This window comes from Streptomyces sp. PL-25 (assembly GCF_058344915.1).
In genome coordinates this window covers 516,673-628,171 of the sequence record NZ_CP136997.1, presented here as the reverse complement: position 1 = coordinate 628,171, position 111,499 = coordinate 516,673, and the positions used below count along the sequence as shown (strand labels likewise).

General features: G+C 74.0%; 107 protein-coding genes and 3 pseudogenes (2 of these 110 running past the window's edge). 53 read left to right on the top strand and 57 right to left on the bottom strand.

What is annotated here, in order from left to right:
• On the top strand, window positions 1-412 hold the 3' end of the coding sequence (asnB, locus tag R4Z62_RS02690; RefSeq protein WP_491519007.1) for an asparagine synthase (glutamine-hydrolyzing). Its footprint begins 1,430 nt before the window's first position; 412 of the gene's 1,842 nt are visible here — the last part of the coding sequence; its start codon lies off the left edge, out of view; its stop codon occupies window positions 410-412.
• Here asnB and R4Z62_RS02685 read toward each other — a convergent pair.
• Both R4Z62_RS02685 and R4Z62_RS02680 read right to left on the bottom strand, forming a co-directional pair.
• Complete coding sequence (locus R4Z62_RS02685) at window positions 402-917, bottom strand: DUF4232 domain-containing protein (RefSeq protein WP_491519006.1); 516 nt, start codon at window positions 915-917, stop codon at window positions 402-404. The two genes, asnB and R4Z62_RS02685, sit on opposite strands and share 11 nt — an antisense overlap.
• A 161-nt stretch (window positions 918-1,078) precedes the next feature.
• Window positions 1,079-2,704: an alpha/beta hydrolase gene (locus tag R4Z62_RS02680; RefSeq protein ID WP_491521829.1), complete on the bottom strand. Its 1,626-nt coding sequence runs from the start codon at window positions 2,702-2,704 to the stop codon at window positions 1,079-1,081.
• Window positions 2,705-2,992: 288 nt separating this feature from the next.
• On the opposite strand from R4Z62_RS02680, the gene R4Z62_RS02675 reads away from it, so the two are divergent.
• From R4Z62_RS02675 to R4Z62_RS02665, 3 genes are all read left to right on the top strand, one after another.
• Window positions 2,993-3,673 carry a chaplin gene (locus R4Z62_RS02675; protein ID WP_389601993.1) on the top strand — a complete coding sequence of 227 codons (681 nt, stop codon included), beginning with the start codon at window positions 2,993-2,995 and terminating at the stop codon, window positions 3,671-3,673.
• Window positions 3,674-3,871: 198 nt separating this feature from the next.
• Entirely contained in the window at window positions 3,872-4,726 is an 855-nt protein-coding gene (locus R4Z62_RS02670) for a GNAT family N-acetyltransferase (RefSeq protein ID WP_064531226.1), read from the top strand.
• Between the two features lie 83 nt (window positions 4,727-4,809).
• Window positions 4,810-5,589 (top strand): GNAT family N-acetyltransferase, encoded by a 780-nt coding sequence (locus tag R4Z62_RS02665; RefSeq protein WP_491519005.1) that lies wholly within the window; start codon window positions 4,810-4,812, stop codon window positions 5,587-5,589.
• A gap of 124 nt (window positions 5,590-5,713) precedes the next feature.
• Here the strand turns inward: R4Z62_RS02665 and R4Z62_RS02660 are convergent, their stop codons facing one another.
• On the bottom strand, window positions 5,714-5,980 hold the full coding sequence (locus R4Z62_RS02660; RefSeq protein ID WP_064531224.1) for a hypothetical protein: 267 nt from the start codon (window positions 5,978-5,980) through the stop codon (window positions 5,714-5,716).
• A gap of 204 nt (window positions 5,981-6,184) precedes the next feature.
• Here R4Z62_RS02660 and R4Z62_RS02655 point away from each other — a divergent pair, with 204 nt between their 5' ends.
• The 8 genes from R4Z62_RS02655 (at window position 6,185) to R4Z62_RS02620 (ending at window position 11,848) form a co-directional block, all read left to right on the top strand.
• The gene (locus tag R4Z62_RS02655) at window positions 6,185-6,352 is read left to right on the top strand and encodes a DUF8839 family protein (RefSeq protein ID WP_173860795.1); all 168 of its coding nucleotides are present in this window, start codon (window positions 6,185-6,187) and stop codon (window positions 6,350-6,352) included.
• Window positions 6,353-6,373: 21 nt separating this feature from the next.
• Window positions 6,374-6,562, top strand: coding sequence for a putative leader peptide (locus tag R4Z62_RS02650; protein ID WP_382852151.1), 189 nt, complete (start codon window positions 6,374-6,376; stop codon window positions 6,560-6,562).
• A 338-nt stretch (window positions 6,563-6,900) separates the two neighbouring features.
• Window positions 6,901-7,455, top strand: coding sequence for an NADPH-dependent FMN reductase (gene ssuE, locus R4Z62_RS02645; RefSeq protein WP_018569419.1), 555 nt, complete (start codon window positions 6,901-6,903; stop codon window positions 7,453-7,455).
• Between the two features lie 135 nt (window positions 7,456-7,590).
• The gene (locus R4Z62_RS02640; protein ID WP_491519004.1) at window positions 7,591-8,733 is read left to right on the top strand and encodes an LLM class flavin-dependent oxidoreductase; all 1,143 of its coding nucleotides are present in this window, start codon (window positions 7,591-7,593) and stop codon (window positions 8,731-8,733) included.
• Between the two features lie 140 nt (window positions 8,734-8,873).
• Complete coding sequence (locus R4Z62_RS02635; protein ID WP_064531222.1) at window positions 8,874-9,245, top strand: BlaI/MecI/CopY family transcriptional regulator; 372 nt, start codon at window positions 8,874-8,876, stop codon at window positions 9,243-9,245.
• Window positions 9,242-10,177: a M48 family metalloprotease gene (locus tag R4Z62_RS02630; RefSeq protein WP_491519003.1), complete on the top strand. Its 936-nt coding sequence runs from the start codon at window positions 9,242-9,244 to the stop codon at window positions 10,175-10,177. Before R4Z62_RS02635 ends, R4Z62_RS02630 begins: the two co-directional genes overlap by 4 nt.
• Before the next feature lie 152 nt (window positions 10,178-10,329).
• The gene (locus tag R4Z62_RS02625; protein WP_064531220.1) at window positions 10,330-10,725 is read left to right on the top strand and encodes a VOC family protein; all 396 of its coding nucleotides are present in this window, start codon (window positions 10,330-10,332) and stop codon (window positions 10,723-10,725) included.
• Window positions 10,726-10,777: 52 nt separating this feature from the next.
• The gene (locus tag R4Z62_RS02620; RefSeq protein ID WP_355482738.1) at window positions 10,778-11,848 is read left to right on the top strand and encodes an adenosine deaminase; all 1,071 of its coding nucleotides are present in this window, start codon (window positions 10,778-10,780) and stop codon (window positions 11,846-11,848) included.
• Here R4Z62_RS02620 and R4Z62_RS02615 read toward each other — a convergent pair.
• From R4Z62_RS02615 to R4Z62_RS02605, 3 genes are all read right to left on the bottom strand, one after another.
• On the bottom strand, window positions 11,830-12,345 hold the full coding sequence (locus R4Z62_RS02615; RefSeq protein ID WP_491519002.1) for a mycothiol transferase: 516 nt from the start codon (window positions 12,343-12,345) through the stop codon (window positions 11,830-11,832). The two genes, R4Z62_RS02620 and R4Z62_RS02615, sit on opposite strands and share 19 nt — an antisense overlap.
• 27 nt (window positions 12,346-12,372) lie before the next feature.
• Window positions 12,373-13,878, bottom strand: coding sequence for a carotenoid oxygenase family protein (locus tag R4Z62_RS02610; RefSeq protein ID WP_491519001.1), 1,506 nt, complete (start codon window positions 13,876-13,878; stop codon window positions 12,373-12,375).
• A 66-nt stretch (window positions 13,879-13,944) separates the two neighbouring features.
• Entirely contained in the window at window positions 13,945-14,868 is a 924-nt protein-coding gene (locus R4Z62_RS02605; RefSeq protein ID WP_382852143.1) for a LysR family transcriptional regulator, read from the bottom strand.
• Window positions 14,869-15,021: 153 nt separating this feature from the next.
• Here R4Z62_RS02605 and mgrA point away from each other — a divergent pair, with 153 nt between their 5' ends.
• A complete protein-coding gene (gene mgrA, locus R4Z62_RS02600; RefSeq protein WP_064537197.1) occupies window positions 15,022-16,014 on the top strand; it encodes an L-glyceraldehyde 3-phosphate reductase in 993 nt (330 codons plus the stop codon).
• Between the two features lie 86 nt (window positions 16,015-16,100).
• Here the strand turns inward: mgrA and R4Z62_RS02595 are convergent, their stop codons facing one another.
• Window positions 16,101-16,484, bottom strand: coding sequence for a nuclear transport factor 2 family protein (locus tag R4Z62_RS02595; protein ID WP_018569409.1), 384 nt, complete (start codon window positions 16,482-16,484; stop codon window positions 16,101-16,103).
• Window positions 16,485-16,796: 312 nt separating this feature from the next.
• Between R4Z62_RS02595 and R4Z62_RS02590 the strand changes: the two genes are divergently transcribed.
• Window positions 16,797-17,207: a hypothetical protein gene (locus R4Z62_RS02590; protein ID WP_064531215.1), complete on the top strand. Its 411-nt coding sequence runs from the start codon at window positions 16,797-16,799 to the stop codon at window positions 17,205-17,207.
• 49 nt (window positions 17,208-17,256) lie between these two features.
• Here R4Z62_RS02590 and R4Z62_RS02585 read toward each other — a convergent pair whose 3' ends face one another.
• Window positions 17,257-18,528: a streptophobe family protein gene (locus R4Z62_RS02585; RefSeq protein WP_491519000.1), complete on the bottom strand. Its 1,272-nt coding sequence runs from the start codon at window positions 18,526-18,528 to the stop codon at window positions 17,257-17,259.
• Window positions 18,529-18,688: 160 nt separating this feature from the next.
• Here R4Z62_RS02585 and R4Z62_RS02580 point away from each other — a divergent pair, with 160 nt between their 5' ends.
• Together R4Z62_RS02580 and R4Z62_RS02575 are read left to right on the top strand one after the other, a co-directional pair.
• A complete protein-coding gene (locus tag R4Z62_RS02580) occupies window positions 18,689-19,144 on the top strand; it encodes an ATP-binding protein (RefSeq protein WP_064531213.1) in 456 nt (151 codons plus the stop codon).
• A gap of 128 nt (window positions 19,145-19,272) precedes the next feature.
• Window positions 19,273-19,887 carry a helix-turn-helix domain-containing protein gene (locus R4Z62_RS02575; RefSeq protein ID WP_491518999.1) on the top strand — a complete coding sequence of 205 codons (615 nt, stop codon included), beginning with the start codon at window positions 19,273-19,275 and terminating at the stop codon, window positions 19,885-19,887.
• 30 nt (window positions 19,888-19,917) lie between these two features.
• Here R4Z62_RS02575 and R4Z62_RS02570 read toward each other — a convergent pair whose 3' ends face one another.
• A complete protein-coding gene (locus R4Z62_RS02570; protein ID WP_064531212.1) occupies window positions 19,918-20,520 on the bottom strand; it encodes a ClpP family protease in 603 nt (200 codons plus the stop codon).
• 2 nt (window positions 20,521-20,522) lie between these two features.
• Window positions 20,523-21,158: a ClpP family protease gene (locus R4Z62_RS02565; RefSeq protein WP_064531211.1), complete on the bottom strand. Its 636-nt coding sequence runs from the start codon at window positions 21,156-21,158 to the stop codon at window positions 20,523-20,525.
• A gap of 247 nt (window positions 21,159-21,405) precedes the next feature.
• Here R4Z62_RS02565 and R4Z62_RS02560 point away from each other — a divergent pair, with 247 nt between their 5' ends.
• The 6 genes from R4Z62_RS02560 (at window position 21,406) to R4Z62_RS02535 (ending at window position 26,570) form a co-directional block, all read left to right on the top strand.
• Window positions 21,406-21,888: a VOC family protein gene (locus tag R4Z62_RS02560; protein ID WP_064531210.1), complete on the top strand. Its 483-nt coding sequence runs from the start codon at window positions 21,406-21,408 to the stop codon at window positions 21,886-21,888.
• 145 nt (window positions 21,889-22,033) lie between these two features.
• Entirely contained in the window at window positions 22,034-22,831 is a 798-nt protein-coding gene (locus R4Z62_RS02555; protein ID WP_491518998.1) for a VOC family protein, read from the top strand.
• Between the two features lie 54 nt (window positions 22,832-22,885).
• The gene (locus R4Z62_RS02550) at window positions 22,886-23,575 is read left to right on the top strand and encodes a ribonuclease H family protein (protein ID WP_491518997.1); all 690 of its coding nucleotides are present in this window, start codon (window positions 22,886-22,888) and stop codon (window positions 23,573-23,575) included.
• Between the two features lie 99 nt (window positions 23,576-23,674).
• Entirely contained in the window at window positions 23,675-24,886 is a 1,212-nt protein-coding gene (locus R4Z62_RS02545; protein WP_491518996.1) for an FAD-dependent monooxygenase, read from the top strand.
• A 64-nt stretch (window positions 24,887-24,950) separates the two neighbouring features.
• A complete protein-coding gene (locus R4Z62_RS02540) occupies window positions 24,951-25,934 on the top strand; it encodes an aldo/keto reductase (protein ID WP_064531206.1) in 984 nt (327 codons plus the stop codon).
• A 135-nt stretch (window positions 25,935-26,069) separates the two neighbouring features.
• Window positions 26,070-26,570, top strand: coding sequence for a DUF6328 family protein (locus tag R4Z62_RS02535; RefSeq protein ID WP_064531205.1), 501 nt, complete (start codon window positions 26,070-26,072; stop codon window positions 26,568-26,570).
• Between the two features lie 22 nt (window positions 26,571-26,592).
• Here R4Z62_RS02535 and R4Z62_RS02530 read toward each other — a convergent pair whose 3' ends face one another.
• The 7 genes from R4Z62_RS02530 to R4Z62_RS02500 all read right to left on the bottom strand — a co-directional run bounded on the left by R4Z62_RS02530 (window position 26,593) and on the right by R4Z62_RS02500 (window position 34,350).
• The gene (locus R4Z62_RS02530) at window positions 26,593-27,564 is read right to left on the bottom strand and encodes an LLM class F420-dependent oxidoreductase (protein ID WP_064531204.1); all 972 of its coding nucleotides are present in this window, start codon (window positions 27,562-27,564) and stop codon (window positions 26,593-26,595) included.
• A gap of 52 nt (window positions 27,565-27,616) precedes the next feature.
• Window positions 27,617-28,576, bottom strand: coding sequence for a threonine/serine dehydratase family protein (locus R4Z62_RS02525; protein ID WP_064531203.1), 960 nt, complete (start codon window positions 28,574-28,576; stop codon window positions 27,617-27,619).
• A gap of 109 nt (window positions 28,577-28,685) precedes the next feature.
• Entirely contained in the window at window positions 28,686-29,363 is a 678-nt protein-coding gene (locus tag R4Z62_RS02520; RefSeq protein WP_064531202.1) for an AIM24 family protein, read from the bottom strand.
• A gap of 54 nt (window positions 29,364-29,417) precedes the next feature.
• Window positions 29,418-30,614, bottom strand: a complete 1,197-nt coding sequence (locus R4Z62_RS02515; RefSeq protein WP_491521828.1) for a serine hydrolase domain-containing protein — start codon at window positions 30,612-30,614, stop codon at window positions 29,418-29,420.
• Between the two features lie 201 nt (window positions 30,615-30,815).
• Window positions 30,816-31,178, bottom strand: a complete 363-nt coding sequence (locus tag R4Z62_RS02510; protein ID WP_064531200.1) for a UBP-type zinc finger domain-containing protein — start codon at window positions 31,176-31,178, stop codon at window positions 30,816-30,818.
• On the bottom strand, window positions 31,175-32,677 hold the full coding sequence (locus R4Z62_RS02505; protein WP_064531199.1) for an ATP-binding protein: 1,503 nt from the start codon (window positions 32,675-32,677) through the stop codon (window positions 31,175-31,177). The genes R4Z62_RS02510 and R4Z62_RS02505 overlap by 4 nt, the downstream gene beginning before the upstream one ends.
• Window positions 32,674-34,350 carry an NAD(P)/FAD-dependent oxidoreductase gene (locus R4Z62_RS02500; RefSeq protein WP_491518995.1) on the bottom strand — a complete coding sequence of 559 codons (1,677 nt, stop codon included), beginning with the start codon at window positions 34,348-34,350 and terminating at the stop codon, window positions 32,674-32,676. The genes R4Z62_RS02505 and R4Z62_RS02500 overlap by 4 nt, the downstream gene beginning before the upstream one ends.
• Before the next feature lie 282 nt (window positions 34,351-34,632).
• Between R4Z62_RS02500 and R4Z62_RS02495 the strand changes: the two genes are divergently transcribed.
• Window positions 34,633-35,505: a universal stress protein gene (locus R4Z62_RS02495; RefSeq protein WP_491518994.1), complete on the top strand. Its 873-nt coding sequence runs from the start codon at window positions 34,633-34,635 to the stop codon at window positions 35,503-35,505.
• Between the two features lie 18 nt (window positions 35,506-35,523).
• Here the strand turns inward: R4Z62_RS02495 and R4Z62_RS02490 are convergent, their stop codons facing one another.
• From R4Z62_RS02490 to R4Z62_RS02470, 5 genes and pseudogenes are all read right to left on the bottom strand, one after another.
• Window positions 35,524-36,780 carry a DUF4032 domain-containing protein gene (locus R4Z62_RS02490; RefSeq protein WP_064531196.1) on the bottom strand — a complete coding sequence of 419 codons (1,257 nt, stop codon included), beginning with the start codon at window positions 36,778-36,780 and terminating at the stop codon, window positions 35,524-35,526.
• 36 nt (window positions 36,781-36,816) lie between these two features.
• Window positions 36,817-37,563 carry an MBL fold metallo-hydrolase gene (locus tag R4Z62_RS02485; RefSeq protein ID WP_382848055.1) on the bottom strand — a complete coding sequence of 249 codons (747 nt, stop codon included), beginning with the start codon at window positions 37,561-37,563 and terminating at the stop codon, window positions 36,817-36,819.
• A 166-nt stretch (window positions 37,564-37,729) separates the two neighbouring features.
• Window positions 37,730-38,239 carry a hypothetical protein gene (locus tag R4Z62_RS02480; RefSeq protein WP_491518993.1) on the bottom strand — a complete coding sequence of 170 codons (510 nt, stop codon included), beginning with the start codon at window positions 38,237-38,239 and terminating at the stop codon, window positions 37,730-37,732.
• 2 nt (window positions 38,240-38,241) lie between these two features.
• Entirely contained in the window at window positions 38,242-39,726 is a 1,485-nt protein-coding gene (locus R4Z62_RS02475; protein WP_491521827.1) for an amidase domain-containing protein, read from the bottom strand.
• A gap of 699 nt (window positions 39,727-40,425) precedes the next feature.
• Window positions 40,426-42,273 (bottom strand): annotated as a pseudogene (locus R4Z62_RS02470) (DNRLRE domain-containing protein); the annotation flags it as partial.
• Between the two features lie 272 nt (window positions 42,274-42,545).
• On the opposite strand from R4Z62_RS02470, the gene R4Z62_RS02465 reads away from it, so the two are divergent.
• The 5 genes from R4Z62_RS02465 (at window position 42,546) to R4Z62_RS02445 (ending at window position 49,287) form a co-directional block, all read left to right on the top strand.
• Window positions 42,546-43,193 carry a TetR/AcrR family transcriptional regulator gene (locus tag R4Z62_RS02465; protein WP_064531192.1) on the top strand — a complete coding sequence of 216 codons (648 nt, stop codon included), beginning with the start codon at window positions 42,546-42,548 and terminating at the stop codon, window positions 43,191-43,193.
• 16 nt (window positions 43,194-43,209) lie between these two features.
• Window positions 43,210-44,883 carry an FAD-binding dehydrogenase gene (locus R4Z62_RS02460; protein WP_491518992.1) on the top strand — a complete coding sequence of 558 codons (1,674 nt, stop codon included), beginning with the start codon at window positions 43,210-43,212 and terminating at the stop codon, window positions 44,881-44,883.
• Window positions 44,884-45,033: 150 nt separating this feature from the next.
• Window positions 45,034-46,473, top strand: a complete 1,440-nt coding sequence (locus tag R4Z62_RS02455) for a M1 family metallopeptidase (RefSeq protein ID WP_491518991.1) — start codon at window positions 45,034-45,036, stop codon at window positions 46,471-46,473.
• A 130-nt stretch (window positions 46,474-46,603) separates the two neighbouring features.
• Window positions 46,604-47,299: a response regulator transcription factor gene (locus tag R4Z62_RS02450; protein WP_064531189.1), complete on the top strand. Its 696-nt coding sequence runs from the start codon at window positions 46,604-46,606 to the stop codon at window positions 47,297-47,299.
• 23 nt (window positions 47,300-47,322) lie between these two features.
• Window positions 47,323-49,287, top strand: coding sequence for a sensor histidine kinase (locus R4Z62_RS02445; RefSeq protein WP_491521826.1), 1,965 nt, complete (start codon window positions 47,323-47,325; stop codon window positions 49,285-49,287).
• Between the two features lie 16 nt (window positions 49,288-49,303).
• Here R4Z62_RS02445 and R4Z62_RS02440 read toward each other — a convergent pair whose 3' ends face one another.
• The gene (locus tag R4Z62_RS02440; protein ID WP_064531187.1) at window positions 49,304-49,558 is read right to left on the bottom strand and encodes a WhiB family transcriptional regulator; all 255 of its coding nucleotides are present in this window, start codon (window positions 49,556-49,558) and stop codon (window positions 49,304-49,306) included.
• Between the two features lie 257 nt (window positions 49,559-49,815).
• On the opposite strand from R4Z62_RS02440, the gene R4Z62_RS02435 reads away from it, so the two are divergent.
• On the top strand, window positions 49,816-51,126 hold the full coding sequence (locus R4Z62_RS02435; protein WP_355482772.1) for an MFS transporter: 1,311 nt from the start codon (window positions 49,816-49,818) through the stop codon (window positions 51,124-51,126).
• Window positions 51,127-51,144: 18 nt separating this feature from the next.
• Here the strand turns inward: R4Z62_RS02435 and R4Z62_RS02430 are convergent, their stop codons facing one another.
• The gene (locus R4Z62_RS02430) at window positions 51,145-51,597 is read right to left on the bottom strand and encodes a cyclic nucleotide-binding domain-containing protein (protein ID WP_064531185.1); all 453 of its coding nucleotides are present in this window, start codon (window positions 51,595-51,597) and stop codon (window positions 51,145-51,147) included.
• Window positions 51,598-52,167: 570 nt separating this feature from the next.
• Here R4Z62_RS02430 and R4Z62_RS02425 point away from each other — a divergent pair.
• The 3 genes from R4Z62_RS02425 (at window position 52,168) to R4Z62_RS02415 (ending at window position 54,283) form a co-directional block, all read left to right on the top strand.
• The gene (locus tag R4Z62_RS02425) at window positions 52,168-52,605 is read left to right on the top strand and encodes an ATP-binding protein (RefSeq protein ID WP_064531184.1); all 438 of its coding nucleotides are present in this window, start codon (window positions 52,168-52,170) and stop codon (window positions 52,603-52,605) included.
• Window positions 52,606-52,839: 234 nt separating this feature from the next.
• On the top strand, window positions 52,840-53,703 hold the full coding sequence (locus R4Z62_RS02420; RefSeq protein WP_064531183.1) for a SigB/SigF/SigG family RNA polymerase sigma factor: 864 nt from the start codon (window positions 52,840-52,842) through the stop codon (window positions 53,701-53,703).
• Window positions 53,704-53,842: 139 nt separating this feature from the next.
• Entirely contained in the window at window positions 53,843-54,283 is a 441-nt protein-coding gene (locus tag R4Z62_RS02415; RefSeq protein WP_064531182.1) for a hypothetical protein, read from the top strand.
• A gap of 16 nt (window positions 54,284-54,299) precedes the next feature.
• Here R4Z62_RS02415 and R4Z62_RS02410 read toward each other — a convergent pair whose 3' ends face one another.
• The 3 genes from R4Z62_RS02410 to R4Z62_RS02400 all read right to left on the bottom strand — a co-directional run bounded on the left by R4Z62_RS02410 (window position 54,300) and on the right by R4Z62_RS02400 (window position 58,676).
• Window positions 54,300-56,555, bottom strand: a complete 2,256-nt coding sequence (locus R4Z62_RS02410; protein WP_382848044.1) for an FUSC family protein — start codon at window positions 56,553-56,555, stop codon at window positions 54,300-54,302.
• A 138-nt stretch (window positions 56,556-56,693) separates the two neighbouring features.
• Window positions 56,694-58,037, bottom strand: coding sequence for an NAD(P)/FAD-dependent oxidoreductase (locus tag R4Z62_RS02405; protein ID WP_173860951.1), 1,344 nt, complete (start codon window positions 58,035-58,037; stop codon window positions 56,694-56,696).
• Window positions 58,038-58,295: 258 nt separating this feature from the next.
• Window positions 58,296-58,676, bottom strand: a complete 381-nt coding sequence (locus R4Z62_RS02400; RefSeq protein ID WP_382848043.1) for an STAS domain-containing protein — start codon at window positions 58,674-58,676, stop codon at window positions 58,296-58,298.
• Between the two features lie 151 nt (window positions 58,677-58,827).
• On the opposite strand from R4Z62_RS02400, the gene R4Z62_RS02395 reads away from it, so the two are divergent.
• Window positions 58,828-59,199, top strand: a complete 372-nt coding sequence (locus R4Z62_RS02395) for a hypothetical protein (RefSeq protein WP_064531178.1) — start codon at window positions 58,828-58,830, stop codon at window positions 59,197-59,199.
• 53 nt (window positions 59,200-59,252) lie between these two features.
• On the opposite strand, the gene R4Z62_RS02390 is transcribed toward R4Z62_RS02395, so the two are convergent.
• On the bottom strand, window positions 59,253-59,687 hold the full coding sequence (locus R4Z62_RS02390) for an ATP-binding protein (RefSeq protein ID WP_037895259.1): 435 nt from the start codon (window positions 59,685-59,687) through the stop codon (window positions 59,253-59,255).
• Between the two features lie 152 nt (window positions 59,688-59,839).
• On the opposite strand from R4Z62_RS02390, the gene R4Z62_RS02385 reads away from it, so the two are divergent.
• Window positions 59,840-60,073: a DUF6480 family protein gene (locus R4Z62_RS02385; protein ID WP_064531177.1), complete on the top strand. Its 234-nt coding sequence runs from the start codon at window positions 59,840-59,842 to the stop codon at window positions 60,071-60,073.
• Between the two features lie 18 nt (window positions 60,074-60,091).
• Here the strand turns inward: R4Z62_RS02385 and R4Z62_RS02380 are convergent, their stop codons facing one another.
• The 6 genes and pseudogenes from R4Z62_RS02380 to R4Z62_RS02355 form a co-directional block, all read right to left on the bottom strand.
• Window positions 60,092-61,186, bottom strand: coding sequence for a glutamate--cysteine ligase 2 (locus tag R4Z62_RS02380; RefSeq protein ID WP_064531176.1), 1,095 nt, complete (start codon window positions 61,184-61,186; stop codon window positions 60,092-60,094).
• 115 nt (window positions 61,187-61,301) lie between these two features.
• Window positions 61,302-63,524: a 1,4-alpha-glucan branching enzyme gene (gene glgB, locus R4Z62_RS02375; protein ID WP_064531175.1), complete on the bottom strand. Its 2,223-nt coding sequence runs from the start codon at window positions 63,522-63,524 to the stop codon at window positions 61,302-61,304.
• A gap of 4 nt (window positions 63,525-63,528) precedes the next feature.
• Entirely contained in the window at window positions 63,529-64,917 is a 1,389-nt protein-coding gene (locus tag R4Z62_RS02370) for a maltokinase N-terminal cap-like domain-containing protein (RefSeq protein WP_355482782.1), read from the bottom strand.
• Between the two features lie 29 nt (window positions 64,918-64,946).
• Window positions 64,947-66,684, bottom strand: a pseudogene (gene treS / locus R4Z62_RS02365) (maltose alpha-D-glucosyltransferase).
• Window positions 66,681-68,689, bottom strand: a pseudogene (locus R4Z62_RS02360) (alpha-1,4-glucan--maltose-1-phosphate maltosyltransferase). Before R4Z62_RS02360 ends, treS begins: the two co-directional pseudogenes overlap by 4 nt.
• Before the next feature lie 126 nt (window positions 68,690-68,815).
• A complete protein-coding gene (locus R4Z62_RS02355; protein WP_064531172.1) occupies window positions 68,816-69,193 on the bottom strand; it encodes a DUF5133 domain-containing protein in 378 nt (125 codons plus the stop codon).
• A 341-nt stretch (window positions 69,194-69,534) separates the two neighbouring features.
• Between R4Z62_RS02355 and R4Z62_RS02350 the strand changes: the two genes are divergently transcribed.
• Both R4Z62_RS02350 and glgX read left to right on the top strand, forming a co-directional pair.
• Entirely contained in the window at window positions 69,535-70,047 is a 513-nt protein-coding gene (locus R4Z62_RS02350) for a hypothetical protein (protein ID WP_064531171.1), read from the top strand.
• Complete coding sequence (gene glgX, locus R4Z62_RS02345; protein WP_064531170.1) at window positions 70,044-72,197, top strand: glycogen debranching protein GlgX; 2,154 nt, start codon at window positions 70,044-70,046, stop codon at window positions 72,195-72,197. Before R4Z62_RS02350 ends, glgX begins: the two co-directional genes overlap by 4 nt.
• Window positions 72,198-72,259: 62 nt before the next feature.
• Here glgX and R4Z62_RS02340 read toward each other — a convergent pair whose 3' ends face one another.
• Together R4Z62_RS02340 and R4Z62_RS02335 are read right to left on the bottom strand one after the other, a co-directional pair.
• On the bottom strand, window positions 72,260-73,063 hold the full coding sequence (locus tag R4Z62_RS02340; RefSeq protein WP_064531169.1) for a VOC family protein: 804 nt from the start codon (window positions 73,061-73,063) through the stop codon (window positions 72,260-72,262).
• A gap of 128 nt (window positions 73,064-73,191) precedes the next feature.
• Window positions 73,192-73,983, bottom strand: a complete 792-nt coding sequence (locus R4Z62_RS02335; protein WP_064531168.1) for an RNA polymerase sigma factor SigF — start codon at window positions 73,981-73,983, stop codon at window positions 73,192-73,194.
• 411 nt (window positions 73,984-74,394) lie between these two features.
• Here R4Z62_RS02335 and R4Z62_RS02330 point away from each other — a divergent pair, with 411 nt between their 5' ends.
• From R4Z62_RS02330 to R4Z62_RS02315, 4 genes are all read left to right on the top strand, one after another.
• Complete coding sequence (locus R4Z62_RS02330) at window positions 74,395-74,856, top strand: MarR family winged helix-turn-helix transcriptional regulator (RefSeq protein ID WP_064531167.1); 462 nt, start codon at window positions 74,395-74,397, stop codon at window positions 74,854-74,856.
• Entirely contained in the window at window positions 74,853-75,707 is an 855-nt protein-coding gene (locus R4Z62_RS02325) for an ABC transporter ATP-binding protein (protein WP_064531166.1), read from the top strand. Before R4Z62_RS02330 ends, R4Z62_RS02325 begins: the two co-directional genes overlap by 4 nt.
• Window positions 75,667-76,527 (top strand): ABC transporter permease, encoded by an 861-nt coding sequence (locus R4Z62_RS02320; protein ID WP_064531165.1) that lies wholly within the window; start codon window positions 75,667-75,669, stop codon window positions 76,525-76,527. The genes R4Z62_RS02325 and R4Z62_RS02320 overlap by 41 nt, the downstream gene beginning before the upstream one ends.
• Window positions 76,528-76,782: 255 nt before the next feature.
• Window positions 76,783-77,313, top strand: a complete 531-nt coding sequence (locus R4Z62_RS02315; RefSeq protein WP_064531164.1) for a hypothetical protein — start codon at window positions 76,783-76,785, stop codon at window positions 77,311-77,313.
• Between the two features lie 35 nt (window positions 77,314-77,348).
• Here R4Z62_RS02315 and hemC read toward each other — a convergent pair whose 3' ends face one another.
• Window positions 77,349-78,284, bottom strand: coding sequence for a hydroxymethylbilane synthase (hemC, locus tag R4Z62_RS02310; protein ID WP_064531163.1), 936 nt, complete (start codon window positions 78,282-78,284; stop codon window positions 77,349-77,351).
• Window positions 78,285-78,339: 55 nt separating this feature from the next.
• Window positions 78,340-79,374 carry an ATP-dependent DNA ligase gene (locus R4Z62_RS02305; RefSeq protein WP_443069694.1) on the bottom strand — a complete coding sequence of 345 codons (1,035 nt, stop codon included), beginning with the start codon at window positions 79,372-79,374 and terminating at the stop codon, window positions 78,340-78,342.
• 99 nt (window positions 79,375-79,473) lie between these two features.
• Here R4Z62_RS02305 and R4Z62_RS02300 point away from each other — a divergent pair, with 99 nt between their 5' ends.
• A complete protein-coding gene (locus R4Z62_RS02300) occupies window positions 79,474-79,854 on the top strand; it encodes a DoxX family protein (RefSeq protein ID WP_382849687.1) in 381 nt (126 codons plus the stop codon).
• Entirely contained in the window at window positions 79,851-80,324 is a 474-nt protein-coding gene (locus R4Z62_RS02295; RefSeq protein ID WP_385504805.1) for a peroxiredoxin, read from the top strand. The genes R4Z62_RS02300 and R4Z62_RS02295 overlap by 4 nt, the downstream gene beginning before the upstream one ends.
• Window positions 80,325-80,357: 33 nt before the next feature.
• On the opposite strand, the gene R4Z62_RS02290 is transcribed toward R4Z62_RS02295, so the two are convergent.
• On the bottom strand, window positions 80,358-80,960 hold the full coding sequence (locus tag R4Z62_RS02290) for a DNA polymerase ligase N-terminal domain-containing protein (RefSeq protein WP_064531160.1): 603 nt from the start codon (window positions 80,958-80,960) through the stop codon (window positions 80,358-80,360).
• A gap of 113 nt (window positions 80,961-81,073) precedes the next feature.
• Window positions 81,074-81,904 (bottom strand): aldo/keto reductase, encoded by an 831-nt coding sequence (locus R4Z62_RS02285; RefSeq protein WP_385504803.1) that lies wholly within the window; start codon window positions 81,902-81,904, stop codon window positions 81,074-81,076.
• 154 nt (window positions 81,905-82,058) lie between these two features.
• Here R4Z62_RS02285 and R4Z62_RS02280 point away from each other — a divergent pair, with 154 nt between their 5' ends.
• Window positions 82,059-83,030, top strand: coding sequence for a TauD/TfdA dioxygenase family protein (locus R4Z62_RS02280; protein WP_385504801.1), 972 nt, complete (start codon window positions 82,059-82,061; stop codon window positions 83,028-83,030).
• Between the two features lie 12 nt (window positions 83,031-83,042).
• On the opposite strand, the gene R4Z62_RS02275 is transcribed toward R4Z62_RS02280, so the two are convergent.
• From R4Z62_RS02275 to R4Z62_RS02265, 3 genes are all read right to left on the bottom strand, one after another.
• Entirely contained in the window at window positions 83,043-84,554 is a 1,512-nt protein-coding gene (locus R4Z62_RS02275; RefSeq protein ID WP_491518990.1) for a metallophosphoesterase family protein, read from the bottom strand.
• A gap of 103 nt (window positions 84,555-84,657) precedes the next feature.
• Window positions 84,658-85,419 carry a dienelactone hydrolase family protein gene (locus R4Z62_RS02270; protein ID WP_064531158.1) on the bottom strand — a complete coding sequence of 254 codons (762 nt, stop codon included), beginning with the start codon at window positions 85,417-85,419 and terminating at the stop codon, window positions 84,658-84,660.
• Between the two features lie 124 nt (window positions 85,420-85,543).
• A complete protein-coding gene (locus tag R4Z62_RS02265; protein ID WP_018566446.1) occupies window positions 85,544-86,164 on the bottom strand; it encodes an L-threonylcarbamoyladenylate synthase in 621 nt (206 codons plus the stop codon).
• A 394-nt stretch (window positions 86,165-86,558) separates the two neighbouring features.
• On the opposite strand from R4Z62_RS02265, the gene R4Z62_RS02260 reads away from it, so the two are divergent.
• Window positions 86,559-88,109, top strand: coding sequence for a helix-turn-helix domain-containing protein (locus R4Z62_RS02260; RefSeq protein WP_491518989.1), 1,551 nt, complete (start codon window positions 86,559-86,561; stop codon window positions 88,107-88,109).
• 561 nt (window positions 88,110-88,670) lie between these two features.
• Window positions 88,671-90,047: an MFS transporter gene (locus tag R4Z62_RS02255; protein ID WP_491521825.1), complete on the top strand. Its 1,377-nt coding sequence runs from the start codon at window positions 88,671-88,673 to the stop codon at window positions 90,045-90,047.
• A 295-nt stretch (window positions 90,048-90,342) separates the two neighbouring features.
• Here R4Z62_RS02255 and R4Z62_RS02250 read toward each other — a convergent pair whose 3' ends face one another.
• The 4 genes from R4Z62_RS02250 to R4Z62_RS02235 form a co-directional block, all read right to left on the bottom strand.
• Window positions 90,343-91,467: a PP2C family protein-serine/threonine phosphatase gene (locus tag R4Z62_RS02250; RefSeq protein WP_491518988.1), complete on the bottom strand. Its 1,125-nt coding sequence runs from the start codon at window positions 91,465-91,467 to the stop codon at window positions 90,343-90,345.
• 124 nt (window positions 91,468-91,591) lie between these two features.
• Window positions 91,592-92,782 (bottom strand): beta-1,3-glucanase family protein, encoded by a 1,191-nt coding sequence (locus tag R4Z62_RS02245; RefSeq protein WP_491518987.1) that lies wholly within the window; start codon window positions 92,780-92,782, stop codon window positions 91,592-91,594.
• 324 nt (window positions 92,783-93,106) lie between these two features.
• Window positions 93,107-94,000 carry a Gfo/Idh/MocA family protein gene (locus R4Z62_RS02240; RefSeq protein ID WP_491518986.1) on the bottom strand — a complete coding sequence of 298 codons (894 nt, stop codon included), beginning with the start codon at window positions 93,998-94,000 and terminating at the stop codon, window positions 93,107-93,109.
• Between the two features lie 169 nt (window positions 94,001-94,169).
• Window positions 94,170-94,484 carry a hypothetical protein gene (locus tag R4Z62_RS02235; RefSeq protein ID WP_491518985.1) on the bottom strand — a complete coding sequence of 105 codons (315 nt, stop codon included), beginning with the start codon at window positions 94,482-94,484 and terminating at the stop codon, window positions 94,170-94,172.
• A 230-nt stretch (window positions 94,485-94,714) separates the two neighbouring features.
• Between R4Z62_RS02235 and R4Z62_RS02230 the strand changes: the two genes are divergently transcribed.
• Entirely contained in the window at window positions 94,715-95,533 is an 819-nt protein-coding gene (locus R4Z62_RS02230) for an SAM-dependent methyltransferase (protein ID WP_491518984.1), read from the top strand.
• A 106-nt stretch (window positions 95,534-95,639) separates the two neighbouring features.
• Here R4Z62_RS02230 and R4Z62_RS02225 read toward each other — a convergent pair whose 3' ends face one another.
• Both R4Z62_RS02225 and R4Z62_RS02220 read right to left on the bottom strand, forming a co-directional pair.
• On the bottom strand, window positions 95,640-96,560 hold the full coding sequence (locus R4Z62_RS02225) for a helix-turn-helix domain-containing protein (RefSeq protein ID WP_064531151.1): 921 nt from the start codon (window positions 96,558-96,560) through the stop codon (window positions 95,640-95,642).
• Window positions 96,561-96,689: 129 nt separating this feature from the next.
• Window positions 96,690-96,923, bottom strand: coding sequence for a DUF397 domain-containing protein (locus R4Z62_RS02220; RefSeq protein WP_037873275.1), 234 nt, complete (start codon window positions 96,921-96,923; stop codon window positions 96,690-96,692).
• Between the two features lie 426 nt (window positions 96,924-97,349).
• Here R4Z62_RS02220 and R4Z62_RS02215 point away from each other — a divergent pair, with 426 nt between their 5' ends.
• The 3 genes from R4Z62_RS02215 to R4Z62_RS02205 all read left to right on the top strand — a co-directional run bounded on the left by R4Z62_RS02215 (window position 97,350) and on the right by R4Z62_RS02205 (window position 98,821).
• Entirely contained in the window at window positions 97,350-97,883 is a 534-nt protein-coding gene (locus R4Z62_RS02215; protein WP_064531150.1) for a hypothetical protein, read from the top strand.
• A 345-nt stretch (window positions 97,884-98,228) separates the two neighbouring features.
• On the top strand, window positions 98,229-98,453 hold the full coding sequence (locus tag R4Z62_RS02210) for a hypothetical protein (RefSeq protein WP_064531149.1): 225 nt from the start codon (window positions 98,229-98,231) through the stop codon (window positions 98,451-98,453).
• Window positions 98,454-98,563: 110 nt separating this feature from the next.
• Window positions 98,564-98,821 carry a DUF5133 domain-containing protein gene (locus tag R4Z62_RS02205; protein ID WP_064531148.1) on the top strand — a complete coding sequence of 86 codons (258 nt, stop codon included), beginning with the start codon at window positions 98,564-98,566 and terminating at the stop codon, window positions 98,819-98,821.
• 78 nt (window positions 98,822-98,899) lie between these two features.
• On the opposite strand, the gene tgmB is transcribed toward R4Z62_RS02205, so the two are convergent.
• From tgmB to R4Z62_RS02190, 3 genes are all read right to left on the bottom strand, one after another.
• Complete coding sequence (gene tgmB, locus R4Z62_RS02200) at window positions 98,900-99,856, bottom strand: ATP-grasp ribosomal peptide maturase (protein WP_491518983.1); 957 nt, start codon at window positions 99,854-99,856, stop codon at window positions 98,900-98,902.
• Window positions 99,857-99,871: 15 nt separating this feature from the next.
• Window positions 99,872-100,063 carry a putative ATP-grasp-modified RiPP gene (tgmA, locus tag R4Z62_RS02195; RefSeq protein WP_018566459.1) on the bottom strand — a complete coding sequence of 64 codons (192 nt, stop codon included), beginning with the start codon at window positions 100,061-100,063 and terminating at the stop codon, window positions 99,872-99,874.
• A 121-nt stretch (window positions 100,064-100,184) separates the two neighbouring features.
• Complete coding sequence (locus R4Z62_RS02190; protein ID WP_064531146.1) at window positions 100,185-100,526, bottom strand: YkvA family protein; 342 nt, start codon at window positions 100,524-100,526, stop codon at window positions 100,185-100,187.
• 205 nt (window positions 100,527-100,731) lie between these two features.
• Here R4Z62_RS02190 and R4Z62_RS02185 point away from each other — a divergent pair, with 205 nt between their 5' ends.
• Window positions 100,732-101,847, top strand: coding sequence for a hypothetical protein (locus R4Z62_RS02185; protein WP_491518982.1), 1,116 nt, complete (start codon window positions 100,732-100,734; stop codon window positions 101,845-101,847).
• A gap of 92 nt (window positions 101,848-101,939) precedes the next feature.
• Here R4Z62_RS02185 and R4Z62_RS02180 read toward each other — a convergent pair whose 3' ends face one another.
• From R4Z62_RS02180 to R4Z62_RS02165, 4 genes are all read right to left on the bottom strand, one after another.
• Window positions 101,940-104,039 (bottom strand): xanthine dehydrogenase family protein molybdopterin-binding subunit, encoded by a 2,100-nt coding sequence (locus tag R4Z62_RS02180; protein WP_491518981.1) that lies wholly within the window; start codon window positions 104,037-104,039, stop codon window positions 101,940-101,942.
• Between the two features lie 60 nt (window positions 104,040-104,099).
• On the bottom strand, window positions 104,100-105,092 hold the full coding sequence (locus R4Z62_RS02175) for an FAD binding domain-containing protein (RefSeq protein ID WP_491518980.1): 993 nt from the start codon (window positions 105,090-105,092) through the stop codon (window positions 104,100-104,102).
• Entirely contained in the window at window positions 105,089-105,628 is a 540-nt protein-coding gene (locus tag R4Z62_RS02170) for a (2Fe-2S)-binding protein (protein ID WP_355485554.1), read from the bottom strand. The genes R4Z62_RS02175 and R4Z62_RS02170 overlap by 4 nt, the downstream gene beginning before the upstream one ends.
• Window positions 105,629-105,790: 162 nt before the next feature.
• A complete protein-coding gene (locus R4Z62_RS02165; RefSeq protein WP_491518979.1) occupies window positions 105,791-107,065 on the bottom strand; it encodes a hypothetical protein in 1,275 nt (424 codons plus the stop codon).
• A 415-nt stretch (window positions 107,066-107,480) separates the two neighbouring features.
• On the opposite strand from R4Z62_RS02165, the gene R4Z62_RS02160 reads away from it, so the two are divergent.
• Window positions 107,481-107,714, top strand: a complete 234-nt coding sequence (locus tag R4Z62_RS02160; protein ID WP_026252304.1) for a chaplin — start codon at window positions 107,481-107,483, stop codon at window positions 107,712-107,714.
• Window positions 107,715-107,850: 136 nt separating this feature from the next.
• Here the strand turns inward: R4Z62_RS02160 and R4Z62_RS02155 are convergent, their stop codons facing one another.
• Entirely contained in the window at window positions 107,851-109,215 is a 1,365-nt protein-coding gene (locus R4Z62_RS02155) for an FAD-dependent oxidoreductase (RefSeq protein ID WP_491518978.1), read from the bottom strand.
• A 271-nt stretch (window positions 109,216-109,486) separates the two neighbouring features.
• Here R4Z62_RS02155 and R4Z62_RS02150 point away from each other — a divergent pair, with 271 nt between their 5' ends.
• Together R4Z62_RS02150 and R4Z62_RS02145 are read left to right on the top strand one after the other, a co-directional pair.
• Window positions 109,487-110,410 carry a DMT family transporter gene (locus R4Z62_RS02150; RefSeq protein ID WP_389601816.1) on the top strand — a complete coding sequence of 308 codons (924 nt, stop codon included), beginning with the start codon at window positions 109,487-109,489 and terminating at the stop codon, window positions 110,408-110,410.
• A 216-nt stretch (window positions 110,411-110,626) separates the two neighbouring features.
• On the top strand, window positions 110,627-111,499 hold the 5' portion of the coding sequence (locus R4Z62_RS02145) for a catalase (protein ID WP_064531139.1). Its footprint extends 780 nt past the window's final position; only the first 873 of its 1,653 coding nucleotides appear in the window; it begins with the start codon at window positions 110,627-110,629; its stop codon lies off the right edge, out of view.

Below are 111,499 nucleotides of genomic sequence, written 5' to 3'. Positions count from 1 at the left end.
CCGGATGAGCATGGCGGTCGGCCTGGAGGTCCGTGTGCCGTTCTGCGACCACCGGCTCGTGGAGTACGTCTACAACACGCCCTGGTCCCTGAAGTCGTTCGACGGACGGGAGAAGAGCCTGCTCCGGGAGGCGACCGCGGACGTGCTGCCCAAGTCCGTGTACGACAGGGTCAAGAGCCCCTACCCCTCCACCCAGGACCCGGCGTACGCGCTCGCCCTCCAGGGCCACGTCAAGGATCTGCTCGCCCGGCCGAGCCACCCGGTCTTCGACCTGGTCGACCGCGAGCGGGTGCGCCGGGCCGCGCACGTCGACACCCCCGTCAGCACGCAGGCGGCGCGGCGCAGCCTGGAGAAGACCCTCGACCTGGCCGTCTGGCTCGACCTCTACCGGCCCGAGATCGTCACCGGCTGAGCCCGATCGCCCGGTCCGCCGCGGCGGCCGACGCCTGCCACCAGGTCGTCACCGGCTCCCACACCCGGACCGAGCCGCCCGCGCCCAGCTCCGAGGCGGTGAACGTCCGGCCCGGCAGCGCCGGGTCCGCCGCCACGGTCAGGGCGGGGACCCGGCGGGCCTCGGGGTCCGCCGGGTCGGCGACGGTACGTACCGCCGCGTAGGCCGTGCCCCCGGCGGCCAGCCGGAACGGGCCGCTCTCGCCCGGCGGCACCGGGGTCGCCGCGCCGTCCAGGTCCCCGAAGGTCACCGTGGGGATCCGGTCCACCGTGCAGACCCGCCCCCGGTTGGTGACCTGGAGGCGGACCACGGACGGCTCGGCGGGCACCGCCCGCGCCCGGACGGTCAGTTGCGAGGCGGCGCAGGCGGCGGGCGCGGGGGCCGCCTGACCGGGCGAGGCGGCCAGCAGCAGGGCGGCGACGGCGGCCGGAGCGGCCGACAGGGCGACGGCGGTACGGATACGCATGGTTCCCCCAGAGACGGTCGTGGTCGCGTACGGGAGCGGCGGACGACCGGCCCCGAGGCCGCCGCCCCGCCCGCCCCTTCCTGAAGTGGGACCACCCGGGGCGCCGTCTGGTTGCGTTCCCGCGCCCGGACCACCCGAACCGGTCGTCGTGGCCGGTTCGTTCACCCGCCGGTGTCCGGCTCCCGGTCCGGCGGACACGAACTGCCGTCGGCGGGCAGGGAACCGTAGAGCAGGAAGTCGTCCACCTTCCGGTGCACGCACCGCGAGGACCCGTACCCGGTGTGCCCCTCGCCCCGGTTGTCGAGCACCACGGCCGAGGAGCCGAGGCGCCGCGCCGTCTCCACGGTCCAGCGGTACGGGGTCGCCGGGTCGCCCCGGGTGCCGACGAGCAGCATCTTCGCCGTGTCGACGTCCTTCACCCGCTCCCGGACGAAGTCGGTGCCCCTGGGACGTCCGTAGCACATCAGCAGCTCGTTGAGCCGGTAGCGGCCGAAGACCGGGGAGACCTGCGTGTACTCGGCGCTCAGCCGGCCGAGGTCCCTGACGAGCCGCTCGGCGTCCGGGCGGTCCGGGTCGTCCGCGCAGTTGATCGCCATCATCGCGGCCGGCAGGTTGTCCAGCGGCACGGCCCCGTTGTCGGTGAGGCCGCCGCCGGACGCCTGCCCCGCCGCCCGGCCCGGCCCGCCGCGCGTCACCGGCAGCGCGATGCCGCCGGAGGCGAGGGACTGCACGGGCCGGGTGTCGCCGTCCTGCACCAGCGAGGCGACCGCGCGCTCCAGCGACGGCCACATCGCCTTGCTGTACAGCGCCTGCCCGACGGCGCCCACGAGCTGCTGGCCGGTCAGCCGGCCGCCCAGCCCGGTCGGCACCGGGTTCTCGTCCAGCGACCGGACGAGCTGGACGACCTGGTCGCCCGCCCGGCGCCGGTCCTGGCCGAACGGGCAGGCGATGTCCCGCACACACCAGTCCAGGAAGTCCTCCAGTGCCGTCTGCTGGCCCTGCGCCGCCACCAGCCCCTGCTGCTGAGCCGACTCGGTCAGCGTGTCCACGCCGTCCAGGGCCATCCGGCCCACCTTGCCGGGGAACTCCGCGGCGTACACCGCGCCCAGCCGGGTGCCGTAGGAGAAGCCCAGGTAGTTGAGCCCGCGGTCGCCGAGCGCCTGGCGGATCACATCGAGGTCGCGGGCCGCGTCGACGGTGCCTATGCGGGGCAGCACCGGCCCGGAGTGCCGGGCGCACTCGGCCGCCACCTGCTTCCACTCGGCCAGCGCCTTGCGCGCGGCCCGCGCGTCGCCCAGGTCGACGACGGCGTCGCCCGAGCCGCCCTCCGCGGAGCCGCCGGCGTCGACACCGCAGCTGACCGGGGAGGACCGGCCGACGCCCCGCTGGTCGAAGCTCACCACGTCGTAGCCGTTGGTCAGGTCCATGAACTGCTTGCCGCTCAGCGCGAGTTCCGACACGCCCGGGGCGCCGGGACCGCCGAAGTTCAGCACCACCGACCCCCGCCGGTGCCCCGTGGCCCGGTAGCGGGCCAGCGCCAGATCGAGGGTGCCCGCGCCCGGACGGGCGTAGTCGACCGGCACGGTGACCTTGCCGCACTGGAGGTCCTTGGGCGCGCCCGCCTCGCACGCCGACCACGTCACTTTCTGCCGGTAGAAGCGGTCCAGACCCGGCTGCCCGCCGTCCGCGGCGGCCGCGGGCAGGCACGCGCCGAGAAGGCCCAGTGTGACGGCTCCGGCGCAGGCACAGCGCCGCGCCAGGGACCGCGTCGACGGCTTGACCGGCATGGGCGCCTCCAGGGGCGCCATGCCACGGACCGGGACAACGCCCTCGCCCACCATAAGCGGGCCCCGGGCGCCCCGCCTCCCGGTGCCGGACCGTTGCGGCGCACGTACGACAGGTGCCGCGCCGTTCGAGCCCGAGCCCCGGGACCGGGCCGGGCGCATCGCCCGAAGGGGTGAAAGCCGCACAAGCCATAACTCGGATGGCCGACCCGCGTTCTACCCGGTGCGGGCGAGTGCCCGCGCCCCTTTCTGGAAGGCACAGGACCTATGAAACGGGTTACCCGAAATGGTGTGATCGCCCTCGCCGCCTCCGGCGCGGTGGCGATGGCGGTGCCGGTGTCCGCCGCGTTCGCGGCCGACGCGGACGGCGTTGCGGCCGGCTCTCCCGGACTGCTCTCCGGCAACGGCGTCCAGCTCCCGGTGGACGTCCCGGTGAACGTGTGCGGCAACACGGTGAACGTCGTCGGCCTGCTCAACCCCGCGGCGGGCAACCGCTGCGCCAACACCTCCTCCGGCGCCGCCTCCACCGGTCACGGGAGCGACGAGGCGCACGGGACGCACGGGACGCACGAGGCACAGCCCGGCGGCGGCGCCACGGCGCACGAGGGTGCGAAGGACTCGCCCGGCGTGCTCTCCGGCAACGGCGTCCAGCTCCCGGTGCACCTCCCGGTGAACGTCAGCGGCAACAGCGTGAACGTGGTGGGCATCGGCAACCCGGCCACCGGCAACACGTCCGTCAACACCTCCACCGACCGGCCCGTCCCGCACCCGGTCACCCCGCCCGCGCACCCCGCCCCGCGCCCGGCGCCCCGGCCCGTCACGCACCCCGCGCCCGCGGCCGTACCGCACACCGAGGTGTCCCTCGCCCACACCGGCGCGGACCACACGATGCCCGCCGTCGCCGCGAGCGCCGCGCTCCTGCTCGGCGGAACCGTCCTCTACCGGCGCTTCCGGCCCGGGGCGGCCCGCTGACCCGGGCCAGGACGACACGGGGGAGTGTCCCACCGCGGCCCGCCGGCCGCTCCCCCCACCGGTGGGACCCCCGGCACCGGCCCGCGCGCACCGCGCACCCGCCGGGCGCGGCACGCGGCTTGATCCGGCCGTGGCGCGCCCGCCCGCGATCCGGAAGGATGCTGCGCGCACCCGCCCCCACGGAAATGGAGCGCACCGATGGCCCCGGAGGCCCACGACGACCTCGTCCTCAGCCCGGCGACCCTGGAGGACTGGCCGGTCATCAGCGGCTGGGCGGCCGACGAGGGATGGAACCCCGGGCTGTCCGACGGCCCGGCCTTCTTCGCCCAGGACCCGGACGGCTTCTTCCTGGGCCGGATCGGCGGCGAGCCGGTCTCCGCGATCTCCGTCGTCAATCACGGCCCGGACTTCGCCTTCCTGGGCTGCTACCTCGTCCGCCCCGACCTGCGCGGCCGGGGCCACGGCCTGACCACCTGGAAGACCGGCCTCGCGCACGCCGGCAGCCGCACCGTCGGCCTCGACGGCGTCGTCGCCCAGCAGGACAACTACCGGCAGTCCGGCTTCCGTCCGGCCCACCGCACCGTCCGGTACACCGGCACCGCGCCCGCCACCACCGCCCCCGGCGGCGTCCGGGCCTTCGCCGCCGCGGACCTCGCGGACATCACCGCCTACGACGCCGCCTGCCACCCCGCCGACCGGCCGAGGTTCGTCGCCCAGTGGCTGAGCACCCCGGGCCACCGCGGCCTCGTCCGCCGCGCCGCGGGCCGTGTCACCGGCTACGGCGTACTGCGCCCGGCCCGCGACGGGGTGCGGATCGGACCGCTCTTCGCCGACACCGCCGAGGACGCGCACGCCCTGTTCGACGCGCTCTGCGCCGACGTCCCGGGCCGCCAGGTCTCCCTCGACGTCCCCGCGTCCAACACGGCGGGCGTCGCCCTGGCCGAACAGGCCGGTCTCACCCCGTCCTTCGAGACCGCCCGGATGTACACGGGGCCGGTGCGGCCGCACGCCGGTGAGCGGGTCTTCGGCGTCACCACCCTGGAACTGGGGTAGCCGCACGGCGGCCGGGGCAGCCGCACGGCGGCCCGGAGCTAATCCCGTTGCCCGGGGCCGTCGGCTCTGATGAGGTCGGGCGCATGGATCACGCCACTGTTCTCGCCCGTTACGACCGGGAGTTGCGTGAGCACGCGCGCCCCGACAGCCCCGCCGCGCGCGTCGAGCGCGCCGGGAAGGTGGTGCGGCAGACCGGCCGCAGCGCACAGGACTGGAACGGCGTGCTGTGGTCGGCGCTGGACGAGGCCGGTGCCGACGCGGAGATCGCCGCCCAGGTCGCCCACTTCGGCGCGCTCGGCCACCCCTTCGAATGGAAGCTGTACGGGCACGACCGTCCCGCCGACCTCGGAAAGCGGCTGACGGACGCCGGATTCACCGCCGAGCCGCCGGAGACGCTCATGGTCGCGGAGATCGCCGGGCTGGCCCTGGACACCGCGCTGCCCGACGGCGTCAGCCTGCACGCCGTCACCGACGAGGCCGGGGTGGACCTCATGGGCGAGGCCCACACTAAGGCGTTCGGCTCGGACCCGGCGGACCTGCGCCACCGTGTCCTCACCCAGCTCTCCGCCGCCCCAAACACCCTGGCCGCGTTCGTCGTCCTGGCCGACGGGGAACCGGTGAGCTCGGCCCGCGCGGAACTGCTGCCGGACACCCGGTTCGCCGGTCTGTGGGGCGGCGGCACCGCCGAGGGCTGGCGCGGCCGCGGCATCTACCGCGCCCTGGTCGCCCACCGCGCCCGGATCGCCGCCGAACGGGGTTACGCGTACCTCCACGTCGACGCCTCCGACGAGAGCCGCCCCATCCTCCAGCGCCTCGGCTTCGAACCGCTGACCACGACGACGCCGCACATCTGTACGCCCTGAACACCCGTGCGCCCCGACCCCGAGCCGGGCGCGTCGAGCGGTCCCGGGCCGGGGTCAGGGCGCACGCGGGCGGGCCGGCGCGCGGGGAAGCGGCGCCGGCCCGCCCCGGGCGGGTCCCGCGGAGTCAGCGCGTGGGCGACTTGGCCCGGTCCAGCGCGGCCACCCCCACCGCGGCGAGCGCGATCTGGATGAGCCATTCGATCCAGTCCACGCCCTTGGTGTCGTCGACACCGAGCGCGGAGGCGATCGCCGCGCCGATCAGTGCGGCGATGATGCCGATGACGATCGTCCAGATGACCCCGATGTGCTGGCGGCCCGGAACGACGAGCCGTCCCAGGACACCGATGATGATGCCGATGACGATGGCACTGATGATGCCGCTGATCTCCATCTTCGCCTCTCCGTGCCGTTGTGGTCGTTGTGCTGTCGTGGTCGTTGTCCCCGCGCTGACCGGATGCCCGCTGGACGCGCGGACACTCCCCCGGCTCGTCACCGGCCTCTGGTTGGCATGAGCGCGCCCGCACGGGGCAGGCGCGGGAGGAGACGGTCGTACACGCCGCCGCTCCCGGCGGCCCGGCGCGGAGGTGAGCACACCATGGACGCGAAGGTGCTGGCACGTTTCCCGGCGGGCGGTCCGCGCGGGTCCTGGCCCGCCGAGGAGTACGCGGCGCGCCGCAGGGCCGAGGGCAGCTCCGCGACCGTGGTGATGGACCTGCGCACGGACGCCTTCCTCGTGGTGACGCCCGCCCGCGAAGAGGAATGACGGAACCCGCCCGCGAGAGGGATGAAGGAAATCGAACGGGGATCGCGTAGCGCGCCGGAGGTCCGCGATACGAGACCTGCCGGTTCCTTCTTGACTGCCCCACCCGCGGGTGTCACGATCGTCGACATGAACACGCGACCGGACCTCACGCGGCGACGCCATGTCGACCTCGCCCGTGTCTCCAGCGCCTCCTGTCGCCCCGCTGTCTGAGCCGCCGCGCCTCTCCTGCGCCGCGCCGCACAGCGCACCGAGCCACCCGGCCGACGAGGCCCCGGCCGCGCCGCGCATCCCGTCACGCTGAAGCAGCTCGGCCGTCGTACGCCATCGCGCGGCCGCGTTTTCCGCCCTTCTCCGCTTTCTCTGCTTTCTCCGAGTTTCCGCTTTCTTCTCTTCTCTTCACGTCTCTTTTCTTGTTTTCCCCGTGAGCGTTCCGCGCGCATTCCCGCCCGCGGCCGCCGACGCGTTTTCCCGTGTTCCGGTCCGGTGCTCTTCCGGACCTTCGGGGGCCGTCGGCCGCCGCCCGCTCCGCCGTGCCAGAAAGAGGACCCATGGCCACCGTCCTGTCCGTCTCCGGCAGCCCCTCCGCCTCCTCCCGCACCAACCGTCTGCTGCGCCATCTCGACCAGCGGCTGACCGCCCAGGGCCACGAGGTGGTCCCGCTCGACATCCGCACCGTGCCCGCCGAGGCGCTCCTCGGCGCGGACTTCCGCCACCCGGCGATAGTGGAGGCCACCGAACTGTTCGCCCGCGCCGACGGCGTGGTCGTGGGCACGCCCGTCTACAAGGCGTCCTACTCCGGTGTCCTCAAGGCGCTGCTCGACCTGCTCCCGCAGTACGCCCTCACCGGCAAGACCGTGCTGCCCCTGGCCACCGGCGGCTCCGTCGCGCACGTCCTCGCCATCGACTACGCGCTGCGGCCCGTCCTCAACTCCATGGGCGCCACCCACATCGTGCAGGGCTGGTTCACCCTCGACAAGGACATCACGGTGCACGAGGACGGGACGCTGACCGTCGCGCCCGCGGCGAGCGAGGCGCTGACCCAGGTGGTCGACCAGTTCTCGCTGGCCCTGGGCCGCGTCCCGCTGCTGGCCGCGGCGAGCTGAGCCCCGCCCGTCCGCCCCGCCCGTCCGCCCCGGCCGTCCGTACCGCCCGCACGACCCCGCCGTCCTCACCCGCCCGCACCGGTCCGCCCCGCACCGGACTCCCCGCACGTACGGGCACTCGCGAACGGAGACCCCGTGTCCCTCACCTTCCACTGGTTCCTGCCCACCAACGGCGACAGCCGCCATGTGGTCGGCGGCGGCCACGGTGCTCCGGGTGGGGCCGCCGGGCAGGACCGGCCGCCCACGGTCGCCTATCTGAGCCAGATCGCCCGCGCCGCCGAGGACCTCGGCTTCGCCGGTGCGCTCACCCCGACCGGGGCCTGGTGCGAGGACGCCTGGCTCACCACCGCCATGGTCAGCCGGCACACCGAGCGGCTGAAGTTCCTGGTCGCCTTCCGGCCCGGGTTCGTCTCCCCGACGCTCGCCGCGCAGATGGCGGCCACCTTCCAGCGGCACTCCGGCGGGCGGCTGCTGCTGAACGTGGTCACCGGCGGCGAGAGCCAGGAGCAGCGGGCCTACGGCGACTTCCTCGGCAAGGACGACCGCTACCGGCGCACCGGCGAGTTCCTGGAGATCGTGCGTGGGCTGTGGGCGGGCAGGACGGTCGGGCTGAGCGGCGCGCACCTGCGGGTCGAGGACGCCCGGCTGGTGCGGCTGCCCGATCCGGTGCCCGAGGTGTACTTCGGCGGTTCCTCGCCGGTCGCCGGAGAGATCGCCGCCCGGCACGCCGACGTCTACCTCACCTGGGGCGAGCCGCCCGCCCAGGTCGCCGGGAAGATCGCCTGGATCCGGGACCTGGCCGCCCGGCACGGGCGCACCCTCCGGTTCGGCATCCGGCTGCACGTCATCGCCCGGGACACCGCCGAGTCGGCCTGGGCCGAGGCGCACCGCCTGCTGGCCGGCTTCGACCCCGAGACGGTGCGGTCCGTGCAGGCCGGGCTCGCCCGCAGCGAATCGGAGGGCCAGCGGCGCATGCTGGCGCTGCACGGCGGCGGCCGGGACGGGCTGGAGATCCACCCCAATCTGTGGGCCGGGATCGGACTGGTGCGCGGCGGCGCGGGCACGGCCCTGGTCGGCAGCCACCGGGAGGTGGCGGAGCGGATCAGGGAGTACCACGCCCTGGGCATCGACGAGTTCGTCCTGTCCGGCTATCCGCACCTGGAGGAGGCGTACTGGTTCGGGGAGGGCGTCCTGCCGCTGCTGGCCGCCGAGGGACTGTGGCGGCACCCGGCCGGGGCCCGGCGGGGCGGGCCGGTGGAGGCGGCGGCCGCGAGCTGACCTTGCCGCGGCCGCGCGGTGTGTTCGTCGCCCGTACGCAGCTCCGGGCGCGGCCCGTGGGCGCGGCCGCCGCCCGCTTGACTACTCTTGTGTAGACGGTTCACTGGAGTGCAGGCGAGAACGGGGTGAGGGACCTTCCCATGACGGACGCGAAGGACGAGCGCAGACCGGCCGGTGAGCTGGAGGCCGGTGTGCTGGCCGTCCTGTGGGCCGCCGACACGCCCCGGACACCGGGCGAGGTCCAGCAGAGCCTGGCCGCCGACCTGGCCCGCACCACGGTGACGACGATCCTGACCCGGCTGCACGAGAAGGGCGTGGTCGGGCGGCGCCGCCAGGGGCGCGGCTACGCCTACTACCCGGTGCAGGACGCGCACGGGCTGACCGCCCGCCGTATGCACTCCGAACTCGACCGGGACACCGACCGCGAGACCGTGCTCGCCCGCTTCGTCGCCCAGCTCAGCCCCGACGACGAGCGGATCCTGCGCGATCTGCTGGAACCGGACGAGCGATGACCGCGCCGCTGCTCCTGCTCCTGCCGCTGCTGCTGCCGTGCGCGGCTCCGGCCCTGGCCCGGCGCGCGGGCGACCGGCTCGCGCCCGGGGCGGCGCTGTGGGTGCTCACCACGGCTGCCGTGGTGCTCGCGGGCTGCTCGTCGGCCGCGCTCGGCGGCTTCGTCCTGACGGGACTGCTCAAGCTGCCTCTCTTCGCCGCCCTGGGCGACCTGGTGCACCCGCTGCGCATCGCTCCCGACGCCGTGGTCGTGCCCGCCGCCGTCGCCGGTGCCGGGGCGCTCGCCGTGTGCGCGGGCGCGCTGGTCCGTACGGGCCGCGCGGAGGTGCGGGCGCTGCGTGCGGCCCGCGCGCGGGCCGCACGCGTCCCGGCCGCCGGTGACCTGTGCGTCCTCGACTCGCCGTACCCGGACGCGTACGCCCTGCCCGGCCGCCCGCACCGCATCGTCGTCACCACCGCGATGCTGCGCAGCCTCGACGCCGCCGAGCGCGAGGTGCTGTTCGCGCACGAGCGGGCGCACAACCGCGGTGGCCACCACTGGTTCCTGGCCGCCGCCGAACTCGCCGCGCACTGCCATCCGGCCCTGCGTCCGGTGCGCGAGGCGGTGCGGCTCGCCGCCGAGCGGGCCGCCGACGAGGCCGCCGCCGCGGCCGTGGGGGACCGGCGGCTCGCCGCGCGCGCCGTCGCCCGTGCCGCCCTCGCCGGGCAGCGATCCCGCTCGGCGCGCCCGCGCTCCGCGCCCGCCGTCGGCTCCGGACCGGTGCCGCGCCGGGTCACCGCGCTCCTGGCGGCCCCCCATGTCCCCGGCCGGGCCGCGACCCGGACCGCCGCGCTGCTGCTGGCCTGCGCCGCCCTGTCCTTCGGCGCCTCGGCCACCGGGGTGCTCGACGTCCACCACCGGGTGGAGGTCGCCCAGGGCGAGGCGTCCCGCTGACCTTCGGCCCCTTCCTGCTCCACCGCGCCGGGGCGACTGGCGCGGCGATGGGTTTTACGTATAACCTCACCCGTCAACCGCCCCGCCACCAGCCACCAGCCACCAGCCACCGGCGACCGCCACCGTGGTCCGCCCGCTTCCGAAAGGCACCGATGAGACGCCTCGCCCTGGTCACCCTCGTCGTCGACGACTACGACGAGGCGATCCGCTTCTACACCGGGGCCCTGGGCTTCCGCCTCGTCGAGGACACCCCGCGTCCGGACGGCTCCCGCTGGGTCGTCGTCGCCCCGGGCGAGGACGACGACGCGGGTGCCCTGCTGCTGGCCCGTGCCAAGGGGGACACGCAGCGGGCCCGCGTCGGCGACCAGACCGGCGGACGCGTCGGCTTCTTCCTGCACACCGACGACTTCGCCCGCGACCACGCCCGGATGCGGGCGGCGGGCGTGACCTTCCTGGAGGAGCCGCGCCACGAGCCGTACGGCAGCGTCGCCGTCTTCCAGGACCTCTACGGCAACCGCTGGGACCTGCTCCAGCCCGCCGCCCCGTGACCCTGTCCCGCACCCCCTCACCCGCCCTTCACCTGCCGAGGAAAGACCGCCCATGACCGCCGCGCGCATCGATACCGAGACCCTCCGCAGCCTGCCCAAGGCCGTGCTGCACGACCACCTCGACGGCGGCCTGCGCCCCGCCACCGTCGTCGAACTCGCCGAGGCGGCCGGCCACACCCTGCCCACCACCGACCCCGACGAACTGGCCGCCTGGTACGTCGAGGCCGCCAACTCCGGTGACCTCGTCCGCTACATAGCCACCTTCGAGCACACCCTCGCCGTGATGCAGACCCGCGAGGGGCTGCTGCGCACCGCCGAGGAGTACGTGCTCGACCTGGCCGCCGACGGCGTCGTCTACGGCGAGGTGCGCTATGCCCCCGAGCTGAACACCAACGGCGGTCTGAGCCTGCGCGAGGTCGTGGAGACCGTGCAGGAGGGCCTGGCCGCCGGTATGGCCAAGGCGGCCGCCGCCGGTACGCCCGTCCGGGTCGGCACCCTGCTGTGCGGCATGCGGATGTTCGACCGCGTCGCCGAGGCCGCCGACCTCGCCGTCGCCTACCGTGACGCGGGCGTCGTCGGCTTCGACATCGCCGGGGCCGAGGACGGCTTCCCGCCCGCCGACCACCTGGCCGCCTTCGAGCACCTGCGCCGCGAGAGCGTGCCGTTCACCATCCACGCCGGTGAGGCCCACGGACTGCCCAGCATCCACCAGGCCCTCCAGGTGTGCGGCGCCCAGCGGATCGGGCACGGCGTGCGCATCACCGAGGACATCGTGGACGGCAAGCTCGGCCGGCTGGCCGGCTGGGTGCGCGACCGCCGCGTCGCCCTGGAGATGTGCCCGACCTCCAACCTCCAGACGGGCGCCGCCGACTCGATCGCCGGGCACCCGATCACCGCGCTGAAGGACCTCGGCTTCCGGGTCACCGTCAACACCGACAACCGGCTGGTCTCCGGCACGACGATGACCCGGGAGATGTCCTTGCTGGTCGAGGAGGCGGGCTGGGGCGTCGAGGACCTGCGCACGGTCACGGTGAACGCCGTCAAGAGCGCGTTCCTCCCGTACGACGAGCGCAAGGCCCTCATCGAGGACGTGATCCTGCCCGGCTACGCGTCCGCGCTCTGAAGCAGCCCCTTGACGTAGGCGGCCTGTCCGACGTGCTGGAGATCGTCGGACAGGACGCTCACCAGGCGCACGCCCAGCGTGACCGGCGGGTCCCAGCGCTCGTCCACGACCTGTTCGAGGTCCTTGGCGGCCAGGCCGCGCAGCGCGCCCAGGCTCTGCTCGTGCACGGCGTCGTAGTACCCGGCCAGCAGGTCCGGTGACGCCACCTTGACCTCGGCCACCTGCTCGGGGCTGTGCCCGTAGCCGGTGTCCAGACGCGGCAGGCCGAGGCCGAAGCGCTGCTCCCAGTCCTGGGCGAGCCACGCCTGCTCCAGGCCGAAGGCGTCCGCGACATGGTCGTCCTGGACCCGGGTGAGGTGCCACAGCAGCCACGCCACGGAGTTGGCGCCGGGCGCGGGCACCGCGTTGAGCTGCTGTTCCGTCAGACCGTCGAGGACCGCGTGGACCTCTTCCCGGATGCGGCTGTGGCCGTCGATGAGGATGTCCTTGGCATGCATACGTCCACCATCGCGCATCCGGCGCTCTCACGCGTCCGCGACCCAGCTTCCGTGGAAGCCGAGCGGCACGCGGCCGGGCAGGTGCACCCGGGCCACCGGCCTGCCGGTGAAGTCCTGCGCGGCGAGGATCAGCAGGTCGGCGGCGCCCCGGTCCGGGTTGTGCACATAGGCGAGGGCGTACCCGTCGTCCTCGGCGGCCCGCCGGTCCGCCGCGTCGCGCGGCACGAACACCGCCTCGCCCGCCGCCGCGCCGGTCGGCAGCCGGTGCACCTGGGTGCACCCGCGCAGCAGGTCGTGCTTGATCAGCTCGTTGGAGAAGGCGCGGTCGGGCGGGTTGCCGTCCGGCGTCTGGTAGGCCAGCATCATGTCGGCCGCCGCGGCCGAGTAGCCGTAGCGGTGCCGCCGGGACACCAGCGCCTCGTTCACCCGGGGGAACTCCTGCGGCCTGCCGTCCACGGTCACCCGGCGCACTTCGCCGCGGTGCGGGTCGACCGTCCAGCGCTCCAGGACCGGGTCGCCCGCCCCGTACGGACCGCCCGAGCCGAGCCCGGCGGGGTAGAAGGGCGCCGGATAGACCGTCAGGTCGACGATCACACGGCCGCCCTCGTCGTAGGCGTTCAGCGTGTGCGAGTAGTAGGCGGGGTCCGTTCCGATCCAGGTCACCTTTCCCCCCGCCCGGGGCAGCAGTCCCACCCGCATGGGGTGCTTCCGGTTCCAGATGTAGGGCACCAGGTCGCCGCGCTCGGCGCCCGCCGGGTCGAAGGTGACCGGTGCGTCGATGATCACGACGTACTTCTCGGTGAGCGCGAAGTCGTGCAGCATCGGCGCGTCCGCCACCGGGATCCGCGTGGTGCGCGAGACCCGGCCCGCCGGGTCGACGACCAGGTGCCGCACATGGTCCCAGGTCGGGTAGTACGTGATGGCGTGCAGTTCGCCGGTGTGCGCGTCGAACTTGGTGTGCGCGGCGAACGCGCCCTCCAGGGAGCCGCGGAAGTCGTAGGTGCCCACCGTGTCCAGCTCGCCGTCCAGCTCGTACGGCAGCGGGCCGCCCTCCTGGAGCGCGAGGATCCGCCCCCGGTGCCCGATCACATGGGTGTTGGCCGGGAAGTCGTCCGGCGGCACCGGGCCCGGGTAGGGCTCCCCGAGCTTCTTCGCCACCTGCGAGGAGCGCACCCACCGGTTGCGGTACCACTCGGCGCGCCCGTCGCGCAGCCGCACCCCGTGCACCATGCCCTCGCCCTGCATCCAGTGGTGCGCCCGCGGGTCCTCCAGGCCCAGCGCATTGGGGCCGTTGCGCAGGAAGCGTCCGTTCAGCTCGCGCGGGACGCGGCCGGTGACCGGCAGGTCGAAGGCCGTCAGCTCCTCGGTGACCGGGGCGAATGCTCCTTCGAAGAAGGGGAAGTGACGCTCCGCCTGCTGCCGGTCCGCGGCGGCTGCCGGGCTCGCCGGGAGGGCCGGTGCGCCCAGCAGGCCCGCCGTCGCCGCGACCGCCGCACCGCCGCGCAGTACGTTGCGCCGTGTGTGTTCCGCCATCGTCCTTGCTCCTGAACGCCGTTGCCGTGAGGACGTTCCTGAGTCTGCCGCGCGGCGGCGGTGCGATCAGGAGGGCTGGAACCCCGTCGGGGGTGTAGCCAGCCCCCCTGTTCCCGGGGAACCGAGCAGCGCGATCAGCGCACGGGCGGCCGGACTCGTGGCCTGCTCGGCGGGGAGCAGCGCGACCGTCTCGTACCGCGTGCCCTCGGCGCCCTCGAACGGCAGCGCGGTGAGCGAGGGCCGCTTGTGCCGGAAGTGCCGGGGCACCACCGCGATGCCCAGGTCCTCGTCGACCAGGTCGAGCAGGCTGTGCACGTCGTTGACCTCCAGGGCGACCGTGCGCCGCACACCGGCGAGGGCGAAGGCCGCGTCCGTGGTGCGGCGCGGGCCCCAGTCCGGGTGGAAGTCCACGAACACCTCGCCGCACGCCTCCTCGGGGGTGAGCGGGGCGCCCGCCGCCGCGAACCGGTGCCCGGGGTGGCACAGCACGGTCATCGGCTCACCGGCCAGCGGCACCGCACGCGGCCGGTCGCCCTCCGGCTGGGTCCGGTAGGCGAACGCCAGGTCCAGCCGGCCCGCCGCCACCCCCTCGGCCAGCGCCCCCGAGCCCGCCTGCCGCAGCCGGACCTCCACATCCGGATGGCGCCGCCGGAACGCGGCGAGCAGCCCCGCCACATGCACCCCGGCGATGCACTGCTCGGTGCCCAGCGACAGCGTGCCGCGCAGCACGCCCTGCACCGCGGCCACCGCCTCGTGCGCGGACCGGACCTGCGCGAGGATCCGCTCCGCCTCGCCGAGCAGCGCGCGCCCGGCCTCGGTGAGGGTCACCCGGCGCGTGGTGCGCACGAACAGCGGCGCCCGCAGCTCCCGCTCCAGCGCCCGGATCGACGCCGACAGACCCGACTGCGAGACCATCAGCCGCTCCGCCGCCCGGGTGAAGTGCTGGTCCTCGGCGACGGCGACGAAGTGCTGGAGATGGCGCAGTTCCATGACTGAGAAGCGTAATCGCTGAATCCGATCGGATTCTCCTGTTGGACCGCTGCCCGCCGCTCGCGCGAGAGTGGGATTCCGGTTCCGCACCCGGAGGAAGCTCCGCGCCCGGAGGAACCGGTCACCCCGTGCCCCACCCCTCAGGGAGTCGTGTTGTACACCGCCCACCCCGACCGCTACGCCGACCTGCCCTACCGGCGCACCGGACGCAGCGGACTGAAGCTGCCCGCGCTGTCGCTCGGCCTGTGGCACAACTTCGGCCCCGACCGCCCGGCCGCCACCCAGCGGGCCATCCTGCGCCGCGCCTTCGATCTCGGGGTCACCCACTTCGACCTGGCCAACAACTACGGCCCGCCGCCCGGCGCCGCCGAGAGCGCGCTCGGCGAGGCGCTGCGCGCCGACTTCGCGCCGTACCGCGACGAACTGGTGATCTCCACCAAGGCCGGCTATCTGATGTGGCCGGGTCCGTACGGCGAATGGGGCTCGCGCAAGTACCTGCTGTCCTCGCTCGACCAGAGCCTGCACCGCATGGGCCTGGACCACGTCGACATCTTCTACTCGCACCGCTTCGACCCGGAGACTCCCCTGGAGGAGACGATGGGCGCCCTGCACTCGGCGGTGCAGCAGGGCAAGGCGCTCTACGTCGGCGTCTCCAACTACTCCGCCGAGCAGACCCGCGAGGCCGCCCGCATCCTCGGGGAGCTGGGCACCCCGCTGCTGATCCACCAGCCCCGCTACTCGATGCTCGACCGCCGTCCCGAGGACGAGGGCCTGCTCGACGCGCTCGACGAGCTCCGGATCGGCTCCATCGCCTACTCCCCGCTGGAGCAGGGCCTGCTCACCGGCCGCTACCTCGACGGCATCCCCGAGGACTCCCGGGCGGCGAGCGACAGCCCCTTCCTGAACTCGGACGCGGTCACCGGGGAACTGGTGGGCAGGCTGCGCGCGCTGAACGAGATCGCCGCCTCCCGCGGCCAGACGCTGGCCCAGCTCGCGCTGGCCTGGGTGCTGCGCGGCGGCCGGGTCACCTCGGCGCTGGTCGGCGCCAGCAGCCCGCAGCAACTGGAGGACAGCGTGGCGGCGGCCCGCAACCTCGGCTTCGACGCGGACGAACTGGCCCGGATCGACGCCATCGTGCGCCCGTAGCGCGCAGCGCGCCGGTGTACGGCGGCCGTCCGCTCCCCGGAGGCGGACGGCCGCCGCGTCGTGTGCCGGGGCTCCCGGCACGCCGTTCAGGCCCCGGCGGGCACCCGGTCGAGGAAGCCCAGCACGGACCTGATGCGGCCCTCGCCGTCCAGGGTGACCACGTCGAACCCGGCGACCGGGGCGGAGCCGTCCGCCTCGCTCACCAGCTCCCAGGAGAAGCGCGCCGTGTCGTGGTGGCCGTCCACGGCGCCGCTGAGCCGGAAGACGAACCCGGGGAACTGCTCGTGCGCCCCCGTGATCAGGGCCGCGATCTGCTCGTGGCCGCGCACCTCGGCCAGCGGGTCGGTGTAGCTGCCGTCCGGCGTCCAGGCGGCGGCCACCGCCTTGCCCAGGGCCTCGGGCCCGCTCGCGTTCCATGCCTCCAGGTAACGGGCGGCGGCGCTCTCGTAACGGTCGGTCTGCGCGGACATGGGAAATCAGCCTCCATCGAGGGCGTCGGTTCTGGTCGGGACCCGGACCCCGGTGACCGGTGATCCGATGGCTCCACCCTGCCCGGTCTGCGGCGCAGCGGTCGATTACCCGGGAGGTCATGCCGGAGCGGCGGCGAGGGCGCGCGATTCTGGCCATGCGACACGCGGAATATGCCAGGAGACTGGCCAAAAAGTCATGGTGACACTGTTTCAGGAGTCAACATACTCGACCTCAGGGGCGCACCATCGCACAGGAGCCGTACGGGGAGCCAGGCAAGAACAGCACGCGGACCACCCGACGGGGGAGGAGCAGTGCACGACGAATTCCTGTGCCATGTCACCGGTTACGGCGTGTGCGGCGGCCGCCGCATCGGCGTACCGCTCGGCACCTACCGGGCGCCCACCCTGGCCCTGGCCCTGTGGTGGCTGCGCGACCGCGCCTCCTGGATCGCCGAACGCCTCGACCCCCTCCCCGGCACCCCGTACGTCCCGCCGGGCGCCCTCGTCCCGGTGCCGGACACCGTCCCCGACGTCCCCGGGATCCTGCGCGCCTGGTGCGCCGACCCCCTCCGGCAGGAGCAGGTGGCCGACGAACTGGCCGGCGGCCGGCTGGTGCGCATCGCCGCGGGCGACGAGACCACCGAGTACGAACTGCTCGCCGAGTCGGTGGACGCCCTGCGCATGCAGCGCACCATCCCGGCGCTCCTGCTCCCGATGGGCTGACCGGCCGCCGCGCACCCGGCGGCGCCCGCGCACAGCGGACGTACCCGGACTACGCCGGCCCGGCCGCCCTGCGGCGCCGCACCCACCGGGCCGCCGGGGCGCCCGCGAACCCGGCGGCCAGGCCCCACAGCGCGGCCAGACCCAGCGCGCCCCACAGCCGGGGCCGCAGCAGCAGCTCCCCGGACAGCCTGCCGCCCACGTCCCCGATGCCCAGCAGGGACAGCCCGTAATGGGCCGAGATCCGGCCCGCCAGACAGACCGTCAGCACCGTCAGCACCAGACCGGCCGCCATGCGCAGGGCGTGCTGCCACGCCCGCGGCGGATCCGGGGGCAGATACGCCGCCAGGAACGCGGCGGCCGGCAGCAGCACCACGTCCGCGACCAGCAGCCACCAGACACGGCCGTCGTGCTCCGCGAGCGTGCCCAGGTTCAGCGTGGACACGTCCGGTGTGCGCAGCACCTCTTCCAGCACCCGCGGCACCGGAAGCCCGAACGGCCCGTCCACCCGGCCGTTCCAGGTGGCGCCCAGACCCAGCGTGAAGGCGAGCCAGGCCAGGTTGGGCAGACCGAGCAGGATCAACGCGAAGGTCCGCGCCGGATGCCCCCGGGTGCCCGCCACCACCAGCGCGACGACCAGCGCCACGGCGACGTACACCAGCAGCAGCGCGACCAGGGCGTGCGCCACCCGCCGCACCCGGGCCGCGAACCACGGCGGCCGCGCGGGCACCGGCGCGCTCCGGGCCGCCAGCAGCGCCAGGGCCAGCACACCCGCCAGCCACAGCAGCCCGAAACCGAGGGTAGGCAGCACCCGGGTGGTGAACCCGACCTCCGGTTCGGCGCCGAAGAGCCGGCCGACCTCCCCGAGCACCCCGTCCCCGAGGTCCACGGCGAACCGCTGCCGGGCGGCGAACGCCAGACCGGCCAGCCCCGCCAGCCACAGCACGGCGATCCGCACCGCCCAGCCGGCCGGCTCCCGCGCCCCGAGGGCCGCCCGGCCGCGCAGCGGGCGCAGGAAGCCCGCGCCGAGCACGAGCGCGCCCACCAGGGTCACCGACAGGGGCATCACCGTGATCCCGGCGTGCGTCTGCGCCAGTGCCCCCGCGTTCCCCGCCAGCCGCATGCTCCCGCCGACCGCCGTCACCACCGTCGCGGCGGTCACCCGGCCGAAGGCGTTGTCGGGCAGACCGGTGGCGCCCGCCGCCCACAGCCCCAGCGCGGCCACCGCCAGCATGGAGACCAGCGCGGCCAGCACCACGGCGAGGGCCGCCGCCCAGCCGTGAGGGGGGACGGTCGGCGAAACGGAGGACGGCGGCGGGCTCACGGTGCCACGCTAAGCAGCGGCCCCGGTGGCGCGCCCCCCGGAAGGTCCGTCCGCGTCGCCGTGCGGTCCGGACCGCACGGCGAAGACTGGCGGGCGCGGCACTGGGTATCAGCACTGATGCAGTAACGTCCGGTCGTACCGGCTTCCGAGAGAGAAACGCATGATCGATGACCCGGGCGGGGCAGTGATACCCACTGGTGTCGACATCCCCGTGGAACCGCTGCGGCGGGCTGCCCACTACACCGGTGAACCCGGCTGCATCGCGGACGCGCGCTCCTTCGCCGCGCTCTTCCTCGACCAGCTCAGGAACGAGTGGTGCGCCGAGATCGGCCGCCGCTCCGAGGAGGCGCTGCTGCTGGTCGTGAGCGAGCTGGTCACCAACGCCGACCGGCACAGCCAGGGCCCGTACATCCTCGAACTGGAGGGCACGGACGGCGCGGTGTCCGTCTGCGTGTACGACAGCAGCGCCGCGCTGCCGCGGCGCTATCCGCGCGACCCCGAGCGGATCGGGCGGCACGGTCTGGAGATCGTGCACGCCCTCGCGGCCGAGGTCGGCGCCGAGCGGGTCCCGGTGGGCAAGCGGGTGCGGGCCGTGGTGCCCCTCGGAGGCGACTGAACCGCGACGGGACACGGACGCCCGGTTCCTTCCCTTCGTCCCGTTCTCCTCCTGCTGCGGGCCGGCGATTCACCCAGGGCGAAATGCCGCCCCCTTCCGCGGACGGCCAGGGCTCCTAGGCTGAAGCGGTGACCGACCAAGCGCCGAACCAAGCCCGTGTCGTCCCGCTGCGTCCGCAGGCCGCGCGCCCGGCGGCCGCCCGGCCCGCGGCCGCCCGCGCCCTGCCCGGCCGCCCCGCCGCCGCGCATCCGGCGCCGGGCCGCCCCGTGCCGAGCCGCTCTGCGCCCGGCCGTCCGGGAGCGGACCACCCGGCCCCCGACCGCCAGGTGCCCGGCCGCCCGTCCGCGCCGGCTCCGGCCGGGCGGCCCGAGCCCGCCGCCGCCCGCGAACCGCTCTGGCGCGACCTCGTCGGCGACGTCCTGCGCCGCGAACGGCTGGCCCAGGAGCGGACCCTCAAGGACGTCGCCGACGCCGCGCGGATCTCCATGCCCTATCTGTCGGAGATCGAGCGCGGACGCAAGGAGGCGTCCTCGGAGGTGCTGGCCGCCGCCGCCCAGGCCCTCGGCCTCGGTCTCGGCGGCCTGCTGGCCCGGACCCAGGGCGAGCTGGCACGGCTCACCTCCCGGGCCGTCGGCCGCGGCACCTCCGCCCGGCCGGTCACCTCGGCCACGTCGGTCACCTCGACCTCCGCGGTGTCCGCGGCGCCCGCCTCGCGCGTCGACGGGCTGTGCCTGGCAGCCTGACCGTCCGGTCCCACCGCCCGGCCCGGCGCCTCAGACCGTCGCGAGGCGCCGGGTCAGCACCTGGTCGGCCAGGCCGTACGCCACCGCCTCCCGGGCGGTGAACACCTTGTCGCGGTCCATGTCGGCGCGCAGGGACGCGGCGTCGTGGCCGGTGTGCCGGGACAGCACTTCCTCCACCTGGGAGCGGATCCGGACCATCTCCTTGGCCTGGAGCGCCAGGTCCGAGACCGTACCCTGCCGGCCGCCGCTGGCAGGCTGCCCGAGCAGCACCCGCGCGTGCTCCAGCACGAACCGGCGCCCCGGGTCCCCGCCTGCCAGCAGCACCGCCGCCGTGGAGGCGGCCTGCCCCACGCAGAACGTGGAGATGGGTGACTGCACGAACGTCATCGCGTCGTAGATCGCCATGAGCGAGGTGAAGGAGCCGCCGGGCGAGTTCAGATAGATCGCGATCTCGTGGTCCGGGTTCGCCGACTCCAGATGGAGCAGCTGCGCGATGACGACGTTGGCCACCCCGTCGTCGATCTCCGTGCCCAGGAAGACGATCCGCTCGTTCAGCAGCCTGCTGAACACGTCGTAGGACCGCTCGCCCTGCGCCGTGCGCTCGACCACGTACGGAACCGTGTACGACCCCATGGTCACCACCCCGCCCGTCGCCGCGCGGCGGGGCGGACGTCGGCCAGCGACTCCACCACCTGGTCCACCATCCCGTACTCCCTGGCCTGTTCCGCGGTGAACCAGCGGTCCCGGTCGCCGTCCCGCGCGATGGTCTCCTCGCTCTGCCCGGTGTGCTCGGCGGTGAGGCGCTCGATGGTCCGCTTGGTGTGCTCCAGGTTCTGCGCCTGGATCTCGATGTCCGCGGTGGTGCCGCCGATCCCCGCCGACGGCTGGTGCATCATGATCCGCGCGTGCGGCAGCGCGAACCGCTTGCCGCGCGTGCCCACGGTGAGCAGGAACTGCCCCATGCTCGCCGCGAACCCCATGGCCAGCGTGGACACGTCGTTGGGGACGAGCCGCATCGTGTCGTAGATGGCGAGGCCCGCGCTGACGGACCCGCCGGGGCTGTTGATGTACAGGCTGATGTCGGCGCGGGGGTCCTCGGCCGACAGCAGCAGCAACTGGGCGCAGACCCGGTTGGCCGACACCTCGTCGACCTGGGTGCCCAGGAACACGATCCGCTGCGCGAGCAGCAGGCTCGCCAGATGGTCGTCGAAGCGGCTGGGCGGCGTCTCGCCGTCCTGGGCGCGCGGGGGCGGGGCGGTGTGTGGAGTCATCGCGTCTCCTCCTCGTGGTGGGGATGCCGTCGGCTCCACTGTCGGCCGTGGGCGGGGCGCGGCGGCCCTTTCTCTGCCGGTGGCAGATTCGCCACGGGCAGAGCGGACCGGGCCGCCGCTGCCCGGGGCGGGTCCCGGCGGAGGATCCGGGGGGGCCGGGGAAAAGAAGTCCCGGCCGGGCGATGAGTTCCGGGGCGCGGCGCGGTCGATACAGACGACCGCGTTCCCGCACCCCAGGAGGAGACCCGTGAGCACCGAAGGATTCACCACCTGCCTCTGGTTCGACGGCACGGCCGAGGAGGCCGCCCACTACTACGTCTCGGTCTTCAAGGACTCGGGCATCGGCCGGATCACCCGCTCCACGGAGGCCGGGCCCGGCCCCGCCGGTTCGGTGGTCGCCGTGGAGTTCACCGCCCACGGCCACCGGTTCGTGGCGCTCAACGGCGGCCCGCAGTTCACGTTCAGCGAGGCGATCTCCTTCCAGATCCACTGCGCCGACCAGAAGGAGGTCGACCACTACTGGTCCAGGCTCACCGACGACGGCGGCGAAGCGGGCCCGTGCGGCTGGCTCAAGGACCGGTACGGGGTCTCCTGGCAGGTCGTGCCGGACGGGCTCGTCGAGATGATCGGCGACCCCGACCCGGAGAAGGCGGCCCGCACCACCCGGGCCATGCTGGCGATGGGCAAGCTCGACATCGCCGCCCTGCGGCGGGCCCACGCGGGGGAGTAGCGGCCGGCCGCGCGGTGCGGGCCGTCTCGGCGCGCGGCCCACCGCCGCTCTGGCTAGCGTGAGAACCCGTACGCACGCGCGCCCATGCGCCCGTGCCCGCGCGCCCGCGCACGCACCCGTCACCGAACCGGAGAGGGCGGCAGCCATGCCCGTACGACCTGAGGGAACCCCCTGCTGGGCCGACGCGATGTTCAGCGACGTCGAGGCGGCCAAGACCTTCTACGGCGAGGTCCTGGGCTGGACCTTCGGCGAGTCCTCCGCGCGGTTCGGCCACTACACGCAGGCGTACGCGGACGGCGGGGCCGCGGCTGCCGTCGTCCCGCCGATGCCCGGCCAGGAGGGGCAGCCGCAGTGGTGCCTGTACTTCGCCTCGCCCGACGCGGAGGCCACCGCGCGCCGGATCCGCGAACACGGCGGCGAGGTGCTCCTGGAGCCGATGCGGGTCGGTGACTTCGGCACCATGTGCCTGGCCCGCGAGCCCAGCGGCGCCGTGTTCGGCGTGTGGCAGAGCGGCACCCACGAGGGCTTCGGGGCCACCGGCGTCCCCGGCGCCTACTGCTGGGCCGAACTCTTCACCCGCGAGCCGGAGAAGGCGGACGCCTTCCTCACCTCCGTCTTCGGCTACTCCGCGCGGCGGATCGAGGACGAGGCGATCGACTTCAGCGTCTACGACCTGAACGGTGAGACGGTGCTCGGCCGGATGCGGATGACCGACGACTTCCCGCCCCAGGTGCCCTCCTATCTGAACGTGTACTTCACGGTCGCCGACTGCGACGCCGCGGTGTCCGCCGCGACCCGCCTCGGCGGCGCGGTGCGCTTCGGCCCGACGGACACCCCCTTCGGCCGGTTCGCGGTGCTCGCCGATCCTCAGGGCGCCCTCTTCTCCGTGATCGACATCACCCGCGCCCAGGGGGAGAAGCCGCAGGTCAAGGACGCTTCCTAGGCACTTCACGGGCGACGGCACGAGGCCGGCCCGGACCGTGGCATCATCGAGCCCATGCGTGAACGAGTGGTGGCCGCGTGCGACGGGGCCTCGAAGGGCAATCCGGGACCGGCGGGCTGGGCGTGGGTCGTCTCCGACGACGCCGGGACCGCGGCCCGCTGGGAGGCCGGTGCGCTCGGCACCGCCACCAACAACGTCGCCGAACTGACCGCGCTGGAGCGGCTGCTCGCGGCCACCGACCCGGCCGTGCCGCTGGAAGTGCGCATGGACTCGCAGTACGCGATGAAGGCCGTCACCACCTGGCTGCCCGGCTGGAAGCGCAACGGCTGGAAGACGGCGGCGGGCAAGCCCGTCGCCAACCAGGAGCTGGTCGTACGCATCGACGCCCTGCTGGAGGGGCGCCCGGTCGAGTTCCGGTACGTGCCCGCCCACCAGGTCGACGGCGACCCGCTCAACGACTTCGCCGACCGCGCCGCCAGCCAGGCAGCCCGCGTGCAGGAACCGGCCGGCAGCGCCCTCGGCTCCCCGGAGCCCCCGGCCTCGCCGGACACCTCCAAGGCCGCGCCCCGCCGGAAGGCACCCGCCCGCCGCGCCGCGGGCGGCGGCTCCACCGGCTCCGCGCGCACCATCAAGGCGAAGTTCCCCGGCCGCTGCCTGTGCGGACGCTCCTACGCCGCCGGCGAGTCCATCACCAAGAACGACCAGGGCTGGGGCCACCCGGAGTGCCGCACCGCGCAGGTGTGAGCGGCGCGGGCCACGAGAGGGCTCATGACGGTGCGTGATCGCGCGCACCGTCTCTGTTACCTTTCGTTGCCCATCGACCGCTCTCGGTAGTCCTCAGGGGTGTGCGTGAAGGTCGCCTGCGTCGGCGGCGGGCCCGCCGGCCTGTATCTGTCCGTCCTGCTCAAGCGGCAGGACCCGTCCCACGACATCACCGTCCACGAACGCAACCCCGAGGGCTCCACCTACGGCTGGGGCGTCACCTACTGGCAGGGGCTGCTCGACCTGATGCGGGCGCACGACCCCGAGTCGGCCCGCGCCGTCGAGGCGCACTCCGTCCGCTGGCGCGACGGCGTCGCCCACATCGGGGACCTCACCACCCGGCACCGCGGCGACGAGGGCTTCGGCATCGGCCGGCACCGGCTCCTGGAGATCCTCACCGACCGGGCCCGCGCCCTCGGCGTACGGGTCGAGTTCGAGAGCCGGGTCACCGCCGCCGACCCGCCCGCCGCCGATCTGGTGGTCGCCGCCGACGGCGTGCACAGCGCGCTGCGCGACCGGCACGCCGACCACTTCGGCACCCGTCTCCACCTGGGCCGCAACCGCTACCTCTGGCTCGGCACCACCAAGGTCTTCGACGCCTTCACCTTCGCCTTCGTACACAGCGCGCACGGCTGGATCTGGTGCTACGGCTACGGGTACGGCGCCACGCACAGCACCTGCGTCGTCGAGTGCGCCCCGCAGACGTACACCGGTCTCGGCCTCGGCCGGCTTCCCGAGGCCGACGCGCTCGCCCTGCTCGAAGGGCTCTTCGCCGGGGTGCTCGACGGGCACCGGCTGACCGGCCGCGGCACGGACGGCGCCGGCAGCCCCTGGCTCGCCTTCCGCACCCTCACCAACCGCACCTGGTACCGGGACAACCTCGTCCTGCTCGGCGACGCCGCCCACACCACCCACTACTCCGTCGGCGCGGGCACCACCCTCGCCCTCCAGGACGCGATCTGCCTGGCCGGGGCGCTGCGCACACACCCCGGCCTCCCGCAGGCCCTCGCCGCCTACCAGCACGAACGGCAGTCGGCCCTGCTGCCCGCGCAGAGCGCGGCCCGGCACAGCGCCCAGTGGTACGAGAACCTGCCCCGCTACATCCACCTGCCCCCGCACCGGATGTTCGCGCTGCTCGGCCAGCGCCACTCGCCGCTGCTGCCGTACGTCCCGCCGCAGCTCTACTACGGCCTCGACAAGGCGACCGGACGGCTGACGGCGCTGCGCCGCCTCAAGCGGTGGCTCGGGCCCAGGCTCGCGCGGACGGCGCAGGCGCGCTCCCTGAGCCGCTGAACCACCGGTCCGCCGGGCCGGGTGACAGCCGCCGGTCCGCCGGGCCGGGTGACACACTGACGCCATGAACGAACGTGAATTCGGCAGGTCGCACCAGCACGCCTCGGTTGTCGGGCTCGGCACCTGGCAACTGGGCGCCGACTGGGGCGACGTCGACGACAAGGAAGCCCTCGCCGTACTGGAGGCGGCGGCCGAGTCGGGGGTGACCTTCTTCGACACGGCCGACGTCTACGGCGACGGACGCAGCGAGCAGACCATCGCCACCTTCCTGGGCTCCCGCCCCGACCTGCACGTCCTGGTCGCGACCAAGATGGGCCGGCGCGTCGAGCAGATCCCCGAGAACTACGTCCTGGACAACTTCCGCGCCTGGAACGACCGTTCGCGCCGCAACCTCGGCGTGGACCGGATCGACCTGGTGCAGCTGCACTGCCCGCCGACGCCCGTGTACTCCAGCGACGAGGTGTTCGACGCGCTCGACACCCTCGTCGAGGAGGAGCGCATCGCCGCGTACGGCGTCAGCGTGGAGACCTGCGCCGAGGCGCTGACGGCGATCGCCCGGCCGAACGTGGCCAGTGTGCAGATCATCCTCAACCCCTTCCGCATGAAGCCGCTGAACGAGGTGCTGCCCGCCGCGCGGGAGGCGGGCGTCGGTGTCATCGCACGCGTCCCGCTCGCCTCCGGCCTGCTGTCGGGCAAGTACACCAAGGACACCGTCTTCCCCGCCAACGACCACCGCACCTTCAACCGGCACGGTGAGTCGTTCGACCAGGGCGAGACCTTCTCCGGCGTGGACTGGGCCACCGGCGTGGAGGCCGCCGCCGAGTTCGCCGCGCTGGCCCCCGAGGGCTGCACCCCCGCCCAGCTCGCCCTGCGCTGGATCGTCCAGCAGCCCGGCGTCACCACCGTCATCCCCGGCGCCCGCTCCCCGGAGCAGGCCCGCGCCAACGCCGCCGCCGGCAAGCTCCCGCCGCTGCCGCGGGAGACCCTCACGGCGATCCGCGACCTGTACGAGCACCGGATCAAGGACCAGGTCGAAGGCCGCTGGTAGCCACCGGCCGCCGTACGCGCCGATTCCGCCCGGCGCGTACGGCGGCCACGGGAAGGATCTTCGCCGTCCGGGGAACACGCCAGGAAGGAGGCCCGGCGGCCGGGGGCCGGGACCACGGGCACCGGAGGCGGTCTGATGGCGACGGAGCGGGCGGCTGAGACACGTCGGCGCCGGGGGCGGGACGAGAGCGAGGAGGAACGGGCCGACCGCATGTGGGTCGAGCTGATCCAGGAGGTGCGGGTCGCCCAGACCGGCGTGCAGATCCTCTTCGGCTTCCTGCTCACCGTGGTCTTCCAGCCCAAGTACGCCACGCTCGCCCCCGCCGACCGGACCATCTACATCGTGACGGTCGTCCTGGGCGCCGCCGCGACCGGCGCCCTCATCGGCCCGGTCTCCCTGCACCGCCTGGTCTCCGGGCGCCGGGTGAAGCCCGAGGCCGTGCGCTGGGCGTCCCGCATGACCTTCGTCGGCCTGCTTCTGCTGCTGGCCACCATGACCTCCTCCCTGCTGCTGGTCCTCAGGGTGGCGACGCACGACGGGTTCGTGCCGTGGCTGGTGGCCCCGGTGGTCGGCTGGTACCTGCTGTGCTGGTTCGTGCTGCCCCTGTGGACCAGACGGCGCCACACCTCGCGGTGAGCCGCCCGCCGGTGAGCGCCGGTCAGGCGAAGGCGTCCCGCAGCGCGGGCAGCAGCGTCTTCGCCGACCAGCCGAGGAACGGCTCCTGGCTCGCCCCGCCGATCTGCACCAGCGCGACCTCGGTGAACCCGGCCTCCGCGTAGGGCCGTACGGCCTCCACGAACGCCTCCGGGTCGTCGCCGCACGGGATCGCCGCGGCCACGTCGTCCGGGGTGACGAACTGGGTGGCCTGCTCGAAGGAGTCCGGGTGCGGCAGCTCGGAGTTCACCTTCCAGCCGCTGCCGAACCAGCGGAACTGGTCGTGCGCCCGCGCGACGGCCGCGTCCCGGTCGGTGTCGTAGCAGACCGGGAGCTGTCCGACGCGCGGCTTGCCCTGCCCGCCGTGCCGGTCGAACGCCTCCAGCAGCTCGGCCTTCGGCTCGGTGGCGATCACCAGGTCGGCGAGGTGCCCGGCCAGCTCGCAGGACTGCTCGCCGGAGACGGCGACACCGATGGGCGGCGGCTGGTCCGGCAGGTCCCACAGCCGGGCCGACTCCACGTCGAAGTGCGCGCCGTGCCGGGTCACATGGCCGCCCTCGAACAGCGCCCGGATGATCTCGACGGCCTCCTCCAGACGCTCGTGCCGTACGTCCACGGTGGGCCAGCCGCCGCCGACCACGTGCTCGTTGAGGTTCTCGCCCGCGCCGAGCCCCAGCCGGAACCTGCCCTGCGCCAGCAACTGCACCGTGGCCGCCTTCTGCGCCACCACCGCCGGGTGGTAGCGGAAGGTCGGACAGGTCACGTACGTCATCAGCGGGATCCGCGAGGTCGCCTGGGCGGCCGCGCCCAGCACACTCCACGCGTACGGCGCGTGCCCCTGGGAACGCAGCCACGGAAAGTAGTGGTCCGAGATCACCGAGAAGTCAAAACCGGCCTCCTCGGCACCCACCACGTGCTCCACCAGCTCCCGGGGGCCGGCCTGCTCGGTCATCATCGTGTATCCGATCTGCACCATGGCGCCCGAGTCCCCGGCCCGCGCCCCCGGAAACGGCCCGCTCCGCCCCCGCTCAGCGCAGCCCGAAGCGGTCGGCCCAGGCCATGATGTCGCCGGTCGCCGCGTTGCCGCCGCACACCACGAGGCCGAGCCGGGCGTCGGCGCCGACCCGCTCGCGCACCTGCCGGGCGGCCGGCAGCAGACAGCCGGCCGCGGGCTCCGCCCACACCTTGGCGTGCTCGGCGAGTTCGAGACAGCCCCGCACGGCCTCCGCGTCCGGCACCACGAGCACCTCCTCGACCAGGGCCGCCGCGTGCTCGTACGTCAGCTCCGACACGGCCGGGGCGCTCAGCGTCGTGACGACCGAGGACAGCGCGACCGGTACCGGACCGCCCGCCGCCAGCGCCCGCGACAGGGCCTCGGCGCCCTCCGTCTCCACGCCCCACACCCGCACCCCGGGCCGCAGCGCCCGCAGCGCGCTCGCCACACCGGCGATCAGCCCGCCGCCGCCCACGCTGACCAGCACGTCCGTGAGCGGACCGGCGTCCTGGGCGAACTCCAGGCCCACGGTGCCCTGCCCGGCGATCACCACCGGATCGTCGAAGGGGTGCACGAGCGTCAGTCCCTCGTCCCGCAGCCGCGCGGCCGTCGCGAACGCCTCGTCCATGCCGTCGGCCAGCCGCAGCGTCGCCCCGCTCTCCTCCGCGATCCGCAGCGAGCGGGCCGGGGCCGAGCGGGGCATGACCACCGTGGCCTTCACCTCCAGCGCGGCGGCCATCACCGCGAGCGCGATGCCGTGGTTGCCGCCGCTGACGGCCACCACGCCCGCCGCGCGCTCCGCCTCGCTCAGCGAGAGCAGCTTCGCCGTCGCGCCGCGCGCCTTGAACGAGCCGGTGCGCTGCAACAGCTCCAGCTTCGCGGTCACCGGGGCACCGAGCAGCGCGGACAGACCCGGGCTCGGCACGGTCGGGGTGCGCACCACATGAGCGGCGATCCGCTCGGCCGCGCTGTCGATCTCCGAGATGCCGATCACGGCGGTCCACCCTTCCGGCGCGGGGGCTGGGGTCCGCGCCACCCCGACCCTCACCCGCCGGGGCACCGCAGGTCAATCGGCGTCCACCGCCGCCCGCGCCCGGGGCGGCTCAGTGCTGCTGCGCCTTCTGCGGGGTCGCCTCGCTGGGCCGCACGATGACATGGCCCTCGCCCTGGAGCATCAGCTGCACGGCCTCGCCGGAACCGCCGCGCAGCATGGAGCCGACGGACTGCGAGCGGTGCAGCGACGTCTGGAGGCGGGCGGTCCAGCCGACGACCGCGTCGGTGTCGACGTACACCGGCAGCTCGGGCGTCACCGGTATCACGAGCGGATTGCCCTCGCAGGCGAGACCGAGCGTGCCCTGCCCGGTGAAAACGGTGTTGAACAGTCCGCCGCCCGCGATGCCCGAGCCCTTGACCGTCTTGATCTGGTACGCCAGCGACGCGTCGAAGCACAGGACGTTGCGCCCGTTGACGGTGAACTCGTCACCGCCGTCGAGATGGACGAGGAAGCAGTTCTGCGCCTCGTGCGCGAACCATGCCTCGCCCTGCCCGCGCACCGACATCAGCGGCAGGCCCTCCCCGGTGACCGCGCGCTTGAGCATGCCGCCCACGCCCTGGCCCTTGCGCTCGAACTGGAGGCTGCCGCGCCAGGCCACCATGGCGCCCTGGCGGGCCAGCATCTCCCCGTTCACCACATAGCGGATGCACTTGGCGTTCTCGACGGACATGCCCGGCGCGGTCGCGGGCCGCACCACGTGCTCTTGCGAAAAAAGGTCACCTTGCATGGGGGCATCCTGGCCCGGAACGCGTGCCTCCGCCAAGATCGGCGGAAAACGGGTTCACCGCACCCGGGCCGGCTTGCCGCAGAACACCGGCTCCAGCGTGCGCAGCATGGTCGCCTGCACCGCGCCGTTGTTGGAGGTGTTGACGACCGCCGTGTAACTGCGCAGCCCGTCCTCGCCGGTGAAGGCGTAGGTGTAGAAGCCCTGCACCGCCCCGGTGTGCCCGTACACGGAGATCCCGCAGGACAGGTCGCGGCGGCGCAGCCCGAGCCCGTAGCCCTGACCGGTGCCCGCCGGGAACCAGCGCCGCATCTCGGCCAGCCCCGCGGCGGGCAGCAGCCGGCCGCCGAGCAGCGCCGAGAGGAAGGTGTTCAGATCACGGGCGGAGGAGATGAGCGCGCCCGCGCTCTGGGCCCATGACACCGTCTGCTCGGTGGCGTCCACCAGGGCGCCCCCCGGCTCGTCCGGGGTGAGGTAGCCGTGCGCGTGGCGCCCGGGGATCGCGGTGCCCGGGTGCACGTAGAAGGTGTCGGCCAGTTTCAGCGGTCCGATGATCCGGTCCTCGTACGCGGCGCGCACCGGCTCGCCCGTCAGCTTCTCGATGAGCAGCCCGGCCACGACGTAGTTGGTGTTGGAGTAGGAGTAGGCGGCGCCGGGCGTGCCGGTGAGCGGGTGCCGCAGGGACCGCTCGACCAGCTCGCGCAGGGTGAAGACCTTGGTGCGCACCGCCTCGAAGCCGGGCACGGTACGGGCGAACAGGTCCTCGGTGTAGTCGTACAGACCGCTGCGGTGGCTGAGCACGTGCCGTACGGTGATCCGCTCGTCGGGCAGCAGGCCGGGCAGGTAGTGGTCGACGGACGTGTCGAGCCGCAGCCTGCCCTCGGCGACGAGCTGGAGCAGGACGACGGCCGAGAAGGTCTTGGTGACACTGCCGATGCGGACCCTGTCCGCGGTGTCCATGGCCTCGGAGTCCGCGCGGTCGGCGACGCCCTCGGCGAGCCGGTGCACGGTGGCCGGGCCGTCGTAGGACGTGCGGTGGTCGTCGATCCGTGCCGCGGCGCCGGGCGCGCCCTGACCGAGCGCGGTGCGCAGGAGCGCGTCCAGACCGGCCGTGTCCGGGGCGGGCGTGGGAGCGGTGACGCGGGTGTGGGCGGGCGGTGCCGCGGCCCGGGTCCCCGGCGGGCCGGCCGCCGCCCGCGCCGGTCCCGCGAGCAGGCCCAGCGCCAGCGACCCGAGCACCGCGCCCGTGCACATCGTCCGTGCGGCCATACGATCCGGCTCCGTCCTCGTCGGTGCGCGGGCCGCGGGACGCGAGCGCCGGTGCGCGGCCCGCGCGATCTTGATCACATACGGGCAGCGCAACCTTCTCGTACGGCATCACCTCGGTGAGGACGACACGCAGTCGACCGCTCGCCGGTCACCGAGCGGGACGGCGGGGGATCACTCCCGGACGGCTCAGCGCAGGATCCGCGCCCAGTCGTGCGGCACCCGCCCGGCCGGTCCGGGCACGGGCTGGTCCGCCGGATGCGCCAGCGGCGGCGCCAGTTCGGCGCCCGGCTCGTACAGCTCGTCCGCCGCGTAGTCCCAGAACCAGTCCTCGCCCGGCTCGTAACTGCGGATCACCGCATGCCCGGTGGCGCGGTAGTGGGCGGTGGCGTGGCGGGCGGGGGAGTCGTCGCAGCAGCCGACGTGTCCGCAGCGCGCACAGCGCCGCAGATGGAACCACCAGCCGCCCGCCGCCTCGCACTCCGCGCAGCCCGGACCGCTCGGCGGGACCTCCGGGTCGACCCGGAGGTCCGGACCGGCGCCTTCGCTCATTCCGTCCCCTCTGGCGCGTCCGGGGCCCCTTGTGCCCCGGGTGCCGGGCGCAGCGCCCTGCCGTCGCCGTCCGTCGCGTTCAGCGGCAGCAGCACCGCGAACCGGGTGTCACCCGGCGCCGACTCCACCGCGAGGCTCCCGTGGTGCTTGTTGACCACGATCCGCCAGGAGATGTCGAGACCGAGCCCGGTGCCCTGACCGACCGGCTTGGTGGTGAAGAACGGGTCGAAGATGCGGTCCCGGATCTCCGCGGGCACCCCGGGACCGGTGTCCCGGAACTCCACGAGCAACTGCTCGCCCTGGCGTGCCGTCCGCACGGTCAGCGTGCCCTCGCCGCCCGCACCGCCCATGGCGGAGACGGCGTTGTCGATCAGATTGGTCCACACCTGGTTCAGCTCGGCCGGATAGGCGGGGATCCGCGGCAGCGTCCGGTCGTACTCCTTGACCACCCTGATCCGCGGACCCGTCTTGCCCGACAGCATCAGCAGCGTGCTGTCGAGCAGTTCGTGCACGTCGGCGACCTGGTAGGGGGCCCGGTCCAGCTGGGAGTACTGCTTGGCGGCGTCCACGAGCCGGGAGACCCGGGTGGTGGAGTCCGCTATCTCGTCCATCAGCAGCTCGGTCTCCACCGTGTACGACAGCCACCCCACCGCGCCGGGCAGGATGTCCTCGCCGACCGCCGCCACCACCTGCTCCAGCCAGTCCACGTCGAGCCCGGCCTGCACGAACACCGGCGCGAGCTGCCAGCCGTAGTCGATGCCGTGCTCCTCCAGCCAGTCGGTGAGCAGGTCCTCCCGGTCGGTGGTCTCCAGCGGACTGAGCACCGGCGCCTTGGCGACCCGCTCCGCCGTGCGCTCCTGGATCTCGATCAGCTGCGTCAACTGCTCCGGGCTGAACGGCCCTTCGGCGATCACCGCGAGCTTGTGCCGCATCTTCGCGACCCGCTCGCGCAGCGCCGCCGTGGCCCGCACCGCCGCGGCCGCCGGATTGTTCAGCTCGTGCGTGAGCCCCGCGGACAGCGAGCCCAGCGCCAGCAGCCGCTCCCGCTGCCCCACGGCCGCCTGGGTGTTCTTCGAACCGAAGAACAGCCCCTCCAGCAGATGCACCGACATCGGGAACCACTCGCGCATGATGCTCGCGAACGTGTCGGCGGGCAGCACGAAGAACCGCGTCGGCTCGGTCACCCGCATCGAGTTCTGGTACACCTGCCGCACCCGGTCCCCGATGTACGCCTGCACCGCGCCCGAGTACACCCCGCGCTGCGAGGTCCGGGCGATCTCCACGTCGTCGTCGCCGACGCGCCGCGAGTGCACCACCGTCCCCTCGATCATCACGAAGAAACAGGTGGCCGGATCACCCTCGCGGTACACCGGGCCCGGCTGGAACAGCTCCACCCGCCCGTCGCTGCACAGCCGCCCCAGCTGCTCCGCCGACAGCTCCTCGAACAGGAACAGCGAACCGATCTCCCTGGGGCTGCACGGCACCACCCGCCCGCTCATGACTGCTCCAGGTAACGGTGCACCAGCATCACGGCCATCGCTCCCTCTCCGACCGCGGACGCGACCCGCTTGGCCGACTCGGCGCGGGCGTCGCCCGCCACGAACACCCCGGGCACATTGGTCTCCAGGTGGTACGGCGCCCGGTCCAGCTCCCAGCCCGCCGGCGGCCGGCCGTCCGCGCTCAGGTCGGGACCGGCCAGGATGAACCCGCGCTCGTCCCGCAGCACCGTCCCGTCCAGCCAGTCGGTCAGCGGCGCGGCGCCGATGAACACGAACACCCACTGCGCGTCGACCCGTTCGCACTCCCCGCTGACCACGTCGCGCAGCGTCAGCTGCTCCAGATGTTCCGCGCCGTGCGCCGCCTCCACGACCGTGCCGGTGCGCACCGAGATGTTCGGCGCCTCCTCCAGCTGCTGGATCAGGTAGTACGACATCGACGCCGACAGCGAGGCGCCGCGCACCAGCAGCGTCACCGACTTCGCGCCCCGGGACAGATACATCGCCGCCTGCCCCGCCGAGTTGGCGCCGCCCACGATGTACACGTCCTGACCGTGGCAGGACGGCGCCTCGGTCAGCGCCGAACCGTAGAACACCCCGCAGCCGGTGAGGCCGTCGGCGCCGGCCGCCGGGAGCTGCCGGTAGGACACCCCGGTCGCCAGGATCACGCTGTGCGCGGCGACGGCCGACCCGTCGGAGAACCGCACGGTGCGCGCCGCGCCGTTGGCCTCCAGGCCGGTCACCTCGCGCGCGGTGAGGATCTCCGCGCCGAACCGCGCCGCCTGCCGCCGCGCCCGGTCGGTCAGCTGGGCGCCGGACACCCCGTCCGGGAAACCGAGGTAGTTCTCGATCCGCGAACTCTGCCCGGCCTGCCCGCCGGTGGCCGACCGCTCCACCAGGACGGTGCGCAGCCCCTCGGACGCCCCGTACACGGCCGCGCCGAGACCGGCCGGGCCGCCGCCGATGACGACCAGGTCGTAGAAGTCGGCCGCCGGGGTCGTCGCCAGACCGACCCGGGCGGCCAGGTCCGGGGCCTCCGGCTCGACCAGCGGCGTGCCGTCCGGGGTGACCACCAGCGGCAGCCGCTGCCCGTCCTGGCCGGCCGCGCCCAGCAGCCGCCGCCCCTCCGGCTCGTCGGAGGAGTACCAGCGGTAGGGCACCTGGTTGCGGGCCAGGAACTCGCGCACCTCGGAGGAGCGCGCCGACCAGCGGTGCCCCACCACCTTGGTGCTCGGCACCGGCCGGTGGTCGCTGTGCCGCCACGCCTGGAGCAGGTCGTCCAGGACCGGGTACAGCTTCTCCTCGGGCGGGTCCCAGGGCTTGAGCAGGTAGTGGTCCAGGTCGACCACGTTGATGGCGTCGATCGCCGCGTTGGTGTCCGCGTACGCGGTCAGCAGCACCCGGCGGGCGCCCGGGTAGACGTCCAGGGCCTGTTCGAGGAACTCGATGCCGTTCATGTGCGGCATGCGGTAGTCGGCCAGGATCACCGCGACCAGGTCGCCGCGCAGCTTCAGTTCACGCAGCGCGCCCAGCGCGGACTCGCCCGACTCCGCCCGCACGATCCGGTACGACTCGCCGTAGCGCCGCCGCAGATCACGGGCGACGGCCCGGGACACCCCCGGATCGTCGTCCACGGTCAGGATGACGGTCCGCACGGCCTCGGCGGCCTGAGTCATAGGTCTCCCACCCCGAGCGGTCGCGACGGGCGGCCCGGTGCCTCCCGTCTTCGAGCCCACGTGCGTCATCGTAGGCGGGCGGTCCCGGCTTCGCCCGAGCGAGCGGGAGACACCTGCGCACTCTGGTGTGTCCGGGCCCGTGTCCGTGCCCGTACCCCTTGATCACGGGCCGGTGGGCGGGGCATGGCAGGATCGTCCGGGGGAGTCCGGGCGGATCCCGGGCAAGCGCAGACGCGGAGGACGGGCCCGCCCCGGGGCCCACGGCGCAGGGAGGCGGACGGCATGACACGGCCGATCACGGCAGGCGTGGACGGATCGGAGGAGAGCCGCGCCGCACTGGCGTGGGCCGGACGGGAGGCCGAGCGCCGCGGGCTGCCGCTGCGCGTCGTGCACGCCTGGCACTTCGAGGTGCACGACGCCTTCGACCTGGGCGACCGCGACGCGCAGCGGCAGCGGGTGCGCGAGATGGCCGACGAGGCGGTCCGCGACCTCACCGCCCGCCACCCCGGCCTGGCCGTGACCACCGACCTGGTGGAGGACGAGGCCGCCCCGGTGCTGACCGCCGCGGCGACCGATGCCGAGGCCCTGGTGCTCGGCTCGCGCGGGCAGGGCGCCCTCGTCGGGTTCCTGGTCGGCTCCGTCGGACAGCAGGTGATCGCCGGGGCCCGCCGCCCCGTCGTGCTGGTCCGGGCCGGTGACGAGCCCGCCGCCGAGGCCGCCGGACGCGAGGTCGTCGTCGGCCAGCACGGCACCGCCGAGGACAGCGCCGAGACGCTGCGCTTCGCCTTCGAGACGGCCGCCGCCCGCGGCGCCACCGTCCGCGCGGTGCGCGCCTGGACGCTGCCGCCGGTCTTCGCCTACAGCCCCGGCTCGCTCAAGCTCCTCGACGAGGCCGGCGGTCTGGAGCCGTACGAGCGCAAGGCGCTCGCCGAGGCGCTGCGGCCCTGGCGGGAGCGGTTCCCGGACGTCCCCGTCGTCGAGCACGTGGAGATGGGCAGCGCCGGGCAGGTGCTGCTGGCGACCGCCGGGCACGCCCAGCTCGTGGTCGTGGGCCGCCGCTCCCGCCGCACCGCGGTGGGCGCGCGGATCGGCTCCGTCGCCCACGGCGTGCTGCACCACGCCGGATGCCCGGTGGCGGTCGTCCCGCACGAGTGAGCCGGTGCCCGGCGCCCCTCAGGGAGCGGGCGCCGGGTCCTCCTCCGGCTGTGTCGGCTCCAGCGTGGCGCGCGCCTTGGGCAGCACATGGCGCACATAGTCCTCGACCACGGTGTCCAGGCCGATGTCGTGCTGCGCGCGCTCGGACAGGTACCAGCGGTGCTCCAGCAGCTCGTGGTAGATCTCGGCCGGGTCCATGGAGCCGCGCAGCTCGCGCGGCACCTCGCGCACGGTGGGCCGGAACACCTCGCGCACCCAGCGGTGGGCCAGCACCTCGGGGCGGGCGGAGAGGGGGTCGCCCGGGGCGTAGTCGTCCTGGGTGGCCATCCAGCTCTCCAGGTCGGTCAGCAGCCGCCGCGCCTGGTTCTCCTCGGTGTCCAGACCGGTCAGCCGCAGCAACTGGCGCTGGTGGTGCCCGGCGTCGACGACCTTGGGCACGAAGGTGACCGTGTCGCCGCCCGAGGAGTGCTCGATCTGCATCTCGGCGACGTCGAAGCCCATGTCGTTGAGTCGGCGTATCCGGCGCTCGATGTAGTGGTACTTGCCCGCCGGATAGACGGAGGTGCGGGTCAGCTCCTCCCACAGCTTCTCGTAGCGCGCGCAGATCTCGGTGCCGAAGTCCACCGGGTCCACCGAGGGGTGCAGGGCGCCGGAGGCCTCCAGGTCGAGCAGTTCGCCGCTGATGTTCACCCGGGCCAGGTCGAGGTCGTAGTCCCGCTGCCCGTCGCTCAGCCGCGGATGCAGCTCGCCGGTCTCCGCGTCGACGAGATAGGCGGCGTACGCGCCCGCGTCGCGCCGGAAGAGCGTGTTGGACAGCGAGCAGTCGCCCCAGGCGAACCCGGCCAGGTGCAGCCGCACCAGCAGCACCGCGAGGGCGTCCATCAGCCGGTGCATGGTGGCGGGCCGCAGGGTCGTCTCGAACATCGACCGGTACGGCATCGAGCCGCCCAGGTGCCGGGTGATCAGCACCGGTTCCAGCGGTGCGCCCGTGCGGTCGGTCCGCCCGGTGACCACGGCGAGCGGGTCGACGGCGGGGATGGCGAGCCGGTCCAGGTCGCGCAGCAGCTCGTACTCGCGCAGCGCCGGCCGCTCGGCCAGCTCCTTGACGGCGATCACCTCCTCGCCCGCGCGGGCGTAGCGCACGACGTGCCGGGAGATGCCGCGCGGCAGCGGCACGAGGTACTCCTCGGGCCACTCCTCCAGCGGAGTCTCCCAGGGCAGTGCGAGCAGGAGCGCGGGATGCTCCGGGTTGGTGGCGCTGATCTGCAAAGCCATGGCGGAAACTCTAGGGCCTGATCCGGACGACAGCCCCTAGAGCGCGTGGTCCCGGGCCCGGCGGGCGGCCGCCTCGACCGGGCCGCGGTGGACCGGGCCGTGGCCGGGGAGCAGGACGTCGGCGTCGAGGCTTTCGAGTATCTCCAGCGAGGCCAGCGCCTGGGCGCGCTCGTGGTGGAACATGTCGGGCAGCAGTTGCGGGCCGCTGATGCGCGAGATGGGGTGGCCGCTGACCAGGGCGTCGCCGGAGACCAGCACGCCCGCCTCGGGCAGATGGAACACCGTGTGGCCGCGGGTGTGCCCGGGGGTGTGCACGGGCACCGGGCGGCCCGGCAGGTCCAGCGGGCCGGCCGCCGGGAACGGCTCGGGCGCGGCGACGGGCAGGTGCGCGGTGCCGCCGGCCCGCAGCGAGTGCACCGCCCAGGGCAGCACCCCCGGCCGCCAGCCGTTGCGCAGCACCGTGCCGACGCTCACCTGGTGCAGGAACTCCCGCCGCGCGTGCGGCACTTCGGCCTCGTGCAGCTGGACGGGGGTGCCGTACGTCGTGCGCAGGTACTCGGCGGAACCGAGGTGGTCGTTGTGCGCGTGGGTGATCAGCACCGCCGCCACCGCCTGCGGCGAACTGCCCACCGCTTCCAGCGAGTCGAGCACCAGCTCCCGGTCGGCCGGGTAGCCGGTGTCGATGAGGGTGGCCGCGTCGCCCTCGGTGAGGATCACCCAGTTGGTGTGGGTGCCGTGCACCAGATAGGTGCCGTCGGCCACTTCCCGCACGTCCGCCCGCATCGGTCTCCCCAAGTCGTGGATGGCTGGTGCCGGGGGACAGCAAAGCAGACGCGGTCGCCGCCCCGGCAGGCGGAGCCCCGGGCCGGGCGGCGGGTGTGCCGGAGCGCCCGTGTCCGGCGGCCGGCGGGCCGGGGACACGGGCGCTCCGTTCCGGGAGGCGGGCGGGTCAGGAGGCGGCGGAGCGGGAGCCCGAGCCGCCGGGGGCCGCCGGGGCCCAGCCGGGCGCCCGCGCCGCCTCGGCCGGGTCCGTCTCGTCGAGGGTGACGCCCCAGGCGTCGTCCTCGCCGACGCGCACCTCGACCTCCTTCTTCCGGCCGCCGCCGAAGTACAGCACCACGACCTGGCGGGTGGACCCCTCGTCGTAGAAGTCCGCCGTCACCTCGCCGCCCGCGGCCTCGCCGAACGCGTCGACCCAGTTGCGGGCCGTGGTGTCGGCGGCCGTGCCGCCGGTGACGGCCAGGTCGGCGAGCCCTTCCGGGTCACGGTCGGCCAGCCGCCACACCGTCCGCTGCACCGTCTCCAGGCTCCCCCGGGAGGGATAGCCCACGACGTGCAGCGGTTTGTGGCGGGAGTAGTCGCCCTGGTAGTCGTCCGTCCCGTCGGCGCCGCACGCGGTCACGGACAGGCCGGTGCCCACCAGCAGGGCCAGGGCCAGGCATTTCTTCGCACTGTGCATGATCAGCCGCGGGACCTCGGTCGAAGGATGACGACGCGCTCGATGTAGTTGCTGCTCTTGCGGTAGCGGGCGATGGCCGCTGCCAGGCTGGTGCGGCCCACTCCGCCGTGCTGGAGGAGCTGGACACCGTGCCGGTTGGCCGAGACCACCGCGACGTGGTTGTACGCCCGCTCCTTCTTCCACTTGAAGAGCACGATGTCACCGGCGCGCGCGTTGTGCGCGTGCACGAACTGCGCCTTACGGTAGTTGATCATGTGGCGGCGGAAGTTCTCCGCGCCGGACCAGGTGTAGCTCTTGTTCTTCACGGTGCCGAAGAAGTAGTACTGCTGCCACCAGGCGCGGTCGTGCTTGCGGCCGCCGGCCCGGGTCTTCATCTTCCCGCCGTAGTAGAGGGCCTTGGAGACGAAGTTGGTGCAGTCCTGGCCGTACTCCCACTTGGTGCCCAGGTTGCGCGAGGCCCAGTTGGCCGTGCCCGAACCGCTGACCTGGGCGGCGCGCAGCATCGCGCCCGCGGCCTGCGGGGTCTGGACGGGGAAGCCCTCGGCGTCCAGCTCGACGGGCTCGTCCGGGGTCTCCTCGACCGGGCCCTCGGGTTCCCCGGCCACGTCGAGACCGTCCTCGACCGCCGCCGACCGCGACAGGACCTTCTCCGCCGCGGGCGCGTCCGCCTCCAGATGGAGCAGCGGCGCACCGCTGTTGGTGCTGAAGGTGAACCGCTGTTCCCTGCGCCCCTCCTCGGGTTCGGCCGCGGCGCCGTCCCCGCCGAGGACGGCGCGGTCGTCGACGACCGCGCGCAGGAAGACCGCACCGCTGTCGTCGACGCCCGCGAGGACCTCGGAGAGCGTGCTGGTCATCTCCGTGTAGCGGGTGCCGTGCCGGGCAAGCGACTCGCGGGTCTCCACCAGGTCGGCGGCCTGGCCGTTCAACAGGTCCTGGAAGGCGGCACCGGCGGGCGCGGCGGCGGCTGTCGGCCGGGTGCCCCGCAGGATCGCGGCGCGCGCGTCCAGGTACTGCTGCACGATGTCCCGGTACGTCGCCGTGCCGGCCGGTACCGCCGTGGGCGTCCTGGGCGCCGCGGTGACCGCGGCGCCCGAGCCGTGGGCGGTGCGGGCGGTGACGGCCACGCGGTAGGGGGTGCCGTTGGCCAGCGCGCCGACCACGGCGTGCGGCTCCCGGGTGGTGGTCCGCGCGGCCACGGTGCCGTCGGCGCGGGTGACGACGACGTCGTACTCCGCGCCGTCCGTCGCCGAACCGAGGTCGGCCGGCGGGTTCCAGGTGGCCAGCAGGCCGCCGTCGCCCGGGGTGACCCGCAGGTCCTCCGGGGCGCCCGGCGCCTTCGGAGCCACGTACTCGATCACCAGCCGGGGACGCTTCGCCGCGTCGGCGGACCGGCCGGAGTGGTACGAGAGCGTCTGGCCGCGGTCCTTCGCGGGCAGCCGCAGGACGAAGCCCTCGACGGGGCCCTGCTCCAGCCAGGACTGCACCATCGGGCCCAGGTCCTGCTCCTCGGGCAGCGCCGCCTCAGCGAACGGCGTGTCCTCCAGCAGGTCCGGCAGCGCCGCGCCGTCCTGCGGGGCGGCCCATGCCTCGGCGAGCTGGGTGATCTCGACCGGCCGGGCGGCGCAGGCGGCCGTCCCGCACTCGGCGGGGGTCAGCTGGAGCCGGGCCCGGGTGACCCGGGCGCCCGCGGGCACCTGGCCGAGGCCGGGCCTGAACCAGACGGCGCGCTCGGAGCCCGCGGCGCCGCCCAGGGTGAGGCGGGCGTCCTTGACCGCCGGGCAGCCGCCGGCGCAGGCCCCGGAGCCGATCGGCGCGGTGGCGTCCTCCAGGGCGGCGCCGGTGAGGGTCACGGTCGTGGTCTTCGGGGCGGGCGGTGCCGTCGCGGCGACGGTGAGTTCCTCCTCGTAGGACCAGGCCGAACAGCCCGTCCCGGTGCACGAGCGCATCGCCCAGAGGTAGGTGGTGCCGTCCTTCAGGGCACCCTCGGGGACACGGGCCGCCGCCCGCTGCCCGCTGTCCACCCACGCCTCGGGCACCGTCACGCCGGGCAGCTGCCTGCCGTTCTCGTCCCGCAGCGCGAACTCGGCGCGGACCCTGCCCTGTTCGGGGCTGGCGACCAGACCGGACAGCAGCGGGGTGAGGGTGTCGGTGCCGCCGGCCTCCAGCGACCGCGGCATGTCGGGCAGCGCGGCGGGGGCGCGCCCGGTGTCGACGGTGAAGGCCGCCCAGTCGGACCAGGCCAGGTTGTAGTGCGTGCCGTCGTACGGGCTGGTGCGGAAGCGGTAGGTGCGGCCGTCCTTGAGCAGCCCGTCGGGGACGGTCACCGCGGCGGCCCGCCCGGACTCCACGTAGGGGGAGACGAGCCGCTCGCCCACCTGCTTGCCGGTGGCGGCGTCGACGATCTCGAAGGTGCCGTCGACCCGGTCGCCGTCCTTGTCGGAGAAGGTGTCGCGCAGGGTCGGCGTGGTGGTGTTGACCTGCCAGGTGCCCGAGGCGTCCTTGGCGAACGGCGGGCCCGCCTGGCGGTTGTTCCCGGACCGGGGCCGGAAGTTGTAGGTGACCGTGAGCTTGGGCGGATTGCTGGTGGCGTTGGCGGAGTTGACCCGCTTCCACTGCGCGACGGACGACTCGTCGGCCGCGGTCAGGCCCATGGTCGAGCGCGGCGCCCTGGCCGAGGCCCAGGACTGCGCGAGCGAGGTGACGTCGGCGTTGATCCAGCCGTCCGCGCCGCAGGCCGGGTTGCCCTTGGTCTCGGTCGAAGTGGCGTACCGCGTGCGCATCTTGGGCCGGTTGGTCCAGCGGCTCGCGGTGCCGGCCTCGTCGGCGGCCCACACCTGCCAGGGCTGGGCCTTGCAGTCGGTGTTGGCCGAGTGGAAGTTCCACAGGCTCAGCCGGGCGCTGCTCACCAGGGCGTCCGCGATGGGCGCGGTGCCCCAGGTGATGTACGACTGCGCGGTGCGCGCGGTGCCGTTCGCGTTCTTGGTGCCCGGGTTGCCGAAGTCGAGCTCGGTGTCGGTGGACCAGTCGCGGGTCTCGCCCTGCTGCACATAGGTGTCGAAGACGTTGCTCAGCGCGGACGTCGACGGGTCGACGGTCACCGGGTAGCGCGTCGCCGGGTCGGCGAGGAAGGCCGGGTCCGGGGTGACGACGAGGTCGACCGAGGAGCCCTTCTGCCGGACCCGCATGGCGACCGGCACCCGGCGGGTGTGCTCGCCCGAACGCGCGTCGACGGTCGCGTCCCACATGACGGGCGCGGGCATGACGGCGCGCTCCTGGCCCGTCCTGCGGTCGGTGAACAGCACACTGCCGTCGGGCTGCTGGGCGGCCCGCAGCCCCTTGGTGCGCAGCGGCAGGGTGTAGCTGTAGTCGTCGGTGGCCGGGCGCCGTTTGATCTCGACGTACTGCTCGAAGCCGGTCCGGGTCGCCTCCACGATCACGTCGGCGCCCGGTACGGCCTCGGCGTAGGTGGCGCGGTTGCCCTCCAGCGCGGGGGCGGGCAGCCCGCCCTTCCACTGGAGGGTGACCTGCCGGTCGCCCTCGCCGAGGGTGACGAGGTCGCGGGCCGGCGCGGTGCGGGCGGCGCTCAGCGACCGGGCGCGGTCGCCGGATCCGCCCGCGAGGGTGAGGGCGGCGGGGTGCGCCTTGGCGGCGACACTGCCGTCGGCACGCTCGGTCAGATCGGTGTCGACCGCCACCCAGGTGCCGTCGCGGTCGAAACGGACCGGTCCGGCGGTGAGTTCGGTGGTCAGGGAGCCGTCCGGGTTGACCCAGGTCGTGGCGGCGGTGCCGCGTTCGGACAGCGCCTCCACCCGGGTCCCGGAGCGCCGGGCGGCGGCGAGCGCGGCGGGGACGTCGGCCGCGGGGCCCGGCACGGCGGCCGGGCGGGACGGCACGTCCGGGGCCGGGGCCAGGGGAGCGGCCGCGGCGGAAGTGCCGAGCAGAGCGAGGGACAGGGCGAGGACCGCGGCGCGCGGCAGCGTGCCGGTGGTCCCGCGTGCTCGTCGGGCCGAACGGCCCGGCGGAGCTATGTTCATGAAAACGTCATTCCTTGGTCAAGGGAACGTGAAGGAAGATCAAAGATTAGCCGGAAGTCGAAGGGTCGTTGACGCGCTTATCGTCACTCAGCACCCATTTCCGACTTCTCGTCACATGTGAGGCCCGCCACAGCGGATGGGTCCCGTCCGCGCGGGAGGCGGGCGCCGGTGAACCGGTCGTGGGGACGGGTCCGGTGCCGGTCCGCCCGTACCCCTGTGGATACATCGCCGTATCGGATACATTCATGTATCCACAAGGGGGTGGCAGAGCCATGACACAGGAACCGCCGCGGGAGCCCGTGGCGCCGCCGGGCCTGAGCAGGCGCCGGGCGCGCACCCGGGCCGATCTGCTCGGCGCCGCGTTCCGGGTCTTCGCCGCCAAGGGCTTCGGCCGGGTCTCGATCGAGGAGGTCTGCGAGGCCGCCGGGTACAGCAGGGGCGCCTTCTACTCCAACTTCACCACCCTGGACGAGCTGTTCTTCGCCCTCTACCGCGAGCGCGCCGAACTCATCGCCGACCAGGTCGCGGGGGCCCTCGCCGTCGACGGACCCGACCTGGACGTGCCCGCCGCCGTCGACCGGGTCACCGACGTCCTCCTGCTGGACGTGGACTGGCTGCTGGTCAAGACGGACTTCCTGGTGCACGCAGCCCGCGACGGCGCCGTGGCCGAAACCCTGCGCGGGCACCGGGCCCGGCTGCGCGGCGCGATCGCCGAACGGCTGGAGCGCGCGCACGCCCGCACCCCGCTGCCCGCGGTCCTCGGCGGCGCGGACGGCGCCGCCCGCGCGGTCGTCGCCGCCTACGACGGCGTCACCGTCCAGCTCCTGCTGGACAAGGACGTCGAGGGCGCCCGCGCCTGGCTGCGGCACCTGCTCACCGCACTGCTCACCGACGGCGGCAGCGCCGCACCGACGCACTGAGAAGGGAATCCCCGCCATGGACGCGGATGTCATCGTCGTCGGAGCCGGCCTCGCCGGCCTGGTCGCGGCGCACGAACTCACCAGCCGGGGCCGCAAGGTCGCCCTCGTCGACCAGGAGAACGCCGCCAACCTCGGCGGCCAGGCGTACTGGTCGTTCGGCGGGCTGTTCCTCGTGGACTCCCCGGAGCAGCGGCGCCTCGGCGTCAAGGACTCCTTCGACCTCGCCTGGAACGACTGGCAGGGCAGCGCCCGCTTCGACCGGCCCGACGACGAGGACAGCTGGGGCATGCGCTGGGCCCGCGCCTACGTCGAGTTCGCGGCCGGGGAGAAGCGCTCCTGGCTGGCCGGGCACGGCGTCACCCTGCTGCCCACGGTCGGCTGGGCCGAGCGCGGCGACCTGCGCGCCGACGGCCACGGCAACTCCGTACCGCGCTTCCACATCGCCTGGGGCACCGGCACCGGCGTGGTCGCCCCCTTCGCCGCGTACGCGCACCGGGCCGCCCAGGACGGGCTGCTCACCTTCCACCACCGGCACCGGGTGGACGAACTCGTCGTCGGGAACGGCGCGGCGCGCGGCGTGCGCGGCACCCTCCTCGCCCCCGACGACGCGCCCCGGGGCGTCGCCTCCAGCCGCGAGGAGCGCGGCGCCTTCGAACTGACCGCCCAGGCCGTGATCGTCACCAGCGGCGGCATCGGCGCCGACCACGACATCGTCCGCCGCCACTGGCCCGCGCGCCTGGGCACCCCGCCCGCCCGTATGGTCACCGGCGTACCGGCCTACGTCGACGGCCGGATGCTCGGCATCAGCGCCGCCGCCGGTGCCCGGCTGGTCAACCGCGACCGCATGTGGCACTACACCGAGGGGATCCGCAACTGGGACCCGATCTGGCCCGGCCACGGCATCCGCATCCTGCCCGGCCCCTCCTCGGTCTGGCTCGACGCCCTCGGCCGCCGGCTGCCCGACCCCTGCCTGCCCGGCTACGACACCCTGAGCACCCTGCGGCACCTGCGCACCACCGAGGACCTCGCCGCCCACGACCACTCCTGGTTCGTGCTGACCCGAAGGATCGTCGAGAAGGAGTTCGCCCTCTCGGGCTCCGAGCAGAACCCCGACATCACCGCCAAGGACCGCAAGGCGGTGCTGCGCGACCGGCTGCTGGGCAAGGGCGCGCCGGGACCGGTCCAGGACTTCCTGCGGCACGGCGCCGACTTCGTGGTCGCCGCCACCCTCGAAGAACTCGTCGAGAAGATGAACAGGCTCACCGACCGGCCCCTGCTCGACGCCGCCGAGGTGCGCCGCCAGATCACCGCCCGCGACCTCCAGCTGGACAACCCGTACAGCAAGGACGCCCAGGTGCAGGGCATCCGCAACGCCCGCCGTTACATCGGCGACCGGCTCGGCCGGGTCGCCGCACCGCACCGGATCCTCGACCCGGAGGCCGGCCCGCTGATCGGCGTCAAGCTGCACGTCCTGACCCGTAAGACCCTCGGCGGCATCCAGACCGACCTCGACTCCCGCGCGCTCGGCACGGACGGCACGCCCGTCGACGGCCTGTACGCGGCGGGCGAGGTGGCCGGGTTCGGCGGCGGCGGCGTGCACGGCTACAACGCCCTGGAGGGCACCTTCCTCGGCGGCTGCCTCTTCTCCGGCCGCGCGGCCGGCCGCGCCGCGGCCGCACAGACCGCCTGAACGGCCCGGCGGGCCCGCCCCCTTCGCCCGGCGGGGGACGGGCGGGCCCGCCCCGTGGGCGACTTGACCCGCGGCAGGGCGAACCGGCGCCGCCACGGCTCTACTCTGAGGGCGTTTGATCATGCGCCGCCCGTCCCCCCGAGGAGAACCGTGACGCCCCCCAGGAAGCAGCCCGTCCCCCGCGCCGTGACCGCCACCGTCCCCGTCGCCGTCGCGGCCCTGCTGGCGGCCGCCGGACCCGCGGCCGCCGGACCCGTCACCCACGGCACCGCACCCGCCCGCCCCGCCGCGGCCGGCGCACCCGGCGCCGGCGACCCCTACTTCCCGCTCGCCGGCAACGGCGGCTACGACGTCTCCCACTACGACCTGACCCTGCGGTACGACCCGGCCGCCCGCCACCTCGACGCCACCGCCGTCCTCACCGCCCGCGCCACCGCCCGGCTGACCCGGTTCGACCTCGACCTCAAGGGCCTGAAGGTCACCGGGGTCAGCGTCGACCACGCCAAGGCGTCCTACCGGCGCGACGGCCAGGAACTCGTCGTCACCCCGCGCACCGCCCTGCGCCCCGGCCACCGCTTCCAGGTCGCCGTCACCTACAGCGGCACCCCCGGCCCGGTCACCGACCCCGACGGCTCACCGGACGGCTGGATCCCCACCGACGACGGCGCCTTCGTCGCCGGTGAACCCCAGGGCGCCATGACCTGGTTCCCGGCGAACAACCACCCGCTGGACAAGGCGTCGTACGACTTCACCCTCACCGTCCCGCAGGGGCACACGGCCGTCGCCAACGGCGTCTACCTGGGCAGCCGCACCGCCCACGGCCGCACCACCTACCGCTGGCGCCAGAGCGAACCCATGGCCGCCTACCTGGCCACCGCCACCATCGGGAAGTTCCGCGTCGAGCAGTTCACCACCCGCGGCGGCGTCAAGGTCTACAACGCCGTCGACCCGCGCGAGGCGAAGGCCGCCGCGCCCGTGGTGCGGCAACTGCCCGCCGTCCTGGACTGGGAGAGCGGACTCTTCGGGCCCTACCCGTTCAGGGCCGCCGGAGCCATCGTCGACCACGCCCCGGGCGTCGGCTACGCCCTGGAGACCCAGACCCGCCCCCTGTACGACTCCGCGCCCGACCTCGCCACCCTCGTCCACGAGAGCGCCCACCAGTGGTTCGGGGACTCCGTCTCGCTGACCCGCTGGCAGGACATCTGGCTCAACGAGGGCTTCGCCACCTACGCCGAGTGGCTCTACACCGAGCAGCACGGCGGCGACAGCGCCCAGCAGGAGTTCGACGCGCTGTACGCGCGACCGGCCACCGACCGGCTGTGGGCCTTCCCGCCCGGCGACCCGGGCAGCGGCGAGAACATCTTCGACACCCCCGTCTACGCCCGCGGCGCCATGACCCTGCACGAACTGCGCCGGGCCGTCGGCGACCGGGCCTTCTTCCGGATCCTGCGCGCCTGGGCGACGGACCACCGCGGCGGGCACGGCACCACGGCCCAGTTCACCGCGCTCGCCGAGCGGATCTCCGGCAAGGACCTGGGCGCGCTCATGCGCACCTGGCTGGAGACCGCGGGGAAGCCGGCCACCCCCTGACGGCGGCGGATCCGGGAGCGCCGGACGGCCGGCCCTGACGGGTTCCTCACATGTGTCGGCCATGGTCGAGACATGATCACCCGCCACCGCCGTGCCGTCCCCGGCCCGCCGACCGCTTAGGATCCGCCAGGTGTGCGCACATGTGCTGGTCGCCGAGGACGACGAGATGCAGGCCGAACTCATCCGCCGGTCCCTGCTGCTGGAGGGCCACACCGCGACCGTGGTCCACGACGGCCGGGCCGCCCTGGAGGCGGCCCGGCTGCACCGGCCCGACCTGGTCGTCCTCGACCTCATGCTGCCGGTGCTCGACGGCTTCGGGGTCTGCCGGGAACTGCGCCGGGACGACGACGTCCCGGTGCTGATGCTGACCGCCCGCAACACCGAGGACGACGTGCTGCTCGGCCTGGAGCTGGGCGCGGACGACTACATGACCAAGCCGTACAGCCCCCGCGAGCTGATGGCGCGGATACGGACCGTGCTGCGCCGCAGCGGGCGGGCCGCCGAGCGGCGCGAGGACCCCGTGCTGCGCGCCGCCGGGCTCGCCGTCGACCCGGTGCGGCACGAGGTGCGGTGCGAGGGGCGGCCGGTGGTGTGCACCCCGGCCGAGTTCGAGATCCTGCTCGCCATGGCCGGCGAACCCGACCGGGTCTTCACCCGGCACCAACTGCTCCACCGCACCCGCGGACTGGACCGCGCCTCCACCGAACGGGCCATAGACGTGCACATCATGAACCTGCGCAAGAAGCTGGAGGCCGACCCGCGCCGCCCGGTACGGCTGCTGACCGTCTTCGGCGTCGGCTACAAGCTGAACAGCGCGGCGGCGTGAGGAAGGCTGAACAGCGCGGCGGCGTGCGGAAGAAGGCCGGGCCGGGCGGCGGCATACCGCTGCGCAAACGGCTGCTGGTGCGGCTGCTGGTCGCCTCCGTCCTGATCGCCGGCTGCTCGGTGGCGGCGACCGCCTGGCTGGCGGTGCAGACCACCACCAGCGCCCTGCGGCAGGAGCAGGGCCAGGACCTCGCCGACGACGTCGCCATCCTGGCCCGGCTCAGCGGCTACGCGGCCACCCACCGCGACTGGAAGGGCGTCGCGGCCACCGTCCGCGGGCTCGCGGCGCAGACCGGCCGCCGGGTCGCCCTCACCACCGCCGACCGCACCCTGGTCGCCGACTCCGCGCCGCCCGGCAGCCCGCTGCCGCCCAGTCCCGCCGCCACCGTCGACCCCCTGCACACCGACACCTACACCCAGCGCGGCGCCCAGCTCAGCGGGATCGATCCGCGGGCGGTCGGCCCCTACGCGCTGCCGGCCGGTGAACGCCGGCAGCTCGACCAGGTGGCGGCCAAGCGCCGGAGCTGCTTCGCCGCCAACGGCGTCCCCACCACGGTCCGGCACACCCCGGGCGGCCGCCCCTACCTGGTCTCCGACGACGGAACACGCGGTGTCACCGAGGTGCCGGAGGAGTGCGCCGACGGCGCACTCAACACCCCCACGGCCACCGAGCGCAGGGCCCTGGACGACGTGACCCTGCGGGCCCGCGCCTGCATCCGGCGGGCCGGCCTGGACCCCGACCTCGGTGCCCTGGAGTTCGAGCCCGGGGCCGGCGGCCGCTACCTCGTCTCGAAGGCCGCCGTCCGCTACTTCTACAAGGGCGCCCTGGGAGTGGGCGGCGGTGCCACCGACGAGGAGCGGCACGAGGCGCGGCAGAAGGCCCAGCAGAAGGCCCAGCAGTGCGCCGACGACGCCTACCGGGACCAGCTCGACCCCTATGTCGCCCCGGCCGCCCAGCTCTTCCTGGGCGGCGGGGACCGGGCCGCCCCCCGGTTCGTCATGTCGCCCGCCAACAAGGCGAAGATCATCGGTGCCGCCGGTCTGGTGCTGGCCGTCACGGTCGCCGTCACCGCCGTGGTGGCCGGCCGGCTCGTGCGCCCGCTGCGCGCCCTGACCGAGGCCGCCCGCCAGCCCCCGGACCAGCATGTACGGGTGCCGGTCACCACCCGGGACGAGACCGGGCTGCTCGCCCAGGCGTTCAACGCGCTGACCGAGCGCCGCGAACGCCTGGAGGCCCAGCGCAAGGCGATGGTCAGCGACATCGCGCACGAGCTGCGCAGCCCGCTCACCAACATCCGCGGCTGGCTGGAGGTGGCCCGCGACGGCCTCGTCGACCCCGACCCCGCCCTGCTCTCCTCACTGCACGACGAGGCGCTGGTGCTCCAGCGGGTCATCGACGACCTCCAGGACCTCGCCGCCGCCGACGCGGGCACCCTGCGCCTGCACCGGGAGCCGCTGGGCGCCCGCGACCTGCTCGACCAGGTCGCGGCGGCCCACCGGGTCGCCGCCCGCGCCGCCGGGGTCACGCTGCGCACCGACTGCGCGGACGGCCCCTGCCTGGACGCCGACCCGGTCCGCATGCGGCAGGTGCTCGGCAACCTGGTCTCCAACGCGGTGCGCCACACACCCGCGGACGGCACCGTCGCACTGGCCGCGCACCGCGACGGCGACACGGTGGTCCTCACGGTGGCCGACACCGGCACCGGCATCGCGCCGGACGATCTGCCGCACGTCTTCGACCGGTTCTGGCGGGCGGAGAAGTCCCGCAGCCGCCGCACCGGCGGCAGCGGTCTCGGCCTGGCCATCGTCCGTCAGCTGGTCGAGGCCCACGGCGGGACCGCGGCCGCGGCCAGCGAGCCGGGCGCGGGCAGCGTCTTCACCCTCCGCCTGCCCGCGGCCCCCGACGAGACGGGGCCCGGGGCGCGGAACGGCGTGCGGACCGGGGAGGCCGGGGACCCGCGGTCCGCGGCCTCCCGGGCGGGAAAGTAGTCGTACCGGCGGGCGGTCAGCCCTGCCGGCGGCGGGCCACGGCACGGCGCCGCCGCAGCGCGCGCCGCTCGTCCTCGCCCGTCCCGCCCCACACACCGATGGTCTGGTCCGTGTCCAGTGCCCAGCGCAGACACTCCTCACGGACGGGACATCGGCGGCACACCGCCTTGGCCTGCTCGGTCTGCACCAGTGCCGGACCGGTGGTACCGATCGGGAAGAACAGGTCGGGGTCCTCGTGGCGGCACGCGGCGTGTTCTCGCCAGTTCTCCATGAAGAAAAGTCACCTGCGATCGAAAGTAGTCCGTGTCTCGGGCCGTATGTGCTCGCCGTCGGGTCACCTGCCGCCGCCGCGTCAAACGGCGCTCCGCCCGGCACCCGCCGGACCTTCGCACGATCCGCACATGGCCGGATCGGCCCGCCGGGGCCGTGCCCGCGGCCCCCGCCGCAGCGCGGACGGGTGCGAACGGCACGGTCTGTGCTGCGATAGTGAACCCGGACAGAAAGATGTAACGAGCAACCAGGAACCCCGTGGACACCAGCGAGAGCACCGACAGCAGCAGTCCGGCCCGCGCCGGCGGCACCCCCGGCCCGGCCGAGCAGGCCCGGCGGGGCTGGCGCCGCTGGGCCATGGACACCCGTCCGCTGCGCATCCCCGCCTACCGCAGGCTGTGGTCCTCCACCATCGTCACCGCGGTCGGCAGCCAGCTCACGGCCGTCGCCGTGCCCAAGCAGATCTACGACATCACCGGTTCCTCGGCCTGGGTCGGCTACGCGAGCCTGGCCGGTCTGGTGCCGATGGTGGTCTTCGCGCTGTGGGGCGGCGCCGTCGCCGACACCGTGGACCGCCGCAAGCTGCTGCTGGTGACCAACTGCGGTATCGCCGTCACCTCGCTGCTGTTCTGGGCGCAGGCCCTGACCGGGCTGGACTCGGTGGTGGTGCTGATGGTGCTGCTCGCCGCCCAGCAGGCGTTCTTCGGGCTGAACTCCCCGGCGCGCAACGCCTCCATCGCCCGGCTGGTCCCCGAGGAGGAACTGCCCGCCGCCAACGCGCTGAGCTCCACGGTCATGCAGACCGGCCTGGTCGCCGGACCGCTGCTGGCCGGTGCGCTGATACCCGTGATCGGGCTGCCCGAGCTGTATCTGATCGACGCGGTGGCACTGTGCGCCACGGTGTGGGCGGTGTGGCGGCTGCCGGCGCTGCCGCCCCTTTCGGCCCCGGCCGAGCGCCGCGCCGGGGTGCGGGAGATAGCCGCCGGTTTCCGTTACATCTCCGGGCACAAGGTGCTGCTGCTGTCCTTCCTCGCGGACATCATCGCCATGGTCTTCGGCATGCCCCGCGCCCTGTTCCCGCAACTGGCCGCCGAGACCTACGCCCCCTACGGCGAGGGCCTGGCGCTCGGCCTGCTGTTCGCGGCGATCCCCCTGGGCGCGGTGGCCGGGGGCCTGTTCTCCGGCACCTTCTCCCGGGCGCGCCGGCACGGCTGGATGGTCATCGGCGCGGTCACCGCCTGGGGCCTGGCCGTTGCCGGGGTGGGAGTGAGCCGCAACCTGTGGGTCGCGGTGGTGTTCCTGGCCGTGGCGGGCGTCGCCGACATGGTGTCCATGGTCTTCCGCGGCGCGATCCTGCTGTCCGCCGCCACCGACGAGATGCGCGGCCGGATGCAGGGCGTCTTCACGGTCGTCGTGGCGGGCGGACCGCGCCTGGCCGACGTGCTGCACGGCACGGCCGGCTCGCTCTTCGGGCCGCGCGCGGCCGTCGCCGGGGGCGGGCTCCTGGTCGTCGTCCTGATGCTGGCGCTGGCGGCGGCCGTACCGGCGCTGCGCCGCTACCGGATCTGAGGCGCGGGGCGCTGCCGTCTACAGGCCCCGCCGGGGGATCGTGTACTGCTCCAGCAGCCTGCCCCGGGTCAGCTCCAGACGGTGGGCGAGGATCTCCGCGACGGTCCGCACCAGCGACAGGCCCAGCAGCGGATCCTCCACGGACAGGGCCAGCACCGCCGAGGCGTCGAACTCGTAGGTCCGCACCCGGCTGAAGGCCTCGGCGCCGAAGTCCCACTCGTACGGCGGGAAGAGCCAGGACCAGCCCAGCAGGTCGCCCGCGCCGAGGCTGGCCACGGTGACCCGGCGGGTGGGCGTGACCTGCTGGTCGAGGTGGACGGCGCCGGACCTGATCACCCAGAAGCGGTCGGCGGTGCCGCCCGCTTCGAAGATCCGGGTGTCCTCCGGGAAGGAGACCTCCCGCGCGACTTCCATGAGGCGTTCGCGCTGCTTGTGGGGGAGCGCGGTGAGGAGTTTGATCGCTTTGGTCATGGCCCGTGGCCCTTCGCCGTGGTGTCCGGATCGGCGCGTGTGCCTGGGTCCTGTCGCCGCCTTCGCGTCGTCCGCCCGGGGGCGGGGCTCGCGGTGCCGGTGCGTGCTCCCGGTGCACTGGTGTCCCGGTCCTCGTACCGGAGGTACGGGGGCCGGGGCCGGTGCGGCGAGTGGGTCCCCCCGCTCGAAGAGCCTGGGGGAGCCTGCGTGGCGTCGCGTGGCAGGCGGGGAGGTGACGACAGGGCCTGAGCCCATTGTCGGCGGCTGCGCGCGCAACGGGCACCTCGGCGGGCGAGGACATGAAAAAGCCCTGGCTGGACGGGGGAGACCAGCCAGGGCCGTATGCGGCGATGTACGGGGGACGTCAGCCGGGTCGACCCCGTCACCGCTTATGGATGAACCTTAAACCACCACTGGCCCTGCTCCCGTGCCCGAAGCGGGTCGAGTGACCGGTTTCACTCGGTTTCACCCGGCGTACGCCGTCCCGCACGGATGTTTGACCGGGCACACAGGGGCTAGCCGGATCAGAGAGGCCGTGAGCCTCAGCCGTCAGCCGCAGGGAGCGAGGAGATGTGCGAGAAGCACCGGACCACCCCCGTCGCGGAGCCCGCCTCCGCCCCGGACCACCTCGGACCGTGCCGCCCGGCCGACGCCCGGCGGGAAGTGGCACACGTGATCACCGAATGCTGCCGGGCCGGCCATCCGCCGTGCGACGCGCACGCCGTGTCCGACGCCCAGCTCGTCGCCTCCGAACTGACGACCAACGCCATCCTGCACGGCGGCGGGGTGACCGACTTCCACGTCGATGTCGTCGGACCCGACGTCCGCGTCTGCGTCAGCGACCGCAGTGACCGCCTCCCGGTGGCCCGCACCCCGCTGGACCGGCAGGGCCGCTACCGCGGCGGCGGGCGCGGCTGGCCCATCGTGTGCAGGCTCGCCCGGGACGTCCAGGTGTCCGACCTGCCCTCCGGCGGCAAGTGCATCAGCGCCATGGTCTCCCTGAGCTGATCCGCTCGGACGGGCCGGTCCGGGCGGCCCCGCGGCGGTGCGGACCGCCCGCCGCGAAGAATTCGGAGAAGCGGAGTTTGTTCCTCACACCCCCGGGCAGACGGAACCCCGTGCTTCGGACCGGAGGCGCGCCAGCGGGAGCGGCATGACTGCTCCGAGGCCCTCCAGGTCGGCCCGGCAGTTCCCCGCCTCCCGCGGTACATCCCTGAAACCACCGTTCAGGAGCGAATCCGCATGCTCATCGACACACCGGCAAGCCGTTCCCGCACTTCCGAGGAACCGGCCGCTCCCGCCCGGCGGCCGCACGACGACGCACCCGAGACCGAGGCCCTCTTCCGGCGCCTGACCGCGCTGCCGGACGGGCCCGAGCGCGACGCGGTGCGCGACGAACTCGCCACCGCCTGGCTCCCCATGGCGCACCGCATCGCGGGCCGCTTCCGCGACCGCGGCGAATCCATCGAGGACCTCCGCCAGGTGGCGGCACTGGGCCTGGTCAAGGCCATCGACCGGTTCGACCCGGACCGCGGGGCCTTCGAGAGCTACGCCGTCCCCACCATCACCGGCGAGGTGAAGCGGCACTTCCGGGACCGCATGTGGGCGCTGCGCGTGCCCCGCCGGGTCCAGGAACTGCGCAACAAGGTGCGCGTGGCGCGCCGCGAACTCACCCAGAACCCCGGCAGCCCCGAGCCCACCCTCGCCGCCGTCGCCGCCCACACCGGGCTGACGGAGGAGGAGGTCAGCACCGGCATGGAGGCGCTGGAGAGCTTCAGCACGCTGTCCCTGGACGCCGAGATGTCCTCCGGCGCCGACGGCTACAGCCTCGCCGACACCCTGGGCGCCGCCGACTCCTCCTACGACGTCGTCGTCGACCGGGAATCGGCCAAGGAAGGACTGCGCCGCCTTCCCGAGCGCGAACGCGCCATTCTCTATATGCGCTTCTTCGAGGACATGACCCAGAGCCGGATCGCCGACCGCCTCGGCATATCGCAGATGCACGTCTCCCGGCTGATCAGCCGCAGCTGCGCCCGCGTCCGCGACGAGGTGCTCACCGAGCGCACCGGCCGCCGCCCCACCGGACCCCGCCCCGAGGCGTACTGACCGGCCCGGCGCACCCCCGCCACCGCCCGGCGCACCCCCGCGCCCGGAGGTGGCGCGAGTGCGCCCGGCGCGCCTTCACGGGCACCGGCCGATCGCAGGTGCCGGGTCTGAGAGACGCCGGGCGGGGAACACGGAGCAGATGAGCGAAGACGAGTTTCCGCCCGACGACCGGGCCGTGGAGGTGTACCTCGACCTCCTGCGGATCCGGATGCCAGAGGACGACTACGAACTCCTGCTCACCGTGGTGGACCCGGTGCTGCGCGCCATCCACGAACAGGGGGAGCAGGGCGTGCCCACCGCCGACTTCCCGCTGGACGGGCCGCAGACCCAGGGCCTGCCCCAGCAGATACGCGACGAGGCGGCCCTGGTCATCGCCACCGCGGTCACCGGCCGGCTGGACAACGAGCTGGTCGTCCTGGAGATAGAGGAGACCGGCCCGGTCCGGGTGGTCACCGACGCCACCACCGCCGCCGACCCGGCCCGCCTCACGGAGATCGCCGACTACATCCGCGACCGGCACCGCGAGACCGAGGAGCTGCGCGGCATCGCCGCCGTCAGCGACCTGCCCACGGACTTCTGACCCGGCTGGACCCGTCTCACCGCTTGGGCGTCGGCACCCGGACGCCCAGCGGACGGGCCAGACCCACCACTCCCTCGTCCAGGCGCTGCAGATGCCGCAGCACCCGGTCGGTGATCCGGCCGTAGCGGGGCGTGCCCGGCGTGCCGCCCGACTCCAGCAGCGACGCGATGCTCGGACCCGTCTCGATCCCGGGGGCGTCCGGCTCGTCGGCCACGTGCGCGGTGAGCGCCGCGATGTTGTGCGTGATCCGGCGGCACGCCTGCCGCAGCCGCGGATCGGCGGCTATCGACGGATGCGTCGGCAGCAGCTCGGCGGTCGCGGCCAGCGACCGCGCGTGATACGCACAGGTCTCCAGCAGCGCCAGCAGGTACTGCGCGGTGTCGCGCCGGGCCCGCAGGGGCGTGATCGGGTGCGTGAGCGGCTGCACGGCGCCGCGCAGATCGCTCAGCGCCTGGTCGAGATCGCGCGCCTGGTCCAGCAGATCCGCCTGCGGGCCGCCGCTGAGCTGGTCCACGGCGGTGCCCGTGACGTCGTAGAGCCGCTCCAGCACCGTGCCCAGCAGCTCGTCCGTGCGGCGGTCGGTGCGCACCGGCAGCACCACGGCCGCCGCGATGATCCCGCAGGCGGCGCCCAGCGCCGTCTCCTCGATGCGCAGCACCAGCACCGACAGGCTGTAGGTGTGCAGCAGCGTGTAGAGCAGCCCCAGCGCTGCCGTGACGAAGAACGACATCAGCGTGTACGACAGCGGCGCCGTGTAGAACATCGCGAAAACCAGCAGCAGCACCAGCGCCAGGGCCGGCCAGGTGTGCGGACCGACAAGACCGGCCAGCACGATGCCCGCCACCACCCCGAGCACGGTGCCCAGCAGCCTGCGGTAGCCCTTGACCAGGATCTCGCCCGTGGACGAGGTGTTGATGAAGACGATCCAGCAGGTCAGCACCGCCCAGTACCAGCGCTGGCTGGAGAGGAACTCACCGCCCACGATGGCCAGCGCGGACCCCAGCGCCACCTGCACCGCGGCCCGCGTGGTGGGCCGGCGCAGCCCGGTGGCGGGCTCCTCCAGCGCCTGTTCGCCCGCCTCGGCGCCCTCGATGGCGGCGTCCTCGGCGTCCAGCTCCTCCCGGGAGCGGGTGGTGGCCGGGGAGTCGTCGGACTCGTCCTGCGGCCCGCCGAGCGCGACCCGCAGCCCCAGCACCGCGCGGGCGGCCTCCCCGATACCGCGGAAGACGTCCTGGAGGGCCGCCGAGGCGGCCGGCAGGTTCTCCTCGTCGCGGTAGCCGAGCAGCCGGTTGCGCACATGCGTCATCGCGGTGCCCCCGCCCTCGCCGACCGGCCGCAGCACCAGCATGCGCAGCGCCCGCAGATCCCGGCGCAGCGTGTCGGTGGCCTCCTCCCGCACCGGCTCCCGGCCGCCCGAGGGGACGGGCGCGCCGGGCAGGTGCAGGGTGAGCGTGTCGGTCCGCTCGCTGCTGCGGGCGGTGAGCAGCAGCAGTCCCAGCCGCTCGGCGGAGATCTCGGCGCCCGCGATGCGCCGCTGCACCAGCCGGGCCACGGACTCGTCGGAGGTGCCCTGCTCCAGGCGGCCCTGGATCATCAGGGCCGTCTCGTGCAGCCGGGCGGTGCCCTCGCGCACCGCCTCCAGGGCCTTGTCGGCGTCCCCGGGCCCGGCGTCCAGCAGCTCCAGCTGGGCGGAGACCAGCTGGGCCAGCCGCACCCGGAACGCCTCGCGCAGCCGCAGCAGGACGCCCGCCGGAGTCTCGTAGACGATCACGAAGCGCACCAGCGCGCTGGCCGCGAACGCGACCGTGACGACACCGAACAGGGCGGGCAGCGTGTGCCCGGTGGCGCCGACGAACAGCGACATGAAGTAGATCTGGAAGCCGATCAGGCCCAGCGCGTTGCCCCGGTCGCCGAAGCGGCGGCTGTAGACCGCGCAGAAGATCAGGACGACGAAGAAGAGGTCACCGGCGATCACCCGGGAGTTCAGCAGGGCGCCCAGGGCGACCGACGCCAGCGCCACGGGCAGACCCAGCGCCAGGGTCAGCGCCTGCTGGGAGCGCTGCTTCTCCCGGATGGCGAAGGTGGCCGCCATCGAGGCGATCGCACCGGCCACCAGATGCGGGACCGGCACCCGCAGCGCGGTCAGCACCGCCAGGGTCAGCGCTATCGATCCCGCCGTCCGCGACCCCGCGGCCAGTCTCAGCAGCCCGGGATCGGACGCCGTGACGCGATCCCAGAGCCGTGTCCCGAGCGACCCCTCCGCTGCACTCACGCCGCCGTACTCTCTCCCGATCCCCGTGGATCTTGCCGTGGATCTTCGCGATGATCCGTTTCTCCAGCATCGCACGCCACGGCCGGACCGCCCGGAGCGGCCCGGCCGGGCGCGGCGCCGATCTCCGCCCGCGCGGCGTCACAGCGCCCGCGGACGCGCCTTCTCCACGTACTCCTGCACCTGCTGCGCCGTCATGTACGCGTCGGTGTACTCGAAGTCCTTCAGCTTGGCCGGCTTGCGGGCCTGGAAGCCGGTGCGGACGAAGTCGTCGCCCGCGACCGCGTTGAGCAGCCAGTTCGTCGCGACCCTGACCTTGGCGACATTGGTGCGCAGCGCCCCCAGGTGGTAGCCGCGGGCCACCGCCTGGGCGGGCACCCCGTGCAGTTCGACACCGAGCGGCTTGGCGACCGCGTCCGCGCCGCCCAGGTCCACGACGAGACCCAGGTCCTTGTGCTCGTAGCGGCGCATCGGTCCGCCGCGCAAGGTCGCGACGACGTTCTCCGCGACCCGCCTGCCCTGGCGCATCGCGTGCTGCGCGGTCGGCGGGCAGACCGCGCCGTCGCCCTTGGCGAGGTCGGGCACGGCGGCGGCGTCACCGAGCGCGAACACCCCGTCGTACCCGGGCAGACACATCTCGTCGGTCACCGCGAGCCGTCCGCGGACGGTGTCCGCGCCGAGGGTGGCGATGAGCGGGCTGGCGACCACGCCCGCCGTCCAGATCAGGGTGTGGGTGGGCACGACCCGGCCGTCGGTGAAGGTGACCTCCTCCGGGCCGGCCTTGGCGATGGACACCCCGAGCGAGATCTCGATGCCCCGCCTGCGCAGGTCCTCCTGGGCGGCGCGGCCCAGCTTGTCGCCCAGCTCGGGCATCAGCTTGGGGGCGATGTCGATCAGATGCCACTTGATCAGCGCCGGGTCCAGCCGCGGGTAGCGCTTGACGGCGGCGTGCGTCAGCCGCTGGAGGCAGGCCGCGGTCTCGGTCCCGGCGTACCCGCCGCCGACGACCACGAACTGGAGCCGCGCGGCCCGCTCGGCCGCGTCGTCGCTGGCGTCGGCCAGGTCGAGCTGGGTGATGACGTGGTCCCGGACGTACGCGGCCTCGGCGAGCGTCTTCATGCCGAAGGCGTGGTCGGTCAGACCCGGGATGTCGAAGGTGCGGGTGATGCTGCCGGGGGCCAGCACGATGTAGTCGTAGGACTCGTCGACGATCCGGTCGGTGATGGTGCGGACGACGCAGACCTTGGCCTTCAGATCCACGCCGACGGCGCCGCCCGGGATGATCCGGGTGCGGTACTTCCTGCTGCGGCGCAGGGAGACGGCGATCGACTGCGGCGTCAGCACGCCGGAGGCGACCTGGGGCAGCAGCGGCAGATACAGCTGGTAGGCGAACGGTGTCACCAGGGTGACGTCGGCCTCGCTGGGGGAGAGGGTGCGTTCCAGACGGCGGACGCACTCCACTCCGGCGAAACCTGCGCCGACCACCAGGATCCTGGGTCGTGTCACGGTGTCTCTTCCCTTCTGCGGCTCCGGCGGCGTGCCGCGGCGTCGAGCGCCTGCCCCCGGATCGCTGCTTTCGCACCTCGTCGCTCCCGCCGTGCCGCCGGGCCTCCTTCCGCCGGCCGGGCACGGCGCCCGCACACACGTGTCGATCACCACCATGCCCGCACCGGGCCGTCCGCGCACCAGTAGCGACAGCACCGGCCGCACCGGACGCCCCGGCGGGGCCCGCCCTCCGCGCTCTCAGGCCGACCGTTCGACCGGCGCGTCGATCAGGGCCAGCGCCTCCTCTGCCGTCCGCGAGACCGGCACCGTGAGACTGACCCCGGTGAGGTCGAAGATCCGCTGGACGGCCGGTGCGGGCGCGATGACGTGCACGCTGCCCGGCAGCCGCCGGACCTCCTGGTAGACGCGCAGGACGATGTTCATGCCGGAGGAGTCCATGAAGGGCACTCCGCTCAGGTCGAGCAGGAAGTGCCGGCGGCCGTGATGGAGCTGGTTGGCCAGATGGGCCTGGAGCTCGGTCGCGGTGTCGACGTCCAGGTACCCCTCGGCCGTGAGCAGGGCGACGTCCTCCCGGACGAGGGTGACCTCGACGGTCAGCGGGTTCTGGGCATGGGACACGGGTACCTCCATCGAAGGGCGACTGCGCACCCGCGCCTACCCCCGAACCGGGCGGCCATACGTGCCAGTCCCGGACCCGGGTCGTCGAATGCCGCCGTCGGCGCAGGGTAGTTGCTGCTGTGGAGGCACCGAGCGAAAGGGGCAGGGCAGCGTGACCATCGAGGGAATCTGGGCGTACCCGCCGCAGGCCGGCCGCACCGGCGAGACGGACCTGACCGGGTTCACCGTCGTCGCCGCCGACGGCACCGTGGGCCATGTGGACCGGGAGGCGGAGCGCTTCGGGATGCGGCACCTGGTCGTGGACACCGGTGTGTGGGTGTTCGGCCGCAGCGCGCTGGTCCCGGCGGGCGTGGTGAGCCGCGTCGACCCGGCCGGGCGCAGGGTCGAAGTGGCCTGCTCCCGGGCGGAGATCAAGGACGCGCCGCGGTTCCGCACCGACAGCGAGACCCTCGACCGGGACTATCTGACCCGGGTGGGGGAGTACTACCACGGCCTGCCGCCACGGGAGCCGGACCCCGCCTGAGGACCCCGGCGAGCCCGGGGCTCCTCAGGCGGGGTCCCGCCGGGACGACCGGTTCACCAGGGCAGGAAGACGTGGACGTCCTTGCCCTGGCCGGTCACCACGACACTGACCTGGTCGCTCAGCGTGTGGATCAGATGCCAGCCGATCCCGCCGCCGCCCCGGCTCGGATGGAACGGGCGCGGCGCCGGCGGCGTGGTGCTGGTGTCGCTCAGCGTCACATGCACCCCGTCGAAGGTCCGCCGCAGACACAGGACGAACGGCCCCGGCGCGTACTGCACGGCGTTCGCGGCGAGTTCGGTGACCACCAGCAGGATGTCGTCCCAGTGCTCGGGGGCCGCCGGCAGGGCACGGCGCGCCAGATCGTCCAGGAACTCCTCCGCGGCGAGGCGCGCACCCGTCACATGGTGCAGCTCGCCCGCGAAGCGGGCGGTTCGGCTCGGTATCCCCTCGGTGGCCAGTGTGTCGTCCCCATGCGGCTCGGTTGGCATCTCGCCTTCCCTGCCCGGCGTGCGCAGGGCGTCGTCGTACTTCCCTTCGTCCTCCTGTCTAGTTCCCGTGGGTGCCAGGGCTACGCGTGGGCATCCCGTGGCGCCCGTCTCAGCCGCGCGTCCGGACGGGCGGAAGTGGGGACCCGGGGGTCATGAGCTACGTCAATCCAGATCCCGACCCGGACCGGACGACCGGGCTCGAACCGGGCGGCGGAGTGCCGCCCGGCGAGACACCGCCCGCCGAGAGCAGCATGCCCGAGGCCGGGCCGCGGGAGCCGGAGGCCACCTCCCGGGGCTGGGCGGCGACCCCGCTCACCCTGATCCTGCTGCTCGTCCTGCTGATCGCGGCGGGCCTGCTGGGCTACGCCCTGGTCCTGATCCGCTGAGCGCCCCGCGCGGCCGTCTCACTCCTGGGTGAGGCGCACACACGCGGCGACGACCTCCCGCAGGCTCCCGGTGCGCTCCAGCAGCTCACGCTGTGTCCGTGCCCCGTTGCCCTGCGCGAACAGCGTGTCCAGCCCCTCCCGCGCCGCGTCCAGGTCACCGGCGTCGGCGAGCGCGTCGGCGACATGGTCGAGCAGACCCCGCAGCACCGACTCGGCCGGCAGCCGCCGCATGGTCAGCGGATGCAGCAGCTCCTGCCGGGGGCCGGTCCGCGCGGCCTGCCAGGCGGCCAGCCGCAGCAGGCTCACCCCGTGGTCCGGCGGTTCGCCGCCCGACCGCCACTGCCGGGCGGCGGTCTCTACCAGCGCGCGGGCGAGCGTGGCGAGCAGCCGGGCCGTGCCCGCGCGCAGGCACACGTCCGCGACCCGGATCTCCACCGTGGGATACCGCTCGGAGAGCCGCGCGTCGAAGTAGGCCATCTTCTCGTCGAGGATCACCCCGGTGGCCACCATGTCCGCGACCAGCCGGTGGTAGCGCTCCGCCGACCCGAACAGCTCGGTCGGACCGGCCGAGGGCCAGCGGTCCCAGACGCGGCTGCGGTAGCTGTCGTAGCAGGAGTCGTCGCCCTGCCAGAAGGGCGAGTTCCCGCTGATCGCCAGCAGCGCGGGCAGCCACGGGCGGATACGGTCCAGGACGGCGACGCCCTCCTCGTCCGAGTCGACCGCCACATGCACGTGCATGCCGCAGACCAGTTGCTCCCGGGTGGCGATGCCGTACTGGTCGGCCAGCCACCGGTAGCGGCGGTTCACGGTGATGGTCGGGCTGACCGGCAGCGGCGAGGTGGCGAGCGCGGCCACCGCGCAGCCGATCTCCCCGGCGTGCCGGGCCGCCTCCTCGCGGCAGCGCACGATCTCCGCGCCGAGCGCCGCCATGTCCGTCTGCGGATGCGTGGCGAACTCCAGCATCTGCCCGAACAGCTCTTTCTCGAACACGTCCCGGTCCGTGTCCGCGTCGTCCGCCTCGACCCGGGCGAGCACCGCGCCGGACAGCGCCCTCGGCTCGCCGCTGCCCGGGTCGACCAGGAGGAGTTCCTCCTCCACTCCTACGGTCCGCACCTCTTGCCGCCCTTCCCTCATGGCGACACCGGCCGGGCGCCGGGTCGTACGACCCCGAATGCCCTCGGACGGCCGCCGGACACCCCGCGCCGCGCGAGGTGCCCGGCCGTACGGCTCAGCCGGGGTGCGGCGCCAGCCAGAGCGTGGCCAGCGGCGGCAGGGTGAGGCGGACGTGTCCGTCCTCGGTCCCGACGGGGTCCGGGGCGGTGACACCGCTGCCGCCGTAGCGCGCCGCGTCCGTGTTCAGGACCTCCGACCAGGCGGTGACGTCGCCGCCCACGTGCAGGCGGTACCCCTCGCGGACCACGGGCGAGAAGTTCGACACCGCCAGCAGCGGAGTGCCCGCCGCGTCCAGGCGCAGGAACGCGAGGACGTTGTCGTCGGCGGCGTCCACGGCGACCCAGCGGAACCCCTCGGGCCGGGTGTCGCACTGCCACAGCGCCGGGGTGTCCCGGTAGACTGTGTTGAGGTCCCGCACCAGGTCCCGCACCCCGCGGTGGTCGCCCGCCGAGCAGTTGCCGTCCTCCAGCAGCCACCACTCGGGCCCGTGCTCCTCGGAGAACTCCCCGCCCTGCGCGAACTCCTGCCCCATGAAGAGCAGTTGCTTGCCGGGATGGGCCCACATGAAGCCCAGGTACGCCCGGTGGTCCGCGCGGCGCTGCCACCAGTCGCCCGGCATCTTCGACACCAGGGCCCGCTTGCCGTGCACCACCTCGTCGTGCGAGATGGGCAGCACGTAGTTCTCGCTGTAGGCGTACACCATCGAGAACGTCATCTCGTGGTGGTGGTACTTGCGGTGCACCGGCTCCTTGCTCATGTACTGGAGCGAGTCGTGCATCCAGCCCATGTTCCACTTCAGCCCGAACCCGAGCCCGCCGCGGTCGGTCGGCGCGGTCACCCCGCCCCAGGCGGTGGACTCCTCGGCGATGGTCACCACACCCGGCGCCCGCCGGTACACCGTGGCGTTCATCTCCTGGAGGAACGCCATCGCGTCCAGGTCCTCGCGCCCGCCGTACTGGTTGGGCGTCCACTGGCCGGAGTCGCGCGAGTAGTCGAGGTAGAGCATCGAGGCGACCGCGTCCACCCGCAGCCCGTCGATGTGGAACTCCTCGCACCAGTAGACGGCGTTCGCCACCAGGAAGTTGCGCACCTCGGTACGGGCGAAGTCGAACTCGTAGGTGCCCCAGTCCGGGTGCTCGGCGCGCTGCGCGTTCCCGGGCTCGTACAGCGGGTCCCCGTCGAAGCGGGCCAGCGCCCAGTCGTCCTTCGGGAAGTGCGCCGGCACCCAGTCCATGATCACGCCGATCCCGGCGCGGTGGCAGGCGTCGACGAAGTACCGGAAGTCGTCCGGTGAGCCCAGCCGCGAAGTCGGCGCGTAGTACGACGTCACCTGGTAGCCCCAGGAGCCGCCGAAGGGATGCTCGGCGACCGGCATCAGCTCCACATGGGTGAAGCCCAGGTCCTTGACGTACGCGGGCAGTTCCTCGGCCAGCTCGCGGTAGGTCAGGCCCTTGCGCCAGGACGGCAGGTGCACCTCGTACACCGACAGCGGCGCCTCGTGCACGGGCGTGTCCCCGCGGTGCGCCATCCACCGGGCGTCGCCCCACTCGTAATGCGCGGCCGTCACGATCGAGGCGGTGTCCGGCGGCACCTCGGTGCGCCGCGCCATCGGGTCGGCCTTCAGGAACCGGCCGCCGTACCGCGAGGTGATCTCGAACTTGTACCGCGCGCCCTCGCCGACACCCGGCAGGAACAGCTCCCACACACCCGCCGCGCCCAGCGAGCGCATCGGGAACGCGGTGCCGTCCCAGTACGTGAAGTCCCCGGCGACCCGCACCCCGCGCGCGTTGGGCGCCCACACCGTGAACCGGGTGCCCTCGACGCCCTGGTGGGTCATCGGCTCCGCGCCGAGCGCCCGCCACAGCTGCTCGTGCCGGCCCTCCCGGATCAGATGCAGGTCCAGCTCGCCGAGCGCGGGCAGGAAGCGGTACGGGTCGTGGACCTCGTGCTCCCCCTGCTCGTACTCGACGAGCAGCGTGTACTCGGGGATCCGGGCGCCCGGCAGGACGGCCGAGAACAGCCCGTCCCCCTCGGAGACCAGCGGGACGCGCGCGCCGCCGGCCAGCACGCTCACCGCGCGGGCGAACGGACGCAGCGTCCGGACGGCGGTCCCGCCCGGCACCGGATGCGCGCCGAGCAGCGCGTGCGGATCGTGGTGCGCCCCGGACAGCAGGCGCTCACGGTCTCCTGGGTCCAGGGGCGGGGCGGCCGTGGTCGGTCCCGCCGGGGGCGGGACGGGACCGGACGGCTCGGGCAGTGACGTGTCGCGCAGTGCCACCGGTTCAGCCTCCTCTCACGGCGAGACGTTCGATCGCCGCCATCGGTACCGCGAGCCAGTCGGGACGGTGCCGGGCCTCGTACAGCACTTCGTACACGGCACGGTCCGTCTCGTAGGCCCGCAGCAGGGCGTGTTTCTTACGGGGGTCCCAGCCGGCCCGGGAGGCGTAGCCGGCGCAGTACGCCTCCCGGCAGCGGCGCGCCCACTCCGGGCGCCAGGGGCGGCGCTGGCGGGCGGCGTAGTCGAAGGAGCGCAGCATGCCCGCCACGTCCCGCACCGGGGACTCGGGGACACGGCGCTCGGCGAGCGGACGGGACGGCTCGCCCTCGAAGTCGATCACGAACCATTCGCGTCCGGCCCGCAGCACCTGGCCCAGATGCAGATCGCCGTGCACCCGCTGGGCGGGCGGGCCCGCGTCGCAACTGGCCAGCGCGGCGAACGCGGTGCGCAGCCGGGCGGCGTACGGCCGGAGCGCGGGCACGCTGTGCGCCGCCGCGTCCAGCCGCTCGGTCATGGCCACCGCCGTGCGGGCGACCTCCCGGTGGCCGCCGGTCGGGAAGGCGTCGGCCAGTGCCAGGTGCACCTCGGCCGTGGCCTGCCCCAACTGGTGCGCCTGGGTGGTGAAGTCGTCGCCGGTGGCGAGCGCCCGCAGGGCCAGGGTCCAGCCGTCGGCCGCGTCGGGCAGGAACGGCTGGAGCACCCCGAGCGTGGCCTCCTCCGGCTGGTTGGTGCGCAGCCAGGCCACGGGTGCGGGTACCCGGCCGCACCCCTGCCGGGCCAGCGCCCACGGCACCTCCAGGTCCGGGTTGACCCCGGCCTGGATGCGGCGGAAGACCTTCAGGATGAACTCGTCGCCGTACACGATGGAGGAGTTGGACTGCTCCGCGTCCAGCAGCCGGGGGGCGAGGCCGCCCGGGACGAGCGCGGACGGATCGGCCTCGAAGCGCAGCGGGCCCGCGCTGCCCGGGTGGCGCAGCCGCTCCAGGAGCAGTTGCGCGGAGCGCGGGTCGCACAGGGCGTCGTAGACCGCGAGTCCGGCCAGCGGTCCCTGCGCGGGCCGGCCGATGAAGGCGCGGTGCAGCCGCGGGGACAGCTCCCGCCGTACGCCGAGCAGCAGTTGGTAGCAGTCGGCGGGCGGCGGCGCGGTGATGCCGGCCGGGGCGGGGACGCCGCCGCTCCCGGCGCCGACGCCCGCGTGTTCGGCGTGGACCAGCAGATGCAGGCACCCCGGGAACAGCTCCGTCATCGACAGCAGCCTGAGGTCGGTGACGGGCCGGTCCTTGCCCGCGAACCAGCGCTGGCCGGGCAGCCATTCGCGCAGCAGCGACCCGAGCGAGGCCATGGGATCGGCGACGCCCGCGCTGCTCGGCTGGAGGGATGCGGTCTTCGTCATGGTCACGCCTCCTTTGGTCTCGGCCACGGTCAGACTCGTCGGCCGATCCGGGATGCGGCTCTGCTGAGCCGGAACCAGTAGAAGCCGTGTCCCGCCAGGGTCAGCAGATAGGGGAGTTCGCCGATGGCGGGGAACCGGACGCCGCCGATCAGTTCCACCGGGTGCCGTCCGTCGTAGGCGCTGAGATCCAGTTCGGTGGGCTGGGCGAAGCGGGAGAAGTTGTGCACGCACAGCACGAGGTCGTCGTCTCCTTCTCCGTTCGGGGGGGCTTCGCGGAGGAAGGCGAGGACGGCGGGGTTGGAGGAGGTGAGTTCGGTGTAGGTGCCGAGTCCGAAGGCGGGGTTCTGCTTGCGGATCTCGATCATGCGGCGGGTCCAGTGCAGCAGCGAGGAGGGGGAGGACATGGAGGCCTCGACGTTGGTGACCTGGTAGCCGTAGACGGGGTCCATGATCGTGGGGAGGTAGAGGCGGCCGGGGTCGCTGGAGGAGAAGCCGGCGTTGCGGTCGGGGGTCCACTGCATGGGGGTGCGTACGGCGTCGCGGTCGCCGAGCCAGATGTTGTCGCCCATGCCGATCTCGTCGCCGTAGTAGAGGATCGGGCTGCCGGGCAGGGACAGGAGCAGGGCGGTGAAGAGTTCGATCTGGTTGCGGTCGTTGTCCAGGAGGGGGGCGAGGCGGCGGCGGATGCCGATGTTGGCGCGCATGCGGGGGTCCTTGGCGTACTCGGCCCACATGTAGTCGCGTTCCTCGTCGGTGACCATCTCCAGGGTCAGCTCGTCGTGGTTGCGCAGGAAGATCCCCCACTGGCAGTGCGCGGGGATCGCCGGGGTCTTCGCCAGGATCTCCGAGACCGGGTAGCGGCTCTCGCGCCGCACCGCCATGAAGATCCTCGGCATCACCGGGAAGTGGAACGCCATGTGGCACTCGTCGCCGCCGGCGCTGTAGTCGCCGAAGTAGTCGACCACGTCCTCCGGCCACTGGTTCGCCTCCGCGAGGATCACCGTGTCCGGATACATCTGGTCGATCTCCTTGCGCACCCGTTTCAGGAACGCGTGGGTCGCCGGGAGGTTCTCGCAGTTGGTGCCCTCCTGGGCGTAGAGGTAGGGCACCGCGTCCAGCCGGAATCCGTCGATGCCGAGATCCAGCCAGAAACGCAGCGCGGCCAGGATCTCCTCCTGGACCGCGGGGTTCTCGTAGTTCAGATCGGGCTGGTGCGAGAAGAAGCGGTGGAAGTAGTACTTGCCGCGCACCGGGTCGAAGGTCCAGTTGGACGCCTCGGTGTCCACGAAGATGATCCCGGGCCTCCGCGTAGCCCGTGTCGTCGTCGGCCCACACGTAGAAGTCGCCGTAGGGCCCGTCGGGGTCCTTGCGCGACTCCTGGAACCAGGGGTGCTGGTCGCTGGTGTGGTTCATGACGAAGTCGATGATGACGCGCATGCCGCGCTGGTGGGCGGCGTCGACGAACTCGACGAAGTCGGCGAGGTCGCCGAAGTCGGGGAGGACGGCGGTGTAGTCGGAGACGTCGTAACCGCCGTCTCTCAGCGGTGACTTGAAGAACGGCGGGAGCCAGAGGCAGTCCACGCCGAGCCACTGGAGGTAGTCCAGTTTGGCGGTCAGGCCCTTCAGGTCGCCGATGCCGTCGCCGTTGCTGTCCTGGAAGGAGCGGACCAGGACCTCGTAGAAGACGGCGCGCTTGAACCACTCCGGGTCGCGGTCCCTGGCCGGGGCGTCCTCGAAGATGTCCGGGACGGGCTCGTTGACTGTCATGGCGCGGCGGGCCTTCCGGTCTGCGGGGTGGTCGGACGCTGGACATGGAGCACGTGGGCGGGCCGGTGCCCGGGATCGAGCCGCACGTAGTTGGCCGTGCCCCAGCGGTAGGTCTCACCCGTCAGTTCGTCGTGCACGGACAGGGACGCCGGGACGTCCGGGCCGAGGCGCCGCATGTCCAACGAGACCGTGGCCTCCTGGGTGTGGTGCGGATCGAGGTTGACCACCACGACGACCGTGTCCGCGCCGGTGGTCTTGCTGTAGGCGAGCACGGCGTCGTTGTCGGGTCGGGTGGAAGCGCAGATTGCGCAGGTGGTGCAGGGCGGGGTGGCGGCGCCGGATGTCGTTGAGGCGGGTGATGAGGGGGGTGATGGTGCGGCCCTCGCGTTCGGCGGTGTCCCAGTCGCGTGGTCTGAGCTGGTATTTCTCGGAGTGGACGTATTCCTCGCCGCCCTGTGTGAGGGGGGTGTTCTCGCAGAGTTCGTAGCCGCTGTAGATGCCCCAGGAGGGGGAGAGGGTGGCGGCGAGGACGGCGCGGACCTCGAAGGCGGGGCGGCCGCCGTGCTGGAGGTAGGCGTGGAGGATGTCGGGGGTGTTGGGGAAGAGGTTGGGGCGCATGTAGGCGGCCGCCTCGCCCGACAGCTCGGTGAGGTAGTCGGTGAGTTCCTGTTTCGTGGTGCGCCAGGTGAAGTAGGTGTAGGACTGCTGGAAGCCGATCTGGGCGAGGGTGTGCATCATCGCGGGGCGGGTGAAGGCCTCGGCGAGGAAGATGACGTCGGGGTCGGTGGTGTTGATGTCGCCGAGGACGCGTTCCCAGAAGGCGACGGGTTTGGTGTGGGGGTTGTCGACGCGGAAGATGCGGACGCCGTGGTGCATCCAGTGGCGGACGATGCGGACGGTCTCGGTGACGAGGCCGTCCATGTCGGTGTCGAAGGCCAGGGGGTGGATGTCCTGGTATTTCTTGGGGGGGTTCTCGGCGTGGGCGATGGTGCCGTCGGGGCGGTGGTGGAACCACTGGGGGTGTTTGTGGACCCAGGGGTGGTCGGGGGAGCACTGGAGGGCGAGGTCGAGGGCGACTTCGAGGCCGAGTTCGCGGGCGCGGCGCGGTGAAGTGATCGAAGTCGTCGAGGGTGCCCAGGCGGGGGTGGACGGTGTCGTGGCCGCCTTCGGGTGAGCCGATGGCCCAGGGGACGCCGACGTCGTGGGGGCCGGCGGTGAGGGTGTTGTCGGGGCCTTTGCGGTGGGTGGTGCCGATGGGGTGGACGGGGGGGAGGTAGACGACGTCGAAGCCCATGGCGGCGATGGCGGGCAGGCGGCGTTCGGCGGTGCGCAGGGTGCCGTGGGGCTGGTCGGGGGTGCCTTCGGAGCGGGGGAAGAACTCGTACCAGGCGCTGTAGAGGGCGCGTTCGCGTTCGACCTGGAGCGGGAGCGGCTGGGAGGCGGTGACCAGGTCGCGCAGGGGATGGCGGGCCAGGACCGCGTCCACCTCCGGCGTCAACGCCGCCGACAGCCGGGTCATCACCGGCAGCGAGTCGTCGTCCATCACCCGGACGGCGGCAAGCAGGGTGTCCCGTTCCGGCCCCTCGGGCACCCCTTCGGCCGCCCTGGTGTGCAGTTCCGCGCCCTCCTCCAGCACCAGCCCCGCGTCGATCCCGGCCGGGACCTTGATCTGGGCGTGCCGCCGCCAGGTGGTGACGGGGTCGGCCCATGCCTCGACGTGGTAGGTCCAGCGGCCGGTCGCGGTCGGGGTGACCTCGGCGCCCCAGCGGTCGGTGCCCGGGGCCAGCTCGCGCATCGGCGTCCACGGCCCCGGCCGGCCCGCCGGATCGCACAGCACCACGTTCGCCGCGACCGCGTCGTGCCCCTCGCCGAACACGGTGGCGGTGACCTGGAACGTCTCGCCCACCACCGCCTTGGCCGGGCGCCTGCCGCTCTCCACGGCCGGGCGCACATCCCGTACGGGGATGCGGCCGACGGCCGGTGCATGACTCGGAGTCGTACTCATGGGTGTCACCTCCACCGTGCTTGAGGCCGGGCTCGCGCCCGGCCGGGAACCAGGTACTGCTCGGTACGTCGTGCGGCGGTGCCGCCGTCCGGGACCGCCGCCCGGGACGGCGTACGGCCGCGTCCCCTACGCCCCTGCCCGGGAGCGCCGGTCCGCCGCGGGCCGGGGCTCCTGCGGCGCCCTCCGCTCCGCCGCGGACCACCGTTCCTCCGCCGGACCGCGGTCCTTCGCCGCGCCGCGGCCCCGGCGCGCCAGGGCGCCCACGTGCGGCCGGGCGGCGCCCTGCTCCCGCAGATAGGTGCCCAGGTTCGTGCGCAGGTACCGCTCCGCGGCGTCCGCCGCCTCCCGCGCGCAGCGCTTGCCCATCAGCACGCACAGCGTGTAGCCCGAATCCTCGAAGGTGGCCCGGACCCTGCGGTCGTCGGGCGACGCGAGCATCGCGCGTTCCCACACCCGGTAGCGCCGCAGATGCCGGGCGACTTCGGCTTTGGCGGGTAGCAGCATGGCGCTGTTCACCTTTCGGGAGCGCTCGATGGGCACGTTTCCCCGACGGTCGGGGCGGTGACCGCGCACGCGAAGGCACGCGGTCCCGTTCACGGCGCTCGAGACTTTCACTCATGGTGCACGTTCAACGACACAGCGTCCTGTTGGATCTTCAACCAGGTCACCCGCCCGGTCCCGCGGTCTCGCCGGCCCGCGCCGTCCGCTCGTGTTGCACGAATGGCGTAGCGCCCGCACTGTGGTTCTGACTCAGAGGCAACAAACGCTCACGCTTCGTGCTCGGGGGTCCGGTCCGCAAAGGCGGGACAGGGAGCGCGGGCCCCGCCGGTGAGGAGCCAAGGACGATGAAGACCGCAGTGCCCTGCTACTACCACCTCGACGTGGAAGTCAGCCCGGAACGGGTCGGACAGGTCAGGCGCATCCTGGCCGCCCACCTCCGGCTCTGGGATCTGGAGGACCTCGTCGAACCCGTGTGCGGCGGCGCCGAGATGCTGCTGAACGCCATCGACGAGCACGCCCGGGACAAGCACACCTCCATCGAGATGTGGTGGACCGGCCAGCACCTCATCACCGCGGTCGGGGAGAACAACCACGACCTGCGCCCCGACCAGGACCTGCGCACCTGTCTGGCGCGCATCGCGGCGACCAGCGACGGCTGGGGCTGCTGCGCCGCCGAGACCGGGAGCAAGGTCATCTGGTTCTCGCAGCGGGCCCGCGCCGGGGTGCGTGTCCCGCTGGTCGCCAAGGCGCCGGCCCCGACCCTGCGCGAGGGCCTGAAGCCGCCCCGCGAGCTGGCCGTCGCCGCGCTCGCCTCCGCGCTGACCGGCCCCGAGGCCGTCCTGGAGGGGGCCCGGTGACCCGGCGCACCAGCCGCGCAAAGGGGGTGCCCGTGCCCGTGTGGAGCGGGTACCCCTATCCGCTGGGGGCCGCCTACGACGGCGAGGGCACCAACTTCGCCCTGTTCAGCGAGGTCGCCGACCAGGTGGAGCTGGTCCTCGTGGACGACGCGGGCACCCACCGGACGGTGCCGCTGACCGAGGCCGACGGCTTCGTCTGGCACGGCTATCTGCCGGGCGTCGGCCCCGGCCAGCGCTACGGCTACCGGGTGCACGGCCCCTGGCACCCGGCGGCCGGCCACCGCTGCAACCCGAAGAAACTGCTGCTGGACCCGTACGCCAGGGCGGTGGACGGGCGGATGGACGACCACCCCTCGCTCTACGAGCGGGCCCCGCACGGACCCGACCCGGCCGACAGCGCCGGACACACCCTGCTCGGCGTGGTCACCGACCCGGCCTTCGACTGGGGCGGCGACCGGCCGCCCCGGCGGGCCTACGCCGACACGGTGATCTACGAGGCCCATGTGCGCGGCCTGACCCGCACCCACCCCGACGTCCCGCCCGAGCTGCGCGGCACCTACGCCGGCCTCGCGCACCCCGCCGTCGTCGAGCACCTGACCTCGCTGGGCGTGACGGCCGTGGAGCTGATGCCGGTGCACCAGTTCGTGCACGACGGGGTGCTCCAGGGCCGGGGCCTGTCCAACTACTGGGGCTACAACACGATCGGCTTCTTCGCCCCGCACAACGACTACGCCGCCCACGGCACCCGCGGCGGGCAGGTCGCCGAGTTCAAGTCGATGGTCAAGGCGCTGCACGAGGCCGGCCTCGAAGTGATCCTCGACGTGGTCTACAACCACACCGCCGAGGGCAACGAGAACGGCCCGACGCTGTCCTTCCGCGGCATCGACAACGCCTCGTACTACCGCCTGGTCGACGGCGACTTCGCGCACTACTACGACACCACGGGCACCGGCAACAGCCTGCTGATGCGCCACCCCTACGTGCTCCAGCTGATCATGGACTCGCTGCGCTACTGGGTCACCGAGATGCATGTGGACGGCTTCCGCTTCGACCTGGCGGCCACCCTGGCGCGGCAGTTCCACGAGGTGGACCGGCTCTCCGCGTTCTTCGATCTGATCCAGCAGGACCCGGTGATCAGCCGGGTGAAGCTGATCGCCGAACCGTGGGACGTGGGCGAGGGCGGCTACCAGGTGGGCAACTTCCCGCCGCTGTGGTCGGAGTGGAACGGCCTGTACCGGGACGCCGTACGGGACTTCTGGCGCGGCGAGGAACACACGCTGGGCGACTTCGCCTCCCGGCTGACCGGCTCCTCCGACCTGTACGCCCACAACCGGCGCCGCCCCCGCGCCAGCGTCAACTTCGTGACCGCGCACGACGGTTTCACCCTGCGCGACCTGGTGTCGTACAACGACAAGCACAACGACGCCAACGGCGAGGACAACCGGGACGGCGAGAACTCCAACCGGTCCTGGAACTGCGGGGCCGAGGGCGACAGCCGCGACCCGGCGGTGCGCGAGCTGCGCGCCCGCCAGCAGCGCAACTTCATCGCCACCCTGCTGCTCTCGCAGGGCATCCCCATGCTGTGCCACGGCGACGAACTGGGCCGCACCCAGGGCGGCAACAACAACGCCTACTGCCAGGACAACGAGGTCTCCTGGATCGACTGGCGGCTCACCCGCGAGCAGCGGGACCTGGCGGACTTCACCCGGCAGGTCATCGGCCTGCGCACCGCCCACCCGGTGCTGCGCCGCCGCCGCTTCTTCCAGGGCGAGACGGCCACCCGCGACGACCAGCCGCTGCCCGACCTGGTGTGGATGCTGCCGGACGGCCGCGCGATGGCCGAGGAGGACTGGCAGCGCTCGGACGCGCACTCCGTCATGGTCTTCCTCAACGGCGACGCCATCGCCGAGCCCGACCCGCAGGGCCGGCCCGTGGTCGACGACTCGTTCCTGCTGCTGCTCAACGGCTACTGGGAACCGGTCGACTTCCGGCTGCCCGGCCCGGCCCACGGGGAGCGCTGGACCACGGTCGTCGACACCGCCGAGCCGCAGGGCCCCCCGGACGAGGCCGAGCACAAGCCCGGCGGCGACCTGCGCGTCGAGTCCCGCAGCCTGGTCCTGCTCACCCGGCCCCCGCGCACGGCCCGCTGACGCCGTACGCCCGCCGCCCCGCCCCGGAAGTCACCGGGGGCGGGGCGGCGGGCCGTACCTGTTCAGGCCTCCCTGCGGGAGGTCACCGTGAACTGCGCCCCGTCCGGATCGCGCAGCACGGCCTCCTGGGCGCCCTCGCGCAGCACACTGCCGCCGTGGCTCTCCGCCGTCCTGGCGCAGACGGCCACGTCCGCCACCCGGAAGTGGATCTGCCAGTGCGGCCGGATGGTGGGATCGGGGGCCGCCTCCAGCGCACCGGACTCGATCCGCGCCACCACCTCGCCGTGGCTGCGCAGGACCACCTCGTCGCCCTCGTAGCGGACCTCGCAGCAGCCGGGCCGCTCCGTCGCCCAGTCCAGGACCTCGCCGTAGAAGATGGCGGCGTCGAACGCGTCCCGGGTGTGCAGCCGGATGTAGGCCGGCGCGGCCTTGCGCCAGGTCTCCCAGTCGGTGAACAGCTCGCCCTCCCAGATCCCGAAGGTCGCGCCGTCCCGGTCCGCCAGCAGCGCGGCCCGGCCGGGCGGCAGCGAGATCGGGCCGACCGCCGAGGTGCCGCCGCGCTCCTGCACCCGCGAGACCGCCCGGTCGGCGCTCGGTACCGCGAAGTACGGGGTCCAGGCCACGGCCATCTGCCACATGGACGCCACCGCCGCGATCCCGGCGACCGGGGCGCCGTCGGCGAGCGCGATGCGGAAGCGGTCGCCGAGCTTGGCCGAACGCCACTCCCAGCCCAGCAGGGCCGAGTAGAACTCCTCCGTGGTCTCCAGGTCCCGGCTGGTCAGGCTGACCCAGCAGGGCGCGCCGCACACCGTGTGCGTGGAGACGACGCCGGTCGTGGGTCCGGCGGGTGTCGTGTCGTGGTTCATGGCACGTCCTGGTCTCGTCGGCCGGTGGCCACCGGTCTCACACCAGTGTCCGACCGGAACCCCCGAGGGCGCCTGCCGAGTACCCCCCGCGTGCCGCCGAAACGGCACCGGACGGGCGTCGGCGGGCGTCAGCCGGCCTCGGCGAGCAGCTCCTCGCGCAGCTGGGCGAAGCACCCGCTGAGCAGCCGGGAGACATGCATCTGCGAGATGCCGAGCTGCTGGGCGATCCGGCTCTGCGTCATGCCCCGGAAGAACCGCAGATAGAGGATCATGCGCTCACGCTCGGGCAGCGCCTGCAGACAGGGCCGTACGGCCACCCGGTCCACCACCAGGTCGTAGCGCGCGTCGGCCTCGCCCAGGCCGTCGCCGAGCGCGTACCCGTCGGTGCCCGGCACCTCCGCCTCCAGCGACAGCGCGGCGAAGCAGTCCAGGGCCTCCATGCCGGTGCGGACGTCCTCGACGCTCAGGTCGGTGTACTCGGCGATCTCCGCGACGGTGGGGGAGCGGCCCGGCGTCGTCTGGGCCAGTTCCTTGGCCGCGCGGCGCACCCGGTTGCGCAGGTCCTGGACCCGGCGCGGCACGTGCAGCGTCCACATGTGATCGCGGAAGTGCCGCTTGATCTCACCGGTGACGGTCGGCACGGCATACGCCTCGAACGCGTAGCCGCGCGCCGGATCGTAGTGGTCGACGGCCTTGACCAGGCCGAGCGCCGCCACCTGGTACAGATCCTCCAGTGCCTCGCCGCGGCCCCGGAAGCGGACCGCGATCCGCTCGGCCATCGGCAGCCACACCTGGACCAGCTCGTCGCGCAGCGCCTTGCGCTCCGCTCCCGCGGGCAGTCCCGCGAGCCGCTCGAAGGCCGCCGCCGTGTCGGGGGCGTCGTCGTGCGGGTGGGACTTCGTTCTGCCGGTGGTACGCATACGCTGCGCCTCCCTCAGCAGGTGCTGGATGGACGGACACCACGGGAGGCGCGGGGCAGATCCTGCCCGGATCACATCGGGGCCCGGCGCGTCGGCTCCCACGGGCGTGCCTCCGGTCCGAAGCACTGAATTGCGGATTCCCGAAGCCGGAGATCCCGAAACAATTCAGCGAATGCGGTGACGGTATGCATCCGGCCGGTCGCGAAATGATTTCATTCGTGTCCGGTGGATTGTCCCGCCGATTGGGCGAGCCTTCTTCGGAATTTGATTCCCGGGAAATGATGCGCATTTCAATGAACACGTCTCGCCCGCTCCTGGACCCGCGGCCCGGAAGGGGCACGCCGTGTCCTTGGCCGAGTCTTGGTCCGCCCTTGGCGGTACTTACCTCTGCTACAGAGGTAACGTCGAAGCATGGAAGCGGAACCGGAGATCCAGGCCGAGGAGCTGGCCGACGCCCTGGTCGGGGTGCAGCGGCTCGTCCGGCGCCGGCTGCGCGCCGGAGCGACCGTGACCCGGCTGCGCGGCGCCGAGGTCGAACTGCTGCGCCTGGTCGAGACCCGCCCCGGCATCGGCGTCTCGGAGGCGGCCAAGGAACTGCATCTGGCGGGCAACTCCGTCTCCACCCTGGTCAACCGGCTCGTCCGGGACGGCCAGCTGGTCCGGGAGACGGACCCCGCCGACCGCCGGGCCGCCCGGCTGCTGCTGACCGAGGCCGCCGGGGCGCGGCTGCGGGACTGGCGCGCCCGCCGCGTCGCCCTGGTCCGCGACCAGCTGGACCGGCTGCCCGAGGCCGACCGGGAGGCGCTGCGCGCCGCGCTCCCCGCCCTGCGCCGGCTGGCCGAGAACCTGCGCGAGGAGGGCGACCGCCCATGACCAGCGACGCCGCCGCACCCGACGCCGTCACCTGCACCCGGCTCACCTACACCTTCGGCGGCACCCACGCCGTCGACGGCCTGGACCTGGCCGTGCGGCCGGGCGAGGTGTTCGGCCTGCTCGGACCCAACGGCGCCGGCAAGACCACCGCCATCCGCTGCGTCACCACCCTGCTGCCGGTCCCCGCCGGCATGGTCCGCGTCTTCGGCCACGACCCGGCCGGCGACCGGATGGCCGTGCGCCGGCTGCTGGGCTACGTCCCCCAGCAGCTGTCCGCCGACGCCGCCCTCACCGGCCGGGAGAACGTCACCCTGTTCGCCCGCGTCTTCGACGTGCCGCGTCGCGAACGCGCCGCGCGGGTCGCCCAGGCACTGACCGCCGTCGACCTCACGGACGCCGCCGACCGGCTGGCCAAGACCTACTCCGGTGGCATGATCCGCCGTCTCGAACTGGCCCAGGCCCTGGTCAGCGCCCCCCGCCTGCTGATCCTCGACGAGCCGACGATCGGTCTCGACCCGATCGCCCGCACCGGGGTGTGGGAGCACATCAACGCCGTACGCGCCGCCACCGGCATGACCGTCCTGGTGACCACGCACTACATGGACGAGGCCGACCAGTACTGCGACCGGGTCGCCCTGATGCACCGCGGCCGGATCCGCGCCCTGGGCACCCCCGGCGAGCTGCGCCGGGGCCTGGGCGAACGGCGCCGCGCCGAGGGCGGCCCCGCCGCGGACGCGCCGCCCACGCTGGAGGACGTCTTCCGCGAGGTGGCCGGCAGCGGCCTCGACGACAGTTCAGGAGATTTCCGCGATGTCCGAAGCACCCGTCGCACCGCCCACCGGGTCGGCTGACCCCGCCTTCGCGGACGGCATCGGCCTGCTGGTGCGGCCCCCCGAGCCCCGCGCGGGCTGGCGGCTGCTGCCCGCCCGGGTCGCCGCCATGTGCGCGGTCGAACTCCAGAAGCTGCGCCACGACCGCACCGAGCTGTACACCCGCGCCGTCCAGCCCGCCCTCTGGCTGCTGATCTTCGGCCAGACCTTCACCCGGATCCGCGCGATCCCCACCGGCGGCCTGCCCTACCTGGACTTCATGGCCCCGGGCATCATCGCCCAGTCCGCGATGTTCATCGCCATCTTCTACGGCATCCAGATCATCTGGGAGCGCGACGCGGGCGTCCTCAACAAGCTGCTGGTCACCCCCACCCCGCGCTCGGCGCTGGTCACCGGGAAGGCGTTCGCGGCCGGGGTGAAGTCGCTGATCCAGGCCGTCGTGGTCATCGTGCTGGCCGCGCTGCTCGGCGTGGCGCTGACCTGGAACCCGCTCCGGCTGCTCGGGGTCGCCACGGCCGTGGTCCTCGGCTCGGCGTTCTTCTCCTGCCTGTCCATGACCATCGCCGGGATCGTGCTCAGCCGCGACCGGCTGATGGGCATCGGACAGGCCATCACCATGCCGCTGTTCTTCGCCTCCAACGCCCTGTACCCGGTGGCCGTGATGCCCGGCTGGCTCCAGGCGGTCAGCAGGGTCAACCCGCTCAGCTACCAGGTCGACGCCCTGCGCGGGCTGCTGCTGGGCACCCCCGCGCACCTCGGCCTCGACTTCGCCGTGCTCGTCCTGGCCGCCGCCGCGGGCATCACCGCGGCCTCCGCGCTGCTCGGCCGGCTGGCCCGGTGACCGCGGCGGGGTGACGGCCCGTCGTCGGCGGCGCGGGGGAAACCGTCACCGGCGGGCCGCGCGCCGCCCCCGCCGGACGTGATGTGCGGCACGCCCGCGGCCGGGAAAATGATCACCCGCCGGGGGATTCCGCCAGCGCACGGCTTGATCACGGGTCAATGCCGCGGAATTACCCGGCCGCCGCGCATTCCGCGCATTTGACAGTGCGCTCGGCCCACAGATAGGAAACAGCTCTTGGAAGTCGAGAGGTGCGCTGTGTACGAGCCGAACGTGGTCGGGGACTGGCAGGAGTACGACGAGTACGCCGGCCTGCGCGTCCGCGTCCACCGACTGGAACGGGCCGAGCCGCCCCGCGGCCGGGACGACGCCGCCGAGGGACTGGCGTACTTCCGTGTGCGGGCCACCGTCGAGAACCGCGGCACCAAGCACTTCGGCGTCCACCTGGAGGACGGCCAGATCGACGTGCGGATCGGCCCCGACGGCGAGAGCGCGTTCGTGGACTGGCGCAACTCCCAGTTCATCGAGGGCTACGACGTCCACCCGCTGCGCCGGGCCACCGCCGTGCTGTACGCGGCGGGCCCGGAGGACTCCCTGCACCAGGTCGACGTCCAGGTGCAGCTGCGCGTGGACGAGGAGTGGACCGACCGCCGCCTGTGGAGCGGCGGCGTCGGCGTGCACGAGGCGCCCGTCGGCACCGGCGCGCCCTGCCCCGGCGGGCCGGGCGGCCTCGCCCACCAGATCAGCGTCTTCCTGCGCGACCAGGCGGAGCCCGGCGCCACCGGCTGACCCGCCCCGCGCCCGGCGCGGGGCGGGCTCGTACGTCAGTGCGGGATGCCGTCGATGATCTCGCGGGCGCCCTGCCGCAGCAGCGCCACCGCGACCGATGTGCCCAGCGTGGCCGCGTCCAGCCGGCCCGCCCACTCGTGCGCGTTCAGCCGGGTCTTGCCGTCCGGGGTGAACACACAGGCCCGCAGGGAGAGTTCCCCGCCGCCGTCGACGTGCGCGTACCCGGCGATCGGGCTGTTGCAGTGCCCCTGGAGCACATGCAGGAGCATGCGTTCCGCGCTCGCCGCCCGATGGGTGTCGCCGTCGCCGAGCCCGCTGACGGCCTCGATCAGCGCGTCGTCTCCCTCGCGGCACTGGAGGGCCAGGACGCCCGCGCCGACCGGCGGCATCATCGCGTCCACGGACAGCACCTCGGTGATCACGTCCTGCCGTCCGATGCGCTCCAGACCGGAGGCGGCCAGCAGCAGCGCGTCCGCCTCGCCGGCGGCCAGCTTCTCCAGCCGCCGGTTGGCGTTGCCGCGGAACGGCACACAGACCAGTTGCGGGTGGGACGCGGCCAGCTGGGCGATCCGGCGCACCGCCGAGGTGCCGACCCGGGTGCCGGGCGGCAGCTCGTCCAGGGTGAGCCCGCCGGGGTGGACCAGGGCGTCGCGGACGTCGTCCCGCTTCAGGAACGCGGCGAACGTGGTGCCCGCGGGCAGCGGCCGGTCCGCGGGCACGTCCTTCAGGCAGTGCACCGCGAGATCCGCCTCGCCGGCCAGCAGCGCCGCGTCCACCTCCTTGGTGAACGCCCCCTTGCCCTCGACCTTCGACAGCTCCCCGAGCCACTTGTCACCGGTGGTCTTCACCGGCACCACCTCGGTGCGCACACCGGGGTGCAGGGCGGCCAACTCGGCGCGGACACGCTCCACCTGAGCGAGCGCCATGGGCGAGTCGCGGGAGACGATACGGATCAGTTCGGGCGCGGACATGCGGGACACGATAGACCTTCGGCCGGGCCCGCACGCCGCGGACCCGGCCCGGCCCTCACGGCCGCGTGTCGTCCGGCAGGTCGGCCGCCGCGTCCTCGGGAGCCAGGTCGGGGCGCAGCCGCAGCCAGGACGGCTGGCGCAGCATGCCCGCCCGGGTGCGGACGCTGTAGCGGACCTCGCCGACCAGCCGGGGCAGCACCCAGCGCGCCCCGCGGACCGGGGGCACCGGGTCGAAGGGGCACACATCGGTGGCCAGGCCCGCGAGCAGCCCGGCCAGCTCCGCCCGCTCGGCCTCGCTCCAGCCGGTGCCCACCCGGCCGACCCAGCGCAGCCGCCCCCCGCCGCGCTGCCCCACCAGCACCGCGCCCGGCAGCCCCGTCAGCCGCCCCTTGCCGGGCAGCCAGCCGCCCACCAGCACGTCCTCGCCGCGCATGTTGCGGATCTTGATCCAGGCCCGGGAGCGCACCCCGGGCTCGTACACCGAGTCCAGCCGCTTGCAGACCAGCCCCTCCAGGCCGTGCTCCCGGGTGGCGGCCAGGGCGCGGGCCCCGTGGCCGGCCACGGCGGCGGGCGTGGACCAGTACGGGCCGTGCAGCCCGAGCGCCTCCAGCCGCTCGCGGCGCCGGGTGTAGGGCAGCGCGAGCAGCGGCCGCCCGTCCAGGTGCAGGACGTCGAAGAGCACCAGGTGGACGGGGACGCGCGCGGCACGGCGCGCGGCCAGCGCGGGCGCGTGGGCCAGCCCCATCCGCCCCTGGAGCAGCTGGAAGCTGGCCCGGCCCCGCTCGTCCAGGGCCAGCACCTCGCCGTCCAGGACCGCCGGGACGGTGCCCAGCGCGCGGCCCAGCGGCGCCAGCTCGGGGTAGGCGGCCGTGATGTCCTCGCCCGAGCGGGCCCGCAGCAGCAGGCTGCCGTCGCCGGGCAGATAGGCCACCGCGCGCTGCCCGTCCTGCTTGGTCTCGTACGCCCAGCGCGCGTCCTGGGCGGCGGGCGGCAGGGTGCCGGGGGTGGCGAGCATGGGCGCGATCAGCGGCAGGGTCACGGCTGAGATGTCGACGGGCGGGCCGTGCGCCACGCCGGACGCCGCGCGCATTCCCCTGATCGGGGGCCTCTCCCCAGTCGTACTTACTCTCCAGTAGGATCGCGCCGCGGAGCTGCCTCAGGTCCGCCGCTGGTCTTCGGAGGAGGAACCGTGCCCCGGTCCGAACGCTCACCCCTGCTGCTCGCCGCTCTGCTGGCCACCGCGGGGACCGCCCACTTCGCCTCGCCCCGCCAGTTCGACGCCATCGTCCCGCGCGCCCTGCCCGGCGCACCGCGCACCTGGACCTATGCCAGCGCCGTCGCCGAGTTCGCGCTGGCCGCCGGCCTGGCCGTGCCCCGCACCCGCAAGGCCGCCGCGCTGGCCGCCGCCGCGTTCTTCGTCGGGGTCTTCCCGGCCAATGTGCGGATGGCGGCGGACTGGCGCGACCGGCCCGCCCGGCAGAAGGCGGCGGCCTACGGGCGGCTGCCCCTCCAGGTCCCGCTGGTGCTGTGGGCGCGCAGCGTCGCCAAGGGCGCGGGGCGCGCCGCGTGAACGGGCAGGGCGCGCCGCGCCGCGGCGACACCGTCGAGGACTTCGCGCTGCCGGACGAGAGCGGGACCACGCGGACCCTGTCCGGACTGCTCGCCGAGGGCCCGGTGGTGCTGTTCTTCTACCCGGCCGCCCTCACCCCCGGCTGCACGGCGGAGGCCTGCCACTTCCGGGACCTGGCGGCCGAGTTCGCCGCCGTCGGGGCGCGTCCCGTCGGCATCAGCGGTGATCCGGTGGAGCGCCAGCGGGAGTTCACCGGGCGGCACGCCCTCGGCATGCCCCTGCTGTCCGACGCGGACGGCACCGTGCGCGAACGCTTCGGCGTACGGCGCGCTCTGGCCCTCGCACCGACCAGACGGGCCACCTTCGTCATCGGCCGGGACCGCTCCGTCCTGGAGGTGGTCCGCAGCGAACTGCGCATGCGCGCCCACGCCGACCGGGCCCTGGCCGCCCTGCGCGCCCGCCACGCCTGACGCCCGGACCGGGCGCGGGGCCGCGGGTCCCATTCACTCCGCGCCGCCGTCCGCGGCGACCTGGGCCAGGGTGCGGCCGGTGCGCACCGAGCGGGCCCGGCGCGGGTCGGGGGTGCCGTGCGCCGCCGCCCGGCCCTCGTCCTTCTTCACCAGCAGCCAGGCGTCCTCGTCGTCGCCCCGGAACCGGGTCAGGGCGTACGTGCCGTGCAGCTTCGCGCCGTGCAGCCGGAACGTGGCGTGCCCGTGCTCCAGCGACGCGGCGAAGTCGACCGGACGCCCCCGGCGGTCGTGGCTCAGCGGCTCGTAGGTGCCCCGGTCCCAGACGATCACCGTGCCGCCGCCGTACTCCCCCCGGGGGATGACGCCCTCGAAGTCCTCGTACTCCAGCGGATGGTCCTCCGTGGGCACCGCGAGCCGCTTGTCGTGCGGGTCGTCGGAGGGGCCCTTCGGCACCGACCAGGACCGGAGCACGTCGCCCACCTGGAGCCGGAAGTCGAAGTGCATCCGGCGGGCGTCGTGGATCTGCACCACGAAGCGGGGAGCGGGTCCGGAGCCCGCCCGGCCGCCCGAGGGCTCCCGGGTCCGCCCGAAGTCACGCCTGCCGCGGTACTCCCCGAGCCGTTCGTCCCTGCTCACGGGGCCTCCTCGCACCTGTCGCCGGATCCTCGCACCTGTCCGCCGGATCCGCCCGGCCCGGGTACCCCCGGCGCGCCGGCCGACCCGCGCGCCGGGGGTACTCCTCGTGCGCCTCAGAACTCCTCGTGCGTCTCGGGGGCCCCGCCGAGGCGCCGCGGCTTCTCGTGGGTGAGCGCGTCCAGCTGGTCCTGGTCCAGGGTGAACCCGAAGACGTCCAGGTTCTCCCGCTGCCGTCCCGGGTCCGACGACTTCGGCAGGGGCAGCGCGCCGAGCTGGATGTGCCAGCGCAGCACGGCCTGGGCGGGCGTCACCCCGAGCTCCCGCGCCACCGCGACCACCGACGGGTCCTCCAGCACCGCGGGACCGCGGCCCAGCGGGCTCCAGCTCTCGGTGCGGATGCCCTTGGCGGCGTGGAACTCCCGCAGCTCAGGCTGCGGGAAGAGCGGATGCAGCTCGATCTGGTTGACGGACGGCAGCACGCCCGTCTCCCGCTCCAGCCGCTCGATGTGCTCCCGGGCGAAGTTGGAGACGCCCACCGAGCCCACCAGGCCCTCGTCACGGAGCTTGAGCATGGCCCGCCACGACTCCACGTACCGGTCGACGCGGGGGAGCGGCCAGTGGATCAGATACAGGTCGACGCGGTCCACGCCGAGGCGCCGCCGGGACTCCTCGAAGGAGGCGAGCGTCTCCTCGTAGCCGTGGTGGCGGCCGGGGAGCTTGGTCGTCAGCACGACCTCCTCGCGCGGCACACCGCTGCGCGCGAGCGCCCGGCCCACGCCGGTCTCGTTGTCGTAGTTGACCGCCGTGTCGACGAGCCGGTAGCCGAGGCGCAGGCCCTCGGCCACCGCCCGCTCCGCCTCGGCGTCGTCCATCGGCCAGGTGCCGAGGCCGACGGCGGGCAGCCGGGTGCCGTCGTCGAGCGGACAGGTGGGGATGCCGGTCACGTGGGGGAACCTTCCCGTCGATGGTCGGAGGGCGGCCGGGGCCGCGGGGCCGGTACCGGCATCCGCCGGGCGCGCGGCACACGGCACTGTCGCCACCGTCCGCAAAGCCTGCCACGATCTGCCTGGTACGTGACGGACGACCAGCGGAGCGCGCATGACGACGCACACGGACACGGCGGACGGCACCGCGGCGGGCGGCCTGGAGGTGAGGCCCGTCGCCGGACACATCGGGGCGGAGATCACCGGGGTGGACCTGGCCGCCGGCCTCGACGAGACGGCGGTCGCGGCGATCCGCGCGGCGGTCCTGCGCTGGAAGGTGGTGTTCTTCCGCGGCCAGCGCCTCGACCACGCCGGGCACGTCGCCTTCGCGCGTCGCTTCGGCGAGCCGGTGGTGCTGCGCCGGCGCGGCGGCGCCTCGCCGCCGGACGTCCCGGAGGTGGAGACCACCGCCGACCGGCTGGAGCTGGGCGGCCGGTTCGGCATGGACCACGACGAGTGGCTGCGGCGGCGCCGGCACTCGCTGCTGCGCGGCTGGCACTGCGACCACGGTGCCCGGATCGACCCCCCGGCCGCGACGATCCTGCGCGCCGAGAGCGTCCCCCCGTACGGCGGCGACACCACCTGGTCCGATCTGGCCGCCGCCTACGCCGGACTCTCGGCGCCGGTCCGGGCCTTCGCCGACACGCTGCGCGCCGAGCACCGGCTCGGCGTCGGCTACCAGCCGCGCCCCGGCGACGACGCCTACGTCCGCCACCTGCTGGAGCGTCAGATCGCCACGGTGCACCCGCTGGTGCGCGTCCACCCGGAGACGGGCGAGCGGGTGCTCTTCGTCAACGGCTACTACGTCGAGCAGATCGAGGACGTCTCCCGCGCGGAGAGCCAGGCCCTCCTGGAGATGCTGCTGGAGCAGGCCGTACGCCCCGAGTACACGGTCCGCTTCCGCTGGGAGCCGGGCAGCGTGGCCTTCTGGGACAACCGCGCCACCGTCCACCTGGCGCCCGCCGACAACGCGCACCTCGGCGTCCCGCGGATCATGCACCGGGTGATGCTGCACGGGGAGGTGCCGGTCGGCGTGGACGGGCGTCCCTCCGAGCCGGTCACCGGCAGCGAGCCGGGCCGCTGGTGAGAGCGGGCCCGCTCACGCGGGCGGGCGCAGCGGGATCGTCACCTCGTCCTCGACCGGCGGGTCCGTCTCCTGGGCGAGGTTCCCGGTCGCCGCGAAACAGCGCAGCCGCACCGCCTCGGGCGAGACGTCCAGCCGCAGGAACGACTTGAAGAACGGCGGGCTGTAGGTGACCGAGCCCGGCGAGAACAACTGCGTGTACAGGGTGCGCACCGGCAGCCGGAAGCGGCCCCGGCGGCCGGGGCGGCGGCCCGCGCCCAGCAGGCTCGCCACCAGCCGCACGCGCCGGGTGACCCTGACCGGGCCGCCCGGCGCGCGCACCGGCGGCGTGCCCAGCCGCTCGGCGACCACCGCCATGGCCTCCGCCTCGGTCAGCGTGAAGAAGCGGCGCAGCCGCAGCCGGCGGGCGTAGACCCCGCTGTAGAACGCCAGCGAGTCGCCGCGCAGCGGATAGCAGCGGAAGTCGGACTCGGTGACGTTCGCGACCGAGACCCGGCCGATGGTGTGTGTGGCGTGCATGAACGCCCCGCCGCCACCGGAGACGACGTACTGCACCGTGCGGCCGTCCACGTCCACCGGGTAGCGCTGGTAGTTGTGGATGTCGCCGCCGATCGCCGCCACATAGTGGTGGGCGGGGTCGCGGACGATGTCGTCGACGGTGCCGCCGCCCTCGATCGGGCAGGGGTGGTGCTCACCGTCCACGTACAGCGGCGAGCCGGTCAGGAGGATCTTCGGGCGGGGGCCGCGCGACACCTCGCGCAGCCATGCGCCCTGTTCCGCGTCGAGCGTGCCGAGCAGGCCCGTGTCGATGCCGACGATCCGCACCGGCCCGGCGTCGATCGCCCAGTACGGGCCCGGCTGGACGGCCTGCTGGCCGGGGGCCGAACGCAACTTCCGTGCCTCGGCGAGGCGTTGCTCGTCGGCCGGGCGCGGGCGGTGCCACAGCAGCTCCCGCCACCAGGCGCGGCCCAGCGCGCGCGGCCGGGGCTTCGGCGGCAACGGCGGGGCGTCGTCGCAGAAGACGCGCATGAAGCCGCCGAGGTCCTCGTACCAGTCGTGGTTGCCGGGTATCGCGTAGACCGGCGCCGGATAGTCGCGGTACGGGCGGAAGAACTTCGTGCCGTAGTCGTCGGTGCTGCCCACGGGGTAGATCACATCGCTGGTGATCACGGCGAACGACGTGTCCCGGGAGACCTTCAGGAAGCCGGGCACGACGGCGTACTGGGAGTCGCCGCCCTCGCCGGGGTCCCCGAGGACCATGAAGGAGAAGCGGTCCGCCTCGGTGCGCCGGATCACCTTGTCGGCGGGCGCCCCGGCCGCCGTCCGCTGCGCCACCCACCGGGACCGGGTCCGCCCGGTGGGGTCCCCGAACCAGCCCGCGGCCACGCCGTTGCGCGCGGCCCACAGCGTCCGGGGGCTGAGCCAGGACAGTTTCTCGACCCGGTCCGGCATCAGCCGGGTGTAGGTGCCGCGTTCGGCGTCGTTCCAGCCGGCGCCTTCGACGGTATCGCGTGAGGAGTCAGACACGCGGTGCACCGTAACAACGCGCGGACGGCGCACGGCAGGCGGGTCGGGGCGTGATCGCCGCCAACTCACCTCCCGCGCGCGGAAGCTGAGGAGCCGTCCGCTCTCAGAAGGTGCGCTCCAGCAGACCGAGCAGCGCCGCCCAGTGCCGTTCGTCCGCCTTCGCGTCGTAGGCGTCGGTGTCGGCCTGGGTGTAGCCGTGCCCGGCGCCCGGATAGACCTCGCAGCGGTGCCGGACGCCCGCCGCGGTCAGCGCCTCCTCCAGCCGCTCGATCTGCTCGGGCGGCAGCGAGGGGTCCTCGTCCGCGTGGCCGAAGTACAGCTCCGCCGTGACGTCGGGGGCGGCCAGGTGCGGGCTGTCCGGGGCGTCGGTGGCCAGTCCGCCGCCGTGGAAGCCGGCCGCCGCCGCGACCCGGTCCGGGTACGCGCCCGCGGTCAGCAGGGCCAGCCGGGCGCCCATGCAGTAGCCGGTCACCGCCACCGGGCCGTCCGCGACCAGCGGGTCCTCGGCCATCCGGCGCAGATAGGCGCCCGCGTCGCGGCGCGACAGCTCGGGCGTCAGGGCCCGCATGACCGGGACGATCCGGCCGAAGATCTCCGGCCGCTCGGCCAGATCGATGAAGTCGGGCAGCTCCACCACCGGAGCGGGCCCGTGCCGGTAGAACACATGGGGCACCAGCACCGTATAGCCCGCTCCGGACCCGGCGATCCGGTCGGCCATGGCCCGCACGTGCGGGCGCGGACCGAACGCGTCCGTGTAGAACAGGACGCCGGGCCGGGGCAGTCCGTCCCCGGGGTGGGCGAGATACGCGTCCGCGGTGCCGTCCTCGGTGGGGATGTCGACGGCCTGTCCCTGTACGGCGCTCATGGGGCGCTGCCTTCCTGCGCGGTCGTCGCCGGCGAGGTCCCCGCCGGCGGAGGTGGGGCGCCCCCGGGCCGCAGCCGGCGGCCGAGGACGGGTGGATCACGGTCATCGTGCCATGCGCCGCACCTCACTCGAAGCGCGACGTGTCGCCCGCCCCCCGGCGCACGATCTCGGCCTCCCCGCCGGAGAAGTCGACCACGGTGGTCGGCTCGGTGCCGCAGTCGCCCGAGTCGAGGACCGCGTCCAGCACATGGTCGAGCCGGTCCTTGATCTCCCAGCCCTGCGTCATCGGCTCCTCCTCGTCCGGCAGCAGCAGGGTGCTCGACAGCAGCGGTTCACCCAGCTCCGTCAGCAGGGCCTGGGCGACCACATGGTCCGGGATGCGCACCCCGACGGTCTTCTTCTTCGGGTGCTGGAGCATCCGCGGCACCTCCCGCGTCGCCGGCAGGATGAAGGTGTAACGGCCGGGCGTGGCCGCCTTGATCGCGCGGAACACGTCGTTGTCGATCCGTACGAACTGCCCCAGCTGCGCGAAGTCCTGGCACACCAGAGTGAAGTGGTGCCGGTCGTCCAGGCGGCGGATCGTCCGGATCCGGTCGACGCCGTCGCGGCTGCCCAGCCGGCAGCCCAGGGCGTAGCAGGAGTCGGTCGGATACGCGATCAACGCGCCTTCGCGCAGGCCGTCGGCGACCTGCCGGATGGCGCGCGGCTGGGGGTTGTCCGGGTGCACGTCGAAGTACTTCGCCATCCGCCGAGCTTATGCCGTGCGCGGGGCCCGTGCCCCGCGGGCTCCCGCCGCGGGCCCACCGCGTCTGCTGCATCCGCCGGACCCGCCGGACCCGCCGGACCCGCCGGACCCGCCGGACCCGCCGAATCCGTCGTACACGGACGGGCGTACCCCGCGGAATCCGGGGAAGCAGAGGCGTACGGCGCCCGGAGCCCTCCCCCCGGCCCCGGGCCCGCGGCTCCGCCGGCCGCTCACCACCCCCCCTGTGAGCCGTCGGCGGAGCCGCCCCTCCCACCGCGCCCGTCCGTGTGGCCCGCGGGTCGTCACCAGGACGGCCGAGGCCGCCGCTGGTAACGTCCCGGACCGAGAACGCCGAGGTCAGTGCGGTGTACCGGAGCGGGAGGAGAGGGCCGACATGGCCGGCCGACAGGACGGAGCCGCGCCGGGACACGGTGCGGACGACGGACACGCGACCTGGGCCGAGGAACTCCTCGACCAGCTGCGCCCCGCGGGACGCGACCCGCGCCGGGTGGTGGCCTGGCTCGCCGGCGCCGCCCACGGGACGGCCTGCCTCCTGGACGGCACGGGCACCCTCCTCGCCGGAGCGGCGCTGCCCCTGGCCGACGACGTGATAGCGGACCTCCTCGCCGGCCGGTTCGCCTCGGCGGCGCTCCAGGACGAGACCCGGCACGTCCGCGCGGTGCGCGTGGGGCATCCGCAGGCGCCCGCCGCCGGGGTGCTCGCCGTCTCCCGCGCCACCCCCTTCGACCGGCGCACCGCCGACATGCTCACCCGCGCCGCCGCGGTCGTCGAGCTGCTGCTGCGGGCCGAGGACACCACCGAGACCGGACGCCGCCTCGAACAGGCGGCGTCCGCGCTGCGGCTGGCGATCCTGCAACTGCTGATGGTCGAGGACACCGTCTCCGCCCGCCGGGTCGCCGCGGGCCTGTGGCCCGGCCTGCTCGACACCGACACCGCGCACGTCTACGTCCTGGAGGCGCACCCCGACGAAAGGGAGCGGCTGACCGCCGAATGCCTGGCCGCCGCCGACGGCCAGGCCCTGGTCGTGCGCTGCCCGGCCGTGGACGGCCATGTCATCGTCATCGCTCCCGCCGAGACCACCGGGCGCGCGCTGCGCACCCTGGTCGGCGCCCGCCCGCGGACCTTCCTCGGCGGCAGCATCCGGCACAGCCTCGCCCGCACCGCCACGGCCTACGGGCAGGCCGTCAGCGCCCTCGCGCTGGCCCGGTTCCGCCCGGACGGCACGGCCGTGTACGCCGAGCGCACCCACCCCGAGCGCCTGATGGACGCCGAGGCGCTGCGGGCCTGGGCGGGACGGCTGCTGCGCCCGCTGGACACGCTGCCCCACCACACCCGCGCCGAACTGGTCGCCACCACCCGGCTCGGCCTGGAGTTCACCGCGGTCAGCGCCGCCCGCATCCTCGGGGTGAGCCGCAACACCGTCCGGGCCCGCGTGGAACGCGTCGAGGCGCTGCTCGGCGCGGACTTCTCGCTGTTGACCGTCCGCGCCGCCACGCACCTCGCGCTGAACACCCAGGCGGGCGTCGCGCCCGAACCGGCCCGCGCCCCCGCGGCGCGCTCGCGGCAGGTCGGCCTGGACGAACTGCTGGCCGGTCCGGCGCTGCGCACCTGGGCCGACGAACTCCTCGGGCGGCTGGCCGCCGACACCCGGGACCTGCGCGGCACCCTGCGCGCCTGGACCGCGGCGGGCGGCAACGCCGAGCGCGCCGCCCAACTGCTCGGCGTGCACGCGCAGACCGTGCGCGAACACGTGCGCGGAGTCGAACCGGTGCTCGAACGCCAGCTCCTCGCCGTCGGCAGCGATCTCTACGAGGTCGTCCTCGCCCAGCTGGCGGCGGGCGACCTGGAACCGCCCGTACTGGAACCCCTCGTACCGGAAACCACCCCGTCCGGCGGGGCCGAGGGGACCGACCGCGCACCGTGACGGGCCGCAACAGGGGCAATACGGACTCACCTGTGCACGGGTGAGTCCTCCGGCTGCCCGAAAGGGCACCGACGCGGTTTTGACGCGCGTAAGCGAGACGTAAGTTCGAGACGCCGCGGGGGTTTCCGCGGGGCCGCGTGCGCAGGCGGGACCGGAACGGGGGACCGGTCCGGCCGCCACGCGGCACGGCCCCGCGTCCCCGCGGCCCCGCCCCTGTGAGCAACACCACCGGGCCGCCAACCACCCCGCGCGGGCGCCGCGTTGACGCACACCACGAGCCCGGGGGACCGGCACGCGCACCGACCGTGCCGCTCGGTCTGTGAAGATGGGCAGCCGCTGTGCCCGGCATGTCTCACCGTCGAGCCGCCCTCGGCGGCACAGCACGGCAGTCGTCCGGTCTCTCACGCAAAGCGTCCCACCGTGGCCTCATTCCCCTCCGCCCGCTCCACCGCGCCCGCGTCCCCCGCCCGGCGCGTCGTCCTGCCCTCGCCCCGGCGCCCCGCGCGCCGCGCGGCGGCCTCGCCGGACCGCGCCCCGTGGCGGGCGCTGCGCCACCCCGCCATGCGCTGGTGGTCGGCGGCCAACCTGGTGTCCAACGCGGGCACCTGGATGCAGCTGACCGCGCAGAACCTCCTGGTCCTGCACCTCACCGGCTCCGCCGCCGCGACCGGTCTCTCCCTGTCCGCGCAGGCCGCGCCCGGTCTGCTGCTCGGACTGCTGGGCGGCGCGGCGGTCGACGCCTGGCCGCGCCGGCTCACCGCGTCGCTGAGCCAGGCCCTGCTCGCCCTCATCGGCTTCCTCACCGCCGCGCTCGTCCTCACCGGCCACCTCACGGTGCCGGTCCTGATGGGGCTCGCCGCCGTCACCGGGCTGATCGCCACCGTCGACTCGCCCGCCTGCGCCCTGCTCGGCAACGACCTCGTCCCGCCGAAGGACGTGCCCTCGTCCATCGCGCTGGGCTCGGTGGTCAGCGGCGCGGGCCGGGTCGGCGGCACCGCGCTGGCCGGGGCGGTGGTCAGCTGGTGGGGCCCCGGAGCCGCGTACATCGCCAACGGAGTCTCCTTCTTGGCCGTCGCCGTGGTGATCCCCTTCCTTCGCCCGCACCCCGAGGCCGGGCGGCGGACGCCCGCCGCACCGCCCTCCGCGGCACCCTCCGCCGCCCCGGCAGCCGCCCGGCGGGGCACCGGCGCACGCGAGGGGCTCGGCTTCTTCCTGCGCCGCCCCGCCCTCGTCGCCCTGGCCGGCATCACCGCGCTCAGCAGCGTCTTCGGCCGGAACTACGGGCTCACCCTCGCCGTGCTGGTCACCGGGCCGCTCGGCGGGGCCGCGGGAGCGTTCGGCACGGTCTCCACCGTGCTGGCGGTGGGCGGCGTGGCCGGCGCCGTGCTGGCCGGACGCCTGCGCAGCCCCTCCGTCCGGCTGGTCGGCGTCCTCGCGGCGGCCGGCGCGGTGCTCCAGATCGCCGCCGGTCTCTCCCCGACGCTCTGGGTCCTGCTGCTGCTCGTCGCCCCGATGGCGGTGGTCGAGTCGGTCTCCGACACGGCCGGTACGACCGTCCTCCAGACCGACCCTCCGGCACACCTGCGCGGCCGGGTCCTCGGCGTGTGGCGCACGGCGAGCACGGGCTGGAACCTGGTCGGGCCGCCGCTGCTCGGGCTGCTGATGCAGGCGGCGGGCGCCCGGGGCGCGCTGGTGATCGGCGGTGTCCTCGTCGCCGGGGCCATCGGCGCGGGCGGCCTGCGCCACCGGCTCCGCACCCACGGCGCACCATGGTCCGCCGCCGCACACGCCGTCCCCGACACCTCCGGTGCGTCCGCCCGCCCGCTCCCGCCGCCCTCGCGCACCGTGCCCTTCCCGCGACCCGCCGCCCCGGCTCCGGTCTGCGCGGCCACGGGCCACGGCGCGCTGTGCGCGGCCGGGTGCGCGCCGGGCGCCTGAGCGGGGTTCGCGGGGTTCCGGTCCGGCCCGGGTCCGCTTGGTGCGGGGTGCCGCGCCCGGGGCGCGGACCGGCCGAGGGGGGAGGCGGTTCCTGCGGAGGCGCGCTCCGTGGCCGTCCGGTACGGCGCCCGAGTCGGCGGACCGCTGCCCTGCACGGCACACGCCTGAGCGGGTCCCTGGCGGATCGGGTCCCGGCGGACCGGGTCCCGAGCGGTTCGGGTGCCGAGCGGTTCGGGTCCCGAGTGGTTCGGGGACCGACCGGTTCGGGTCCCGAGTGGTCCGGGTCCGGACCGGCTCAGCGGTCGGGTTCCGGCGGGCCCGGTGTCAGGACGAGCATCGTCACGTCGTCGCGGATCGTCCCGCAGTGTGCGAGGACGTCGGCCAGCACGCGGTCGGCCAGGGCCGCCGGATCGTGGGCGGCCAACAGGGGCAGCCGGTCCAGCAGCGGATAGAACATGCCGTCCGTGTCGCGCGCCTCGGTGACCCCGTCCGAGGCGAGGAACAGCACATCGCCGGGGAGCAGCCGCTCGATGTGCCCGTCGTGCGGCGGGAGCGCGTCGGACAGGCCGAGGCCGAGCGGCGTCCAGGGGACGACGGCGATCTCCGTCGCCGCGCCTGCCCGCAGCAGGATCGGCGGCGGATGGCCGCACGTCACGATCCGCACCGAGCGCGCGTCCCCGGAGAACTCCAGCAGCACCGCCGTGGCGAACAGCTCCGCGTGCCGCACCTCGGCCGAGTCCACCACGAGACGGCGGTCCAGCGCCGCCACCATCTCCGGCAGGCCCGGCCGGTCGAGCACCGCCTCCCGGAAACTGCCCAGCAGCGCGGCGACCGTGGAGACCGCCGCGAGCCCGTGCCCCTGCACATCGCCGATGACCGCCCGTACGCCCCCGGGCCCGCGCCGCACGTCGAAGAAGTCCCCGCCGACCAGCGTGCCGCGCTGCGCGGCCCGGTACAGACCGGCGCAGCGCACCGGCCCCACCCGCTCGGGCAGCGGCGGCACGACGGCCCGCTGCGCGGCCTCGGCGACCGTACGGGCCAGGTCCAGCTGGGCGTCGCGGCGGCTGCGCACGTACGACAGCAGCACGCTGAGGGCGGCCACGAAGGTGACCGTCTCCAGGTCGGTGTTGCCGGGATGGTCCAGCCGGAAGGCCGGCACGCTCAGCAGGACCACCACCACGCCGCCGAGCAGCGCGGTGGTCAGCGGCCCGTACGACAGCACGGCCAGCGGCGGGATGGCGCCCAGCAGGAACCCTATGTCCAGCGGGCTCGGGCTCAGCAGCGTCACCACGCACACCACGGCGGCCAGCGCCACCGGCAGCACCCGCACCCAGCGCGGCGGCGGGGCGCCCCGCAGCCAGCCCCGCCGGTAGGGGTCCCGGCGCGACGACAGAGACAGCAGGGCAGGCGGCTTCACCACACCACCACGCTGCTACGCCGTCCCCGACCCCGCACCCCGGCACCGCCCCGCGGGTGCCGGGGCGGCCCGCGGCGACCGGGCGGGGCGGCGGCGCGAGGACAGACACCGGACGCGAGGACAGGCCCTAGAACGGTGTGAGGGTCAGCCGGAGCCCGGTGGGCGCCGTGTCCTGGACGTAGGAGGCGAAGCCCGCCACGTCGTCGAAGGCGAAGCCGTACGCCTTGCCGTCCACGGTCGCCGCGTGCACCGCGCGGGAGTAGTGGTTGGTGATCCCGGCCGTGTAGAAGGCGCCCGCGTCGGTCACCGGCTGCGGGGCGCCGTCCAGCAGCACCGACCGGTTGAACCCGGCGCCGAGCACGGCCGCGACCGGTCCGGTCGTCCCGTCGTTGGGCGCGGCGAGCGCGCCGTCGCAGAACAGGACGTCCCGGGTCGACGGCTTGGCGAAGGAGACGGAGGCCGGCCCGGTGAAGGCGAGCCTGCCGTCGCGCACCCGGCCGGTGAAGGTGCCCGCCACGGTGGCGACCGTGAGGTCCTTGCCGCCGTAGGTGTCCCACACCTCCTCGATGGAGGGGGCGAAGTAGTCCCCGGGGAACAGCCCGGCGTCCAGGCCGTGCCCCGGGGCGATCACCCGGGTGTCGTCCACGACGAGCCGCGCGAAGTCACCGGCCTGCCGCACGGCGTCGAACACAGCGGCCCGGCCGCCGTCGCGCAGGGTGCCCGTGGTCTGGTCCTGCGCGCCGGTCAGCCGCAGGCTCATCGGCACGCTGAACATGTCGACCATCGTCGTGTTGCAGAACATGCCGGAGGCGTTGTACGTGAACTCGGCGCAGTCGTGCAGGACCGGGTGGTTGGGGTCGGAGGACACCCAGCCCGCCGGGTACTGGAGGGCGGGCCGGCCGTCGCCGTCGGTGACCGCGCGCAGCTTGAGCTTCTGCCCGAGGGAGACGTAGATCCGGCCGGACATGTACGGCAGCGACAGCCGGGTCTCGCCGCCGCCCACGAGCGGGATCGCGTAGTCGGTGAAGCCGTCCGCGCCGTTGTCCGCGACCGAGACGGGCGCGAGGGTGCCGTCGGGGGTGACCCGGACCTGGGCGCCGTCCTGATTGCCGACGATGTACACGTGGACGGAGGCGTTGTCGTAGGAACCGCTGTTGTTGGCGATCGTCAGCGGGAGGGCGCCCGCCGCCGCGGGGCGGGCCGAATCCGCCAGGGCGCGCGGAGCGAGGGCGGCGAGGGCGGGCGCGGCGAGGGCGGCGCCGCCGAGAGCGGTGAGGAACGTCCTGCGGCCGAGCGGACGCTGGTGACGAGGAGCCATGTGGGGGAGCCTCCTTGAAGCCGGACAAGGGTGTGGGGGAGGGGCGGCGAAGCGCGTGAGAGCGCTCTCACGCGCTGCCGGAAGGCCCGATGCTACGCAGCACCACCCACCGCGCCAACCCCTTGTGCCCCACCCCGACTCCCGCTTCCCCCACGGCGGTTGACCACAGGACGGGCAATTCGGAATCACTTGGTCCGGGGGTACGCGCCTTCGAGGAAGCCTTGAGGGGCGGCGGACTGGGCTCGGGCACCGGCCCGCCTTCCGCACTCTTCGCCCGGCCGGCCTCCCGGCTCAGCAGTGCCCCGGCTCAGGAGTGCTCCCGGCTCAGTCGCCGTCGCGGCCCAGCAGGTCACCGGCCTCCGCCAGGATCTCCGTGACCCGCAGCCCGAACGCGGCGTCGCACGGGTGCGGGCGTCCGGTGCGGGCGGCTTCCGTCAGGGCGTCGGCCGCCCGCGTGAAGGCGACGACGGCCTCCTCGGTGCCCTCCGGCAGGACGGCCGTCCCTTCCGTGCCCCGCACCTCCATCGCGGTCCCGGCCGCTGCGGGCGGCGCTGAGAGACTGAGCGTGAGGGTGCTGGAGGCGCCGCCGGTGTGGTCGAGGACCACATGCACGGTGTCCCCCGGGCCGGGTGCGGCGGCCGTCACCCGCCGTACGTCGCCCAGGACCGGCAGCAGCACCGACAGCGCGTGCGGGCCCACGTCCCACAGCGCGCCCTTCTCCCGCCGCCACGGCGAGGCAGCGAACGGACTGTCCTCGGCGCCGCCGAACAGGGCGCCGAGCCACTGCGCCCGGCCCGTGAACCAGCCGCCCCGCTCCGCCTGTTCGGCGATCCACGCCCGCGGCGCGCTCTGGAAGCGGGCGGTGAAGAAGACCACCGAGGCCACCTGCGCCCGCTCGGCGGCCTCGACCACCGCGCGGGCCTGCTCCACCGTCGGCGCCAGCGGCTTGTCCAGCAGCAGATGGCGGCCGGCGCGGGCCGCGCGCACCGCCAACTCCGCCTGGACGTCCGGCGGCAGCGCGACGGCGACCGCGTCCACGTCCGCGAGCAGCGCGTCGGCGTCGGCGTAGGCGCGGGTGCCGTGCCGCTCGGCCAGTTCCGCGGCGGCAGCCGTACGGCGGCCCCACACCCCGGCGAACTCCAGTCCGCCGTGCCCGGCGAGGGCGGGGGCGTGGACCATCTGGGCCCAGGGGCCGGTGCCGAGCAGTCCGATGCGCATGCGGTTGCCTCTCCACGGTGCCGAGCGGGGTGACGGTCCGCGTCGATACGGGCCGGTCCCGCCCGAGGGTGCCACAGCGGCCCGCTGGCGCGGCGAGCGGGCGCGGGTCCCGGGGCCGCCGGAGCGTCACCGCGCCGGGCCGCTCGCCGGGACGTTCGCCGGACCCCGGTCAGGCGGCGTGCCGCCGCCCCAGGTCCCGCACGGACCCGCCGTCCGCGCCGGGAGCGGTCCCATCGCCCGTCTCCGGGGCCGCACCGGCCCCGCCGTCCGCGTCCCGTCCCGGCGCGGGCTCCGTAGCGTCTCGCTCGTCCCGCGCGGCCCCCGTTACGGCGGTGCGGCGGCCGCCGGGGACCAGTCGCAGATGTCCGCGGTGCCGGGCGGGCCGGCCGCGGGCCGGGGCCGGTGCGGACAACCGGTCCTCGATCCGGTCCATGATCAGCAGCAGTGCACCCACGAACGGCAGCAACAGAACAGCGACGACCACCACGACGCCTCCTCCTCCGACAGGCAGGCGGGTGCTCCGGACCGCGCCTTCGATGGGTCCGGCGGCGTGAAGAATCTGTGACGATCGGGTGGATCGGGACGATCGGCGGCCGGGTCCGGGCGGCCCGCCCGTCCCGTGGCTGGTGACGGCGAACGGGGCCTCCGTAGGATGTAACCTCTGTTCGGACCGGGCCCGTTGACGCGGTGGCCCCGGTGAACCTGGGGGAATGGATGCCTGCGGAGAACCAGCTGTCCACGAACATCGACGAGCATGTGCCGACCGCCGCGCGCATGTACGACCACTACCTCGGCGGCAAGGACAACTACGCGGCGGACCGCTCGGCGTGCGAGGAACTCGACAAGGTCGTCCCGAGCACGCGCCGGCTCGCCCTGAACAACCGCCGCTTCCTCCAGCGGGCCGTCCGCACCCTCGCCCAGGACTACGGGATACGCCAGTTCCTGGACCACGGCTCCGGTCTGCCCACCCAGGACAACGTCCACCAGGTCGCCCAGCGCATCGACCCGGACTCCCGCGTCGTCTACGTGGACAACGACCCCATGGTGCTGGTGCACGGCCGCGCCCTCCTCCAGCAGGACGAGCGCACCGCGGTCATACACGCCGACATGCGGCAGACCGACGAGATCTTCGCGCACGAGGACACCCGGCGGCTGATCGACCTCTCCAAGCCGGTGGCCGTGCTGTTCAACTCGGTCTTCCACTGCATCCCGGACAGCGACACCGACGGCCCGCTCGCCGTGGTCCGGCGGGTCCGGGAGCGGCTGGTGCCCGGCAGCATCATGCTGATGTGCCAACTGGTCAGCGAGGAAGCCGAGGTGCGGGCGTTCGTCACCGACTTCATGGACAAGGCCACCCAGGGGCACTGGGGGAGGGTGCGCGAGGAGAAGGACGTCGCCGAGTGGTTCGAGGACCTGGACGTCCTGGAGCCGGGCCTGGTCGAGGTCTCCACCTGGCGCCCCGACACCGAGGTGGCGCCCCGTCAGCTCACCCACGAATGGGTGGAGTTCGGCGGCATAGGAGTGGTCCGCTGAGCAGCGGACGAACGGTAAGAACGGAAGGAACGGAAGGAAGAGGAAGCCGAGGAAGCGGCGGGGGCGGGGCGCGGGCGTCCTGCCGCGTCCCGGACGCGGCGCGCGCTCAGGGCGCCGGGTAGCGCTGCCGGGCCGTGGTGCGCAGCAGTTCCAGTGACTTCGCCGGCGTCAGGGCCTCGTCGGCCAGCCGGTCCAGGGCGATCCGGTACTCCTCGGTCTCGTCCCGGTCCTCTAGGAAGTTGGCGCTCCTGATGTGTTCCAGGTAGACGACGTCCGGCAGGTCGAGCCCGCCGAAGCGCAGATAGGTGATGGGTATCGCGGGTGCGGACGCGTTGGTCACGTCCAGCGGCACCACCTGCACCGTGACATGCGGGAGCTGCGCCATCTCGATCAGATGGTCCAGTTGCTCGCGCATGATCTCGCGGCTGCCGAGGACGCGCAGCAGCACCGACTCGTCGAGCACCGCCCACAACTGCGGCGGATCCTCGCGGCGCAGCAGATCGGTGCGCCGGGTGCGCAGTTCCACCCGCCGCTGCACCTCGTTCGACGGCGCGGTCGGCAGTCCGCGCTCCACCACCGCCCGGGTGTACGCCGGGATCTGCAGCAGACCGGGCACGTACTGGAGCTCGAACGTACGGATCGCGGCCGCTGCCTCCTGGAGACCGACGAGGCGGTCGAACCACTCGGGCATCAGCCGCTTGTCGTACCGCTGCCACCAGCCGGGCTCACCGGCACGCCGCAGCAGCTTCAGCAGGACCGAGGACTCGTAGTCGCCGGTGCCGTAGAGCTGAAGGAGGGCGCGCACGTCGCCCTCCGCCGGAGGCCGACGGCCCTTGCCCGACTCGATGCGCGAGAGTTTCGCGGCACTGAAGCCGAGACCCCGGGCCGCCTGCTCCTGAGACAGTCCGGCGTCCTCGCGGAAGCCGGTGAGCTGTACACCGACCAGCAACTTCAGCAAAGTGGGCGCCGGTTCGGAACCGTCCAGATAGGGTTCGAGGCGGGAGCGGCCTTGCGACTCGGCGGACATCCTGACTCCCCAGTGGACCGGCGGACTTGAGATTTACACTATCGCACCGGTCCCGCACGGAGGGCAGCCGTCCGAACACCTATCGGTGACTCGGCACCTGCCCTCCGCTCGCCCGCGGACGGCCGCCGATCACCACAACAGGTGGTCGAACTCACCCTCCTTGGCGCCCGCCAGGAACGCCGCCACCTCGGCCGGGGTGTAGACGAGGGCGGGGCCGTCGGGGTCCCGGGAGTTGCGTACCGCTATCCCGCCGCCGTTCAGGGCGGCGACCTCCACACAGTTGCCCTCGGCGTTGCTGTGCCTGCTCTTGATCCAGCGGGCGTCCAAAGAGCTGGCCCGCACTCCGTTCGGCGTCGATGGCACCGCAGTCTCCTCGCTGTTCACGTTCCGTCGTGAGGTGCGCCGGGCCATTGTCGGGCTCCGGCTGGTTCCGTCCGGATCCTTCCCCGTCCCGCGCACTTTCACGAGAAATTTCGCGTGCAATTGCACGCGGGCGCTGACAGCGTGGATAATAGCGGTGGCGTCAACCCCTGTGTAGACGCTGGCAGGTGACGTCTCATCAGGGAGATGCCGTGCTCTCGTCCGCGAATCTCCCGCCCGGAACACCGGGCGCAGCGGACCCGGCCCCGCCCGGATCGCCCCACCTCGTCCGCGCCACCGGCGCGGGACGCGCCCGGATCCGCACCTCCCCGTCCCTGCCCGTCCGGACGGCCGGGGCGACGCGGCCCGCGCACCCGCCCCACTGAAGGACCCACCCCCCATACGACCGCCGCGGAAAGGCCCGACGCCATGCGTACCGCACCGACGGAGCAGCCGAGCACCCAGCGCACCGACCGCGCGACCCATGCCGCCCCCGCGTCCCTCTCGGCCCTGGGGCAGGTGCCCTGGAGCGACATCAGGGACTCCACCGGCTCCGCGGCCGGCATCCCCCCACTGCTGCGCAGCATGGCCCGGGGCGACGCCGACACCGCGCGGGCGGCGCTCAAGGAGCTGCGCGGGCGCATCTGCCAGTACGGCTTCGTGGTGGAGCAGGCGACCGCCCCCACCGTGCCCTTCCTCTGGGAGCTGGCCCGGACGCCCCAGGTGACCTGCCGTCCGCAGATCATCCAGCTGCTCAGGAGCATCGCCGACGCCCGCCAGTGGGAGAGCGTCGCCGCCGTCTACCCCAAGCTCCTCAACCACCGGGAGAACCCGGTGGTGTGGGAGCGGCGGGCCCGGCAGGCGGTCCGCGCCCGCTCCGGCGCCCTGCGGGAACTGCTCGCCGAGCAGGACGGTGAGATCAGCCGGGCCACCACGGAACTGGCCGACGCCCTCGCCGAGTGACCCGGCCCTCCGCGCTTTCTGTCGATATGCGCACTTTCCCCCCGCGGTCCGGGCGTCCCTGACCTCGGGGCAGGAGACCTCTGGCCCGTTCTCGTCCGTCGGGATCCCGCCAGACACCCGAAGATTCCCCCGCCCTCGCCCCTCGGCGGCCGCAAGCCCTGCGCCGTGCCGGGCTTCTGACGGGCCGTTCTCCTGCCCGCCCGGTGCGTGGCGCCGACCCAATCTTGGTCGAAGGGCCGAAAAGCACCTATATTGCGGGTACCTTCTGCCGGGTCGTACGGCGCCGTGCCGCCGTGACCGGGGGCTGCCCGCGCAGGTGCGGCCGAGTGCGCAGCGGAGGCCCCGGTGACCCTCACCCAGCGGATCGAGCGTGGTGCGCGGCCCGGCCGCGCGCGGCGCGCCCGCGGCGCCGCGCCCCGCCCCGACCAGGGCCCGGCGGCGAACCGCTGCGGCACGCGCGGCACCCGCCGCTCCGACACCCCCGGCCCCTTCCTCCCCTCCGCCGAGGGCGCGCCGCCCCCGGGCCGGATATCCGAGAGCCGCGCGGTGCGCCGGTCGATCCACGGATGATCCACCGGGAATCGACTGAATCTGGTCAATCATGTGTCGCGAGGCGGTCGGCATGCATGGCACGGCGTGCCTGGGGCATACGCAGCAAAAAATCGAGAGAGGGGCGCTCCGTGCTGGTTCCGGACCCGAAGATCGTCAGGACGTTGCTGACTCGGTACGCATCACTGAAGATCGCGCAGGCTGAGAGGGAGCGGGCCGATGCGGCTCGGGAGCTGGAGGACGTCAGTTACACCCTGTGCGTCATGATGGGCACGACGAGCATCCACGACGCGATCGTCCGCGCGGACGCGCTGCTGCTGGCCACCGGCCGGACGGCGGAGGCGGCGCAGGACACCGACGGCGACAGCGGTCTCTCGCTGGCCGTCTGAACGGTCGGCTTGGCGTACGCCGGGGGCGCCCGTGGCGCTTCGTGGCACTGCGTGCCGTCGCGTGCCAGGGCAGGCAGGTCACGATCCGGCCACGGGCGCCCCCGGCCGGGCCAGCCACGCGGCGATGGTGCGGGCGATCGGCTGGCCCGTCTCCACCTCGATGAACCCGAACTGCCCCGACTGGTTGCACTCCAGGAACCACCAGGTCCCCTCGGAGTCCTCCGCGAAGTCGAAGGCACCGTAAGCCAGTTCGGCCGTCCGGAGATAGGCGCGTACGGCGGCCTCCGTACCGGGCGGCACCTCGGCGGCCCGCCACGGCGTCCGCGAGGAGGCGAAGCGGACGTCCACCTCGTCCGGGTCCGCGTCCGCCGGGATCTCCTTGCGGGCCGCCAGCAGGGTGCCGCCCACGGCGGTCAGCCGGATGTCGGCCCGCTTGTCGACCCGCCGTTGCAGCAGCGTGGGACCGTAGGCGACCGCGTCGAAGTCGGCGTCCGGCGCGACCCTGGTGGTGGGCACCGCCCGCGGCGGCTCCTGCGGATGCGCGCCGGAGACCGGCTTGACCACCAGGTCCGGGAAGCGCGCGGCGAACTCCCTGGCGGCCTGCGGGACGGTGGTGATCAGGGTCGCGGGCACCGGCAGCCCGGAGCGCTGGGCGAGTCGCAGCTGCCACGGCTTCACCCGGGCCCGGCGGGCCGCGTCGGGATGGTTCATCCAGCGCGCGCCGCAGCCGCCCAGCATGCCGTACAGCGCCTGGGTCGCCTCCTCCGTGAGCCAGGACGAGGGCTGGGCGGCCCGGGACGCCGGAACGCCGGGCCGGCGCACCCAGACGGAGCGCAGCCCGCTCAGGCTCACCAGCCGTCCCCCGCAGGACAGCTGGGCGTCGAAGGTGCCGTGCGCGTACTCGCCCGACAGCGTGGCGCCCGCGGTCAGGTCGGCCGGATCGAGCCGGACCACCGGGATCGAGGAGGCGTTCAGGTGGACCACCACCATGTCCGCCGTCACGTCCTCCTCGCCGGTGAGGATCAGTACGGTCATCGTCGCCGACCGTGTTCAGTCGTCGAAGTGCGTCTTGGAGCCCGCGGTCGAGGTGGTGGTGCCCAGTTCTCTCAGCAGTGCCTGGTCGCACGCGGCGATCCTGCCGTCCGGGAGCACGTTCAGCTGGAGCCCGGCGTCATAGACGTAGGGCGTACCGGCATCCCACTCCACGGCCGGACGTGCGTAGTTGAGCGCGAACGGTTGCATCGTCTCTCCCCTGTCGGTGCAGCCGCGATCAAGCGGTGGTCATCCGTGCGTTCTCGCTTGGCCCGCTGACTTTGTTTCGGGTTCCGGAGACTTATACGAATCGAACGAGTGAATGGTTTCCTCACGGAGCGTGATCATGGGCGTCCGGCAGTCCCCGGCGGCCGGAAAGCACCGGCCGCCGCCCCGGCCAGGGGCCCGCCGCACCCGCGGCGCCGTGCAGCGTGCGCAGGGCGAGGAGCAGGACACCGATGTCATCCAGATACACCGGATCGGGCAGCAGATCGACCGGCAGGACGAAATAGAGGACGGCGCCCCAGAAGACCCAGCGCGGTCCGGTCGGCAGCCCGGCGCGCCGCAGCGCCCGCCGGGCCCGCACCAGCCGGACGAACACCGTGACCGCCCCGCCCAGCACCAGGGCCGCGAGGACCGCGGTGACCAGGATCACCTTCATGGAGAAGTCCACGTCCCGCTCCCCTCCCTCATGTCGCTCGCGTCCCTGACGTCGCTCATGTTCCTCATGTCCCTCGTACCGGCCCCGCCGCCGCGGTCACCCGTGCGCCGCGCCCGGGTGGCGCACCGGCAGAGCACGCTCTTGTAATGGCCAGGGTAAGTCGCGTGCCGCGATCCGGGGGCGCGGGAGCGGCCCGCACCCCTGCCCTGGAGCCCAGATGACCACCCGCTCTTCACCACCACAGCCCAACCCGTCCCTCCAGTCCGTCATCGCCTTCACCGAGGAGATCCACCGGGCCGGACCGCCCGGCACCCCGGCCGGCGGCGGTGAGGGCGGGGCCGCGGACGGCGAACCGGCCCATCGACCGGTGCGCTGCGCCGTGGGCGACCGGCCCCTTGAGGAGGTCGTCCGGCTCGTCACCCTCCTGGAGGGTTCCCCGCGGTACGCCGACACCACCGGCCGGGTCCTGCGCGCCGCCGCCCTGGACCGCCCGGTGGAGGAGGTCGTCCGCCTTGTCGCCGAACTGACCCGGCCGCCGCGCCCGGCCGAGAGCGCCGACGCCACCATCCGGGCCGCCGTCGAGCACCGCGACCTCGCCGAGGTCACCCGCCTGCTGGCGCTGCTGCACCGCGCGCCGCAGCAGCCGCACTGCGCCCGGGTCGCCGTCCGCGCGGCGGTCGGCGCCCGGACCGCCGAGGAACTGGCGGACCTTCTCGGCGGCCTCGCCCGCCAGGACAGGACCGGCCCGCCGCCGCACACCGCGGCGGAGGCCCCGCCCGTCGCCGCCCCGCAGGAACCGGCTGCCGCAGGGACGGGCACGGAGCAGTGCGCCGGCCCCGGTGGCACGCCCTGCGACCCGGAAGAGCCCCTGGCCGCGGAGGCGGCGGACGACGACACGGCCGGACAGGACGGTGCGGCGCGCGCACCGGGACGGCTCGTCTTCTGGCCCGGCTGGGTCGCGGCGGCGGCCCTCGTGGTGTGCGCCGCCGCCCACTTCCCGCTGCACCGCGACGGCGCGTCCGGTCTCGTCTACGGCGCCGCCCTCGCGGCGTCGGCGCTGTGCGGCGCGCTGGCGCTCGCACTGGTCCTGCGGGCCGGGGTGACGGTCCTGGTCGCCGGATCCGTGCTGCCCGCCGCCCTGGCCGCGCTCGGCTACGCCGAGGGCCGGTTCGCACCGGCCGAGCTGACCCGGGCCCTGGCCGTCACCGTGGCGCCGCCGTCGAGCGCCGGGCTCACCGCCGTGTGCGCCGCGCTCGCCTCGCTGGCCGCCCTCTCCCTGCTGCTGATGGTGCAGATGGCCGAACGGCACCCGGCACCCCGGCCCGAGGGCTGACCACCGGACCGCGCGCCGCACCGCCCGGCGGGGGAGGGGGACCCTCGCCGGGCGGTGCGGCGCGCGGCCGGGGGCCGGGACCGGACGGCCGGTCACCCGGCCAGCCCGCCCAGCACCTTGTCCGGCGTCAGCGGCAGCTCACGGAAGCGGACCCCGGTGGCGTGGTGGACGGCGTTGCCGACGGCCGCCGCGCTGCCCACGATGCCGATCTCACCGATCCCCTTGCTCCCCATCGGGTTGAGCCGGGTGTCGGTCTCCTCGACCCAGTACGCCTCCACGTCCGGCACGTCCGCGTGCACCGGCACGTGGTACGACGCCAGGTCCGACTCCACGAAGTCCCCGAAGACCGGGTCCATGGTGCTGCCCTCGGTCAGGGCCATGCCGAGCCCCATGGTCATGCCGCCGATGAACTGCGAGCGGGCGGTACGGGCGTTCAGGATCCGTCCGGCGGCGAACACGCCGAGCATCCGGCGCACCCGCACCTCGCCGGTCACCGTGTCGACGGCGACCTCGGCGAAGTGCGCCCCGAAGGCGTGCCGGGCGAAGGCGCTCCCCGCGTCGGCCTGGCCGGTGGTGTCCGCACGCGCGCTGAGCCCCGCCCCGGGCGGAGGCCCGGCGTGGTCGGCGAGCCGCTCCTTGAGCCGTCGGCACGCCTCGTGCACGGCCCAGCCCCACGACGCGGTCCCGGAGGAGCCGCCGGCCAGCGAGGCGGGCGGCAGATCGCTGTCCCCCACCTCCGTGCGCACCAGGTCCAGCGGCACGTCCAGCGCGTCCGCCGCCACCTGGGCCAGCACCGTCCGGGCCCCGGTCCCGATGTCGGTGGCGTTGATCCCGACCACGAACGCGCCGTCGGGCAGCGCCCGTGCTCGGGCGGCGGACGGCTGCACGTACACCGGGTACGTGGCCGAGGCCACGCCCGTGCCGATCAGCAGGGGCCCCTCCGCCCGGGACCGGGGCCGCGGGTCGCGGTGGGCCCAGCCGAAGCGGCGGGCGCCCTCGCGCAGGCACTCCACGAGGTGCCTGCTGCTGAACGGCCTGCCGCTGTCCGGCTCCCGGTCGGGCTCGTTGCGCACCCGCAGTTCCACCGGGTCCATGCCCAGCTCACCGGCCAGTTCGTCCAGGGCGGACTCCAGGGCGTACATACCGGGCGCCTCGCCCGGCGCGCGCATCCAGGAGGGCGAGGGCACGTCGAGGGGCACCACCCGGTGCGTGGTGAGGCTCTGCGGCACGGCGTACATGACACGGCCGGGCACCGCCGCCTGCTCCACGAACTCCTTGATGCGCGAGGTCCAGGTGGTGGCCACATGGGTCAGGGAGGTCAGCCGGCCGTCGGCGTCGGCGCCCAGGCGGATCCGGTGCAGGGTGGGTGCCCGGTGGCCGACCACCGCGGGCAGGAAGCGGCGCGGCAGCGCCACCGTCACCGGCCGCCCGGTCGCCTTGGCGGCCAGCACGGCGAGCACCGTGTCGGGGCGGGCGGTGCCCTTGGAGCCGAAGCCGCCCCCGACGTGCTCGGAGACGACGGTGATCCGCTCCTGGGGCAGCTCGAACATCTGGGCCAGCGTGTCGCGCATCGCCGTGCCGCCCTGGCTGGAGGCGTACACGGTCAGCCGGCCGTGGCCCCAGTGGGCCGTGCTGGAGTGCGGTTCCATCGGGTGGTTGTGCAGCGGCGGCACGCTGTAGCCGACATCGACCCGGACGGCGGAGGCGGCGAACGCGCTCTCCGGATGGCCGTGTTCGCGGCGGCCGGGGAAGCCGCCGTTGGCGGTCTCCGGCTCGTAGGCGCCCGGATGGTCCACGCGCAGCGTGACGTCGTGCTCCTCCTGCGCGTACGTGACCTCGACCGCCTCGGCGGCGGCCCGCGCCGCCTCCGGGGACTCGGCCACGGCCAGGGCGACGAACCAGCCGCGGTGCGGCACCCGCGGGTCCTGGAGCACGGCGAGCGCCGCGTCCTCCGGTTCCGCCATTCGCGGGGCGTTCTCGCAGGTGAGGACCGTCAGGACGCCGGGCAGCGCCAGAGCGGCGGCGGTGTCGACCGCCGTCACCCGGCCCCGGGCCACCGCCGCCGGCACCGGCCAGGCGTGGACCCGGCCCGGCAGCCGGTACTCGGCGGCGTAGCGGGCGCCGCCGGTGACCTTCAGGCGTCCTTCGCGGCGCTCGACGGGAGCGCCCAGCACGGTCGCGGCGACGGACATGGGGTCCTCCTGTGACTGGGGTGGGCGGTGGAACGAGGCGCGGCGCCGTGCGGCCCGGGATCAGACCGTGGCGGGCTCGGCGAGCCGGGTCAGCACGTCCACGGCGAGATTGCGGGCCAGCGGCACCTTGTAGGCGTTGTCCCGCAGCGGCCGGGCCGCGGCGAGCTCCCGGTCGACGGCGTCCGCGAACGCCTCGGCGGTGACCGGTGAGCCGAGCAGGGCCTCCTCGGCGCGCCGCGCCCGCCACGGCCGGTGGGCCAGCGCCCCGAAGGCGATCCCCGCGTGCGCCACGACACCGTCCGCGACCCGCAGCACCACCGCGACCGAGGCGAGGGCGAAGGCGTAGGAGGCCCGGTCGCGGGCCTTGCGGTACGCCGAGGGCAGATGTGCGGCCGCCGCCGGGAGCACCACGGAGGTGATCAGCTCGCCGGGACGCAGTGCGGTGTCCCGCTCCGGATGCTCGCCGGGCAGCCGGTGGAACTCGGCCGCCGGGACGCTGCGCGCGCCCTCCGTCCCGTACAGCTCCACGTGCGCGTCCAGGGCGGACAGGGCCACCGCCATGTCCGAGGGGTTGGTGGCGATGCACCGGTCGGAGTACCCGAGCACGGCGTGGTCGCGGTGCACGCTCTCCAGGGCGCCGCAGCCGCTGCCGGGCTCCCGCTTGGCGCACGGCTTGGACAGGTCCTGGAAGTACGGGCAGCGGGTGCGCTGCATCAGGTTGCCGCCGGTGGTGGCGGCGTTGCGCAACTGGCCGGAGGCGCCCGCGAGCAGCGCCTGCGACAGCACCGGCCAGCGGTCGCGGACCAGGGGGTGCGCCGCGAGGTCGCTGTTGCGCACGGTGGCGCCCACCCGCAGCGAGCCGTCGGGCAGTTCCTGCACCGTGTCCAGCGGCAGCCCGGTCACGTCGACGAGGAAGTCCGGGCGCTCCACGCCCAGTTTCATCAGGTCGACCAGATTGGTGCCGCCGCCGAGATAGCGGGCCCCGGGGTGCGCGGCGAAGGCGTCCGCCGCCTCGTCCACACTGCCCGCCCGTAGGTAGCCGAAGGGTTTCACGGGACGACGTCCTCCACGGCCTCGACGATGCGCGGATAGGCCCCGCAGCGGCACAGGTTGCCGCTCATCCGCTCCCGGATCTCGCGCGGATCCAGCGGGACGGGACGGCCGGGGGCTGCGGCGGGGCCGGTGACGTGCGAGGGGTGGCCGGCCGCGGCCTCGGCCAGCACGCCCACGGCGGAGCAGAGCTGGCCCGGGGTGCAGTAGCCGCACTGGAAGGCGTCCCGGTCCAGGAACGCCTGCTGGAGCGGGTGCAGTTCCCCGTCGTCGTCCGCCAGACCCTCGACGGTCGTCACCTCGCGCCCCTCCAGGGTGACGGCGAGCAGCAGGCAGCCGTTCGTCCGGCGCCCGTCGACGAGGACCGTGCAGGCTCCGCACTGGCCGTGGTCGCAGCCCTTCTTCGCCCCGGTGAGACCGAGATCCTCCCGCAGCACGTCCAGCAGGACGCGGCGGTGGTCCAGGAGGAGGGTGTGGGGCTCGCCGTTGACCCGGAACGAGGTTCCGGAACGGTGCCCGGTGTGCTGGTCGCTGCCCATGGCGTGGATGACCTTCCGGACGCGTGATGCGGTGCAGACCGCGTATCCACACAGCGGCACCTGACACGTCCGGACACGCCGCGAGCCCCGGGCCGCCCGCGCGGACGGCACCCGGCCGGCCCTGCGGACAGGGACGGCCCCGCCTCCCGGCCGGGCGGTGTGTCAGTCCCCGGCCGGGCCCTTCGCGGCATCGCCGTCCCGGAGTGCGGGCGGTGGTGGTGGTGGCGGGGGCGGGGGCGGCGAGGGGACCGGCGGTGCCTGCGACGGCTGCGCCTCCGGTTCCGGCGGCGCAGCCGCGCGCCGGGCGAGGGCACCGCCCTTGAGCCGCTCCAGACCGCGGGCCAGGTGCTGGAAGGGCGAGAGCCCGGCCGGACCGGCGGCCGGCCTGCGGACCGGCGGGACACCCTCCGCGCCCGCGGCCTCGCGGTACACGGCGAGCGCCTCGTTGGCGCGCTCGGCCGCGTCGCGGTACAGGTCCCGGGACTTCGTCATCGCGTCCAGGGCCTCGGCGTACATGGCCACCAGCTCGCGCGCGCGGACCAGTTCCTCCTCCATCGTCATCAGGTGCCACTGCTCGCGCAGCACCGTCAGCGCCTGGTCGCCGCCCTCGGGCAGCGGCCTCGGCAGCGCGTCGAACCGCCGTACCGCGTCCAGGACCTCGGTCGGCTCGTTGCCGTCGAGGAAGACGCTGCGCACGGAGAACCGCTCCGCCTCGTAGCCGGGGGCCGCCGGGCTGCCGGGCAGGACGACGGCGCCGCCCCGGGGGACCCGGGCCCCGTAGTCGTCCAGCACCCAGTTCACGGCCCGCAGGCGCTGCGGGGCGGCGCGGTGCTCCACGACCCGGTGCCGCAGACCCTCGGGCAGCAGCCGCACCAGCGCCGGGCGGCCGCGCTCGTCGGGTGTCATGGCCTCGTGCACGACGACATGGACGCACCAGGTGTCGCGCACGGCGTGCCGCAGCACCCGCCGCAGCTCCTTGTCGTCCTCGGGCAGCTGGTTGACGTCGCCGAGCCGCAGTCCGGTGACGGCCTCGTGGTCCCAGCCGGTGCCGGGCTCCTCCGCCCCGGCCGGCCGGGGCGGCCGGGGCGGCCGGCCCGGCCAGAACATCGAGGCGGGAGAGGGCCAGCGCGGGTTCCAGGGCTGCTCCGCCTCGGCGATCAGCGTCCACTGCTGTTCGTCGGCGGCGCCCCGCAGCGGCGAGAGCGAGAGCCGGGCGCGCACGGTCACCTCGCCCGGGGCCAGCCAGCGCGCCTCGAAGACATGCTCACGGGAGAGGTCGACGTCGTCCGGCTCGGTGTGGCTGTGCAGGACGGAGTCGGCCTCCAGCTTCTCCAGGTGGCGCCGTACGGCGTCCGCCGGAGCGGGGCCACAGTGGCGGCCTCGGGCGCACCACACGGTGGGCGGGGCCGCGGGACGGGGAGCGGGAGAGTTCGACATGGGCCAATCTGCGGGCGGGGACGGCGGTCGTCTCCCAGTATCACCGCAGCGGATCATGATCGGTTCGGCGGGGCCGGTGGCCGGGGCCGCGCGGTCGGTGCCCACGGGCGCCCACGGTCCGCCGCGACGGGCTCCGGCGGAGGTCAGCGCGGTGGTGCGCCGCCGCACTCCGGCCGGGCCCGGATGCGTCGGCGGAGCACCTGGAACCCGCGGTGCGTGGGGGTACGGCGTTGACGCGGCTCCGGTCCCACCGCCGCCGAGCCCCGCGTCCGGCCCGCCGCCACACCCCGTTCGGCCCAGCCCGGCCCCCGGGGAGGCTGACGTGGCTACTCCGTTCGGCCGCCGCCTCCCACCCCTGGGCGGCGGACGCCCTCAGTGTGGAGGCACGTACCCCTTCCAACGACAGGAGTTCTCCATGAGGATCCGAATGACGGCCGCCGCGGTCCTGGCGGGTGCGGCCCTGATGACGTGCGCGGGAACCGCCGCCGCCGATGCCGGTGCGGAGGGCGTCGCGGTGGGCAGCCCCGGAGTGCTCTCCGGCAATGTCATCCAGGTCCCCATCGACCTCGGCCTGAACCTGTGCGGCAACTCGATCGACGTGATCGGGCTGCTCAACCCCGCCACCGGGAACGCGTGCGCGAACAAGTAACGGCGCCTTCGGGCGGCGTGGTGCGCCTCGGCGCACCGGCGCACCACCGACGGACGAGCCGTGCCGCCTTCGAGGGGGCACGGCTCGTCCGTCGTACGGGGCCGGGGCCGGGGCCGGGGGCGTCGCGGTGCCGGTGCTACGCGCCGCTCGCCCCGAGCATGTCCTCGCGCTCGACGATCTTCACGCGCTCGCGGCCCTGCGGCTCGCCGAGCGCCTTCTCCGCGGCGTCGAGGCGGTACCAGCCGTCCCAGGTCGTGAACCGGACGCCGTGCTCGGCCAGGAAGGCGTCGACGGCCTCCGGGTCAGGGGAGGCCGGGGTGTGCAGCCGGCCGGAGGCGTAGTCGTCCAGCAGGCTGGCGACCGTCTCGTTGGCGTCGCCCTTGGTGTGGCCGATCAGGCCCACCGGACCGCGCCGGATCCAGCCGGTCACGTACGCCGACTGCACATGCTCGCCGGTCTCGCCGATGATCCGCCCGGCCTCGTCCGGGACGGTGCCCGAGTCCTCGTCCCAGGGCAGCTTCGGCAGCCGGTCGGAGAGGTAGCCCACGGCGCGGTAGACGGCCGTGACGTCCCAGTCCTTGAAGGCGCCGGTGCCCTTGACGTTGCCGGTGCCGTCCAGCTCGGTGCGCTCGGTGCGCAGACCGGTGACCCGGCCGTCCGCGCCGAGGATCTCCGCCGGGGACTCGAAGAAGTGCAGGAACAGCTTGTGCGGGCGGTCGCCGACGTCGCGGATCGCCCAGTTCTCCAGCGTCTTGGCGACCATGTCGGCCTGCTTGTTGCCGCGCCGGGTGGCGATGGAGCCCTCGTCGTAGTCGATGTCCTCGGGGTCCACGATGACCTCGATGTTGGGGGAGTGGTCCAGCTCCCGCAGCTCCATCGGGCTGAACTTCGCCTGCGCGGGACCGCGGCGGCCGAACACGTGGATCTCCAGCGCCTTGTTGGCCTTCAGGCCCTCGTAGACGTTCGGCGGGATCTCGGTGGGCAGCAGCTCGTCGGCGGTCTTGGCGAGGATGCGGGCCACGTCCAGGGCGACGTTGCCGACGCCGAGGACGGCGACCTTCTCGGCCTGGAGCGGCCAGGTGCGCGGCACGTCCGGGTGCCCGTCGTACCAGGAGACGAAGTCGGCGGCGCCGTAGGAGCCGTCCAGGTCGGCGCCGGGCACGGACAGCGCCCGGTCGGCGGTGGCGCCGGTGGAGAAGATCACGGCGTCGTAGAAGGCGCGCAGGTCGTCCAGGCTGATGTCGCCCGGGTAGTCGACGTTGCCGAACAGACGGATCTGGGGCTTGTCCAGCACCTGGTGCAGGGCCGTGACGATGCCCTTGATCCGGGGGTGGTCGGGGGCGACGCCGTAGCGGATCAGGCCGAACGGCGCCGGCATCCGCTCGAAGAGGTCGATGGACACACCCGGGTCGGTGGCCACGCCGGACTTGAGAAGAGCGTCGGCGGCGTAGATGCCGGCGGGGCCGGCTCCGACGATGGCTACCCGCAGGGGGCGCGGCATGATCAGGTTCCCTTCGAGCGGTGAAACGACGACTCGACGGCAACCCTAAACTAAGGCAAGCCTAAGTGGGTACGCGGGTCCGATCTATGAGGTCATAAGCCTAACTTATGACAAGTCAAAGACCTCATGATGGTCGCGGACCGGCCTCCCGAACGTACCCCGCCGCCCCGCCCGGCGTCGCGTCCGTCCCCGTCGTCCCGTCCGGCGTCGCCTCGCCCGGCCCCCTTCGTCGCGGCAGGACGGAACGCCGCGCGTCGGGCATGGTGGACCTGTGATCGGGCTGGCCGTGTTCTTCGCCGTCATGGGCGCCGCGAGCAACGCCGTGGGGACCGCCTTCCAGCGGAAGGCCGCCTCCGCCGTGCCCACCGGCGGGGGACTGCGGCTGCTGCTGGCCCTGGCCCGGCATCCCGTGTGGCTCGCGGGCATCTGCGGGGTCGTCGCCTCCGCCATGTTCCAGGCGCTCGCGCTGGTCAACGGGCCGCTGGCGCTGGTGCAGCCGCTGTTCATCATGGAACTGCCGTTCGCCCTGCTCATCGCGGGCTCCCTCATGCGCCGGGGCCTGCCCGCCCGGGGCTGGGCCGCCGTCGCCGGAGTCGTCGCCGGGCTCGCCCTGGTCCTGGTCGCCGCCTCGCCCTCCGGATCCCACGACCAGGCGCCCATGGTCCGCTGGGTGCCCGCGCTGATCGGCTGCCTGGGGGCGATGGCCGGGGCGTTCGCCCTGGCCCGCCCCGGACGCTCGCCCCTGCTGCGCGCCGCCGCCCTGGCGGCCGCCGCCGCCATCGGCAATGCGCTGACCGCCGCCCTGCTGAAGTCCGCGAGCGGCATCCTGGACGCCGACGGCTTCACCGCCTTCCTCACCACCTGGCAGACCTACGGGTTCGCCGTCGTCGGGGTCTGCTCGCTGCTGCTCCTGGAGAACGCCCTCCAGGCCGGTTCGCTGGCCGCCTCCCAGCCCGCCCTGACCATCGGGGACGCCACCGTGAGCCTGCTGCTGGGCGTCACCCTCTTCGGCGAGCACATCCGAACGGGCGTCTGGCTCCTGCCGGAACTGGCGGGCGCCGGCCTCATCGTCTGGGGCGTCCTGAGGCTGATCCGCGTCGTCCCGCACGCCCAGCAGACCCTCGCCGGCGATGCCGCCCCCGCCCCTCCCGCCGGCCGCGTCCCGGACCCCGCGGACGGCCGGGTGGACGGCTGAGCCGGAACGGTCCGGGATCCGGCCCTGCCGGACGGCCTAACCCCGGCCGTGGGGCGCGGGCAACGGTGCGAAGGTGAACATATCCGCGTGGATACGGGTGAAAAGGTCACCCGGTGGTGCGTGTGCGTACCGCCGCGTCGTGCCGGACGGCGATCCGCCAGCGGCCCGCGGCCGCCACGCGGGACCGAGCCGACGACGTCGAAGGAGTCCACGGGCATGACGGACGTATCCAGCAAGGGTCCGGGCGACGACCCGAAGGCCCTCACCAACCGGCAGGGCCATCCCGTCTACGACAACCAGAACCAGCGGACCGTCGGCGCCCGCGGCCCCGCGACGCTGGAGAACTACCAGTTCCTGGAGAAGATCAGCCACTTCGACCGGGAGCGCATCCCGGAGCGGGTGGTGCACGCCCGAGGAGTGACGGCGTACGGCTACTTCGAGGCGTACGGCGCCTGGGGCGACGAGCCGATCGGCCGCCACACCCGGGCCAGGCTGTTCCAGGAGCGCGGCAGGCGCACCGAACTCGCCGTCCGCTTCTCCACGGTGATCGGCGGCCGCGACTCCGCCGAGACCGCCCGCGACCCGCGCGGCTTCGCGGTGAAGTTCTACACCGAGGACGGCAACTGGGACCTCGTCGGCAACAACCTCGGCGTCTTCTTCATCCGGGACGCCATCAAGTTCCCCGACGTCATCCACGCCCTCAAGCCCGACCCGGTGACCTTCGAGCAGCAGCCCCGGCGGATCTTCGACTTCATGTCGCAGACGCCCGAGTCGATGCACATGCTGGTCAACCTGTTCAGCCCGCGCGGCATCCCCGCCGACTACCGGCACATGCAGGGCTTCGGCGTCAACACCTACAAGTGGGTCAACGACGAGGGCCGCACCGTCCTCGTCAAGTACCACTGGATGCCCAAGCAGGGCGTGCGCAGCATGACGGAGGAGGACGCGGCCAACGTCCAGGCGCAGTCCCTGGGCCACGCGACCAAGGACCTCTACGAGGCGGTCGCGCGCGGCGAGTACCCCGAGTGGGAACTGCTCGTGCAGATGATGGACGACAACGACCACCCGGAGCTGGACTTCGACCCGCTG

Excerpts from the sequence above, each read along its gene's own strand:
- R4Z62_RS02685 (WP_491519006.1), bottom strand. The coding sequence starts at position 917 with ATGCGTATCCGTACCGCCGTCGCCCTGTCGGCCGCTCCGGCCGCCGTC.
- R4Z62_RS02680 (WP_491521829.1), bottom strand. The coding sequence starts at position 2,704 with ATGCCGGTCAAGCCGTCGACGCGGTCCCTGGCGCGGCGCTGTGCCTGC.
- R4Z62_RS02670 (WP_064531226.1), top strand. The coding sequence starts at position 3,872 with ATGGCCCCGGAGGCCCACGACGACCTCGTCCTCAGCCCGGCGACCCTG.
- R4Z62_RS02665 (WP_491519005.1), top strand. The coding sequence starts at position 4,810 with ATGGATCACGCCACTGTTCTCGCCCGTTACGACCGGGAGTTGCGTGAG.
- R4Z62_RS02660 (WP_064531224.1), bottom strand. The coding sequence starts at position 5,980 with ATGGAGATCAGCGGCATCATCAGTGCCATCGTCATCGGCATCATCATC.
- R4Z62_RS02655 (WP_173860795.1), top strand. The coding sequence starts at position 6,185 with ATGGACGCGAAGGTGCTGGCACGTTTCCCGGCGGGCGGTCCGCGCGGG.
- R4Z62_RS02650 (WP_382852151.1), top strand. The coding sequence starts at position 6,374 with ATGAAGGAAATCGAACGGGGATCGCGTAGCGCGCCGGAGGTCCGCGAT.
- ssuE (WP_018569419.1), top strand. The coding sequence starts at position 6,901 with ATGGCCACCGTCCTGTCCGTCTCCGGCAGCCCCTCCGCCTCCTCCCGC.
- R4Z62_RS02635 (WP_064531222.1), top strand. The coding sequence starts at position 8,874 with ATGACGGACGCGAAGGACGAGCGCAGACCGGCCGGTGAGCTGGAGGCC.
- R4Z62_RS02630 (WP_491519003.1), top strand. The coding sequence starts at position 9,242 with ATGACCGCGCCGCTGCTCCTGCTCCTGCCGCTGCTGCTGCCGTGCGCG.
- R4Z62_RS02625 (WP_064531220.1), top strand. The coding sequence starts at position 10,330 with ATGAGACGCCTCGCCCTGGTCACCCTCGTCGTCGACGACTACGACGAG.
- R4Z62_RS02620 (WP_355482738.1), top strand. The coding sequence starts at position 10,778 with ATGACCGCCGCGCGCATCGATACCGAGACCCTCCGCAGCCTGCCCAAG.
- R4Z62_RS02615 (WP_491519002.1), bottom strand. The coding sequence starts at position 12,345 with ATGCATGCCAAGGACATCCTCATCGACGGCCACAGCCGCATCCGGGAA.
- R4Z62_RS02610 (WP_491519001.1), bottom strand. The coding sequence starts at position 13,878 with ATGGCGGAACACACACGGCGCAACGTACTGCGCGGCGGTGCGGCGGTC.
- R4Z62_RS02605 (WP_382852143.1), bottom strand. The coding sequence starts at position 14,868 with ATGGAACTGCGCCATCTCCAGCACTTCGTCGCCGTCGCCGAGGACCAG.
- R4Z62_RS02595 (WP_018569409.1), bottom strand. The coding sequence starts at position 16,484 with ATGTCCGCGCAGACCGACCGTTACGAGAGCGCCGCCGCCCGTTACCTG.
- R4Z62_RS02580 (WP_064531213.1), top strand. The coding sequence starts at position 18,689 with ATGATCGATGACCCGGGCGGGGCAGTGATACCCACTGGTGTCGACATC.
- R4Z62_RS02570 (WP_064531212.1), bottom strand. The coding sequence starts at position 20,520 with ATGGGGTCGTACACGGTTCCGTACGTGGTCGAGCGCACGGCGCAGGGC.
- R4Z62_RS02565 (WP_064531211.1), bottom strand. The coding sequence starts at position 21,158 with ATGACTCCACACACCGCCCCGCCCCCGCGCGCCCAGGACGGCGAGACG.
- R4Z62_RS02555 (WP_491518998.1), top strand. The coding sequence starts at position 22,034 with ATGCCCGTACGACCTGAGGGAACCCCCTGCTGGGCCGACGCGATGTTC.
- R4Z62_RS02550 (WP_491518997.1), top strand. The coding sequence starts at position 22,886 with ATGCGTGAACGAGTGGTGGCCGCGTGCGACGGGGCCTCGAAGGGCAAT.
- R4Z62_RS02540 (WP_064531206.1), top strand. The coding sequence starts at position 24,951 with ATGAACGAACGTGAATTCGGCAGGTCGCACCAGCACGCCTCGGTTGTC.
- R4Z62_RS02535 (WP_064531205.1), top strand. The coding sequence starts at position 26,070 with ATGGCGACGGAGCGGGCGGCTGAGACACGTCGGCGCCGGGGGCGGGAC.
- R4Z62_RS02530 (WP_064531204.1), bottom strand. The coding sequence starts at position 27,564 with ATGGTGCAGATCGGATACACGATGATGACCGAGCAGGCCGGCCCCCGG.
- R4Z62_RS02520 (WP_064531202.1), bottom strand. The coding sequence starts at position 29,363 with ATGCAAGGTGACCTTTTTTCGCAAGAGCACGTGGTGCGGCCCGCGACC.
- R4Z62_RS02515 (WP_491521828.1), bottom strand. The coding sequence starts at position 30,614 with ATGTGCACGGGCGCGGTGCTCGGGTCGCTGGCGCTGGGCCTGCTCGCG.
- R4Z62_RS02510 (WP_064531200.1), bottom strand. The coding sequence starts at position 31,178 with ATGAGCGAAGGCGCCGGTCCGGACCTCCGGGTCGACCCGGAGGTCCCG.
- R4Z62_RS02505 (WP_064531199.1), bottom strand. The coding sequence starts at position 32,677 with ATGAGCGGGCGGGTGGTGCCGTGCAGCCCCAGGGAGATCGGTTCGCTG.
- R4Z62_RS02500 (WP_491518995.1), bottom strand. The coding sequence starts at position 34,350 with ATGACTCAGGCCGCCGAGGCCGTGCGGACCGTCATCCTGACCGTGGAC.
- R4Z62_RS02495 (WP_491518994.1), top strand. The coding sequence starts at position 34,633 with ATGACACGGCCGATCACGGCAGGCGTGGACGGATCGGAGGAGAGCCGC.
- R4Z62_RS02490 (WP_064531196.1), bottom strand. The coding sequence starts at position 36,780 with ATGGCTTTGCAGATCAGCGCCACCAACCCGGAGCATCCCGCGCTCCTG.
- R4Z62_RS02485 (WP_382848055.1), bottom strand. The coding sequence starts at position 37,563 with ATGCGGGCGGACGTGCGGGAAGTGGCCGACGGCACCTATCTGGTGCAC.
- R4Z62_RS02480 (WP_491518993.1), bottom strand. The coding sequence starts at position 38,239 with ATGCACAGTGCGAAGAAATGCCTGGCCCTGGCCCTGCTGGTGGGCACC.
- R4Z62_RS02475 (WP_491521827.1), bottom strand. The coding sequence starts at position 39,726 with ATGGTGCAGTCCTGGCTGGAGCAGGGCCCCGTCGAGGGCTTCGTCCTG.
- R4Z62_RS02465 (WP_064531192.1), top strand. The coding sequence starts at position 42,546 with ATGACACAGGAACCGCCGCGGGAGCCCGTGGCGCCGCCGGGCCTGAGC.
- R4Z62_RS02460 (WP_491518992.1), top strand. The coding sequence starts at position 43,210 with ATGGACGCGGATGTCATCGTCGTCGGAGCCGGCCTCGCCGGCCTGGTC.
- R4Z62_RS02440 (WP_064531187.1), bottom strand. The coding sequence starts at position 49,558 with ATGGAGAACTGGCGAGAACACGCCGCGTGCCGCCACGAGGACCCCGAC.
- R4Z62_RS02430 (WP_064531185.1), bottom strand. The coding sequence starts at position 51,597 with ATGACCAAAGCGATCAAACTCCTCACCGCGCTCCCCCACAAGCAGCGC.
- R4Z62_RS02425 (WP_064531184.1), top strand. The coding sequence starts at position 52,168 with ATGTGCGAGAAGCACCGGACCACCCCCGTCGCGGAGCCCGCCTCCGCC.
- R4Z62_RS02420 (WP_064531183.1), top strand. The coding sequence starts at position 52,840 with ATGCTCATCGACACACCGGCAAGCCGTTCCCGCACTTCCGAGGAACCG.
- R4Z62_RS02415 (WP_064531182.1), top strand. The coding sequence starts at position 53,843 with ATGAGCGAAGACGAGTTTCCGCCCGACGACCGGGCCGTGGAGGTGTAC.
- R4Z62_RS02390 (WP_037895259.1), bottom strand. The coding sequence starts at position 59,687 with ATGCCAACCGAGCCGCATGGGGACGACACACTGGCCACCGAGGGGATA.
- R4Z62_RS02385 (WP_064531177.1), top strand. The coding sequence starts at position 59,840 with ATGAGCTACGTCAATCCAGATCCCGACCCGGACCGGACGACCGGGCTC.
- R4Z62_RS02370 (WP_355482782.1), bottom strand. The coding sequence starts at position 64,917 with ATGACGAAGACCGCATCCCTCCAGCCGAGCAGCGCGGGCGTCGCCGAT.
- R4Z62_RS02355 (WP_064531172.1), bottom strand. The coding sequence starts at position 69,193 with ATGCTGCTACCCGCCAAAGCCGAAGTCGCCCGGCATCTGCGGCGCTAC.
- R4Z62_RS02350 (WP_064531171.1), top strand. The coding sequence starts at position 69,535 with ATGAAGACCGCAGTGCCCTGCTACTACCACCTCGACGTGGAAGTCAGC.
- R4Z62_RS02340 (WP_064531169.1), bottom strand. The coding sequence starts at position 73,063 with ATGAACCACGACACGACACCCGCCGGACCCACGACCGGCGTCGTCTCC.
- R4Z62_RS02335 (WP_064531168.1), bottom strand. The coding sequence starts at position 73,983 with ATGCGTACCACCGGCAGAACGAAGTCCCACCCGCACGACGACGCCCCC.
- R4Z62_RS02330 (WP_064531167.1), top strand. The coding sequence starts at position 74,395 with ATGGAAGCGGAACCGGAGATCCAGGCCGAGGAGCTGGCCGACGCCCTG.
- R4Z62_RS02325 (WP_064531166.1), top strand. The coding sequence starts at position 74,853 with ATGACCAGCGACGCCGCCGCACCCGACGCCGTCACCTGCACCCGGCTC.
- R4Z62_RS02320 (WP_064531165.1), top strand. The coding sequence starts at position 75,667 with ATGTCCGAAGCACCCGTCGCACCGCCCACCGGGTCGGCTGACCCCGCC.
- hemC (WP_064531163.1), bottom strand. The coding sequence starts at position 78,284 with ATGTCCGCGCCCGAACTGATCCGTATCGTCTCCCGCGACTCGCCCATG.
- R4Z62_RS02305 (WP_443069694.1), bottom strand. The coding sequence starts at position 79,374 with ATGCGCGCGGCGTCCGGCGTGGCGCACGGCCCGCCCGTCGACATCTCA.
- R4Z62_RS02280 (WP_385504801.1), top strand. The coding sequence starts at position 82,059 with ATGACGACGCACACGGACACGGCGGACGGCACCGCGGCGGGCGGCCTG.
- R4Z62_RS02270 (WP_064531158.1), bottom strand. The coding sequence starts at position 85,419 with ATGAGCGCCGTACAGGGACAGGCCGTCGACATCCCCACCGAGGACGGC.
- R4Z62_RS02265 (WP_018566446.1), bottom strand. The coding sequence starts at position 86,164 with ATGGCGAAGTACTTCGACGTGCACCCGGACAACCCCCAGCCGCGCGCC.
- R4Z62_RS02260 (WP_491518989.1), top strand. The coding sequence starts at position 86,559 with ATGGCCGGCCGACAGGACGGAGCCGCGCCGGGACACGGTGCGGACGAC.
- R4Z62_RS02255 (WP_491521825.1), top strand. The coding sequence starts at position 88,671 with ATGCGCTGGTGGTCGGCGGCCAACCTGGTGTCCAACGCGGGCACCTGG.
- R4Z62_RS02245 (WP_491518987.1), bottom strand. The coding sequence starts at position 92,782 with ATGGCTCCTCGTCACCAGCGTCCGCTCGGCCGCAGGACGTTCCTCACC.
- R4Z62_RS02240 (WP_491518986.1), bottom strand. The coding sequence starts at position 94,000 with ATGCGCATCGGACTGCTCGGCACCGGCCCCTGGGCCCAGATGGTCCAC.
- R4Z62_RS02230 (WP_491518984.1), top strand. The coding sequence starts at position 94,715 with ATGCCTGCGGAGAACCAGCTGTCCACGAACATCGACGAGCATGTGCCG.
- R4Z62_RS02225 (WP_064531151.1), bottom strand. The coding sequence starts at position 96,560 with ATGTCCGCCGAGTCGCAAGGCCGCTCCCGCCTCGAACCCTATCTGGAC.
- R4Z62_RS02215 (WP_064531150.1), top strand. The coding sequence starts at position 97,350 with ATGCGTACCGCACCGACGGAGCAGCCGAGCACCCAGCGCACCGACCGC.
- tgmB (WP_491518983.1), bottom strand. The coding sequence starts at position 99,856 with ATGACCGTACTGATCCTCACCGGCGAGGAGGACGTGACGGCGGACATG.
- tgmA (WP_018566459.1), bottom strand. The coding sequence starts at position 100,063 with ATGCAACCGTTCGCGCTCAACTACGCACGTCCGGCCGTGGAGTGGGAT.
- R4Z62_RS02185 (WP_491518982.1), top strand. The coding sequence starts at position 100,732 with ATGACCACCCGCTCTTCACCACCACAGCCCAACCCGTCCCTCCAGTCC.
- R4Z62_RS02180 (WP_491518981.1), bottom strand. The coding sequence starts at position 104,039 with ATGTCCGTCGCCGCGACCGTGCTGGGCGCTCCCGTCGAGCGCCGCGAA.
- R4Z62_RS02170 (WP_355485554.1), bottom strand. The coding sequence starts at position 105,628 with ATGGGCAGCGACCAGCACACCGGGCACCGTTCCGGAACCTCGTTCCGG.
- R4Z62_RS02165 (WP_491518979.1), bottom strand. The coding sequence starts at position 107,065 with ATGTCGAACTCTCCCGCTCCCCGTCCCGCGGCCCCGCCCACCGTGTGG.
- R4Z62_RS02160 (WP_026252304.1), top strand. The coding sequence starts at position 107,481 with ATGAGGATCCGAATGACGGCCGCCGCGGTCCTGGCGGGTGCGGCCCTG.
- R4Z62_RS02155 (WP_491518978.1), bottom strand. The coding sequence starts at position 109,215 with ATGCCGCGCCCCCTGCGGGTAGCCATCGTCGGAGCCGGCCCCGCCGGC.